This is a genomic window from Colwellia meonggei, assembly GCF_057537295.1.
In genome coordinates this window covers 1-115,343 of sequence record NZ_BAAJLZ010000007.1, presented here as the reverse complement: position 1 = coordinate 115,343, position 115,343 = coordinate 1, and the positions used below count along the sequence as shown (strand labels likewise).

Sequence of the window (115,343 nt, the reverse complement as noted above, 5' to 3'; positions counted from 1 at the left end):
CGCTGTTAATATCAATATGTTCATCTGAATCGCCTTGGTTATAAAACATATTGCATTCTATGAGAATATTTTCTGCGCCATAATTTATTTTCAAAAGGTCATTATTGTAACTATCATGAATAATATTATTACGGAGACTGATATTTTTGACATTTTCGCCACCACTGCCGTCAATGTGAACTACCAATGGGGATGAATCCATATGATCGTGCGTTATTTCAAACCCTTCAATGGTTATGTTAGATGCGTTTCTTGTTAATGCTATGACTCTTTGGTTATGTGTGAGCTTTGTTAAATATGGATGTTCTGCTTTGATTAGTAGACCTTTAGGAAATGCTTTTCCTATTCTAACTCTACCTTTATAAGTGCCTGGCTTTACTACAAGAGTGTTACCGTCAGGGATTTTATAAAGAGCATATTTTATGGTTTTCCATGGGGCCGCTCGACTTCCATCGGCTTTATAGTCAATACCATCATTAGAAACGTAGTACGTTTTACCTATATGAGGGCTGCTTTCGCATGTGTTTGCTCTTAATGAAAATGAGAAAAGGAGTATTAAAGATAAGAAAAAGCTACAGTATTTAATGTTCATTTTATAAGCTCGACATGTAAGGGCACTTTCTACTTTATTTGGCAGTCATTTAAAGGTAAAGGAGTACAATCAAACTCAATTACCTTCATTGGAAAACTATGTTGCTCCGCAAGTAAATTGCAGCGCCAAACCGATATTTCAGGCCTTGTAAATAGATTAACAGCCTAAAATGACTGCCAATTTTCACTTACTCATAAAAAGTATTTAATCAGTTGTAAAACCTAGCGCGTAAACGATAGCATCTTCAAACTCTTCAGGCTTATTTATTTGTACATTTTCTATTAGCTGACTAGGGTTTCTATTAAATAAAAGTATATACTTACCTTGTAATGATTTAATTGCTACACCTAAAACATTGTCTGAAACTATATACCCATTTTCCTTTGTCATAATAACTGAATCTATCGATAATTGTTCGATTGTTGCAGTTCCTGATTCAGCGAAGCTAAGAGATGTAATAAATTCATTTTCCAGTAAAGGTGGGTTGTTTGTTACTTCAAAATGCCATTTTTTTTGGTTGTCTGGCATTTGATACTCTAGAGCGTCTTGCCATATATTCTTCTCATCAACTATTTTGATTTCTGCATTGTTGGGTAGGAGAACTTGATAAACTAACTGCTGATTTTCAGATTCTACTAAATAACTATTGGGTTTGTCTTCTAATACGACAGGGGAAGTTTGGGTATGCTGAATTAATTTAACCCAACGTGTGTGCTCCATACCATCCGCTAACCCTAAGTCTTTATAATTTATTAAGTCCTTAATTTGTTTTTCATCTGTAACAATATGGTCATAGACAATAACTATATTCGGTTTGATAAATGCCATTTGACGGTTTACTAATTTTGCGTAGGTAGTTGCAAAATATCCACTCATATTATAAGTTTTTGTTGCGTCAGCAGAGAGTAATGTGACGTTATTGTCGTCAAAGGTATAATTATATTTTGGAGGGCCTGCGGGCCTTCTGGTTGGGCTGCTAGAGCCATCTGCGGCATTTTCGATTAGAATGGTATTGTGAGCTAACCCACTAGTAGCGGCACCAGAGTAACCTGTTGCTTCTTTTGTAATCCATTTTCCCTTGTGAGCAATATCGAAGCTTAATGTGTCTTTATGTTCTTGATCAACTCTTAATTGGCGATTTATGAAATATAAGTTTGTTGCATTGTTGCTCCAGTTATCTCTGGATGATATTAAACCAACACCCTCTGCAAAGTGAAAAGTACTTGTGTCAGCTATTTCAAAATTGTAGCTTAATGTTGGATCATGAAAAAGTAAGCGATCAAAATGTGTAACCATTGAACCGGATTTAAAGCCATTTTTGTCAATGATTTTACTAAACCATTCGTTTATTAAAGCCATATCTTTCTCGTCATCGAGAACAGACATTAGCCCTAAAGCAAACTCGTAACGGTAGTCATCGGCAAGCTCATCGTAATCCACAGCATGCTCTTCGGAGCCGTATTTATATACACCAGTATCATTGGAAAGTGTTTGATGTATTAAAGCACTCATTGCCTCTTTTGCATAGTTAGTTGGAAATGGGATTCCTCTTTGCTCTTTATTAATCAAGAATGTTTCTATCCAGTGACCTTGAGTCGCGGGACTGTAATCACTACCTTCAGCCCAAACTCCACCTTTCATAATGTCTTTCATATAGTAATTTACTACATATCGTTCGAGTAAGGTATCTCCTGTATCTAAGAGAAGTTGTCCAAGTTCGCTATGTGTATTTGATGCAGATAAGACATAACCCAATAAGGTTAAATTCTTAGTTATTGACGTTACATCATCTGTATCTACAACTCTTAAGGCTTTAAAGTTATTGTTGTAATCTACGTGATTTAACCAGTGTTTACTCCATAATGCGAGAATATTTTCTATTCGACTTTGCTCGCTTTCTGAAATAAAACTTTTTATCCAACTATATCCCATAATTGCCCAACGAGCATTTACACGAAATAAATTTCTACTTTTGTAGTACTCCCAGCCTATATCCGCTTTACTGAAATATGCGTGATTAAGTAATTCTATAGCACGCTTAATATATATATCATCGCCAGAAACATAGTAAGCGAGTGAAAAAGCAGCTGCATATTCGCCAGCATTGTAAGGTATTTTATTAAAATAATTGGAGATTTTACTTTTCAACGCTAACCATGCAGTATTATCTTTACTAATTTTAATTTTTACTTTATTAATTCTTTCTTTAGTTAATAGTAGTACATGTTCAGGAATATCTAGCTCGGCCGAATTTACTGTAATATCGACATTATCACTATGAATTTGACCTAAGTTATCAGTGACTGTAAATGATAAAGTTATTATTTCGGCTTGATTTACTTCAGGTGCAATAAAAAATATTTGTGAATTCGTAGCGTCCTGAATACTTACTGTTGGTCCAGATATTTGCATCCAAGATGTTTCTTTAATTCCTTGTGACTCAATTATGTATTGCCCCTCTAACAATACTGACTCTAGTGAAAATACAGTTTGATTCTCGCCGGCCTCTGCAATAGGTGGGGGGGGCAATTTATTTATAGTAATTGATACGCTATCTTTAATTTCATTATTTTTACTATCAATTACAATGAAATCAAAAGTTATAGTGTATTTAGTTTCATTCTCAGGAACACTTGGTGCGATGAAAATTAACTCTTTTGATTGCAGAGTATCGATATCTATTTGACTTGCATCTGTTTGCCGCCAGAAAAACTCTACAATTCCGTCAGGGTTATTAATTTTTGCTTGTACTTTTACTTCAGTTAATTCAAACGCTTCAATGTTATTGTCTAGTGATATAGATGTAGATGCAGGAGGGGCTGGTATTTGAGAAAGTGGTGTAGGAGCTAATTTTTCATCCGTTTTTGATGCTTGTGAACAGCCTTGTAATAAAGCGCAGCTAAATAAAAAAAAAATTGCGACCATGTGTTTAATATTAGAACGGAACATTAGTAATTGCATTTGATTATCTACTTTGAATCAAGTTTAGTTGATTGGCACACCAGTTGGAACAATTATTGACGATTTTCACCAATACACAATAGTTTCTGCGAGTGTTTAGCATTGTGTTTAAGTGCTCATTCTTCGTTCGACATTAATTCTTTATTTAGCCATGTCGTGAAAAATAAGAAATTTCCCCGAAAAACAGTGTATGACTACGATATCGATTTAACAAGATCGGAAATATATGAATATAGCATTTTATAGCAGTTAGAGAACTTTTTTGGCCAAATATTAAGTAATGAGATACCGACAATTTAAAGTAACTATAGCGAATGAAATTGTGAGGTTATAGATACGATTGAAAATGTAATGAGAAACTCTTGGAAAGTATCTTTAAGATCAGATGATTAAACTAGATTTACTCAGATTATCTGAATCTGTTTTAAACCCGATAATTTACGGGCGAAATTTTATAACCGAATAACCTTTGAGTAAAATAGATAGAGCTTTCACTGATACGCTAATAATAAATTTTAATGTGAAAAATAAAAAAACCGGCTCAGTTGCCGGCTTTTATTTTAACTTACAAATTATACGTTTCGTTTTCTGCGTCCTGCAAAACCTGTTGCAAGTAAACCTAAACCAAATAGTGCAATTGTAGTTGGCTCTGGAACTGTACTGATTCTAAATTGTGCATCCAATACGTTTGTTCTTTCTTCTACTGTAACAAAACCAAAACATGCTGGCTGTCCATTTGAACATTCATAGTTTGCTGGTAATGTCGTTAAACCAGATAGACGTGTTGTTACGAAGTATTCAACATCGTTCCAACCAGGGATAGGGCCATTAATGTCTTGTAAAACAAATGGCACAGTAAATTCAATAAAGTCAGGGCCAACAACAGGGACTAGTGGTAGGTTTTCTAAACCTGTAATTTCAAAAATATCACCACAACCATTGATATTGTCACCTTGTGAGTTTGCTTCTCCGTTTGGACAGTTCACACCGCCATTTGGTGTTTCGAAGAAGTTAATACCAAACTCTAATTGTGGAGCAAAGTATGGTTGGCTATCAGTTAATAACGCATCATAAACTAAGTCATCACCTTTGCCTTCCCAGTCAGTTGGTATTAGCGCTAAACCGTCAAGTACTGATGCACTAGTTAATGAGTCACCAATAATAACCCAATTTTCATGAGTGATTGCTGTACCTTGACCCCAAGCACCGTCAGTTTCTAATGAATCATTAATTGGGCTATCAATGCTTAGTGAGCTTTGTGGGTTACCTGCACCAGCTGCTGGTGTACCCCAAGTTAATGATGTTGAAAGAGCGTTATCGCCTGCAACACCATTTGCAAAGTTACCATCAGTATTTAAGATGTTACCTGCATTATCAGTAAGATCATTTGCATCACCACCAGCTGAATTGCCGTTGGCCACCACATCATCATTTGTTGTTGCGGTGTTTGTAGTACCAGTATGACCAGCTTCAAAGCCCGCTTGGTTTGTATAAGACCAGTTTGTAATAAGGTTGGCATTCGCTGTATTTGCTAGACCAGCGATAAGCAAACCTGATAGTAATTTCAATTTAGTGTTCATGCTTCATCTTCCTTAGAATTAATACAGATTTTATTCGTTATTTACCGATTAAATGCAGATGGTGTGCCACTTTTGAAAAGTTGTTTTTAATCAGGTGTTTGCGGTGTCTATGTTGGAGAGTCTCAAACTGTTTGTAAAATTATTTGACAGCTGGTTGTTGCAATTTGCGATACCGTAAATCAATAAATGATTGTTAGAATTACAATCGTGTTGCGTACCATTTTAGTCGAGTTTCGCTTGGTCCTAAAAGAGAGTTAACAAGTTTTGATTTTTTCAATGTCGTCAGATTGTTTGTTACTACTGCGTTGCTAGCAAATGAGTATATAACTTTGAACTTTTGATTATTTTTTGAAATATGTAAGATATTAGTATCATTTTTGCGATATGCTTTCTCTACTCGCCAACCTAGTGGTGTAAACTTGTTCAAGTAGTTATCAACAGCGCCTTCGATACTTCTCCCATCATAAACATATTCGATTACGAGCAAATGTTCATTGTTTGAAGTAATAATGCAACTTGCCGCAGGAGCCGCTAGCTGAGGCACCGGTAGTGTTAAGAGTACTGTGCTGCAATTATTATTAGCAATATCAGGTGTTGTAAATAGATTACGTAATGGTGCAGATATAAGTGTTATAAATAACATGACGACAAAAATAGCTTTAAAATTAACTCTTGTCGTTACATGGTGGCTTTTTCCATTATCTGCTGGCGCAACAAATCGTTGACCAAAATAAAACAACCAGATCATAAATGGCATATAAATATACCAGCCAAAGCTATTATGGTCTTGCATAAGGTCGCTTTGCATTTCAGTAAAGTGGCCAATCATAATAAGTGCGGTTATTCTAAGCCAATTGGTTATCAATGCTCCAACAACAGCAATAAATAAAAATGTGAGTGCATGGCTATATTTGCGGATATTGAGAAAGGTAAACAAACTAGATATTGCAAGAGACACAATCAAATAGCGCAAGCCACTACAACCTCCAGCGATTTCAAAAACCCCCGAGGGGATTGAAATAGTATTACCTTCAACAAAAATAGGTACGCCACTTAAATTCATTAGGTACGTTACGGCATATGTTGAAATACTTTGCAGAATGTTTGTTGCTGCTCCCCAAACCGGTATTAGAAATATTAAGAATAAAGCTGGGAATACTAATTTGATTGATGGCTTGAAAATGACTGTGGTTACTGCAGTAATGAATAATACAAAACTAATGCGATAACCTGTTGGAAATTGGGCATTCATCGAAACCCATAATAAATAGCCAGTCAACATTACCGCTAAAAAAGGAACTACTTGCAAACTTTTGTTGAAAACCAATTCTTCTGATTTAAATAATAGAAAGTACAAATACATGCTAATAAATGGGATTAAAAAAGCGTGTGAATATGTACCATCGTCGAAGCTATAGCGCCATAGGTTTTCAAGTATGGGTAATTGAGTAACAGCAATAGCCATATAGACTATTGCCAATACAATTAATGAATTAAAACGTTTCAAAGAATCCAAATATCACCAAGTATTAATTAAGCGATTAGTAACTGTTCCCATAACAACAAGCAACATATTATTGTGCTGTTTTTTTGCTAGATTTAGCTGCATGTGCTTGGGCTAAATGTTTCTTAATAGATTCATCATCTTTATCTAATGATCGGGCTAATTCAAGAACTTCGATGGCTTGTTCTATTTTGTTTCTCTTAATTAAAATAATACCATAGGTGTCTAGCACTTGAGGGTGCTTGGGCGCCAATTTTATTGCCTTTGACGCATAGGTTAATGCACTGTCATACTGAGCTTGTTCATAATATGTCCAAGCAAGATTGTTGAGCGTTACAACATCATTTGGTGATGTTCTGAGTACCTGTAAATACCCTGAAATGGCTTTTTGAGGTTTATCGTTAATGTAAAGCTCAGCTAAAAGTTTACTAAAAACAGTACTTTCTCCGAAGGCATTTTGCTCGTCCTGCAAAAATTGTATTGCGTTTGAGGCTTGCTTGTTAGCTTTATAAGCTGTAACGAGCATAACTCCTACCGCTTCTTTCTTATTAGCTTCATATGAGCGAGTAAATAATTTAATAGCATTACTATACTCTGATTTTGCCATTGCCAGCTGACCTTTGATACGCAAAAGCAATGGATTGTTAGCATTTTTATTCGTTAACATATTTACTTTTTGATTAGCAAGTTCAATTTGTTGCGTTGCAAATAAATAATAGGCTTCAAGCGATTGAAGCTTAAAGTTATTTTTAAGTTGCTCTTTAAGCAAACCAGATCTAATAGCCTCTAATGCTCCAGAATAGTCTTTCATTTGATCTTGAAATGCTGCTTGATGTAAATAAGCTGTTTCATTATTAGGCTGTGCTAGTTGCCAATCTTGATAAAGCTTTTCTAACTGTTCAGTTTGCTTACTTGCTAGCAATACTGCCGATAACGCACGGAAGTAAACGTTTGGTAGTTCAGCATAATTAGCATTTTTTTCTAAAATATTAATAGCTTGTTGGTATTTTTTCTCAACAGCTAATTTCCGCGCGAGAATAATTTTAGGCCAGATGGCTGTTGGTGTTTGTTCAATAAAGGTGGATAACTTATTTTTTAGTTCTGCTTCATTTTTTAACTGTAAAGCGTTACTAATCGCTAATCGGTATGCGAATGGATACTCTAAGTCTAACGCAAATAATTTATCTAAATATTGGTTTGACTTGTCAAATGCTTGCTGTTCTGCAGCAATAACCGCGAGGTTGAACAAAGGCACAACATCTTTCGGAGAGTTTTGGTGAGCTTGCGTAAAGTAGCTAACGGCTTGTTCTTGATCTTTTGCTTTCAGCGCTATATTCCCTCGAAGAATTATCGCAGCATTATTAGTTGGATCTTTAGCAATCCAATCATCGGCAATACTTTTTGCTTTTTCGATATCACCATTTTTTATATGTGTCATTGCCAATGCAATGTTAGCAGCCTTAAAGCTAGGGTCGATTTTTAAAGCATCGGTAAGTTCATTAATACCTTCGTTATCGGTGTTTTGTAGTTTTAACATGCCAAGCTGTGATTTTATTTTCACATCGTTTGGGGCAAGTTCACTGGCTTTCTCAAACATTTCAATGGCTGAAGTTTTATTACCTTGCTGTAGAAACTCCATACCTATATTGGCATAAACACCTGAGTCATTAGTGTTATTGGCAAAACCCGCCAATGAATCTGCTAGCTCATCACTATAACCTAGCTTAACTTGTAGTATTGCAAGTACCTGGTGCACTTTATGGTCTTTGGGTAAATTATTACTAATAGCGTTAAGTGAAGAATAAGCCTGTTCATCGTTTTTTAATTGATAGTGGCTCAAACCGGCGATCATTTGTGCTAAACCATTATTGGTTGAATTGACAACACTTTCAGCAAGCGTTTTCGATGTTTCATAGTTGCCTTCAGCGTACTCAATTTGTGCCGCTAGAGTATTAACTGTCGGATGATTTTCATTAACTTTGCGTAGTTCACTAATGTGTACTTTTGCTTCTTCGAATGCGCCAGCCCGAACCAAATTATGTGCAATAATTGTTTTTATACCAACATTTTGTGGTTTTAATTTATAATATTCATTATAAGCATCCGCGGCGGCTTTAAATTTCCCCGTATTACTTAAAATACTACCTTTTAATAGCCAAGCTTCTTGAAATTTCGCATCTTGTTCTAATAAACCGTTAACAAGTGTTAGTGCTTCATTATTGCTATTTTCGTAGACAGCGACGAAGGCTCTGCCTAATACGCTGTGTTGTGAACTGCTACTTAAGTCGTTTGCGTCTTGAATATTCTCTTTTGCTTTGACTATATTATCTAGGCTTAAATTTGCCTGTCCTTGAAGGAGCAGTGAATAAATTTGATCGTCAATACTTGAAAATTGTAATTCAGCTAAAGTATTCTCAACCTTATCAAATTGGCTAAGTAACAGCTGAGTTTTAGCAAGTAATAAAGCCGCTTGCTCATTTTGGGGATTTGATTTTAACGCTCGAATGAACTCTTTCTCTGCACCAGCAAAATTATCGGCTTCTAGATATATTTTTCCTAACAGATATCTTGCATCTTCATGGTTAGGGTCGTTTTGCAAAATATTTTTTAAATTAATAGCGGCTTCGCCGTTATTGCCATTTTTAATTGATGCTTGAGCTTGTGTTAGTAACGTTGCATTGTCTTTTGGTGCTGAACATGCCGCTAAAGCAAAAACAAAAGCGGATGGAAGCAACTTACTAAAATATCTGTTCATTATAAATCCCTTTACCTGAAGGTATAATATTAGCTTGAAAGTATACTGAGCTTTTATTTGAATACAACCATTGTATTAGATATCACTTGCAGACAATTTTTTTAGCAATATGAAACATAATACGAGGGAAAATTCCTGCATTGCCAAATGGCCGCCAGGTTTTGGTAAATTTATTACGATAAGCGTCAAAATGTAGGCCATACGGAGCAGCTAGTACTTTTCCACGATTAAGTAATATTTTTAATGCATAAGTGCCGGCAATGCCAGAGCATAGATTTACAGCCATAGGGGTTGATGGCCCACGCTTTTCTACAAAACTAACGCGAGATTTGTCGACTAAATATGGTCGTTGTAACATTGCTGGAGAGAGGCCAATTAGAAATTGAATAAGTTGGTCTTGTTCAGATTTACCTGCAAAGCGAAAATATTCTTCATAGGACATTTGACCAGGCATAAAGCAGAGGAAAGCGCAGCCCATACCTAAAGGTGCAGCAGTTATTACAGGAATATTTTTTTCATAACATTTTTGAAATACGGTTTTACGAGCTTCTAATGCAAAAAAATCAAGCGCATCAACATATATATCGACGTCTTCGAGAAATTCATCAACATTGTGAGCAAATATTCCGTCCGGGTACGATTTAATATTTGCGTCAGGGTTTATGTCGAGAGTGATATTTTCCATTACATCAACTTTTTGTTGTTCGAGCGTTGACATAAAAGCGCCAGATTGACGGTTAAAGTTATGTACTTCAAAGTCGTCGAAATCTGAAATATTAAAGTTTTCGATACCGAGGCGTGCAAGGTTTACTAAATGTGATCCGCCAACACCGCCCATTCCCGCAATTGCAACTTTCTTATTTTTTAATTGCAGCTGCTCATCTTCTGTGACCCAGCCTATATTTCTAGAAAATGCTTTTTGGTAATTAAACATAGATATCCTTAGCATTTAAGAAGGCATTTCATGTAATAGACGCCATATACTTAAAGCAATGGCGATCAGATACAGTTACCTTGTTTTATGCTTGCTTTACTTTAGAAGTCCGCAGGCATCATAAAGAGCTGGAGAAACTTCTAAGGTTTTGTATTCGTCGTGAGCAGAAACTAATACTTGAATATCGGCCCATTGTAGCATATCGCTTAATGACTCTATACGAGCACATTGCCAGCTTTTTACGTGTGGATCATGATATTTAACTTCGTAGCCCATTTCTACAAGTGATGCCAAAATAGCTTCTGCTGGAGATTCTCTACAATCATCAACATTTGGTTTATAGGCTACACCAAGAATACCTATTTTTTTAGCTTGGCTCATTTTTGCTAAAGAATTGATTTTATCTGCAATTAACTTAGGGCGTTGATCGTTAATTTTTCTAGATAAACGGACTAATTCACCTGACGAAGTTGTCTCGACTAAAAACCATGGATCAATAGGAATACAGTGACCACCTACTCCTGGCCCAGGTGTTAATACATTAACACGTGGATGACGATTTGCTAGTTTGATCACTTCATATACGTCAACATTCAATTCGTTACAGATTTCTGAAAGTTCATTCGCAAATGCAATGCCAACATCACGGGAAGTATTTTCAACTAACTTAATACACTCCGCTGTGGTTAAGTCAGTTAAAAAGACTTCACCGTTAACAAAGTTCTGATAGATTTCTTTTACTTTATTTTGAGCGGAAGTACTTGATGCACCAATGATACGATCATTATTGACTAGTTCATGTAGGGTTTGTCCGGGAATTGCTCGTTCAGGACAATGGACAACGTCAATTTTGAGCTCTGCTTTATTGAACATTTCCTCTACAGCAAGGCTTGTTTGCGGCGAAATTGTTGATTCGATAATAACTATTTGGTCGTCTTTTGCCACTTTAATAATATCTTCAACGGCTGCAAATACATAGCTACGATCACATCGACTATCCTTATGAGGAGTAGGTACAGCAACTAAGTATGTATCGCTTGACGGAATTGTTGTTGATGCCTTTAAATAATTTTGAGAAACAACCTTACGAATGAGCTCGGGTAGCCCAACTTCATCAAAAGGACATAAGGCTTGATTTATGTTGTTAACTTTTTCTTCATTTAGGTCGACACCTGTAACCTTGTATCCTGCTTGTGCTAAAAGGCTTGCAATTGGTAGCCCCATGTAACCCATGCCAACTACCGCTATTGTTTCATTCTTTGCGATAATTTCTGTTTGGTCAACTTGAGTTAGATCTTTGGCAATAATATCTAAAATGTATTCGGCAACGTGGCCATCGCCAAATGGGTTTGTCCAATTATACTCTTCTTTTTCAAGCCATTGTTTCGCGGCTGTAACTGCTTTTTCTGCATTGCGACCAACGAGTTCACTAGCCCCGACTTCAACGGCCTCAGGTCGCTCGGTATTTTCTCTTAGCGTTAAACTAGGCACCCCTAATAGACAAGCTTCTTCTTGAATCCCACCAGAATCGGTTAAAATCAATTTTGCATGTTTTTGTAACTGTATAAAGTCCAGGTAGCCGACTGGCGGAATGAGCTTTAAGTAGCTAGGTACTTCAATACTAAACTCTTTAAGCTTTGATTGGGTACGAGGGTGAATTGGCCAGACGATTGTTCCTGTGTAGTTACGATGCATTTGCTCAAATAGATACAGTAACTCTTGTAAGTTTGATGAGATATCAACATTAGAAGCTCTATGAGCCGTCACTAAGAAGTATTGCCCTTTTGTCAATTCTAGATCTGATAATATCGTACTAGTTTTTTCCGATATTTCTAGATTTTGAAAAAGAGAATCAGAAACAGTATTACCTATCGTGTGTACTTTCTCTGCAGAAATACCTTCTGATTTTAATATCTTTTCTTGATTGGCACCCACAGCAAAAAGATACTCACTGATATGATCCGTCATTATGCGGTTAGTTTCTTCCGGCATAGTCTTATCATAACTGCGCAAGCCCGCTTCAATATGGCCAACCTTAATATTTAATTTAGATGCTGTTAACGCACCAGCAAGTACAGTATTGGTATCACCTTGCACTAATACCACATCAGGTTTCTCTTCTAATAAAATGGGTTCCATTTTAATGAGAATATTGCCTGTTTGATTACTATGCAAACCAGATCCTACACCTAAGTTGTAATGCGGTTTTGGTAGGTTTAATTCATCAAAAAAAATACTATCCATTTCTTTTGAATAATGCTGGTTTGAATGAATGATGAAAAATGATATTTTCCGGTTTATACATTCCCTGATCACAGGTGCCATTTTAATTATTTCAGGCCGCGTTCCGACAATAATGCCAATTTTCATTCGTAATCCTTTGAGCAGTTTTAAAAATTTTGTGTGTTAATTAATCTTATTTGGGTAATGATAATGAATTTGGACGTTTTCACCAACTCTATTTGTTGTTATCTTTTGCATTAATTAAATGCTTACTAATATCTTTTGCAATCGCATTATATAAGCACCTAAAACCAGGCGTTAAGTTTTCCATAAAAATTGTCGGGTTAATGTAATATGGTGCCCGTAATCCATGGTAATCAATAGCTTCGCCTAGCTGAACAAAGTTAATACCAACAAACTTCATGCTGCGTGCAAGTCGTGGTTCCATCATCACATAAACATGCTTAACACCGGTTTCTATACTCATAGTTGCTGCAGCCATATACAGGCCAATTGCAATAAATGGAAAACAGCGTAGCTCTGTTTCTGAGTAGCTTGATTCGCTAATAGCACCAACAGCAGAACCTTTAAACTTATCCGTCTTACGTCGTCTAAAATCGGCTTTTACTGCTAATCGAGATATTTCAGCTATTTCGCTTCGGGCAAAATTTCTTGGGTGCAACTCATCATTTTGAATAGCTTCAATGCAATACTTTTCTATTGGTAGTAATTCAGATTCATCAGCTGATTTTACTACTCGAACACAACTAGTGTAAGTATCAGTTGGTTTGTGCTTGATCATGGAAAAAATTGACTGGGCATCAAACTCATCTTGTTCTTTGCCTTCGTCTTTTACTTTTTCGAATGCAAGTTCTTCGCAATATACGTTATGGCGAATTCGAAAAACTTCATCGCGTAGGGCAGTGTTAATGGCAACTTCTGGCTTTAAAAATTGAGTGAAATGCTCAGCAATATTCATTGCATCATGATTAACTTTCATTGATGCAATACGCTTAGTGATGTTCCCTATGACAGGCGCATTTAGCAATTTCTTGCTCCAACTCATTATTCCCTCAGCTTATTAAAGGCTTAACATTAAGTGCGATGACTATTATTACTTTATTTAAACGTAGTTGTATAATTAATTTAGTGTTTTATGAGTTGATTATAGAATAAATTAGTTAATTATTGATTAAATAGTTGTAAATTTAATCAATCTGTAACTTGTGGCTAATGTTTCGTTTTCATCGGGACGATATCGATAGCCGTTTGGTAGCCTATATCAAATAGCCCTAATTTCTTTTCTTCGCACATACCAAAGTCTACCGCCGACGATAAACCAGTATTGATTATTATGGTGTTATGCCAAAATGCATCGTTGATATATTCACGAGAAATTGTGGTCATAAAAGTTCTGATTAGTAAGGTGACATAATTTACAATTGGAAATAAGCCGTTAGTTTTTAATTCATCATATTCATGCTCACCACGCAGGCGAAAACATAATACTGGCGTGCCGTCGTTTGCCCAATCCCGATGCAAAGCATCTTCTGACAAGATGCTGCCGTCTACCATTAGGTGTTTACCAAAATTTTTAAAGCTAAACACCAATGGAATTGACATTGAAAACCTGATAGCTTGAGAAATTCTCATACCTGGCGTTCGGTCACGATTAAAAATTACCGGCCGACCTGTTTTTACGTCGGTGGCAACAATATGTAAGTGGGTATTTAGCTCGGCAAAAGTTTTGCCATTTAGGTGCTTGTCTACCCATTGCTCGAACACATCACCAGAACTTAAACCGCCGTTGCGAATGAGGCTGAGCAAAGAAAAGCCTCTAAATTGATTGTAATCAGTGGTTACTGCGATTTGTTTGATAGCTTCAATGGAAAGTCCTGAAGCATATAGGCTCGCGATGATGCTACCGCCAGATACACCAACTAAGTGCGAAAATTCGATATTTAAATCTTTAAGCGCCTGCAAAACGCCAATATGGGCAGGAAGGCGGGTGCCTCCTCCGGCCAAAATGGGGACTATTTTTGCCACGTATCTTCCTCCGTACCTAAGGTTCTTTAATTATGGGCAAAAATTTCCAATTCGCTAACTTAATGTATGCTAAGTTGAGGTAAAATGTGAATTTATTAGGAAATGAGTGATTTTATGAGGGCAATAGTTCACCTTACGTTAATAGCGCTTTTAATGCTGAGTAGTGCAGTGCGTGCTGATTTAGTAAACACCATAAACGCAATTAAACCCGCCGTTGTCGGTATTGGCGTTTACACGCCGACTGGTCGGCCAAAAAACCAACTTTTTGGTAGTGGTTTTGTTGTTGGTGATGGTAGTTATGTGGTTACTAATAGCCATGTTGTAGATCAAGAGCTAGATGATAGCCTGTTACAAAAACTTGCGGTGTTTAGCGGTAAAGGGCCAGCAGCAAAGGTGATTCTAGCAGACTTAATTGCTCGTGATGAAGAACATGATATTGCGCTATTGAAAATAACAGGTAAGCCCTTGCCAAGTATGAAGTTAGCCGATAGTAGTTTTATTGCTGAAGGCACCAGTATTGCTTTTACTGGGTTTCCTATTGGCGCAGTATTAGGGCTTTATCCTGTTACGCATCAGGGGATTATTGCGGCGGTAACGCCAACTATTACACCTGTTGATGACTCCCGACAAATTAGTATTGCAATGTTAAAGCGGCTGCGCGACCCGTATTTAGTGTATCAATTGGATGCAACAGCTTATCCTGGAAATAGCGGTAGTGCTATGTATGACGTAAAAACAGGAGTCGTTGTCGGTATAATTAACAAGGTTTTTGTTCAGCAAAGTAAAGAGACGGTGATTAGCAAACCCAGTGGCATAACGTATGCTATTCCCGTTAAATATTTGCACCAATTATTGCAGGAAAATAATATTAAACTAGCTGAGAACAACTAATTTTTATTTACTCTTCTGCCTGAATTTGAGGTGAAATAGCATGGGCTTGATTTGATAATATGCTTGATATTGCAACAAGTTCAATATTGTTTTCTTGTAATAAAGGTAGCAACTTAGTTAATGACGCAACGGTTTCTGGATGAGGGTGAGCAATAGCAACGACCGTTTGATGCTTTTTTGCTGCGAGAATTAATTTCTTAAACTGAGCGCTGATATACGAGTGCTCTAATTGATTATCAAGAAATATACGGCGATGGGTACTTGGCACGCCAAAGTTTTTTGCCACTTGCTCTGCTTGGCTATTACCACTGGTTTTACTATCAATAAAAATTAAATTTCGCTCTTTAAGGAACTGCATCGTCCAAGCCATTGGTTGGTACAGTTCAGTAAGTTTACTGCCCATATGATTATTTATACCTAAAGCAAACGGTACTTCGGCAAATGCATCAGATAATTTGCCTCGAATACTTAGTTCACTCATTTCGCTCGTTAAGGCTCCAGGGCCTAACTTTTTACCATTTTTTGCTTCCATTGGGATATGCAAAATAACGTCATTTTTTTTTGCCTTCGCTTGTAATGCTAAAGAGCGGCCATAAGGTGTATGTGGTAAAATTGCATAGCTAATGTTGCCAGGTAAATACAACGCCTGAACATCACTTTTACGGTAACCAATATCATCAATGATAATGGCAACTTGTGCTGTTTTAGCTAAGGAAATAGGGGAGCTGAGTATACTGATAAGCAAACAAAGCGCAAAAAGTATTCGCTGCACGTAAAGTCTTTTTTATAATAATTTATAGCTGCTAAGCGTAACAGTTAACTGTGATTAAATCGACGATAATCAGAGAAATGAACTTATCGACACCAAAGTTTCGGGTTTTTGGCAATGCCAGCATGACGAATTTCAAAATAAAGCCCTGATTGCGATTGACCGCCACTTTGCCCTGTTAATGCAATGGGCTCTCCGGCTTCCACACGATCACCGACTGATTTAAGTAATGCTTGGTTATGACCATATAAACTCATATAGCCGTCGCCATGATCAACTACAGTGACTAAACCATAACCTTTCAGCCAATCGGAAAATAAAATGGTACCACTATGTATGGTTTTTACTTGACGACCAATAGGGGTCGATAAAAACACCCCTTTCCACTTTAAGTAGCCTTGCTTACGTGTACCAAAACTATGCTGAATCTTTCCTTTTACTGGCCAAGTAAGTTTGCGCATAAGCTTACTTAACCCTTTTAAGTTCTCTGCAGTACGAGCTTCTGCTGCCATACGTTTTAATAAAGCAACTATTGATGCTTCTTCTTGTTCAAGCTTGGCTAATTTATCTTGTTCCGTGAGTTTTTTATTATTCAGTGCTTTAAGCGTTTGCTTTTGTTTTACTTTTGATAATTCTAGTATTTGCTTTTGTTGATGTTGTTCTTGAGTTAGCTGGGTTAATTGCAGCGTTTGCTGTTGTTGCTGACGAGTGACTTCTTCTAACTTTGTAATTGTAACCTTAAAAGTTTCAATTTCATTAATGCGCGCTTTGTTTAAGTATTGGTAATGGGTAATGGTACGTTGCACACTGGCTGGATTTTCTTGATTAAGTATAAGTTTTAGATAGTCGTGATGGCCGGTTGAGTATGCTGCTCTTAATTGTTTTGCTAATATTTGTTCTTGTTGTTTTTTATCCGTTTCAAGTTGTTGTTTTTCAACCGCCAGTTTCGCTACCTTATTCTTGCTTACATTGAGTTCTGTGGTGGTTTTTTGAAGTGACTTTGCTATTCTACCTATGGCGATATCATCGGTTTTTAATTGTTGCTCTAAATCCGATATTTTAATGTTAGTTGTTGTTAGTGCTTGTTTTTGTTGGCTAATGGCTTGTTGAATTTCATTAAGTTTTTGATTGGTTTTGTCTGAGTTTTTAGTATTGGCGTTTTGGCTAAAAGCACTAAGTGAGTAGATAGAAAGGCATAAACCAACAAGGCCAAAGACCTTGAAGATTTTAGCTATTTTCAATTCTGTGTAACGTACTAAAAACACTTTAATACCTAAACAAGCTTCATTAGATTGCTACCCGTCATTTCTTCAGGTTGTGGTAGGTCCATTAAGTTTAAAATTGTTGGTGCAATATCGCTTAGCGCACCCGTTTCTGTCGCTTGCGCATTTCTGCCAACATATATTAGAGGTACAGGTTCACATGTGTGCGCGGTATGAGCTTGCCCTGAAACGTTATCCAGCATTTGCTCGGCATTACCATGGTCAGCAGTAATTAAGCATTCACTACCTGTTGTTTCAAGCGCTTTTAATACTCGAGCAATACTTGCATCAACAGCTTCGCAGGCTTTAACTGCCGCATCAAAGTCACCGGTATGGCCTACCATATCGCCATTGGGGTAATTACACACAATAAAGTCATGTTCACCACTTTCTATTGCAGTAACTAGCTTATCGGTTAACAAAGTCGAATTCATTTCTGGTTGTAAATCATAGGTAGCAACTTGTGGTGACGGGATCAGCACGCGTTCTTCACCGTTAAAGGTATCTTCTTTGCCGCCACTAAAGAAAAATGTTACATGCGCATATTTCTCTGTTTCTGAAATGCGTAATTGTGTTTTGTTGTGCTTTTCTAGCCATTCACCTAATACGTTGTTGTGAGTGACAGTAGGGAAGGCACATGATGCCTGAATATCTGCCGCGTATTCAGTTAACATGACAAAATCACTAATTTTAGGCTGGTGTTTCTTTGTAAAGCCAGAAAAGTTAGCTTCGGTAAAGCTACGACTAAATTGACGTGCTCGGTCAGCACGGAAATTCATAAATATTAAGGCATCGCCATCGTCTACCTTAATGGTTTCACCTTCGCTATTAGTAATAGCAGAGGCTCTAACAAATTCGTCATTTTCATCACGAGCATAGGCAGCACTTAACGCTTGTGTGGCTGAAGAAAATTCATAGTCGGCTTGGCCTGAAACCATCAAATTATATGCTGCCTCGACTCGCTCCCAACGTTGATCTCTATCCATGGCGTAGTAACGACCAATAACCGACGCTATTTGGCCACAGCCAAGTTCAGAAAACTTTTCTTGTGCTTTAATTAATGATGCTTCTGCACTACGTGGTGGTGTATCCCGACCATCTAAAAAGGCGTGTAAGTAAACTTTTGTCGCACCTTTTTTAGCCGCCATTTCTAGCATGGCAAAGATATGGTCTTCATGGCTATGAACACCGCCTGGAGATAATAAACCAAAAACATGTATTGCTTTATCGTTTGCTACTGCAGTGTCGACAGCTTTAGAAAGCGCAGGGTTTACTTGAAACTCATTATCAGCAATGGCTTTGGTAATGCGAGTAAAGTCTTGATAGACAATACGTCCAGCACCAAGATTAACATGACCTACTTCAGAGTTACCCATTTGACCATCGGGGAGGCCAACGGCCATACCTGAGGTTTGTATTAGCATATTTGGTTTATTGGCCATTAAGTCATCGAGTACCGGCGTGTTTGCATGATAAATTGCATTGGATTCAGTACTTTCTCTGTATCCCCAGCCATCTAAAATAATAAGAACAGTCGACTTCTTGTTAGGCATTATGGTTTCCTTTAAGCTCTCAAAGTGCAGTAAAACGTTGGTTAACGGATAAAATGTAAATTTTCGACGTCAGTATATCAAGAGATGGCCGGAATATCTTCTGTCGCTAATGAGAAAATGTTTCGAAAGAATAGCCGTATTTGTGGCAAAAACTGTCAATAATGCGATCAAATTCGCTATGCTGATGTTAAATATTGCATGCAATGAAAAGTTCAGTTTGGGTTTATTTTATTAGCCTGTATACTGTGGCCAATTTTTAGTTTATTAGAATATAGAATTTATGGACCAACTAATTACGTTTGCAATGAGCCAACCATTATTAAGCACAGCTTGGCTTGCCCTAGTGGTAATGATTATCGTGTTGACGATTAAAATTCAAATGTCGCCAATTAAGCAACTTAGCACTCAACAAATGACCTTTTTAGTTAACAGAGAGTCAGGTGTAGTTGTTGATACGCGCAGCGAAAAAGACTTCAAAACAGGCCATATTGTCGATGCAATTCACCTAAATAGTGAAAAAGTGAGTAAAAATGATTTCGCTAGTCTTGAAAAGCATAAAGATGATCCCATCATTATTGTATGTACCGCAGGTATTAGTGCCAGTAAAGTTGCTAGTCAAATGGCTAAAGCCGGTTTTAAGCGAGTAAATTTACTTAAAGGTGGTATGAATGCTTGGCAAAATGCTGGCTTACCACTCGCTAAAAAATAACTAACACGACGAGATACCCGAATGGCAGTTGATATATATACGAAAGTAACCTGTTTTTATTGTATGCGAGCGAAAGCTCTGCTTGCTGATTTAGATGTAACCTTCAATGAAATAAAAATCGATGGAGATGCTGCATTACGTGAGAAAATGATCGCACGCAGTAACGGCGCATCCACAGTACCTCAAATATTTATTAACGACCAACATATCGGTGGTTGTGATGACTTGTTTGCATTACATGCGCAGGGAAAACTAACCTCGCTTATTGCCAGTTAATCGATAGCACAGGCAATAAGTAACAAAAATTGAAATTACATTCGTCTAATAAGGCGAAAAATATAGGAAGTAAGAAAATGGCTGATGAAATTCAAAACGGCGCGGAAGCGACAAACGAACAACAAGCACCACAATTCGCTATTCAACGCGTATATACCAAAGACATTTCTTTTGAAACGCCAAATTCTCCGGCTATTTTTCAAAAAGATTGGAAGCCAGAAATTCAATTAGACATTGATACTAAATCAACTAAATTAGCTGATGATACTTTTGAGGTAACTTTATCACTAACCGTTACTGCAAAAGTTGAAGAACAAACAGCATTTTTAGCTGAAGTACAACAAGCCGGTATTTTTACTATTGGTAACTTACCTGAAGCGCAATTGGCGCACACGATTGGTGCATTTTGCCCAACCACTTTATTTCCATATGCTCGTGAATCAGTAGCGAATTTAGTTAGTCGTGGTTCATTCCCGCAAATTAACTTAGCACCTGTTAATTTCGAAGCATTATTTGCTAATTACGTGCAACAACGTGCTGCGCAAGCAAACGCTGAACAAACACCAGCAAGCACTGAAACACACTAATTTATGAGTAATAACTCTGCTGCTATTGCGGTAGTTGGTGCAGGGTCGTACGGCACTGCACTTGCTATTTGTTTAGCACGTAATGGTCACCAAACATTACTTTGGGGACGCGATGCGACTCATGTTGCTGAAATGGCAACTACACGTGCAAATGAAAAATACTTGCCGGGTAGTAAGTTTCCGGAAGCATTAACAGTAAGTGCTGATTTAGCCGCTGTGGCTGCCAGTAGTGATAACATTTTATTAGTGGTGCCAAGCCATGCTTTTGGTGAAGTGTTACATCAAATTAAACCTTATTTGCGTAAAACTGCACGATTGGTTTGGGCGACAAAAGGTTTAGAGCATGAATCTGGCCGGTTGTTACAAGATGTCGCTAGGGAAGTACTCGGAGATGATATTTCTCTAGCGGTACTTTCAGGGCCAACTTTCGCTAAAGAAATGGCTGCTGGTCTGCCTACGGCTATTTCGTTATCGTCTACCGACGAAAGCTTTGTGAGCGACATTTCTAATTTATTGCACTGTGAACGCACCTTTAGAGTTTATAGTAATAACGATTTTATTGGTGTACAACTTGGCGGGGCGGTGAAAAACGTTGTTGCAATTGGTGCTGGCATGGCCGATGGTATCGGCTTTGGTGCTAATGCGCGTACAGCCTTGATCACAAGAGGTTTGGCAGAAATGACTCGCCTAGGCTGTGCCTTAAACGCAGAACCTTCTACCTTTATGGGAATGGCAGGTTTAGGTGACTTAGTTTTAACCTGTACCGATAACCAATCACGTAATCGACGTTTTGGTTTAGCCTTAGGTCATGGTGATTCAGTAGAAAAAGCAATGGCAGGTATTGGTCAAGTTGTGGAAGGGTATCGAAATACTAAAGAAGTGTATTTACTTGCACAGCGAATGGGTGTTGAAATGCCAATTGTTGAACAGGTTTACCAAGTCTTATATTGCGGTAAAGATGCACGATTAGCAGCGGCTGATTTGTTATCCCGTGAACGTAAATTTGAATAGCGCTCCTGATAATTTATTAGCTCATCAAATTGAGAAAAACGGCGTATTATGAAAATAATACGCCGTTTTTGTTTGTTAACTTTAATTTTAAACTGAGTTTACAAAGCCCAGTTGACGCCACGCTTCATAAATGATCACAGCCGTTGCGTTCGATAAGTTCATGCTACGGCTGTCTTTTAGCATAGGGATCCTGATCTTATCTTGATCCGGTATTTGTTGTCTAACATCTTCAGGAAGGCCGCCTGTTTCTGAGCCAAATAGTAAATAATCACCTGCTTGAAAATTGACATCGCCATAATAACCGGTTGACTTAGTTGTTACTGCTAAGACGCGCTTTGGCTGTTCGCTTTCAATAAAGCTTTGGTAATTTTCGTGGCGCTTCAGTGCGGCAAACTCATGATAATCTAATCCTGCTCTTCTGAGCTTTTTATCTTCTAGATCAAAGCCTAATGGCTCAATAAGATGTAACCTAAAGCCAGTATTAGCGCATAAACGAATAATATTACCGGTATTCGGTGGAATTTGAGGTTGAAATAAAACGACGTCGAGCATATTGAGCGCTTAATAAATTCTATAATGAATAATATTATACCCTGCTTACTGTCTAGCTTAATAGCCGTACTGGCAAAAATTATGCTTAGAGGTAGGTTAACTAGCAATATAAAGCTGGTATTAATACTGATTTAATCACGCTTGCGGGAGCAAAGATGGAACAAAATCAATCACAGTCGCAACGTTATAATTACCTCGTTAAGCTGGCTGCTTTTGCTGCGACAACCACGGCATTATTGCTAGTTGTATTGAAACTTTATGCTTGGTTTGTCACCGATGCAAGTGCGATGTTAGCGTCAGCAACAGATTCGATTCTCGACTTGTTCGCCTCAGTTATGAATGTTGTTATTTTGCGTTTTGCCCTTGCGCCAGCAGATGAAGAGCATAAATTTGGCCATGGTAAAGCGGAAAGCCTGGCTGGTTTAGTTCAGGCTGCCTTTGTTTTAGGCTCTGCATTACTACTCGTTTTTAATGGCGTTGAGCGAGTGATTAACCCGCAAGAAGTGGTAAGAACGGAAGTTGGCATCTGGGTCTCTGTCATTGCGATAGTCATGACTTTATTACTGGTGGTTATTCAAAAATATGTTATTGCTAAAACTCGGTCTGTGGCAATTAGTGCTGATGCTCTGCATTACCAGTCAGATTTATTACTTAACTTAGGGGTGCTATTGGCGTTATTTTTAAGCCAAGGTTATTGGTTACAAGCTGATGGCGTTTTTACCGTTGCTGTTGGTATCTTTTTATTGGTTGGTGCCAGTAAAATTATTTGGTTGAGTGTGCACCAATTAATGGATCATGAATTAACCGAACAAGAACTTGATGTAATTAAGCAAATTGTAAGTAGTCATGAAGGAGCCTTGGGGTTGCATGAGCTTAGAACGCGGCAAGCAGGGCAGGATAGATTTATTCAGTTTCATTTAGAGCTAGATGACAATCTATCATTACTCGAAGCACACGGTATTGGTGAGGCTATTGAAATTGATATTGTGAAGGCGCTGGCGCCGTGTGAAGTTTTTATTCACCATGACCCATCGTCTGTAGTTGGCAGTGAACTCGCTCATAATGAAAAAGCCGTAGAGTAGTGAAAGAGTCATTTAAAAAGCTTTAATGACTCTAACTGCTTAAATGCGCAAGTTTTCTTTGTCGCAATAAATCGACTTTTCTATTAACTATTGGTGTTTTTCAAACCAGTTAAGTGTACTTTCTAAAGCTATATTTCGGTATTCGTCCAATTCAAAAAATAGTTCATGGTAAGCGCCATGAATAACTTGTGGTTTTCCATCGATACATGAATCTTGTTTGACTATATTTAATTGTTGGCAAAAGCTATTTTGGGCAGCATTATCAACAATGTCTTCTTCACTCGCTTGCAACATTAATATAGGCGGGGATATTTTTTCTATCTGCTGAAAAATATCTTGATTTGCTTTTAATGCTTGGGCAAGCCAATTAAAGGTTACGCCGCCAAGTTTAAGTTCTGAGTGTTGTTGATATAATGCTTGAAAGCGTTGATATCTTTCTTTTGAATGCATCAGCTTGTTGTCAGCAAAAGTACTGCTATTATCATCCGTTTGGCCTAAGAAATACCAAGGCGTGTTTGACAGCCAAGAGTTTAATTTATTTCCTGAAAGTACAATGGACTCTGCTAGCCAATTTGGTATGCCACCACTAGAGATAGCTATCATAGGTGAACTTAACACTGCTGCCTGGACGTTATTTTGATAGCGCTGTAAGTACCTTAACGCAATAGCGCCACCCATCGAGTGCGCCAATAAGAATTGTTTATGTTGTTTTTCTGGATATAAGCGGGGTAACTCTCGATTAAGCAATTGGGCTAAATCTTGCGCGTAATCGTCAAAACTTTTTACATAGCCCTTTAAGCGATTTTTCGTTAAACGTTGCGATAAGCCTTGACCACGATGATCGATAATAACACTATCATATCCCGCTACATCAAGATCATAAGCTAGCTCTTGGTACTTTAAATAGCCTTCTGAGCGCCCTGATACAATAACCACGTAAGGTTTGTTTTCTCGTTTGAAATTTGTCACATAAGCAAGCGTGACATTGTCATCACTGGTAAAGCTTTTTTCATTAACGTTTTGCCAAAACATATTAATAGCAGTAACTTTTTCAGGGGTTAGTGCACGATTCTCTGTCACAGTAGCACTGTCAGCCATGAATGGGATCCCTATAAATGTCAGAAGAATTAAACTTATCAGTTTTAACTTAATTAATACCATGACCGTTATTTTTATCCATTACGATTGGTAATTCAATACTGACGGTTAGACCTTTTTGGTCGTTGTTTGTGGCAGTAATATTTCCCTTATGCGCCTTAACAGCCTGTTTGGCTATTGCCATGCCTAACCCTGTTCCGCCTGTTGCTCGATCACGAGCTTGCGCAACTCGGTAAAAAGGCTCGAACAATTTGCTTAAATCCGCTGCTGGAACGCCAGTGCCATTATCAATGATATCAATGACAAAGTGCTTGTCATTGTTGAATAGTCTTACCGTGAGTTCATCTTTGTCATGACTATATTTAACGGCGTTTATTAAGATATTATTAAATGCGCTGGCGAGTAAGTTCGGGTCGGCTTGCGTTAAACATTCCCCTGAGTTTTCGAAGCTAATATTAATCGACTTTTCATTGGCGATATATTGAGCATCTTCAATACAAAGCTCTAGTAACTGCTTTAAGTCGACAGACATGAGCTCCATTTGGCTAATGGTATTTTCCATACGTGATAGTGATAATACGTTGGAAATCATTTCATCAAGCCGAGAAACTTCCAATTCACAACGCTGTAAATGTTTTTGCAATATCTCAGTACTAATATTCTCTTGCTGAGCTAAGCCTAGAGCAATTTGCAGCCTAGTCATGGGTGAACGTAACTCATGGGAAACATCAGCCATAAGGCGCTGATGTGAACCTATATTTTGTTCAAGTTTTTCAGCCATTAAATTGAAACTTGCCGCACAGGCGCCTATTTCATCATTGCGTTGAGCAGCTAATGGTACGCGCGCCGTAAATTCTCCATCACCGAAGCTGGCGGCAGTTTTTTGCATAGCGATAAGCGGTTTGGTAAGCGAGCGTGCTAATAGCCATAAAAAAATCGAGCTGATGATCACTGGTATACCAATGCGTATCCAGGTGGGTAAACGCAACATAAAACTGCCGAATCGAAATTTCCTATCTCGACTTGCCAAAAATACTTGGTAAGGAATATTGTTAATTTCGACGGCGATAGGCCCTGTCATACGAAAAAACTCAAATTTAACCGTTGTTAAATTATTTAAATTATTTTCACGTAAAAAATTACTTAAGTTAGCAATGTGCCATGTTTTGGAAGACAGTACTTCATTAGTAAGCATGTTCTTAACAAGTAATTCGCGGTCGGGACGTTTAAGTTGTAAATCTACTATTTGTTGGGGATTTGATGGAGAGCGACGAAATATCGTTCTTTTAATCCGATCTAATTTTGCGATATCACTATGGTGGCTTGGCGCAATAAAACTCTTAGGTTGAAATTGTTCTGACACTAAACGAGTAATGCCGATAGTTAGGATAATAATTAACCAAAAGCATAAAAATAGCTTAGCACCAATAGAGGAGAATCGATTAGGCAGTTTTAGCATCAGTTAAGTTCACCTGCCAAAAATATGTAACCAGCACCGCGAATAGTTTTTAATTTATCTGTTTGACTAAAGGGTAATAGTTTTCGTCTTATATTACTAACGTGCATATCAATACTTCGGTCAAACGCACTTAACTTGCGGTTAAGCACCTGTTCAGAAATTTCATTTTTACTGACAATCTCTCCAGGTTTTGACATTAAATACTCAGTAATCTGATATTCAGTACCAGTTAGTTCGATAAATTCGTTATGACAACTTACTTGGCGAGTTGCATGGTTGAGGGTAACGCCATTAACCTCAAGTACGTTACTTTGTTCTTTACTGGTTTGAACTATATCAATACGTCTAAGAATGGCATTAATGCGAGCGAGTAATTCTCGGTGTTGGAAGGGTTTTGGCAAATAATCATCGGCGCCTAATTCTAACCCCAAAATTCGGTCAGCGTTATCACCTTTTGCAGTTAGCATTAATATAGGTGTTTTATGATTCCCACCTAAAGCTTTCAATACTTCAAAGCCCGTTAAGCCAGGCATCATAACATCTAATAATATCATTGAAATGCTGTCGTCAAACGCGTTTTCGAGGCCAGAAATACCATCGTAGCAACAAACTAATTCAAATCCTTCAGTTGCCAGATAATCAGACAATAGCTCTGCGAGTTCTTTATCATCATCTATCAATAATAGTTTATGTTTCTTCATTTTTACTGCACTTACTGCTCTTAACTAATCACTATAATAGCGTATAAATTTTATTGCGCTTAGGATATTTACATAACATTTACGTTGGTTTGCGTTTCTTTTCGTTGCAAGTTTTATACTAAAGTTGAATTTAATCAGGAGTACAACTTATGAACACACAAAAACTATATTCAACAATGAAAACCTACTTCGCCGTAGGCTTGACTACTTTATGTTTAACATCTTTTACTGCTAGTGCTGCAGGCCATAATCATCAAGCAGATGAACGAGGGCATAATAAAGTTCATTATGGACAAGCGCACAAGCAAATGAAAAAGCGCTTTCATATGATGGCAAAAAAATTAGATTTATCTAAAGAGCAACGCCAGGAAATTAAGGGCATTTTTCTGGCAATGAAGTCAGAGAAAAAAACACAGCGCGATAGTATGTCTGGATTTAAAGAGCAAGTTAAAACATTAATACTCGCAGATGAGTTTGACGAAGCACAATTTAATATTGCGTATGCTAGTTATCAAGATAACTTTCAATATATGGCGATGGAAAAAGCGAAAATGCGTCATGCTGTAATGCAAGTATTAACCGTTGAGCAGAAAGAAAAGTTTTTATCTATGCGTGAGCAACGTAGAACGTTATTTTAACAGGCTAAACGAGAATATCTTTGACATGTTGCTTTCTACTGCAACTCCATTTTTTTCTGCAGGTAGAAAGCGCCATTTTTCCATGGCATTGCGAATAGCATTACGAAAATAGCTAACTTTACTTTTTGATTCAAATTGGATGTCTTTAACTAAGCCATTTTTATCGATACTAAATTCAACCATAATTTCAATTTCGATCCCTTTTCTTTTCGCCGAAGAAGGGTATCTAGGTTCAATGGATGTTATTAATTTAGCGAGTGTATTTTTCGGTGGAATAACAATATTTTGATTTAAGTTGTTCGCGTAATTGCTACTGAGATTTTCGTTAACTTGGCGTATATTTTCGCTATAAATATCGTTATTTAGACGAGCTGGATCAACTAGATTTTCTTGAACAGTATTAGTCGTACCTAATGGGTTGCTGCGTGGTTCATCGAATAGAGACGCAACTTGCTCGGAATAAGGATTATCAAGTGCAGAGTTATTGCTATTATTTGAATCTGTGCGTTCAAAGGCTAAGTCTGATATTGATTTACTTGCTGTGACTGTTTTTTCATTAGCTATCGTTGGTATTTTCGTTAATTTTTCATTCTGAACCGTCACGTTTTTCTCATCAGTGGAATTTAGCACTATTGGCAATTCATCATAACTAATCGTTTGTTTGATGTTTGTTGTAGGCGCTGAGGAAACTGTACTAGCTCCTCGTTGCTTGGTTTCTGCTTGCGTGATCAAGTCATTTTTAACTGCAGTTGCCTGCTCATTAGCCAATGGTTCTTGGGCTGTACCAGGACTATTAATCGCAATAAGCTGGCGGGCAAGTGAAGAGTTAGTATTTGCTTGCTCTAGTGCCAATGGGGCATAAGCCACAGAACTTTTATTAAGCTCCATTGGTGAATGATTGAGAGAAATACTGCCTGATTGTAAGTCAATAATAGGTAAATTTAACGAGTATTTCGAAAAGCCAAATATTATTGTTAGTAAAATGGTAAAAGAAGCTAACCATTTACCCGAATCGGTTGTTTGGGTGCAGTGTGGTTGATTATCAAGTAATCTAACAACGCGTTGTTTAAGATCGCCACCAGAAGCTGCCATAGCCATACTTGGAATGGCGTGATGTCGATGTTTCTGACATAAAGAAGCTGTGTCGGCTAAGGTATGTGCATAAGCTAAAGCATTACCGCCATGTTGCACCGCGATGTCGTCACTGCAATACTCTCGCTCATTACGCATTTGTTTTGAAACCCAGCGCACCGCAGGATGAAAAAATAACAAAGTTTCGACTAAGGTTTGTAAAAAGTTTACAAAGTAGTCATGTCGACGAATATGAGCTAATTCATGCAGCAGTAACATATCTAACTGTTGCGGGGTTAATCCAGAAACCATACTTATCGGAATTAATACCACAGGTCTCAACCAACCTATGGCCATAGGTACATTCGTTTTCGATGACAGCAGTAGCGCGACTTTTTTCGTAATGCCAACTTTGTTAATTAAGCCCTCAAAGCGAGTTTGTAACGCATGATTAGCGTTAATGGTGCCTTGAAGAGGGAGTTTATTAACATTGTAAAGCTCGATTAAAACCTTAGCCGATAACAAAATTACTATGCTTAGCCAAGCAATTGATAAACTTGGTAAGTACTCAAACCATTCAAGATACCAAACGTTAGTTTGACGCTGTTCTAAATAAAAATTTTGATCAAGCAATGGTAGTGCATTTACAAAACTGGTCGCCTGACGATATTCAATATCGTAAACAATAAAGAAAGTGATGAAAGGTAATAGTAAGTTTGCGAACATGGCAACAGAAGCTAAGCCATAACGAATTTGTGACTTTTGGTAGGAAATTAATGACAGCAATAACTTTAATGCTAACGCAACTAAAACCCCTTGCCATAAAAAATGGATAAGAGTTATTGCTATACCCGCTAACAATGGGCTATTAATTAAGCTTTCCTGCATCATTAAATATTTTATATACCGTTAACTATTTCGTTAATTATATGTTTGCTACGACTGTTGCTCTAATTCATTGAGTAACTGACGAATATCTTCTATTTCTTCTTTACTGGTTGAGTTATCTAAAGCACGCATTACCAGTTTTGATGTTGAGCCACCAAAGGCTTTTGATACTAAATCTTTAAGTAAAGAAGACTGTGTTACCACTTCACTGTTGGCGGCAGCGTATACATGAGCACGGTTACTTTCATCTCGAATAACCAATGCTTTTTCATGCATGATTTGTAATATCTTTAATACCGTAGTATAGCCAGTTTTTTGTGTTTGGCTGACAGTTTCATGGATCTGTCGAACCGTTGCTGGACCCATTTTCCAGAGGATATTAAGCAACGTCAGTTCAGCTTCAGTTGGCTTGATATCTGATTTATCTCGTAACATTGAGATTCCTTAAGGCAAATTATTTACAAGTGTTTGCGTTATTTTTATACGAACGTACTCGTATCTTATTACTCCTATCCTAGCTTGAGATGAATAAATGAGCAATAGTATTTAAATAATTGTTGCGATTTTAGCATTTTGTGAATTAAAAAAGAAAATGATTACAGAGCTAAAATATGCATGCGTGAGCGTTCAGGGTAGTTAGTAAAAATGCCGTCAACACCGAATGCCAGACATTGCTTAATGTGGTCTAGATTATCAACGGTATAAACCCAAACCTCGAGTCCACTCTGCTTTGCGTCAGTTATTAGCTCTTGGTTAAGGCAGTCAATCGCAAGGTTTAAACCTGAAACTTTTAATGGTAAGCAAAACTGTGCGTAATTTAACGGACAACATGCAATAAGTGCAGCTGTTTTAATTTTCGGTAAAAGTTCTTTAATGCAGGTTAAAGCATGATGATTAAAAGATGACAAGGTAAGCTGTTCAGTTGCCACTATGTTATTGGTTATTGCATTATCGAGTAGCTGTTTTAATTGTATAATTTCTTGGCGTAATTGTTGGCCTTGCACAGCTGATTTTAATTCAATATTAATGGTGCATTGTTTAGCAATAGTAGCGAGAGCTCGTTGAAGGGTACAAAGGCCTTGCTTTTTAGGTGTGCTGTTGACTAATTCTGTAATAGACAGCTGATTAATATGTGTTCGCTGGTTATTAAAAAGCAGGTATTGATCGTGCAAAATAATAAACTCACCGCTGGCTTGATGATATTGTACGTCCAGTTCAATACCATCACACCCTTGCTTTATTGCTTGCTCAAAAGCTAGTAATGAGTTTTCAGGAAACTCACCACTAGCACCACGGTGGGCAATTATTTTCACTTTCTTGTCCCGTTAAATGCACCAAGCATTACGGTTAAACTTCGTCACTCTTAGCTTCTTCACTCGCTTCTTTTGAATCAAAGGCAATTAAATCAGCATAGTGTTCACCTAAACGTGTAACGGTTTCAGGTCCTGCTTGTTCGTTAAATCTGACCATATTTGGCGCAAATGTACTGACAACTGTTGAACCAAGTTTAAAACGTCCCATCTCAGCACCTTTTTCAAGTGTGATGGCATCAACGCCGGTTGCTGGGTACTTCCAGCGAAATACATCTTTTCCTGCTGGCGGCGTAACTGTACCTGCCCAAACCGTTTCAATACTAGCAACAATTGTTGCCCCCACTAATACCATTGCCATTGCCCCTTGTGCGGTGTCGAAAATGGCGACAACACGTTCATTGCGGGCAAATAAATTTGGTACATTGTTGGCAGTTAATGGATTAACTGAAAATAGATCGCCAGGAACGTAAATCATTTCACGTAACGTGCCGGTAATTGGCATATGAATACGGTGGTAGTCTTTTGGCGCTAAGTAAATACAAGAAAACTCACCACCTTGAAATGGTGCGGCGGTAGCTTCATCACCACCAAGCAAAGTTTCTAAACTATAATCGAAACCTTTTGCTTGGATAAGTTGCCCGTTATTAATCTGTCCTTGTTGGCTAATTGCGCCATCAACAGGGTAACAAATAGTTGTTGGATCACTGTCAATATTACGAGCACCATCTTCTAATTCACGTGTGAAAAAATCATTGAAGGTTTTAAAATCACTAGCATTTTTTAATTTCGCTTCCGCCATATTGATATAATAAGCTTTAATGAAGTAGCTTATTGCTTTGGTCGTAAGCCAGCCGGCCTCTGCCGCCGCAAATTTGCCAACCAAGCGTGAAATTGCATGTTTAGGCATTAAATACTGCAAGGCGATTTTAATTTTGTTGATTAACACTGTTTTTCCTTAATATTCTATTATTTTTAATCGTTAAAGCGCGTCGTTAAGGTATTGTCACCTAAACTTGCTAATATACGTTGAAAGCTTGCTAGTCGTTCTGGAAATATCTGACCAGCGTCCTTAGCTGCAACTAAGGCACAACCAGGGTCTGTTTGGTGCTTACAGTCTCTAAATTTACAGGTACCAAGATAGTCATCAAATTCTATAAAACCGTTACTGACTTGCTCAGGTGATAAGTGCCATAAGCCAAACTCTCGAATACCAGGAGAGTCAATTAAGTCACCACCATCTTCGAAGTGATATAATCTAGCCACCGTTGTGGTGTGTTGCCCCAAACCTGAGTTCTCGGAAACCATTTGTGTAACAACACCTAATTCAGGCATTAATGTATTGGTTAAAGTAGACTTTCCAACACCTGATTGACCAACAAAAACACTAGTATGTTGACTAAGTTGGGCTTTTAACTCAGCGATACCTTCGCCGGTTTCATTGCTGACATAAGTTACTTGATATCCAATAGCACGATAAATGCTGAGTTGGTGTTCAATTTCATCACGATTAGTGCTGTCGAGTAAATCAACTTTGTTGAGTAAAATTACCGGAGTTATACAGGTTTCTTCTGCTGCTACTAAATAGCGATCAATAATGTCAGCGTTAAAGGCGGGTAAAACCGAAGAAACAATTAATATCTGACTAATGTTTGCGGCGATGGGTTTCACGCCGTCATAAACATCTGGTCGACTAAGCACTGAGTTTCGTTCGTGTACAGCTTCAATAACACCAGAAATACTATGTTGTGTTTCCTTGCTTTTTCGCCAAAGCACTTTGTCACCACATACAAGCGAGTCAATACTGCGGCGCATATTACAACGGTAAATTTCGCCATTATTGTCTTCGACATCTGCATGTTGACCAAAGCGGCTAATAACCGTACCGACTTCCGCATTGCCTAACTGATCATCTTGCCATTGCACTTTTTCAGTAGATTTACGTAACTTTTTACTTTGGTTTGCTTTGATCCGACGAGCTTGACCTTTAGTTAATTTTTTGGCTTTAGCCACAAGTAATTCTCATTTTATGTTAACTCAGTGTTTGTTTTTAAATCTAGGTAAGTAAACGACAAAAAAATTTAATCACGCACTATTCTAACGTATTATATACTTAAGCACGGCTTAAATGCATGTGCAATCGCGCCTTTTGCTTTCATACCTGTGCCGGGAATGGATAGTGAGATAAGGTAATATAGAAAACTAATGATATGGGAAAGACCATGAGCGCCAATGATAGCAATTTAATTTGGTTAGATTTAGAAATGACCGGCCTTGAGCCAAGTACTGATGTTATCTTAGAGATCGCGACAATAGTCACTGATAGTCAATTAAATATTCTTGCGGAAGGTCCTGTTTTTGCAATTCAGCAAAGTGATGATGTACTAGATAATATGAGTGAGTGGTGTATTGAGCATCATGGCAAATCAGGTCTCACGCAACGATGTCGTGAAAGTAACACGACATTAGCGCAAGCAAGTGCAGCTTCGTTAGCCTTTTTTGAGCAGTATGTAACTAAAGGGAAATCTCCTATGTGCGGCAACAGCATAGGTCAAGATCGCCGCTTTATTAATAAATATATGCCAGAATTTGAAGATTATTTTCATTATCGGAATCTAGATGTTAGTACAGTTAAGGAACTAGCACGTCGCTGGAAACCAGAGGTACTTGATAAAGTTGTGAAAACCGGAGCACATTTGGCTCTAGATGATATTCGTGAGTCAATTGCTGAACTAAAAGTTTATCAACAGTATTTCTTTAAACTATAGCTCAGTACAACATGTTGACCAAAAGGCGCTTTAGCGTCTTTTTTTTACTTTTACCTTGCAGGTCAGACCAGTTTGTTGCACTCTAGTAATACATGCAACGAATACTATCAAGGATATTTATGGCAAACCGCTTTAGTCGTGCCGTGGCGTTAATTAAAAAGTTCCCGAAGGCAACTCATTCATATTTAATGACCAAATTATTTTGTTCACAAGTTAAGTTTGCGAACACTTCTAAAGTGACTTTGGTTGAAATTTCTCCCGAACAAGTCACCTTAACGCTAGCGAACCGGAAAAGAGTACAAAACCATATTGGTGGGATTCATGCCGTTGCGGCAGCGTTATTAGCAGAGTCAGCTACCGGTATTGTGTTTGGTATGAACTTACCTGATAGCCGTTTACCTTTGTTGAAGTCTATGACGATACATTATCAACGCCGAATGCAGGGCTCGTTAACCGCAGTTGCAAAAATAACCGATGAGCAAGTAGCACTGTTAACACAAGAAAAAGGTAATATGGAAATTCCTGTTTCAATAACTGATGAATCAGGGCAACAGCCAATAGAGTGCATTATGACGTGGGCTTGGATAACCAAAAAAGCAAAAACTAAATAAAACACTGCCATCATTAATCGTTGCTAATTATCGCTAAATCCATAAACTACTAATAGTTTAAGTGCTGTTAGGATGCTGCCTCGTTCATGGATTTAACTTTACCCCTTTATCGACAATTATTTGGTCGATTTTTCCTGCTTGTAATTTGTTTTTTACTCACTAGTGTTGCTGGTGTTTCGCTTTACTTTTATCATTCAAAGCAATTGCTTGTAGTAAATGAACAGTATTTACCAGCTATAGAACAGCACAACAAACAGCAAAAATTATTGATACGCCAAGAGCAGCTAATAAATGAAATAACCGCTAGTAAAAATGCCATTGAATTTAGCCGTTATTATCAAGTACTAAATAATAACCTCGAGCAATTATCAACATTATCGAGAAAAAATAGGCAACTACTCGAACAGCTAATACAGCGATTACAGCAACAAGCGGAAAATGTTATTCGCCTAACTGAAAGTTCACGTCGAAATATACAGCTAAAAGACAGCGTTATTATTCAGTTAACATTAGTTGCCGATAGTTTATCTGTTCTTATCGCAGATCAAGCTAGTCAACAAAATAACCTATACCAGCAAGTAAATTCTGACCGTTTAACAGATCGAGTTACAGCAATTCGAGCCAAAGCACTGAGTAAATTGGCCATTAATCTAAATCGTAATCGTGAATTGCATAGATTACTTGTTGATAGCTTGGTTATGTTTAGCAAATTAGATCTTCGCTATGACTTAATTGAATTCGATTACCTACAGCAACAAGCCAATACTGGCTTGCAAAAATGGTTAGCGAACATGGTGGATCAATTTGATAGTAAAAGCACTGATGAAAACGTATTAGTAGCGCAGGTTGTTGTGCTAAATGATTTACTATTTGTTGAGCAAAACACCTTTGCCAAATGGCGTGGTCAATTACGAAGAGTACAAGATTTTAGAACAGAGCTGCAAACGCAACACGCAGACTTAGCACCGTTTGTCGCATCAGCATTAAACATCAAGTTACCAAATGCGGGCGCGATTAATCAAAGTATTAAATTACAGTTCGCTGAATTTTCTCTCGAAATTCCTGAACAACATTATATTTGGCTAGTTATCGCTGTGTTTATTAGCTTTTTAGTGTTGTTTCTAGTTATTTTATATAGCACTCGTAAGGTTTTAAAACGCTTTAACCAAAATCATAAAGCAATGATTAATGAATACCTGAATTCTGGTAGTTGTACAGGGGAGTTTTTTTCGGCGGAAGCAAAGCAGGTGGTTAGTGGCTTTGAGCAACTGTCACAACCTAAGCATAGTGAAGTTGATTACCTTAATCTTAAACAGCAACAACAGTTATTCACGACACAAGTTCATCAACACAGTGGTTACGCATTTTGGCAATTGTCACAGTCAGAACCGACTTACGACAATACTTTAAAAACTATATTAGGAATTGAGTCGTTTCCTAAACATTGGCGGCATTTATTTAGCCGAAATGACGTTAGTAAAATTATTGCAGTAGCTCGTGAAGCAAAAACGCATAACAACATTCAACGCCTGTTATTAGTCACAGAGCGAGAGAAAGCCGTTTCATTAACAATTGAATATATTAATAGCCATTGGCGAGGCAGTGTCAGTTCGGCAGAAACACTACAACAGTTGCATAGTCAAAATAATCAGTTACAAGAACAATTGCAGCAACAAACCCAAAATGAAAAACTTAATATTATCCGAAATAGTGACTATGTAATTGGCATCATTCAGCGGTTAATTACGCAAAAGTGGCGTGGCGATGGTCCTAGTAATGAACAAGAAAACGACGAGCTTTTGCAACAATTATTAAACGGAAGTCAGCAACAGAAAATAAGCGCTCAATTACGCCGAGATGATTACCTTTTAACTCTATCAACCGTCAATCTTATTGATGAAGTACATAGCGCAACAATTAACTGTGCCATGGCTGAAATTGACTGTAACAATAGCGTATACGTAAGTATTGACGAAAAAGTGAATCCGTATGTCACCATGGAAAGTGAGCTTTTCCATAACATGATACGAGAATTCTCTGCATTTTTATTGGCTCAGCAACACAATGCGAATTTAGATATTACGCTTAAATTAGCCGACGTAAATAGTGCGCAACAAATAGTGAGCTTTAGCTTTGTTGTACAAACATTTTCAGATCAAGAAGCGTTCTCTCAGACAATGGCGCTTATTACGCAAATAATCGATATGAATGCAGAGTTAACATGTACTAAATTAGTTTATTTACGTGATTTAATGTTGGTATTCAATGCCAGTGATAGTGAAAGCGTTGTGCTCGACAATAGCGGCAAGTTTACTTTTAATCTGCCATTAGCTAAAGCTGACTGTCCTAGTGATGGAGTAATGCCGAATCAGCAGATTAGTAAAGCTGATATTAGATTAGGAAAAGGCAGTGTTTTAGTTATTGCTACAGAGCCTGAAAGTCGTCTACGACTTTGCAATGTGCTTGAAGGTAGCAAGCTACATGTTGAAACCATGCGAGACTTAACATTATTTCAACGACAATTAAGCATTAAACATTTAAAAGATAATAAGGTCGATGTTTTACTTATTTCTGAAGAAGTTTATCGATCAGATTATGATTTAATTATTCAACATATCGAGAGCCTACCAAATAAGTTACAGCCTAAAATTTTGATCAGTCAACCTTTAGCGAATAAGAGTCTAGCGAGAACAGGAATGTTTTCTCATTGCATGACGCCGTGGTATGCCAACGATTTAAAATATAAGCTCAACCAACTGCTAGCGACTAAAGAAAAAAGTAATTTATTAATAGCGAGTGAAGTTTTTGGTCAACAGCAAACTTTCGCCAACCAGCATAAATTGTTGTTAGCTGTTAAAAAACCGAGTAGTCAGCAATATTTACTACAATTACTGCATTGGCTAGGTTTTGATTTAACCGTAGTTACTCAATTATCACAGTTAGAACAGCATTGGCAAAGCGGTCAATATCAGGTTGCTATTAGCGAATTCATGCCGTTTAAACTAGCGCTAGCCAATACGATTGACTATCCTCGTGGAGTTTATGCTCTTGAATGTGAGTCGAATGTAGTTGCCGACTTTTTTGTGGCGCAACATATCGATGAATCTTGGCACACGGGTATTGTGCCACCTGTTTTGGATATTCAAGCAATAATTGCGTTGTTATCACCGTGGTTAAGTGTGCAAATAGTGCAGCAGATTGAGCAAAATAACTTAGAGCAAAAAGTTGCTAAAGATAATCAAGAACAGGCAGCTCAAGCAACGGTTGATGCAGTTCAAAGTACGAGTAAAACTAGCGATGAAACCTCAGCTGAAAATATTGATAAGTTATTAGATTTGAATTTTGATAACACACAACAAGATATTCAAGCTCCCGCAGCTTTTGACCTAAATCGTTATGCACAAAATCAGGGTTCTGCAGAAATAGCAGCAATTATGCTTGATGATTATTTAGCTGATATCGAGTCGTTATTGATTAAGCTTGAGCAAGCTATTATTGCTAACAATATTGCTGACTCTCAACGACATTTAAAAAGCATTATACATCTGAGTCGAGTTATCGCGGCAGAGCCGCTTTTGCAGCAATGTCAAGCGTGCCATAAATTAATATTACAAGTAGATGGTAGTTTATCATCGCAGCAAAGTAAGCAACTTAAACAGCAGGTAGCGCAACTGACATCATGTCTTAGTCAGCTAGCTGAATTTGCGGAATCAATATGAGCCTAGAACCTATTATTAAAACGATACAAGAAATTGAAAGCCCTTGTGTGCGTAATTGTTGTTTAGATGCGCAAGACATTTGTTTAGGCTGTTTTCGTCATATTGACGAGATAGTGTCGTGGCGAAAGTTCAATAACACAGAAAAAAATATAGTCATACAACAATGCCAGCAACGAGCACAACAAAGAGCAAAATAGATGTATAAATGTAAAATCGTTAAGGCAAAAAATGTCTAAAGTTGAAAAAAATACCTTAGCTCAGCTAGACAAGCTTAATGTCTTGATTATTGATGACAACTTATTGGTTCACAATACTTTAAAAGAAAGTTTGTATGCGTTAGGTATCAAAGAAGTTCGTTGCGCTGAAAATGCCTATTACGGTTTAAGGCTATGCGATGAAATGCATTTTCATGTGGTGATTTGTGCCTTTAATGTTAAAAGTGATAAGGACGGCTTTCATTTATTGGAAGAGCTTAAATTTAAAGGCCACGTTACTAAAACAACGGTACTTATTTTTCTTAGTTCAGAAACCGACGAGTCGCTGGTGAATTCTATCATTGAATTACAACCTGATGACTTTTGGACAAAACCGTTAGCTATTCAAAAAGTGCAAACTCGTTTAAAAGCCACCTTAAAAGTTAAACAAGCGCTGTTTAATATTTATCAGGCTATTGATAGAAAGGCTTATGCGAAAGCGATCTATTTTGCTGATCGGCATTTGTTAAATGAATCATTAGTGCAATTTCATCCGAATATTAACCGTATTAAGGGTGATGCGTTGCTACATCTATTAGAGTTTCAGGAAGCGGAGGCTTTTTATAAGCAATTGCTAAAACAATATCAGTACTCATGGGTTTATTTAGGTTATGCCAAAGCATTATTAAAACAAGGGCGAATAGAGGAAATTCGCGACATGTTAAAAACCTTAACAGATAAGCCTGAAACTCGCTTTGGTGCCCACGACATGATGGCGCAATATTACATCGAGCAAGAGGAGTATCAGCAAGCGTACGATGAAATAAAAATGGCGACAGCATTAGCACCTAGAAATATTGAACGTAATAAAAAGTCATGGGATCTAGCCCGTTTAACACACGATCATAAAGGTCAATATCTAGCGACACGAAATATTGCTCAACAAGCAAAAAACTCAATTCATGACTCACCAGAGCTAATTCTAAATGTGGTTAGAGCAGGGATCGATTTAGCGTGTGCGACGCCAGATGACAGCGCACAAACGGTGTTAAAGCAAATAGATCGCTACCTTGAACAGTTTGAAAATGACTATGAAGATATTCAATTGTTTAAACAGCAATTACTTGTAGTTAAAGCTCGTTTACACAATGTTCGTAATGAAGCGGAAAAAGCGACTAAGTTAGTTGAAAATCATATGTCGTTAAAGCCAACGGCAGTGGTTGAAGATAATTTAGATAAAGTGAAAGTGCTGCATGAACTTGGTATGCGAGAAGATGCAATTCATTTATTAAAAGCAATTAATAACCAAATTTCAGGTGAGTCACTCAATTGCCAAGTAGTTAAGCGTTATATTGAGCAAGAAACGGAAGAGCGAGAAGAAATACACTTTACCGCAAAACAGTTAAACAGTATGGCGGTGGAGCACTTTCAAAGAAACCGTTTATTGCCGGCGCTAGATGCTATTACCCAAGCACTGCAATTAAGCCCTGATAATGTCAAGCTAATGATCAGCCAGTTAAAAATTCTGATCACCATTAAACAGCATGATGAAGCAAACGCTGAACATGTTGCCTTGGCCGAACAATTATTTAGCCAACTTGCGGAGAAAGTTCAGCAAGGGAAAAGCGCAAGTGTGTTAGAAGAATTAACAGTGAAATGGCAGAAGCTTCACCACTAAGCATCACGTGGCATGCCTTTTTCAACTGAACGAATAAGACGTGCGGTTAAACGTAAGTTTTTATCTTGAGACATTTCTTGTAGCTTTAATGCTTGCTGCTCTAGTGCCCAGTGAATATGTTCGGCGACCATTTCATCTGCACTATTAAGCTTTTCTGTCAGTGCTGCTACGTTTTCTGCTGAATAGTCAGCGTTACCTATTGCGACAGCAATATTACGTTGCCAGCAGGAAAAACCAATACGGCGAATAGGTGAACCTTCGGTTTTATTTAGAAAGCTTGCTTCGTCCCAGGAAAATAATGTTAGTAGGGCAATATTGTCAAAGTTTTGCCTTGGTTTAAAATCATCTTCACTGCCAAGCTTGGCAAATTTATTCCATGGACAAATTAATTGGCAATCGTCACAACCATAAATTCGATTACCAATTAGTGGTCGATACTCAATTGGAATGGCTTCTCTAAGCTCGATGGTGAGATAAGAAATACAGCGTCTTGCATCAACAACATAAGGCTCCACAATAGCTTGAGTTGGGCAAATTTTAATGCAAGCAACACAACTGCCACAGTCATTTTCAGGTTTTTTATCAGCAATTAAGGGCAAATCAACTAATAGCTCCCCTAAGAAGAACCACGAGCCTGCCTGTTTGTTTATCAATAGTGAGTGCTTGCCAACCCATCCTAGTCCTGCTTTTTCTGCCAAAGGTCTTTCTAGAATAGGGGCAGAATCGACAAACGGTCGGTAGTTAAATGTTTGACAATGATCTTTAATTTTTTCCCCTAGCTGCTTTAAGCGCTTACGCATCAGCTTATGGTAATCGCGCCCTAATGCATAACGGCTAATATAAGCATGGTCACGATTTTTCAAAATACGAGCGAATTTCGCATCTGTGGGTAAATAATCCATGCGAACGCTAATAACATTAAGTGTACCTTCTACAAGCTCTTTAGCGCGAGCACGCATAAGACCATGACGGGCCATATAATCCATATTGCCGTGGTAATTATTTTCTAACCAGCGGCTGAGTGCCGCCTCATGTGCTGACAAGTCGACATCAGATATTCCTACTTGTGAAAAACCAAGTTCTTGGCCCCAAAGCTTGATCTTTTCTGTTAATTCTTGATAGTTAATAGCAGGAGTTGTCATATTTGCAGATATTAGCGCAATAAGGTGATAAAACAATGCCGGCAAGTTTACCACATCAGGCTTATAAGGTTAATCAACTACAACAATACGAAGCTGACGCAGCGCAAGCTATTGGTCTTAATTTATATCAATTGATGGAACGTGCAGGTACGGTAGTATTTAATAATATTCGTCAATATTATCCATCAGCGCACCGGATATTAGTTATTACTGGCAAAGGAAATAATGGAGGTGACGGTTATATAGTTGCTCGGCTTGCACACCAGGCAGGTATCAATGTCAAAGTGGTTGTTGATGCTAGGCGAGAACAAATCCAAGGAGATGCTCTACAAGCCATGAAGTTATTAGAGCAATGCTCAGTTGCTATCTACTTTGATTTATCGACTGCGAAAAAAGTCGATTTTATAGCTGATTATCAAGGAGAGTTGATTGTTGATTGCCTATTCGGTATTGGTTTTCGTGGTGAGCTTTCACCAGCGTTAATAACCTTAATTGAGGCGATTAATAATAAGAATTGTCTTCGTGTGGCCGTTGATGTGCCGTCAGGATTAAATGCAGACTTAGGTGTTGTAACCCCGACTGCGGTCAAAGCAGATTTAACCGTTACCCTTATTGCTTATAAACAAGGTCTGTTAACAGGGCAAGCGGCAAACTATGTTGGCGAGTTAGTCTTAGAAACTTTGGCAATAAATACTGCTTTTGCACAATTGCAATCAGCTGAGTGCTTTCGTCAAAATACTGATTCTCTACCTCTTTTGCGTAAGCGATTGCCAGCCAGTCATAAGGGCAGTATTGGTATGATGTTAGCTGTCGGTGGTGATAGCACTTTCACCGGCGCGATCTGTTTAACATGTGAAGTGGCTTTGCGTGCGGGGGCGGCATTAGTGAGTGTTTGTTGCCATGAATACTCGCGTAATATCTTATTGTCACGCCAGCCAGAGCTTATGGTTGTTGCAAATTGCTCACAAACATTAGCTTCCACAAGTGTACTGGCAAAAGTTAAATCTGTGGTGTTAGGGCCTGGCTTAGGACGAGGAACTTGGTCTGAACAGCTTTTTAATACTGTGATTAATTTGTCTCAGGCTAAAGTAATTGATGCTGATGCATTGTATTTTCTTGCTCAACAGCCGGTTTTTTCTAATAACTGGGTTTTAACTCCTCACCCGGGGGAAGCCGCTGCTTTGCTTAACTGCAGCGTAGCGGAAGTTGAACTTGATCGTTTTTTTACCGTCAAAGAAATAGCAAAGCGTTATGGCGGTATATGCGTGTTAAAAGGTGCCGGAACACTCATTTCTGATGGCACAACTATTTGGGTTAATACCACTGGGAATGCCGGTATGGCCAGTGGCGGCATGGGGGATGTTTTAAGTGGTATTATTGGTGCGTTAATTTTGCAAACCACGGATTTATTCCAAGCGGCTCGTCTTGGTGTCTATATTCATGGCCGTGCAGCTGATATTATTGCCAAAAAGTATGGGCAAATTGGTATACTTGCTAGTGATCTTTACCCTGAAGTGCAGCGCTTGATTAATAATGAGAGTAACCTCAGAGGATAGAAAATATCAGAATGGCAGTAATAAACGAAAAGTAACAATGACTAATGAATAATTTTGTAACAAAGCAAAGTTTTATTTTGGCGGATGAAACAGCCACTATCGCAATGGGCAAACGTATTGCTGATATTGTAAAATCAGATTTAAATCAAGGTATAGTTGTTTATCTTAACGGTGATCTAGGGGCTGGGAAAACAACATTGACTCGTGGGTTTGTTCAAGGCATGGGGCATAATGGTAACGTTAAAAGTCCAACTTACACATTAGTAGAACCCTACGAGCTGCAAGATTGGCAAGTGTATCATTTTGATTTGTACCGACTCGCTGATCCGGAAGAATTAGAGTATATGGGAATTAGAGATTATTTTAATAGCCGTAGTTGTAGTTTCATTGAATGGCCGGAAAAAGGTCAAGGAATGATAGCTGCTGCAGATTTGGTCATTGATCTTGCTTATCATGATGAACAGCGTTCTATTACTATAAAGCCAGCAACTGCGATTGGGCAAAAACTAGTACAAGCAATTTGATCGGCATGTTTGGTACGGTGTGCTAAGCAGTTGCCATTGCCATAGTTTAGAAAAATAATAAGAATAAAGCCCAAAAAGGGTTAAGTTAAGGGGAATGAATTAAAATGCGTTTTAATAAGCTCGCGCTATATTTAGTGACCATTTCCATGCTTTGGCTTGGAATGACCACGTACGCTAGCGCCGCTAATACGATTAAAAATGTCAGGGTTTGGCCGGCACCAGAAAATACTCGTGTCGTTTTTGACCTAAGCCAAAAGCCAGATTTTAAATATTTTTCATTAACATCCCCCAATCGATTAGTGATTGATTTTAATAACAGTAAGAATATTGCTGCATTGAAATCTGCATTAAAAAAAGATAAACGAGTAACTAAAATTCGCTCAAGTGGCTCTAAGAAAAAAGGCACAACACGTCTAGTCTTAGAACTCGCTGAAAGTTACCGAGTTTCAGTATTTCCACTTGCACCAGCAGGTCAATATGGTGACCGTTTAGTTATTGATCTATACGATAAAAAAAGTAAAGTAATTGCTAAACATGACAATAGTAAAGGCAAGCGCGATATTGTCGTGGCGATTGTTGCTGGTCACGGTGGTGATGATCCCGGTTCTATTGGTGCAGCCGGCACTTATGAAAAAAAAGTTACGCTAAATATTGCCAAAAAACTGGCAAAACTAATCAATCGTAAAAAAGGCTTAAAAGCGGTCATGATACGCAGTGGTGATTACTACGTTAGCCATGACCGCAAGCCCAGGTTAGCACGTAAAAACAAAGCGGATTTATTAATCTCTATTCATGCTGATGCTTTTACCTCTCCTAAGCCTAGCGGTGCCTCCGTGCTTGTGCAATCAACTCGACGGGCAGATTCAGAGTTCGCCCGTTGGATTCAAAATAGAGAGAAAAACTCCGAGTTATTAGGTGGTGCGGGCGAAACCATTAAAAAAACCAAAGATGATAACTTAGCAATTGCGCTGGCTGATATGAAAAAAGAGTACACTATGGCCAGCAGTTATAATTTTGCTGAGCATGTTGTCAAACAGCTGAAAAAAGTGACTAAACTGCATAAGAAAAAGCCGGAGCGTTTAAGTTTAGCGGTATTAAAATCATCAGATATTCCATCGGTATTAATTGAAACGGGTTTTATTTCCAATCCGCAAGAAGAGAAACGTTTAAACAATCCTGCTCATCAACAAAAATTGGCGAAAGCGATTTACACAGCAGTAAATAATTATTTCTCTCGTAACCCGCCTGATGGTAGCTTGTTTGCTGCTAATCGCACTCGCGAACATAAAGTTAGCCGTGGAGAGTCGCTTTCTGTTGTTGCACAACGTTATAAAATAAGTGTTCGTCAGTTGAAATCAGCAAATAATTTAAAATCTAATGTGGTTAGAATAGGCCAAACATTAAAGATTCCACAGGCAGATTAATTCACTTATGACTATTGCAATATTACCCGCACGCCTTGCCAACCAAATTGCTGCTGGTGAGGTGGTTGAGCGTCCAGCGTCAGTTGTGAAGGAGTTAATCGAAAATAGTTTAGATGCCGGCGCGACAAGTCTTCGAATTGATATCGAAAAAGGTGGCGCTAAACGTATTCGCATTGTTGATAACGGTAAAGGCATTGCTAAAGATGAGTTAGGTTTAGCACTGAGCCGCCATGCTACTAGTAAAATCAAAGATCTTAATGATCTTGAAGCGATTAGTAGTCTAGGGTTTCGCGGTGAAGCGTTAGCTAGTATCAGCTCTGTAGCACGTTTAACACTTACCTCTAAGCCCCAACACCAAGAAGCAGCATGGCAAGCTAATGCTGAAGGTCGAGATATGGCGGTTACGGTAAATCCAGCTGCACATCCTGACGGCACTACTATTGATGTTTGTGATTTATTTTTTAATACCCCTGCTAGGCGAAAATTTCTGCGCACAGAAAAAACCGAGTTTGGGCATATTGAGGAAGTCATCAAGCGTATTGCGTTAGCACGATTTGATGTCAGTTTTGTGTTAACTCACAATCAAAAGGTTATTAAACAATTTCGATTGGCAAATTCAGCTGCACAGCGTAGTAAACGCGTAGCCCAAATTTGTGGACAGAAATTTATTGATAATGCTCTTGAAGTTGATTGTCAGCATGATGGTTTTCATCTTTATGGTTGGATAGCACAGCCGAGCTTTTATCGCAGTCAAAATGACCTTTGCTATAGTTATGTTAATGGTCGTATGATGCGCGATAAACTTATTAATCATGCTATTCGTCAGGCTTATGCAGATTTATTACCAAATGATAGCTACCCAGCGTTTGTCTTGTTTCTTGAGCTAGACTTTCAAGAAGTTGATGTTAATGTGCACCCGGCAAAGCATGAGGTAAGATTTCATCAGGGCCGTTATGTTCATGATTTTATTTACTCCGTTTGCCAGCAGGCGTTAATTGCGGCGCATGAGCCAGAATTAATGGTTGATAACAGCACCGGTGAAGTATTTGCCAGTGGCGAAAATAATGCTAATACCCAAAGTAATATTGACACTTCTTTTGTAACCCCTTTAAAACCCACTTCGGTAAGGGCAAGTGTTTCAGAGCCCTCATCTTTGTATCATGAGCAAGGTGGAACTGTACATGCAATAGCTCGTACGGAAAATACTCGTCGTGATTTTGAAAAACAAGCACCTACATCATATGGAGCAAACCCTGCTTCTTCATATAGTAGCAGAGTTAATCCAAATGCCAGTAAAGCCTATAGTGACCTAATGACGCCATTGGTGGATAATGAAGTAGTTGAACAGGCTCAACACCAGCCAAAAGTGAGCTTGGCCAATAGTGAATTAATAACTAACGACACTGAAGCTAAAATTTTATTTTGGCAAGCACCACATTATGTAGTATTTGTGCAGCAGCAAGAGTTAAGACTGCTATCAGTAGAAAAATTAGAATTATTCACAAAATTACAAGTTGTGAAACAGCGTTGGCATGAGAAGTTTGTTTCTCAGCCATTGTTATTGCCCATAAAAATTGTAGTTAGTGAAAAAGTTGCCGAATTTGTTTCGTTAAACCAAACGCAGTTTCAATTTATAGGTATGGAAATACAGCTGTTAAATAAAACAACAATTCAAATTCGCCAATTTCCGGCATTATTAAGAAATCAAAATGTTGCAAGTAGTTTTGATAGCTTAATTAATCACTTACAAGTTGATAGCGAGCATGAAGTGCATTCTGAAATTGATTGGCAAATGGCATTGTCGCACTTGATGTTGACCGAAAGCTCGACTCAAGAACAAGCATTACAAGTATGGCGTAATGCCGAAAGTCAGTTTAAATGTCAATTTGAACAGCAACTACGCTTGAATTCTGTTGCTATCGACCTTACATCGTCTATAAGCCAATTAGTAAATAAACATAATTAAATGACCGACGTTGTAAATCTTAAGAATGTTGAATTTTCAGAGCCTCCTGTTATTTGTTTAATGGGCCCAACAGCATCTGGAAAAACAGCATTAGCTATGGCGCTATACGATACGTTGCCATGCGATATTATCAGCGTAGATTCGGCGTTAGTATTTAAAGGTATGGATATTGGCACAGCCAAGCCAACAGCTGAAGAATTAGAAAAGTACCCGCATCAATTAATTGATATTCGTGATCCTGCAGAAAGTTATTCTGCGGCTGACTTTTGTCATGACGCCTTAAAAGCGATAGCAAAGAGTCGTGCTAATGGTCGAATTCCGCTGTTAGTAGGCGGTACCATGATGTATTTCAAAAGCTTGATTGATGGCATTTCACCATTGCCTGAAGCTGACGCTGAAATTAGAAAAAATATTGAAGCTGAAGCCCAACAAAACGGTTGGGCAGCAATGCATGAGCAGTTAGCCGGTTTTGACCCTATTTCAGCAGCACGTATTCATCAGAATGACCCGCAGCGGATAGCGCGTGCGATAGAGGTGTATCGAAAAACAGGTCAAACTTTGACACAATTGACCGAAATAAAAGGTGATAAAGTCAGCGGAAATGTTTTACAGTTTGCTATAGCACCAAAAGAACGTAGTGATTTGCATGCGAGAATAGAGTTACGCTTTGAGCAAATGATAGCGCAAAACTTCAAACAAGAAGTTATAGCTTTAAAAGCAAGAGATGATTTACATCATGATTTACCCGCAATTCGTTGTGTAGGATATCGTCAGATGTGGCAACATTTACAAGGTGAATGTGACCATGACGAAATGGTTTTCAAAGGCATTTGTGCCACACGGCAATTGGCAAAGCGGCAATTGACCTGGTTACGTAGTTGGCAAGATTTGCACTGGTTGCATATGGAAGATGAAAATAATTTACAAGTTATTTTATCTGCAGTAAGCAAACTTTAAACATTGATGTATAATTAATTTAGTTGTGCATTAACCAGCTAGTTTTATTGAATAAATTCAGCAAAACATTTGAAAAGAAAATTTAACTTTTTACTAAAAATAACAAAAGGGGCCAAATAATGGCAAAGGGGCAATCTTTACAAGACCCATTTTTGAATGCGTTACGTCGTGATCGTATTCCTGTAGCAATTTACTTAGTTAATGGCATTAAACTACAAGGGCAAGTAGAGTCATTTGATCAGTTTGTAATTTTACTTAAAAATACCGTGAGTCAAATGGTATATAAACATGCTATTTCTACGGTAGTGCCTGCACGTGCAGTGTCTACTATGCCTACTCCTCAAGCCAACCAGTCTGGCTTTAATCAGGATCAAGAGAATTAATGAATCTAGCTCGTATTGTGTGGAGTCGCTCATTTGTTTGATAGGTATCAAGCAGGTGAGCAGGCGATACTTGTTCATTTAGATTTCCCAGATGATAACACCCGTGAAGATCTACAAGAATTTGAAATGCTTGTTAGTTCAGCGGGAGTGACTGCGTTAAATACGGTTACCGGTAAACGTAATACACCACATCCAAAATATTTTGTTGGTACAGGTAAAGCACAAGAAGTTGCTGACGCTGTACGTACGTACAACGCTAATGTGGTGTTGTTCAATCACAGTTTATCGCCGTCACAAGAAAAAAACGTGGAAGCATTATGTGAGTGTCGAGTGGTTGATCGTACAACCTTGATACTTGATATTTTTGCTCAACGTGCGCGTACTCATGAAGGTAAATTACAAGTTGAACTTGCGCAACTGCGCCATATTAGTACACGGTTAATTCGTGGTTGGACGCATTTAGAACGTCAAAAAGGTGGTATAGGTTTACGAGGGCCTGGTGAAACACAGCTCGAAACCGATAGACGTTTACTACATGAGCGCATGGTAAATATTCGCCGACGTTTAGAAAAAGTGGAAAAACAAAGGCAGCAAGGGCGAAGAGCGAGAAACCGCGCCGAAATTCCTACCGTGTCTTTAGTGGGGTATACCAACGCCGGCAAGTCAACATTATTCAATCATATAACACGTGCAGATGTTTATGCTGCTGACCAGTTATTTGCTACCTTAGATCCTACATTGCGTAAAATTGATGTTGAGGATGTTGGCCGCGTTATTCTAGCTGACACCGTAGGTTTTATTCGTCATTTACCACATGACTTAGTTGCCGCATTTAAAGCAACGTTAACGGAAACCCGCGAAGCAGAGTTGTTATTGCACGTTATCGATATTTCTGATGAACGTCGCAGTGAAAATATTGAACAAGTTGAAGAAGTTTTACAAGAAATTGAAGCGGGTGATGTACCTCAATTATTAATTTGTAACAAAATAGATTGTTTAGATGATGTTGAGCCTAGAATCGACCGTGATGAGCATGGCTTGCCAATTCGCGTGTGGTTATCAGCACAACAGGGCATCGGCATTGAGTTATTATTTGAAGCTTTAGCGGAACGCTTGGGCAAGCAAGTAGTCAAACACCTACTGTGTTTGCCGCCAAGTGCCGGAAAACTTCGAGGTCAACTTTATCAATTAAATTGTATTGCCCAAGAGCATTATGACGAACAAGGCAATTGCTTGGTAGATGTAAAATTACCACTGAGAGAGTGGAATCGATTAGTAAAACAAGACGAAGCTGAAATAGAGCACTTTATTCAAACTTAACAGACTGATATATTAGCCCAAACCTAATGTTTTATGCGTATATAGCAGTTTAGGCATTAATTTTTTATAGCGGAGAGTACCATGGCTTGGAATGAACCGGGGAATAACGATAAAGATCCCTGGAAAAATAAAGGTGGCAAAAATCAAGGTCCACCAGATTTAGACGATTTGTTAAAAGATATCGGCAACAAGTTTGGCGGTGTTTTTGGTGGTAATAAATCAGGTGGCGGTTCTGGAAAAAGCCTTTCTAGTGTCGGTATTATGGTGCTATTAATTGCGGCTATTTTGGTTTACGCCTTCACTGGCTTCTACACCATTAAAGAAGCTGAGAAAGGTATTGTATTACGCTTTGGTCAGTACGCAGGCACAGTAGAACCTGGTTTACGTTGGAAGTGGACATTTGTTGAACGCATTATTCCAGTTGATATGCAAACCACTCGTGATTTGCCTTCTGCTGGTTTTATGCTGACACAAGATGAAAACGTTGTTCGTGTAGAAATGCAGATCCAGTATCGTGTTGTCGATGCACGTAACTATGTATTTAGTGTTACTGATGCTGATGACAGTTTAAGTCAATCACTTGATAGTGCGTTACGTTACGTTATTGGTCATTCGTCAATGGATGATATTTTAACAAGTGGACGTGAAGAAGTTCGCCAAGCGGTACGTGTACAGTTAGAAAAAATAATTGAACCATACAACTTAGGTTTGATTATTGTTGATGTTAACTTTAAAGATGCTCGTCCTCCTGAAGAAGTAAAAGATGCCTTTGATGATGCTATTGCTGCACAAGAAGATGAAGTAAGATTTTTACGTGAAGCTGAAGCATATGCTAGAGGAATTGAGCCGCGTGCTCGTGGTCGTGTTAAGCGTTTAGAGCAAGAAGCATTAGCGTATAAATCGCAAACAGTGTTAGATGCGGAAGGTGAAGTGGCACGCTTTAATAAACTTTTACCTGAATACCAAGCGGCTCCGGAAGTAACACGCCAACGTATGTATTTAACAGCAATGGAAAAAGTTTACAGTAATACCAGTAAAGTGATGGTAGATGTTGATGGCGGTAATAACATGATGTATTTGCCACTGGATAAAATTATGCAGCAACAATCAACTGGGCAGCGCGTAATTCAACAATCGCTACCAAGTGTAAACCAATTGCCAGCGTCAACGAACAGTGCGCCAGCATTGTCGGGTCGAAGCGATCGATTCAATAGTGGGAGAAATTAAGCCATGAAAAATTTCCTATTGGCCATAGTTGCCCTACTATTTGTCTTAACAGTTTCATCAGTTTTTATTGTTTTTGAAGGCCAACGCGGTATCGTGTTCCAGTTCTCAAAAATTAAACGTGACGGTGATAGTGGTGATATGAAAGTGTACGAGCCTGGCCTACATTTTAAATTTCCATTTATTAACACGGTACGTAAACTTGATGCGCGTATCCAAACCTTAGATGAAGCGCCTGATCGTTTTGTAACATCTGAGAAAAAAGATCTAATGGTTGACTCATTTGTTAAATGGCGAATCGTTAACTTCTCAACATATTACTTACGTACCTCAGGTTCTATCGATAATGCCCGCGCATTATTAAAACAAAAAGTAAATAATGGCTTACGTACTGAATTTGGTACCCGCACCATTAAAGAGATTGTTTCTGGCGATCGTGATGCAATTATGGCGAAAGCGCTTGAAAGCGCTGCAAGTAGCCGTGAAGATCTTGGTATTGAAGTAATTGATGTACGTATTAAAGCGATTAATTTACCTACGGAAGTAAGTAATTCAATTTATGATCGTATGCGTGCTGAGCGTACAGCTGTTGCTAAAGAGCATCGCTCTCAAGGTCAAGAACAAGCAGAAATTATTCGTGCAACTATTGATGCAAAAGTAACAGTAATGTTAGCAGAAGCACAAAAGAGTGCGCGAGAAATACGTGGTGAAGGTGATGCATTAGCTGCGAAAGTTTATGCTGATTCATACGGACAAGATGCCGAGTTTTTTAACTTTTTCCGTAGTTTAGAAGCCTATGAAAAAAGCTTTAGCTCTAAGAATGATATCTTAGTTGTTAAGCCTGATAGTGATTTCTTCGGCTATTTAAAAGACGGTAAAAAAGACAAGTAAACTTTTTTGAGTTTATTTTGAAAGCCATGACACCTGTCATGGCTTTTTTATGTACAGGATGTACGGTATAACGCAGTCACATGGATGTGAAAGAGCGTATATGTATAGAATGTTTGGTTAGTTTTTTTGTTCCAGACAAAAATTAAGTACCAGCATCCATGCAGGCAATAACGAGGGTACAGGTCGTTCCTTGCTATCCATGGCATCACGACATTAATATATCCATATATGTCGATGTGAAAGAGTGTGTATGTATCGGTCTCTCTCATGCATTCTGTATTTCGAGGCACAAAAGCATATAACTACAAAATAAATTGACGTAATTTGATGGTATAACAAACAGGTATCATCGGATAAGGAGCGTTTGTGACCACTACATTGTTGATGGCCATTGCCATTGCACTCATTATTGAAGGTTTGATTCCTGCGCTGTTTCCTAATAAGTGGCGTGCTTATGTATTGAAGTTAGCCAACGAACCAGTGACCGCAATACGACAAATTGGCATTTTTTTAGTCTTGATAGGTTTTGTCATGTTGTGGCTGATAAATTAATTTTTCGCTAAGCTACCTTGATAACTAACTTTTTTATAATCGAGTTAAAAATCGACAATAATTGCTTGGACTCAATATTTATATTTGATAGAATCCCCGCCTAATTTTCTTACCAATATGTGAACATGGGTAAAAACGTCGTAGTTCTAGGCACCCAATGGGGTGACGAAGGTAAAGGTAAAGTCGTCGACTTACTTACTGATAAAGCCAAATATGTAGTGCGCTATCAAGGTGGCCACAACGCAGGTCATACACTAGTCATTAACGGTGAAAAAACCGTATTACATCTTATTCCATCTGGCGTATTACGTGATAACGTAAAATGCTTAATTGGCAATGGTGTAGTTCTTTGTCCTAAAGCACTAATGACAGAAATGGCAATGTTAGAAGAGCGTGGCGTCCCTGTACGTGAACGTCTTTTAATTAGCGATGCATGTCCGTTAATTCTTCCTTACCATAATGCCTTAGATGCAGCGCGTGAAAAAGCACGTGGTAGCAAGGCTATTGGTACTACGGGTCGTGGTATCGGTCCAGCCTACGAAGATAAAGCTGCTCGTCGTGGTTTACGTGTTGGTGATTTATTTTGCTCAGAGTCATTTGCTGCAAAATTAAAAGAAATTATGGAATACCATAACTTCGTATTAACCACATACTACAAAGCTGAGCCAGTAAGCTATGAAGAAGTATTAGCTGATGCAATGGCTGTTGCTGAAACGATTAAGAGCATGGTTGCTGATATCTCTGAAATGTTAGATCAAGCGCGTAAAGCGGGTGAATCTATCATGTTTGAAGGTGCCCAAGGTACTTTACTTGATATCGACCATGGTACATACCCGTATGTAACATCTTCTAATACTACTGTTGGTGGTGTTGCGACAGGTAGTGGTTTTGGCCCTCGTTACTTAGATTATGTTTTAGGTATTACGAAAGCTTATACCACACGTGTTGGTTCTGGTCCTTTCCCTACGGAATTAGATGACGAAATAGGCCACCATTTAGGTACTGTTGGTCATGAATTTGGCGCAACTACCGGTCGTGAACGTCGTTGTGGTTGGTTTGATGCTGTAGCTATGCACCGTGCTGTGCAGGTAAACAGTATCAGTGGTTTCTGTTTGACTAAGCTTGATGTTTTAGATGGTTTAGAAACATTAAAAATCTGTGTTGGCTATAAAACTGCCGAAGGTGATGTGATCACTGTACCGCCGACAGCTGCAGAAGGTTACGAGAAAATCACACCAGTTTACGAAGAAATGCCAGGCTGGAGTGAAACTACTGTTGGTGCAACATCGCGTGATGCTTTGCCAGCAAATGCAATTGCTTACATTAAGCGCATTGAAGAAGTGACCGGTGTACCAGTAGATATTATCTCTACAGGCCCTGACCGTAACGAAACCATGATTTTAGTTAATCCTTTTGATGAGTAACTAAAAAATAATTAAGCATTAAAAACCACCTAAAAGGTGGTTTTTTTGTATCAGTAATTGTTTAAATATCCAATTTTGCTTTCCGTCACTTATTTTTAATTTCAACTGAAATGCTTTGCTAGCAATGATAATAGACCCAGCTCAGAGGTAGACCAGTTTTTATCTAAATTTATCAAATTGTCCCTAATTTCTGTTATCTGGCATGAAATGATACAAAATACCATCATCTTCCATATAAAACGCTTGTTTTAAACCTAAGTTTTATATTTAACTCTTTTACCGCTTAATAAAGTGTTCTAATCGTTATTTATCCATGAATAGTTACTTTTATATGCTGAATATTCAGCTAATTAATGTGAATTACGAAGTTGCTCAAGCTATATTATTTATAGCTTGTAGCGAATTAATATATATAAAAGAGCTTGAAATTAGCAAGTGCAATGCAATACTATAGAAAGTGTAAATATTGAATATAGATTTCATGAATCATTGTTTTAAAAAATATAACTCGTAAAACTGAACTAAATACGCGCATTAGCTTCACATATTAGGAATTGACATGACAGACCTTCGCCAACAAGCACTTGATTATCACGCATATCCAACTCCAGGAAAAATTAGCGTTGAATTAACAACTCCTGCTGAAACCAGCCAAGATCTCTCGTTGGCATATAGTCCTGGTGTTGCGGAGCCTGTTCGTGCCATTGCTGAAAATCCTGATGATGTTTATAAATATACTGGTAAAGGTAATACCGTAGCGGTTATTACAAATGGCACTGCTATATTAGGATTAGGAAACTTAGGGCCAATGGCATCTAAGCCAGTAATGGAAGGTAAAGCTCTACTGTTTAAACGTTTTGCAGGTATTAACTCATTTGATATTGAGGTAAAGCACAAAACAGTCGAAGATTTTGTTAATACTGTTGCCAACATTGCAGACAGTTTCGGTGGAATTAATCTTGAAGATATCAAGGCACCTGAATGTTTCGCTATCGAAAAAGCCCTTATCGAACGTTGTAAAGTGCCAGTATTTCATGATGATCAACACGGCACGGCGATAGTTACCGCCGCGGGTATGATCAACGCCTTAGAGATTCAAGGTAAAGAGCTACGCCATGCTAATATTGTTTGTATGGGCGCCGGCGCTGCAGCCATAGCTTGTATGGAGCTCCTTATTAAGTGTGGTGCACAACGCGAAAAGGTTTACATGTTAGATACCAAAGGTGTTATCCATACCCGTCGCGATGATTTAAATGAATATAAAAAGCTATTTGCTAATAATACTGATAAACGCACATTAGAAGAAGCTATTGATGGCGCAGATGTGTTTGTTGGTGTATCTGGGCCTGACGTACTATCACCCGAGCATGTTAAATTAATGGCGAACAATCCTGTTATTTTTGCTTGTTCAAACCCAGACCCAGAAATTAAGCCAGAGTTAGCTATGGCAACCCGTGATGATTTGATTATGGCAACTGGCCGCTCTGATTACCCAAACCAAGTAAATAATGTTCTTTGTTTCCCATTCATCTTCCGTGGTGCACTTGATGTGCGAGCAAGAACCATTAATGATGAAATGAAAATTGCTGCAGTACACGCAATTCGCGCTTTAGCAAAAGAAGAAGTGCCAGCTGAAGTGCTTGCTGCCAGCGGTAGTAAAAGTTTAACGTTTGGTAAGGATTATATTATTCCAAAACCTATGGATTCTCGATTACGCTCAGCAGTTGCAAAAGCTGTTGCGCAAGCTGCGGTTGACTCAGGTGTCGCAGGATTGGAGATGCCGGAAAATTATAACGGTTAATCGTTATAAACTAGGTTGTTAAATATCAAAAAGGGAAGCGAATAGCTTCCCTTTTTTGCACCCTTTATTAATTGAGAGTTTTAGTGAATAATACCCACGCTATATCGTGGGGATGTTGTTTGCTATATGTAACTATTAGTGACTCCCACTTTGATGAGCAAGCCGTTGTATATAAGTTGATAATTTTAGTTAATTTGGAATGACATGAATAAAGAAATTAAAGCCTATCTTGCTGATTCGGAGTTACTACTGAATGCAGTTGGTGAAGGTATTTATGGATTAGATGCTCAAGGTCTTGCTATTTTCATTAATCCGGCGGCAGAGGCAATGACTGGCTGGTCTTCGGAGGAGTTATTAGGGAAAAATATTCATCAATTTCATCATCACAGCTACAGTGATGGAGAACCATATCCTGCTTGCGATTGCAAAATATTTAATACCGCACTAGATGGTATTTCACGACAAGTTAGTGGTGAAGTTTTTTGGCGTAAAGATGGTAGTAGTTTTCCAGTTGAATATACCACGCAAGCAGTATACAAAAATGACAAAATTATCGGGGCTGTTGCAGTTTTTCGTGATGTCAGCCAACAACAAAAAATTGAATTAGCACTGCGTAGTGCCCTAGAAAACGTGCAGTCACTTACTGAGCAACTGCAGGCTGAAAACACTTACCTGCAAAACGAGCTAGCCCAAGAATGGTCATCCGCAGGCTTAGTGGGCAAGAGTTCAGTTGTAACTAAAATGCTTTCGCAAGTAGAGCTTGTCGCGCAAACTGATAGCACGGTTTTAATTTTAGGAGAGAACGGTACGGGTAAAGAGCTCGTAGCACGTAATATTCATGCTTTAAGTCAACGTAATGGCTCAACTATGGTAAAAGTAAACTGTGCTGCATTTACGCCAAGTTTGCTTGAATCTGAATTGTTTGGCCATGAAAAAGGTGCATTTACTGGTGCAACAGAGCGTCGAAAAGGTCGATTTGAATTAGCCAATGGCGGTACATTATTTCTTGATGAAATTGGTGAGCTCACCATGGAAGCGCAAGGAAAATTGCTACGTGTACTGCAAGAGCAAGAGTTCGAACGTGTTGGCGGCAGTGAAACAGTCTCGGTTAATATTCGTATTATTGCGGCAACAAATAAAGATCTATCGGCGATGGTCGCCAGTGGCGAGTTTAGAATAGACTTATTCTATCGACTCAACGTATTTCCGGTAACTGTACCGCCATTGCGAGACCGACGAGAAGACATTCCTCTACTATCGCAAGCCATTATTGCCACGTTAAATAAAAAACTTGGTAAAAGTATTACAGCCATTAGTAACAAAAGCTTAACCAAGTTAATGCAGTACCAATGGCCGGGCAATATTCGTGAATTGCAAAATGTACTTGAGCGCGAAATGATTCTGACTAAATCAAGAATTTTGAGCTTCAACTTTAAAAGTTCAGCAAAGACGCTCGAGTCCACTGAATATGAAACTTTAGCACAAGCCGAATACAAACATATTAGCAGCGTACTTAAAGCCTGTAAGTGGCGTATTGGTGGAAATTTAGGGGCTGCAAAGCAATTAGATTTACCTGAAAGTACTCTACGTTCTCGTATGAAGAAGTTAGGAATTATTAGGCCAAGCTAGTTTTTCTTTCTCCTATAAATAAGTATTAAACCGCGACATATCGCGATAGCGTGATATATCGTGCTTTTGGTCGTTGTTTATATTTCTTATTGTTTAATATTATTAATATAAAACAGATGCTTATTGCTTTTATTGTACTTGGAACACATATTGCTATTAGCGGGTATCCTGTTGTTCGTATTAGTAGTAAACCATGAAGTTTGATTATAAAGCAGAAGACTTGATTATTAAGCCCTATAAGTCTGAATCCCCCGTTTATGTCCGTAAACAAAAAGGACGTTACCAAAAAATTAGAAAGCTAACTGGCTTTGTATTTGTCATGATATTTGTTTTGTTACCTTGGGTTAATTACCAAGGTAATCAAGCGGTATTGCTTGATATTGGTAAGCAACAATTTCATATTTTTTCGCAAACCTTTTTCCCACAAGATTTCACTATATTAGCTGGTTTGTTGATAGTGAGTTGTTACTTACTCTTTTTTGTTACTACCTGGTTAGGGCGAATTTGGTGTGGTTACGTATGCCCGCAAACTGTATGGACATTTAGTTTTATTTGGGTTGAAGAGTGGTTAGAAGGTAGCAGAAATCAGCGTATCAAACGTGATAAACAGCCAAAAACACTAGATACCATTGCACGTAAGTCTGCCAAACACCTAGTTTGGGGACTAATGGCATTTTTAACCGCAACTACATTCCTGAGTTATTTTTTACCAACGCGTGAACTATATATTGATTTAGTTCAGCTTGATTGGACTGGTTTAACAACTTTTTGGGTAATGTTTTTTGCTATTTGTACCTATGGCAATGCCGGTTGGTTGCGCGAAAAAATGTGTATTTACATGTGCCCGTATTCACGCTTTCAGTCTGCGATGTTTGATAAAAATACATTGTTGGTGGCTTACGATAAATTGCGTGGTGAAAATCGTGGTCGTCGAAAACGCAAGCAAGATCCTAAAGAGTTAGGCTTAGGTGATTGTGTAGACTGTAATCTTTGTGTTGAAGTTTGTCCTGTTGGCATAGACATTCGTAATGGTTTGCAATATGAATGTATTAATTGTGGTGCGTGTGCAGATGCTTGTGATCAGACTATGACGCAGTTTAATTACGCTAAAGGGTTGATTAGTTATACCAGTGAAAATGCATTACTCGGTAAAAAAGCAAAACTATTACGCTCTAAAATTGTGGGTTATGGCGTGTTATCTATATTAGCAATGGTTTTTATGGCGTATACCATTCAGGTGCGAATACCGATTGAGTTCTCGGTATTGCGTGATCGTGGTACGTTATTTCAAGTTGATTTTCATGATAATGTAACCAACAGCTATTTACTAAAAATTACTAATAAATCTCAGCTAAATCGTCACTTTAACGTTAGTGTTCTTAACAATAATGTCAGCTTAAGTGCTGAGAGCAACATACTTATTAAAGCTGGAGAAATTGCCAGTGTGCCAGTGCATTTGACTATAACACCAGAAGAAATCAAAGAGCGTGTCAGCGAAGTTTCTCTGCAAGTAAGTGTCAGTGATATGCCGGAGGTTAAAGCGATTACAGAGACGAAGTTTTTTTCAAATTAATTTGGTGTGTAGATTAGGTTGTTTAACCAAGGCGTCGATGGGACGCCTTTTTTTTGCTTAAAAATTACATAAAGCCTGACTTATTGTTTAGATAAAAATGCAGTAAAATAATGATATTACCTAGCCATGACGTAACAAAAAAATTTGCATGACAAACTCTATTAAACAGAATATTTCAAATATTGCTTTAGTTGTTGAAAACTATGATGACGCTATTAAATTTTATACTGAGAAACTAAACTTCCAACTTATTGAAGATACCGACTTAGGTGCTGGTAAACGTTGGGTACAAATTGCCCCACCGAATTCAAATGGTACAAATTTGTTATTGGCGCAAGCAAGTAACAATGAACAAAATAACGCTATTGGTAACCAAGCCGGTGGAAGGGTATTCCTTTTTCTACAAACCAATGACTTTTGGCGTGACTATGAGCATATGAAAAGCCAAGGTGTAGAATTCACTGAGGAACCGCGTGTGGAAGAATATGGCACTGTGGTGGTTTTTAAAGATTTATATGGTACTAAATGGGATTTATTACAGCTTAATAATCCAAGTTTCTAAATAGGAAGTTAATTAACAAAAAAGGCGCTTAAAGCGCCTTTTTTAATATTGAGCTATGAGCTCTATCTAATCTTCTACTTCTGTTTCGTATTCACTAAAGTCAGTCACACCTTGTGCTTCTAACGCTTTACGAACACTCGCAGGTAGTTTTTGTGTATTGTCTTTAGCTAGATCACCATCATCTGGTAAGGGTTGGCCAGTAAAAGCATGTAAAAATGCTTCACATAATAGTTCGCTATTCGTTGCATGACGCAAGTTATTAACCTGACGACGTGTTCTTTCATCAGTTAACACTTTTAATACACGTAAAGGGATAGACACGGTGATCTTTTTAACTTGCTCACTTTTTTTCCCGTGCTCGGCGTAAGGGTTAATATACTCGCCATTCCACTCTGCCATGAATATTCCTCTATGCTTAAATAATTATGAAAAACCTATAATTAGCTTATCTGGTATACCAGTAAGTTATAAGTTTATTCTTGACCGCTAATTTTACTGGTTGTGAGGCGTGAGTCAATAACGAATGTGTAGAGGGTTAGATGTCTAAAGTTCTTGACCATCTCTTACAAACCGTTTAGATTTATAGACGTCCAAACATCTACATAGAAAAGCGTCTATACAGGAGCACACATGAGTGATAAAAAAATTGCCACTACTGCGGTTCGCGCAGGTATCAATAGCGACCAGCATCATGGTGCTGTCATTCCTGCAATTCACCTTTCCAGTACGTATGCATTAAAGGGTTTCAATGAGAAACGTCAGTTTGATTATTCTCGTACGGGCAACCCAACTCGTGCTACTTTTGCTCAAGCTATTGCAGATTTAGAGCAAGGTGCGTTAGGTATTGTCACTAGTACAGGTATGTCAGCGGTGCATTTGATTTGTCAGCTGTTAAATACTGAAGATACTGTAGTTATCCCGCACGACTGTTATGGTGGTAGTTTTCGATTATTTACACATTTAGCAAAACGTGGACAATTTAAGTTGGTTGTAGTTGACCAAAATGATCAGCAGGCGCTAGCAGAGGCCTTAGCAAGCAAACCAAAATTAGTTTTAATCGAAACGCCAAGCAATCCATTACTACGCTTAGTTGATATTGAAGATATTACTAAGCAGGCTCATCAAGCAGGTGCGTTAGTGGCTGTTGATAATACTTTTTTATCGCCGGCTTTGCAGCAACCTTTATTATTGGGCGCTGATATTGTATTTCATTCCACTACTAAATATATCAATGGCCATAGTGATGTAGTTGGCGGTGTTTTGGTTACCAAAGAGCAAGCATTAGGTGAAGAGTTGGCATGGTGGGCAAATTGTATCGGCATTACTGGCTCGGCCTTTGACAGTTTTCTTGCATTACGTGGTCTAAAAACGTTGCCGATCCGGATGAAGCAACATCAAATTAATGCCAATGCGGTAGCCGCTTTCTTGCAAGAACACCCCGCCGTTGAACGTGTCTATTTCCCTGGACTAGCGGATCATCCACATCATGAATTAGCAAAGAAACAGCAACATGACTTTGGCGCCATGATGAGTTTTGAACTTAAAGGCGGTGTTGAAGCAGTAAAGGTACTGTTTGATAAACTAGAATTTTTTACCTTAGCGCAATCATTGGGTGGCGTTGAAAGTTTGATCAGTCATCCTTCAACTATGACACACGCCGGCATGGAAATTGAAGCTCAGCTTGCTGCGGGTATTACGCAGTCATTAGTACGATTGTCAGTAGGCATAGAAGATATCGATGATATTTTAGCTGACTTAGCAAAAGCACTTGCTGCTAGCCAAGTTTAATCAACGTAGTAGCTAAAGAATTAGCAATCAGATAAATATTTATAAGTGTTTGGAAATAAAATGACAGACGTAAATTCAGCGGTAGAGCTTTCTTCCACAAAAAACCAGCTGGCTAAGGCCGCTTGTAATGTTCATAAGTTTGGCGGCAGCAGTTTAGCAACGTCAGCTTGTATCGAGCGCGTAGTTGATATTATTCGTCAACACTGCCAGCTCAATGATGTCATTGTTGTTTCTGCAAATGGCAGTACCACAGATTCATTGTTTGCAATTTACCAATTGGCACAAGAGCACTATGAACATAAGCAAGCAGAACCTGTCGGTAATCATACGGGCTTAGCGGTAGATGTGCTGCCTGAATCGCTGGCCGAGGCTATTTTTGAGCTAAGTGCTTCGCAAGCTAAGCTAATTGATGAACTACTCAATGCCAGCAGTGCTGCGAGGTTAAAGGCACTATTGGCTGATGATATTGCCAATATTTCAACGCACTTGTTGAATAACCCGGATCGTTATCAAAATGATTTATTAGCCTTCGGTGAGGTTTGGTCAGCAAGATTATTATCAGCGGTACTAAATGAACAAGTTTGTCCAAGCTATATGCTAGATGCGAGAGACTTTTTGTTATTAAGTAATGAAAAAACTTGTGCTATTGACTACTCAGCAAGTCAGAATAAGCTTTTACCACTACAGCAACAAAATCAGCTTGTAATTGTAACTGGCTATATTGCACGCAATCAGCAGCAACAAGCTTGTACGTTAGGGCGTAATGGTAGTGACTACTCGGCAACTATTATGGCTGCTTTATCGGGTGCTCGAAATGTCACTCTTTGGACCGATGTTGATGGTATTTATAGTGCCGATCCAAGAGTCGTGCCTCTGGCAAGAAAATTACATCGCTTGCCCAACGCCGTAGCAAATGAACTGGGCCGATTAGGCAATCCGGTGCTACATGCAAAAACTCTACAACCATTAACAAGTCATAATACCCATTTACACGTTGCTAGTAGCTTTGCACCCGAAATAAGTGGCAGCGAAATTGGTAAATTTGGCCAAATAGCCAAACAAGAAATTTCAGTGACCTATTTAAATGACCTTATTCTTGCTACTTCTGTAAGTTTTCTTGGTGAATCAGGTGCGCGTGCAGTCAAAGAGTTCGCACCTGTATGTTACAACTTAGATGAAGGTTATTTGGTGGTGACGCAAGAGCAACAAAAGTCATTAAGCCAGTGGCTAGCAAGTCATGATACTGAAGTCTCTTTCAAACCCGTAGCTATTGTGGCCACGGTTGGTTATCAAGTTGCACAACAAGGCGGTATGCGGGCAAGGTTTAAAAGGGCATTAAAGCACCAACAAACACTACATTTTGTTCATGCTGAAAATCAGCATAGCTACATTGCGGTGCTACCAGAAGCCTGTACCGGAGAGTTGCTCAATAACATTCATGGGGACATGACTAAAGATGCGAGAAATATTGCTTTAGTTATTGCGGGATTGGGTAATATCGGGCAACGTTTTTTAGAAATATTACCAAATCAATTGGCACGCTTACCAGTATTGGAAAACCTTCATTTGGTCGGCTTAGTTGGCTCTAAAAAGGCCTTAATTAATACCGATGGTATTGAAGTTAATAACGCATTGGTTCATTACCAGCAACAAGCTAAAGCCTATGAGAATGAGCAATTAATAGATTGGTTAACAAATCACCCCTATGATGAATTGGTTGTTGTTGATATCACCCCAAGTGAATCATTTAGCAAGTTATATCAGCAATTTTTCGCTCAAGGTATTCATGTTATTGGCGCAAATAAATGGGCCGCCTCTTCGCCGACAGAAAATTATCAGCAATTGTTGAACAGTGCAAAAGAGCATAATAGTTACTGGTTAGGTAATACTACTGTTGGAGCGGGCTTACCGATTAATTCCACTATTGAAGAGTTAATCAACAGTGGTGATAATATTATTGAAATTTCAGGTATTTTCTCTGGTACGTTATCTTGGCTGTTTCAATATTATGATGGTATAACGCCATTTTCTGAATTGCTTAAAAATGCTTTGGCACAGGGAATTACCGAGCCGGATCCGCGAGAAGATTTGTCGGGCAGAGATGTCCAACGTAAATTATTAATATTGGCACGAGCCGCTGGCTTTGAGCTTTCTTTAGAAGATATTGATTGCCAGAGTTTAGTACCAGATTCGTTAAGGGATGTTTCGTTACATGAGTTTCTTGAGCGAACCGAAGAACTAAATGATTTATTTTTACTACGTTTAAGTCAAGCTAAGGAAAAGTCATGTGCTATTCGCTATGTGGCTAAATTCTCGAAAGAAAATGGTCGCTTAAGCGCAAAAGTAAGTTTAGAAGAGCTAAGCTATCGGCATGCATTTACCCAGTTAACGCCATGTGACAATGTCTTTCAAATTAAAAGTGAGTGGTATCAGGAAAACCCGCTGATTATTCGGGGTCCTGGTGCGGGTCGAGATGTCACCGCAGGTGGTATTCATGCTGATTTAGTTACTGTTTGCCAGCGACTTAGCCATCGCCAGCAGCAAGTAAAAATTAAAGGGTTAAACTAGCCTAATATTCGTTAGTTTCAAATTGGTAATAGCCATAAAAACTGGTGCTTAGCAAAGTAAAAATGCGCGTGTAATTTCTAAAAGTTACACGCGCTTTTATGACGATTACTTCTTACAAGTCTAGATCTATGCTGTAACTAACAACAAAATTAATGTCGCCGTCAGCGCCATCAATATCAGTATCAGAAATAGCGAAAGTAAAGCCATTTTTACTTAAGCTAATACCGTAATCAACGTAATCGCCACCCGCGTCAAAGTCATAACTACCAACATGAAGGCCGAGCTCTAAACCTTCAGAAATTTCGAAGGCAGCGTCTGCAGATATATAGGTGTCATCTCCGAAGTCACCATCGGCATCTGAATCAACTAGGGTATTATAGGTAATTGAAAAAGCGTCGTATGAAAGTGAAAAGTTAACTTCACTAAAGTCGGCACCAGCATCACTATCGTACGCGTAATAAATATAGCCAATACTGTAACCTAAGCCATTATCCAATTCATTTGAATAGGCGGCATAAAGGTCGAGTTCATAGGTCATATTTTCGGCCCAATCAGCGTTTGATGCCCAAGTACCTACTGAGAACCCTGAAGCATTTTCATAATCTATACCGCCAGAAACTGCCGCGGAATTGGTGGTTTGTGTTACCCCACGCCATAGATAATTACTTGACGCTGAAGCATTTGCTGATAAACCTTCAATAGCGTGTGCTGATGCAGCGATAAGCATTGATGATGTGAATATGGCTGAAATAGATAAAGCTGTAATTGTTTTTTTCATGTTGGTTCCACTAAGTTTTATAATTACCGTGAACATTGCAAAGACAATGCCTGTGTAGAATAAATTTTATAAAGATATTTGTTATCAAATGGTTAAGTGGGAATCCTGAACGGCTTTTCTTTGTCCTTAATACCTTGCATGAACTGTCTTGGTGCAAGGAATATTCACTTATGTGCAAAAAAAGGGCATAAGCTTAAATATAATCATATGCAAAATTTTAGAAATTGCTGAATTTTATTACTTTTACTATTCTTTTTATCTCGATTTTTATCCTTGTTCTTGGTCGCAAAATTACGACAATTAAGTTAAAGTAGCGCAGAATTTATCGAGGGGATCACTATGTCTGATTTTTTAATTGCTCCATCAATTTTATCTGCTGATTTTGCGCGCTTAGGCGACGATGTGGCAAATGTACTTAAATCTGGCGCGGATGTTGTTCATTTTGATGTAATGGATAATCATTTTGTACCTAACCTTACCTTTGGCTCTATGGTATGTAAGTCATTAAGAGATTATGGAATTACAGCACCAATTGATGTGCATTTGATGGTGAAACCGGTTGATAGTTTGATCCCTGATTTTGCCAAAGCGGGTGCCGATATTATTACGTTTCATCCAGAAGCTAGTGATCATGTAGATAGAACTTTGCAGTTGATTAAAGATAACGGCTGTAAAGCTGGGCTAGTATTAAATCCCGCGACACCACTACATATTTTAGATTTTGTTATGGATAAATTAGACGTTATTTTATTAATGTCAGTTAATCCAGGTTTTGGCGGTCAATCATTTATTCCAACGACATTGGATAAGCTGCGCTTAGTACGTGAAAAGATTGATGCTAGTGGTTACGATATTCGTTTAGAGGTTGATGGCGGCGTGAAAGCCGACAACATTGCCGAAATTGCTGAAGCGGGCGCCGATATGTTTGTTGCTGGCTCGGCCATTTTTTCAAAACCTGATTACAAAGTCGCTATTGATGAAATGCGTGCTGAATTAGCAAAAGTAAAATAATTAGTTAGAAAACACTGAAATAAGCATAATTGAAGGATAACAAATGAGTAAACCTATTGTATTAAGTGGCTGCCAGCCGTCAGGCGAGTTAACTATTGGTAATTATCTTGGCGCGTTAAAGCAATGGGTGAGCATGCAAGATAGCCATGAGTGTTATTACATGTTGGTTGACCAGCATGCGATTACCGTGCGCCCAGATCCAGAAGCCTTACGTAAAGCAACTCTTGATGGATTAGCTTTATACTTAGCATGTGGTGTTGATCCTGAAAAAAGCACTATTTTTATTCAGTCACACGTGCCTGAACATGCACAGTTAAGTTGGGTGCTTAATTGTTATACTCAAATGGGTGAACTAAACCGAATGACGCAATACAAGGATAAGTCGTCAAAATCGGAAGCTAATATGAACTCTGGATTATTCACCTATCCGGTATTAATGGCGGCTGACATATTATTATATGGTGCTAACCAAGTTCCTGTAGGTGATGACCAAAAGCAACACTTGGAATTAGCTCGCGACATAGCAACACGCTTTAATAATCTGCACGGTGAAACATTTAAAGTACCAGAGCCTTATATTCCAGAATTTGGTGCTCGAGTAATGAGCTTATTAGAGCCAACGAAGAAAATGTCAAAGTCTGATACTAACCCAGGCAACTTTATTGGTTTATTAGAAGATACTAAGAAAATTACTAAGAAAATTAAACGTGCTGTGACTGATTCAGACGAGCAGGCGAATATTTATTTTGATATTGCTGAAAAGCCGGGTGTGTCTAACTTATTATCACTTTTATCATGTACTACAGGTAAGACAGTTGCTGAGCTTGTACCTGAATATGAAGATAAAATGTATGGACACTTAAAAGGTGACGTCGCAGAAGCTGTTGTTGCTTTGTTAGCGCCAATTCAAGAGCGTTATCATGAAATTCGTAATAACCAAGCATACTTAGATGAAGTCATGCGTAAAGGTGCAGAAAAGGCATCTGCTAGAGCGAGCAAGTTACTTGCTGAGGTTTACCAAGCGATAGGTTTTATCGCGAAACCTTAAGCTTATTTAAAGTTAGATAAAAAAAAAGCCTGAGTAAACTCAGGCTTTTTTATGTTCAGTAATATTATTACTTATCTTTTTTGTCTTTCTCAGCTATTTCTGTGGCTTTCTCAAACAATATTGCGCTATCACTAACAAACGACTTAACGTCATTACTTGGCGTAAACAAAAATGTTGGTGACATTATTGTGGTGTTAAATTGTGGACGTGGATTAAAGTTCGGTTTTTTGCTCATTTGCACTATAAAACTGCCGCCAAATAATAATATTACCAAGCCAGCCGCAACCACATTTCTACGCCTAGTTGTCATATGAAAACCAACATAGCAGTTCAGCCAAAACAGGCCGTATGCTAAAACCAGTGGAATAATGGTGATTAACCAAATCATCGAGAAGTTACTTGAGGTATTAAACTGGATAATATTTTCGAAAATATCGCTTAACCACATGAGATTGAAAAATATAAAACTAATGCCAATTTGTGTCCAAAAACGAGCATCATGCTTAGTTAAATGTGAAACAAGGGCAATACAGCCTGGCCATAATGCAAAGCCAAGAGTTAAGCCTATTGTTGGCACCAACATCTGTGTCAACGAGACTTCTTTAGCGTTATTTAAATTAATAATCCAGCAGGCGATACAGGCGAATAACGTCACGCTTAGTGCAAGTACTGCCGGATGTTTAGCTAAATTAATTAGACTTTCAAATGGACTTATTGCAATGCTTGGTGTGACAGGGTGGCTTGGAAAAACAAAGCGTACTTGGCTTTTACCAATAGTGACAATATCACCGGATTGTATTTTGTGGTGAATAATATTTTCTTTGCTGTGTTCAAGAAAACTACCATTTACTGAGCCTTGATCGTTTACAAACCAATACTCACCATCAAAATGGAGTTGTAGGTGATCAGCACATACATGTGGATCGCTTATGATCAGGTCGTTGTCGTACCCTCGCCCAATAGTAATATTATTTGATGAAAATTTATGACGACCTAATAATTTATGACCATATGTGATTTCTTCAATGATTAGTTCCATTTGACCGACTCCATAAACTTAGTCAAAAAGGCAAGTGACGTTTCCTCTGCGACACCTGAAATAGTGAAGTGGCTAAGCAAAGCATATTGCTCGTGGTCAATAGAAATACCTATATATAAGACATCAAATAACTCTGGAAATGCCTTATATGCGCGGGTGCAAAACACCGCCTTACTATTAATGTTGCTCTGCTCTGGCATAACTATATCGTGATGACATTGATATTCAGTCACATCGTCTTTGCCAGCTTTATTGCCCGGTGCAACTTGGTTTAATTGGCGTTCAAATATATGATAAAACTTAGTGCTACCTATTTTGTTTGACTCCATGTAGCGATATTCCATCTCCAATGAACCCGTAAAGAAGTCAGATGAGATATAGGTGTTTTCATCGAGATCGCAGTTTGCTACAGCGGCCATAATTTGGGCATCGGCTTTGTCAGAATTTGACTCCCCCCAACAACGTATAAAAGGCACATCTATAGTTGGAATTAAGCCGCGACCTAATTTTTTTAGCTGCCAATCACTGGCTAATACTGTATTGATAAGCTTTTCTTGATTGCGCATTAATTGCGCTGTCATTTGCAGTTCTATACTTTTGGGTGCACCTTGTTTGTACTCTTGAAATAGCGCTTGTAGCTTATCGTGTGGTACTAAAAAGCCAATTTGGTTACCTGAAGTTGCGACATTAATACCAACAACTTGGGTTTCTTTGTTGACCACCGGGCCACCACTCATGCCAGAGTTTACTGAGCCAGTGAAGTGAATTCGATCATTGAAAGATTCATTCTTTAAGCCGTTGTAGGTACCTGGCACTACTATCATGCCTAAGTCATGTGGATTACCTAATGAATAGAGTTCTTCCCCTTTAGTTGGAGCCACTTTAGCAATATCAAAAAATGGCATTTCCTCATTAACTTCACGTTGCACTATTGCTAGGTCATTAATAACATCAACACTCTTTAAGGTGAGTGCTGCTTTATTACCTTTGTTGTCTAGATACTCAATGTTGTATTTATGCGGGTGACGGGCAAAGCCTGAGATAACATGATAATTGGTGGCAATTAGACCGTCGCTGCTGATTTGAAAACCTGAGCCGATTGATGATTTTTCACCACTGGCTTTGTCTATTAAGCGAATTTGATAAAGTGAGGGTGCCAATTTTTTAAAAATTTCTTCGGCCTGCTCAACTGCATAACTTATCGAACTAACACTGATAAGTAGCAGAGCAAAAATTACTTTCATTGAATATCCTTTTTAATTATTACTTAGCTATTGTGCCATTGAATTCAATTTTGTCATCATTTATCCGACCATATGCTGCTTTTATTCGATGCTTTACTGAGCATATTGAACAATATTACAAATAACTAAGCTGACTGTTAACTATGAGTACATGCATAGTTAATTGTTCAAACTAATTTGTTGGAAAAAAATTCGCTTATTACTGTGTTAGATCAATAGCTGTAAATTTATTATGTTGTCGCATCGTGCGAGTTTTAGTATTATTAAATGATAATTATTCTCGTTTGTTAGTGGCGTTATGACCTTATCCGAATTATCTGTTAATCAGCAAGCTCGTATTTGTATTTTACCTGAAAACTTTGATTTAAGTGCGCAGCTTATCGAACAAGGCTTTGCGTTAAAAACAGAAATATCTTTAGCACATAAAGCACCTTTTAATGGCCCGCTTGCTTTCAATTTACATGGCACAAAAATGTCGATACCACGTGCTATTGCCAAACAAATAAAAATTGAGTTGTTAAATAAATGATAAAACAAAATGTTGTCTTGGTTGGATTTGCAAATTCAGGCAAAAGTACCTTATTTAATGCTTTAACTGGTGCTAAACAAAAAACAGGTAATTGGACAGGTGTAACAGTTGCCTCAAAACAGCAACAATGCACCCTTAATAATATTAGTACATTGTTAACCGATTTACCTGGCATTAGCTCATTGGCTAAGCGAAGCCAGCAAGGGAAAGATCTATCAATAACGCAAGAATTTCTTAAGCAGCAACCAATTGATTATTTAATTAACGTTATTGATGCAACGCAGCTTAAACGTCAGCTTTATTTAACGACACAATTATTGGAACTAGGCATACCTATGGTGGTAGTGCTTAATAAAAGTGATCGTAAGGAAGCTGAGGAAATTGATGAAAAGCAACTTGCAATAGCGCTTGGTTGCTCTGTGGTAAGTGAGAATAGTACCGGAAAAGCTGCCGGACAAGCTCTTAGTGAAGCACTTAAAAATGCACCGAGAAGTAGAGAAGAAAAGCACCTATTGAATTTACCAGATACTTTGAGTGATTTTCAGGGAATGCCAGTATCTATAGAAATTCAAGCTTGTGCTAATGGCTCGTCGTGCCAATCGACCGACAAAAATGCTATGGCAGTTATGCAAGCAAGGTACAGTTTTATACAACATGTAATGGATGAGGTAACAGTATCACCAACAGAGCATCAAAACTTTAGTCATAAGCTAGACCGTTGGATGTTACACCCAATTTTAGGCATTCCAATTTTTCTTGGCATGATGTACCTATTATTTATGTTCGCCATTAATGTTGGTAGTGCATTTATCGACTTTTTCGATATCCTAGCTGGTGCAATATTTGTTGATTATCCGCTCCATTTTTTAACTAGCTTTAATTTACCTGCGTGGTTAACGACCATCATTAGTGGTATTGGACTGGGTATTCAAACGGTTGCTACTTTCATTCCTGTAATTGCCTGTTTATTTATTGGTTTGTCTTTACTTGAAAGTAGTGGTTATTTGGCTAGAGCAGCGTTTGTGGTTGACACTGCCATGCAGAAAATAGGCTTGCCTGGTAAGGCCTTTGTGCCACTAATTGTTGGCTTTGGCTGTACCGTACCTGCGGTAATGTCAGCGCGAATTTTAGATAATGAGCGAGAGCGAATAACGACGGTTATGATGTCGCCATTTATGTCTTGTGGTGCACGTTTACCTGTATATGCGTTATTTGCGGCAGCATTCTTTCCTGATTCCGGACAAAATATTGTATTTTTACTTTATCTTATTGGTATTGCGGCAGCACTTTTTACCGGTTTAATGCTGAAGAAAACCATTTTAATGGGCGGTAATTCAATTAATATTATGGAATTACCTTTGTATGAATGGCCAACATTGTCATTTTTATTAAAGCGTGTTTGGCAAAGAACTCGTTCATTTGTTTTAGGTGCAGGGAAAACCATTGTGGTGGTGGTATGTATTCTTAACTTCTTTAATTCATTAGGAACAGATGGTGAATTTGGTCATCACGATAGTGAAGACTCATTACTGAGTAAAAGCGCACAAGTTGTTACTCCTTTATTAGCGCCTATGGGAGTAAAAGAAGATAACTGGCAGGCAAGCGTTGGTATTATCACCGGCTTATTTGCTAAAGAGGCGTTAGTTGCAACCTTTAATAGCTTATACTCACCGGCATCAGAAGAAGCAAGTGAACCCGACTCATTAGCTGATTTATGGCAACAAGCGCTAACAAGTATATCTGACAACCTTCAAGGCATAGAAGCTGACGACCCACTAGGAACCGATATCGGTGATGTATCAAGCATCGAAATTGCCGCGCAAGAGCAGGGTGTTGAAGAAACCACAATTACCATAATGCAGGCAGCATTTGTTGGTAAAATAGGAGCTTTTAGTTACTTACTCTTTATTTTACTTTATACGCCTTGCGCAGCGGCAATGGGAGCAATAAAAAATGAGGTTGGTACACGTTGGGCTGTTTTCGCTGCGCTGTGGAGCTTTAGCTTAGCGTATTTAGCGGCTACAGCTAGCTACCAAGTTGCAGTTTTTACCACTGAACCATTATCAGCTTCTATTACTTTAGCGATAATTTTATTGGTTTTTTTAAGTATATACATTGGTTTGAAGCGCTTTGGCAAAAATATTTTAACGATTCCAACATTGGTCAGTTATCGTTAGTAAGATGGATTAAGTGAGTTGATGTAAAGGTTGGTTGATAAATGAACAATGTTTGTCGGCTAACTTTACATCTAGCTAAAAATTAATAGGGAAAAACACTAAAAGTCATAATTAACAATGGTTTATTTTGTTGGTGTGCTTTTTGCTTTTGAGTATCTTTTTAAGCTGCTAGTTAGCTTTATTAATTTATTTTAGCGTATAACGAGAGAATCCATGTTAACCAGGTTTATTAGTGTTTTATTACTGATATCATCAATGTCATCATCTGCCAATATTATTAACGTAATCGACTTTGATGGCACCAATGAAGGTGTCGCTGAACAGTTTGTCTTTACAGAGAATGGCGTTACATTAACTATCAGTGCTTGGACAACCAATGTTAATAGTACTCAAGACGTATTAACAGATTGGCAGCTATTATCAGGGCCATATGGCGTATATAAAGGCAGTTCGGGTTTAGGTGTTAAGTCTAATGATCAAGATGGCCATCATCTTGATGGTGGGCAATCTAGTGACTTGAATGATCTTGATGAAGGCTTATTATTTTCGTTTTCAGAAGAAATTAATATATTGGGTTTTTATGCTGATTACCTTAACGACAATGACGATTTAAACTTCTCGCTTGTTACCTATTTAACGCCAACTAGTATTGAAACAACGGATATATTTTTTGATCAACAAGCTTCATTGATTTTTGATGATGAAGGTGTGTTTTTTGCTCCTGATAATTTAATCGGCTCAGCATTTATGATCTGGGCTGATGGCAATGATGATGCAGTTCGTATAGTTGATACTGCTTTTACTAAAGTGCCGGAGCCAAATAGTTTGTTACTTTTTTCACTTTTCCTTATAGGCTTTGCGTTTAAGCGAAGAAGCTAAAATACCTTTCCCCATTTCAAATAAAACCTAGTTTGCTAGGTTTTTTTATGTGCATTTTTTGAGTAAAGTAATATTTAATTAATCGCGAGTTTAGGGCAATAAATGGATCATAAACAAGCTGAAAGCTATTTACTCAGTAAAGTTGAAACCTCAATGTACTACCCTTTTGGCGATGAGGTAAAAGTATTTCGTGTGAAAAGTAAGATGTTTGCCACGTTGTCATTGGGCAAGGGTAGCGAGAAGGATACTGACGGTAAAATGGCTGGGCATTATTGTATCAATCTTAAGTGTGACCCTGACGAAGCTATTATGCTTCGTGATATTTTTTCATCTGTTATTCCTGGTTATCACATGAATAAGGCTCAATGGAACACAATCATTTTGGATGGCTCGATTCCACAAGGTGAAATTGAACGGATGATGGATAATTCATTTATGTTGGTTGTGAGCAAAATGACCAAGAAAGATCAGCAATCAATACAACTTCATTTATAGCTTATGTTAGATTACTTAGCATGAGTTTGTCACCTTAAGAATAATCATTATATGTCGTTAGAAAACCAACTTTTACTGATGTTTAGTGCATTTGGCGCGTTAAATGGTTTTGTCGTGTCAGCTTATGTTTATATTTCAAGCAAACAACAAATTGCTCGTCAGTTTTTAGCTTTTATGCTTTTGATGATTAGTATTCGTATTTTTAAATCAGTGTTGTTCTATTTTAATGCCGATATGGATAAAGTGATTTTACAGATAGGCTTATCTGCTTGTTTTCTTATTGGGCCATTACTTTATTTTTATGCAATGGCGACACTTTCTCGGGCAACGGGCCAAGCATTTAGTTGGCGAGCACATTTAGCGACAATGCTTACACTCGTTGTATTTATTGGCTTGGCCTTTCCTTATTCAGCTAATGCTGAGTTGTGGGGGAGCAGTTTTTATAAAATTATTAACTTTGCTTGGTTCTTTTATATTGCATTAAGTCTGTTTCGATTAAGGCTCTATTTGCTAGCGTTGTTTGATAAAAAGAAAGAAAAACTGGCGGAAGATGAAATATTATTAGTTTGTGTGTTGCTTGGTAATATTTTGATATGGCTAGCTTATTTCACTGCATCTTACACCTCATATATTGTTGGAGCATTTTCATTTAGCTTTATATTTTTATTAAGCTCTTTGCTGATTTTTTTCAAATTTAAAACGGCAAAATATGGTGCACATAAAATTGATAATGCCGAGGCTCAACAGAAATTAGCAAAACTGGAATTGCTAATGTTGGAACAAATGCTGTTTAAAAATGCCAATATTACGATGCCGCAAGTTGCAAAGCGATTGAGTATGTCTTCCCCAAGATTTTCTCAACTCTTAAATGAAAAATTAAATAAGTCGTTCTCTGTTTATATCAATGAGCTTCGAATTACTCACGCAAGAAAGCTCTTAATTGAACAACCAAGCAAAAAGATTGATGAACTTGCCGAGCAATGTGGTTTTAATTCTTCATCTACCTTTTATAGTGTATTTAAAAAGCATACTGGTTTGACACCCGCGAAATATAAGGAAGAACAAACAACTAAATGATAAATCTAGACTCCTATTTTATCATTTTAGAGTGTTTTTAGTCATAGAAAGGCTTAGTTTTACTCCACTAGCATTAATCATTCTATTGGAAAGACAATGTTCTTTTATTTTAAACAACTTAGTTTTGTTTTAACCTTTTTACTGTTATCGGTTCATGCGCAAGCAGGTATAGAAAAAGATAAGATAGCTCAAGTATTACAACTTTATATTAATGGTACTGCGAATACACAGCCAAATGATATTGCAAAAGCATTTTATTCTGAGGCCTATTTATTACTGACAAAAACTGACCAACCTGTTTGGCGGGTATCCGTTAAAGAGTATATTAACTGGTATCGAAAAAATGCTTTGGGTACGGTAACAGGTAGAATTGGTGAAATTGTAAATATTGACGTTTCTGGAGATATTGCCACTGCTAAAGTAGATATACTTAACCCCGAAAGGAATAGCTTTTACACCGATTTACTATTGTTAAGAAAAATAGATAGTCACTGGAAAATCATTAGTAAAACGGCATCTAAGCAAAATACTGACAGAAACGGTAAGCGGATTCTGTTTATCGTATCCAATGCTCATTTTCACGGGAATTCTAAATTGCCCACAGGTGTGAGCTATTCAGAAATTGTTAACGCTTATCACGTTTTCAAGCAAGCGGGCTATACCGTTGATTTTGTTAGCCCAAAAGGCGGCGCGATCCCTTTATCTTATATCAATACTTCTAATGAGTTAGCAAAATCATATTTGTATGATTCTGATTTTATGTATGCGATTAAACATACAAAATCACCCGAACAAATAACAGCAAGCCATTATAAAGCAGTGCATTATGTTGGTGGTGGAAATGCTATGTACGGTGTGGCTAATAATCAGGAAATTCAAAATATCTCAATGGAAATTTATGAAGAGCATAATGGTATTGTTTCATCAGTTTGCCATGGTACTGCAGGTATTGCATTTTTGAAATTGAAAAGTGGCCAGTACTTAGTTTCAGGTAAAAAAGTCAGTGGCTACCCCGATGAATATGAAAATTTCAGCAAAGCATATGCAAAACAATTTCCCTTTAAAATTACAGAAACAATTGAGAAGCACGGTGGAAAATTTAATTACAGCCCTCGAAATATTGCCCATATAGAGGTTGATGGCAGAGTTATTACTGGACAAAACTATTTATCTTCTGCAGCTGTTGCTCAAGAAATGATCGCGATTATTGAACAGGGAGTATCTGAATAATAACAATTAACTACATGTAAATGTTAGCAAAATTTGGTGTTAACATTTACATGTCTAAATTATAATGCATTATTTATGTTGTCAGGTAATGTTTGCTCATCAATTAACTTAATAAAAGCATCTAGTTGTATTGGGCGACTAAATAAGTAGCCTTGTACAGAGTTACATGAATTTGTAATCAGGAACTTCAATTGCTCTTCTGTTTCAACGCCTTCGGTAGTTACTGATAGGTTAAGGTTGTGCGCCATGGCAATGACCGCCTTTACGATTGCTTTATCATTTTCATCGTTAACAATGTCTTTAATAAATGAGCGATCAATTTTTAGAAAATCTAATGGTAGTTTTTTCAGGTAAGCCAATGAGCTGTAACCGGTGCCAAAATCATCAACAGATACGGTCATACCAATTGTTCTGGCATTACTAAGTAACTTTCTTGCTGTTGAATAATCATCTACTAGTACGCCTTCTGTAACTTCAAGTTCCAAAAGTGCTGGCTCAATTTGAAAGTCGATTATGCATTTACGCAGATATGAAAATAGATTGGCATCAATAACTTGTGAAGGGGATAAGTTTACTGAGATTTTGATATTAAAACCTTGGTGATTAATTTCTTTTACTAGTTGGCATGCCCGATGAATAACCCATTCTCCAATGGCAATAATTAAATCGCTCTTTTCTGCAATTTCGATAAATTGATCAGGGCTGACCAAACCTTTTTCTGGGTGATTCCAGCGAATCAAGGCTTCGGCTTTGGTAATGGTTCGTGTTTTTAAATCAATAATTGGCTGTAAATATAATTCAAACTCTTCATTTCTAATTGCATGTCTCAATTCTTGTTCAATTTTAATTATTTGATGTGACGCATCTTTAATGGATTGAGAATAAAACTGTAAAGAGTTTCTTTTGTTTTTCTTACCGTTGTATGCGCTTAAGTCGACAAATTTCATTAACTCTTCAACGCTTCTAGCATCGTTAGGGAAGCTTGCTGCACCTATACTCACACTGACATGAAAGCTTTCTGATTTATTGGTTTTAAAAGTTTTGTTTATGGTGTCAAAAATACGAAGTATTGCTTGTTCACATGAACTTTGATCGGCAACATTACTGAGAATAATGGCAAATTCATCACCGCCAACTCGTGCGATAAAGTCAGATTCCTTGATGGTGTTTTTAATGCGCTGACCAAACTCAATAAGTAGTTTGTCACCTTCTAGGTGCCCATAGAATTCGTTATGGCGGCGAAATTCATTGATGTCTACATATACCAAATAAAAACATCTGTTAGCGGCAATTTGCTGCTCTAATGTTTGCCAAAATGAAAAGCGATTAGGTAATTTCGTCAACATATCTTCTAACGCAAGCTTTTCATTACGCTGAACTAGATGTTTGATTGTGCTGATATCGTTGACGAAAATTATCCAGCTCTCTGGTTCATTGAGTTTATTTTTGACCGGGTATAAACCTACTTTTAGCCATTTTAAGGTTGAAGGTGGTGATATCCAGCATAATTCACCTTCCCAGCTAGATTTCGTTGCAACTATGCGTTCAAATTCAGGTAGTTGATTTTTCATTAACTTAGTAATGATATCGACAGGTCTAATGGGCAGTGAGCTAGTGTAAGAACATTGTTCAAATAGGCTTAGAGCTGCCGAATTTTCGATAATAGGTGCGAAATTACCTTTGGTAATAATTACCGCAAACTCTGCATTTTCGATAACTTTCGTTAAGGTTAAAACTATATTGTCCTGCTCGGGCGGTCGTTTTAGTATTGACTGCAAGCGAGTTTGTAAGTATTCATTTTGCAGAAATAAACGATCGTTTGAGAGTAGTATTTCACGCGCTAATTGCTTGGTTTTTTGTTGAAACCTATAATCTTCTAACTGATTGGTTATCAGCAATAAGTTTTTTTGTTGCTGTTTAATTGCCGTAGCTTCTAAATGTAATTCGCTATTATTTTCAATGATTTCTGTCCAGAGCCCAGAACGAATTTTATCATCTTTTTGTTCTTGCCATACTAGTCTGGCATCGACTAAAAAATCGAATAAAAAAGCTGTATTTTCATTAATGATAAAGCTTTGCTGATTTTTAGATGCGGGAAATAGTTCAGTGATCCATTTACCTTCACCCGCTACTAATTTAACTTCACCAGATGTGGCATCAATCACTTCTAAAACAGCTTGTTCTAGTGCGTTAATTACATTATTTAGTAGTGACGTCATTTTTCTTGTCCTTAAGCAATAGCTCCGCTAACGCTAAAAACATATTTTCTACTTGCGCGCCAGTTTTTGCACTTGTGTTAAATTGTAGGCTGAAAAGGTCGTTGTAGGCTTCTTGTTCTTGCGAAGATAAATGCCAGGTAGATGGCAAATCACTTTTATTTATCGCGAGTATAGCTGGGCAGGAGGTGACTTGTTTAGCCAAGGTGTGAATATCTAAGCCTTCAATTAGTGACGAGGCACGTGTTTGGTCAACAACGATAATTAAGCCAGCAGCACCACGTAAGTACCTTTCTTCAAAAACATTGTATCGGTCATTACCCTCAATGTCCCATAGCATGAAGTTGATTTTTTCGTCATCGACAATAAGTGCTTTCTTGTCGACTTTAACCCCAATTGTTGTTTGATATTTTTCACTAAAAATACCTTCAACAAACTGTTTGACCAAGCTTGTTTTTCCGACGCTTGATGCACCTAAAAGGCAAATCTTTTTTTGAATCATAGCGTCATCTCCATTTTCGGCTAAGCTTTCTTATTTGATTTACATTGCAAACCACAACAAATATTAAAGTTAGTTTCTACTTCACTTCGTTGAATAATTACCACAATTTTACTGAGTGGATTGTTCAATATTGTCTATATCTGGTTTATTTATATATATCACATTGAACATGACTTTTCTTGCGGTATTTTTAATCGCCTTAATATCTATTTGTCCGAGTCCGGCGGTAAAAATTTTATCCTTACTTAAGCCTTTGTTAATTAATGCTTGTGCGGTATTACTTGCTCTTTTTACACTTAATGCTTTATTCGCAGTTTTGCTACCCGTGTTGTCGCTACAACCGATAACTAGCAAACCAATATCTATTTCAAGCTCGTCAGCTAATAGCTCTAGCTGATGAATGTATTGAAAAACATGAGCTAATGATACTTGCATTTTTGTGGTGATTTTTTCACCTGCGACGGGGAAGTTAAGCTGAGTAGAGGAAACTTTACTGATTAGGTCTTCGAAAATTTGCTGCTTAATTTGCTTACTTGTAGCTATTGCTTGGCTGGAAATTAGCTGCAGATTCTCGGTATTTAAGTTTAGTTCTTCACTAAAACCAGCGACCGCTAATTTACTTAATAATTGCTCTGAATTTATAGCGCTTAATTTACCGGCTAAAGACAAAGTGTTGCCTTGCCATGTTGACGATACTTTTGGGAAAGTGCTGAGAATTTTTTCTGCTCGTAGTGACAGTATTTGTGGCGATAATGAATGGTAATTTCGCTCAAGAATGCTGATATTTTCTATGTTGAAATCGTGATTTTCTAGCCACTGTGTAATAACTATTGCACTAGGATCGCGTAGAACATCAATCTCAATTTCGTCTATGTTGTTGACGGTTAGTTTACGTATGATAATGCCAGGCTCATTTTCCAACTGTATTAACTCGTCATGGAGTTGTTGGCTTCTTGACCAGTTGAATATTTGAAAACCTGCATAAATAAAGACAATAAATAATACTCCAATGGCTAGCCAAGGTTTTCTTTCATTGTCATTTTCTTCTTTATGTTCTGATAATAAACAGTCTCGCAGTAAGTTTTCTGCATTGGTAAAATGTTGGTCGTCACCGTCAAAGTTATTAAGTTCATCAACATAGAGGTGGTGAATGTTTTCCAGCGTTACTTGTAATTGGTTACTAAGCTGTTGAGGAGGGTTTCCTATTACTGCGGCAACAACTAAGGCACTTGGCCCTGGCTTGATAAGTAAGTTGAAATTGTCTGTTCTGACATTTTGCAGTTGCTCTTTTTGGCCTTCATCATTGGCTAAAAAGGAATCGCCAACGAAATCGTTAATCGCTGATAGCATAGATGACACCATATCTGCGTCGCTTTTTCCATGCTCAGTTAATGCAATTTCGTTTAGTAGTAGCCCAGTTTCTCGATGAATAAGAAAAACATGTTCAACGCGATAAACAAAAGTTTGTGACGCAGCATATTGAGCAAAACTTACTCCAGATTGCCAAGCCTTTAAGCGCCACTTTAGCCCTGTTATGGTTAGGCTATTTTCGAGTAATTGGTTTGTTTTTTCGATAAAGTCACTAAGAAAAGCAGCAACAGATTTTCTTACTAAGCTACCAACAAGTGGGTACAGTGAAGTAATTAAGCGCTCACTATTATGAGTTACTGAGTCTTGAACAGAATCTTCAATTAGCGGCTGTAATATTCTATTAACTGAACTGTCTTGCTTTTGTCGATCATGTAGCGCCTCAGTGACGACGTCGGTAACGATAGTTCGAGCTTCTTTTTTAATACTTTCAGTAACTAAGTGGTTTTGTTCACCGAGTATTATGTTTCTTACTTGCTTTATTTGTTGGCTAGGCTCAGATTGTTCTTTAGTTGTGTCTGTAGCCATTATAGCTGGTCATCTTCTAAATTAGTTGCCATAGTTGATAGCAACTTAGCGAGTGTTTTTCGGTCTGTTTTTGATGAGCTTAGTTCTTTCGAAACCTCATCGAGGTGCGATTTTAATTGCTCTATTTGCTCATTAAAATTATTACTAAGTGCATTGCTCTCATTATCTAATGACTGCTCAATATTTTTAAAGTCCTGTAAAGTTGAGGTTGCAAACATTTCTTGCTCGGATGCTAAATTTGCTAAATCATTTTGGATGCTTGTGTCGTTATCGTCATGAGTTTTGTCAGAAAGAGAAAGTCGTTGCTCTAGCGCCTCAAAGCGCTGATCAATAGTTTGCTGAAAACTATTGAAACGTTGATTGATATTATCGTTCTGTACGTTGAGTGCTTTTTCTAAATCTGAGCGGGTTGATGATATTCGATTATTTAATTGTTGCTCTGCTTTACCAAAAACAATTTGTCTAAGTTGATTAAGTTCATCCCTAGCAGGGTCACCCTGCGGATCTTCCTTCTTAACATTCTTATTATTAGGCATCACTAATATTCCATTTTAAATAGATGAGTCTATTCAATTTAGTGTAACCTATAATTTTTAAACTGCCTGTTTTATAAAACTTTAATTGTTATAAACCAAGCTCTTGCCGCAAAGCTCTCTTTTAAATTGCTAAAAGACTATCGCTAAATCTGAAAACTAAAATTAACTTGAGTTAAATAAACGTTAAGTTTTTAAATAACTTTCTATTCGGTTTTTCACTAATAGTTGGCTTTTACTTTTAAAAGTAGCTCGATTCTCACAGAGATATATCGCTTCACTGATTGGTGTTTTTAGGTGATGTATTTTGATGGATGTTTGTGCTGAAAATGCTTTTACGGCATTTATTGGTAGTACTGTAAAACCAATTCCCCGAGATACAGGTTCAAGTATCAAGCTAATTTGATTGGAAAAGCCAACCTGTTTAAATTGTTCAATATCTTGAAATTCATGAAAGTTTTCGCTTAGTAAGATATTGGCATGATGGGCAGCATCAGGGTGGGAGACAAAGCCTAAGCTTGTTAGTTGTTGCCAATTACAAACGTCTATATTACTGGCGGTAACGAGTGCTAAATTTTCTGTGGCTATATGTTGAGTGCGAATATGACTTTGCTGGGTGGCTATTGTCATTAAACCGATATCGCATTGATGATTAATAACGGCATTTTCAATACTGTGGTTAGGAGCGAATTGATAATTAAAAATTAACTCGGGGTGTTGGCGCTGAAAGTCGAGCAAGTAAGGATAAAGTTTTAAGCCGATACTCCCCGGAGACATAATATTTATTGTGCCTTCGTATTGGTTATTTTCAATAAGCGACTGCTCTAATGTTGCATATTTTTGCAGTAGTAGTTTGCCTTGTTTATATAAGCGTGTTCCTTCTGGTGTTAAAGAAAAACTTTTACCTTCTCTGATCAATAAATCAACTTGTAAGTGCTGCTCCAATTTCTTTATCTGTTGGCTAACCCCTGATTGTGTCATAAACAACTTTTCAGCGGTTTGAGTAAAATGACCTACTTCTACTAGTGTGCAAAAGGTTTGTAACCACATTTGATTTATCATAATTTTTTATACTTATTTCTATAATAAATGATAATTTTTGATACTTTATCACTTGCTCTATAATTTTCCTATCGAGATTAAAGAGGAAAATAATATGAGCAATACTTATCCAAGAAGTTTTTCACATATCGGTATTTCAGTTCCCAATGTTGAAGCAGCAGTAAAATTTTATACTGAAGTTTTAGGTTGGTATCTAATTATGGAGCCAACGGTAATTACCGAAGATGATAGCGCCATTGGTGAAATGTGTACCGATGTTTTTGGCGCAAATTGGGAGAAATTCAAAATAGCCCATATGTCGACCGGCGACCGCATTGGTGTTGAGTTATTTGAGTTTAAAAACCAGCAAAATCCAGAGAATAATTTTGAATATTGGAAAACGGGTGTTTTTCACTTTTGTGTGCAAGACCCTAACCTTGAAGAGTTAGTAGAGAGAATTGTGGCCGCAGGTGGTAAAAAACGTATGGCAGAGCCACGCTATTATTATCCGGGCGAAAAGCCATATCGTATGATTTATATGGAAGACCCATTCGGTAATATTCTTGAAATCTATAGTCACAGCTATGAGTTAACTTATTCCGCAGGAGCATATCAAGCATAAGTAAACTAATAGTACTAAGGTTAAACTGGCGATTCTGTAAAAAGCCGTGATATTCAATTTCTAAAAGAGTTAAACCTATTTTACTTGGCCTGTTAAGTACAAATAGTCCATTACGAGACTATTTGTACTAGCTAACAATTAACAATTTCATTGAACCAAAATCCTCGTTGCTTCGTATTCACAACAATACATTTAGGAGGTTTTATGCATCTTCATACTAATAAGTTTTTACTGCCCACCATAATAGGTATCGCTGATTCGAGTCACTATTTAGTTGGTGTGATAGATTCACGAGATAATTTGATCGGCCTTGAAGAGAACACAAGTGCGGAAATGTTTAATTCAATAACGGATGCGAAAGCGTATTTGCGTCGTAATAATATTTCTTCTGCATTGTTGGAGTTTCAAAATGCATACGATGAAATGTGTGGTCAATCAAGTAGTGACTGTTACCGTGAGTTAATATCATTCTAATGAAAAACAGTCATATTGCTCAAGTTGACCTATTATATGCTTTTAATCTTATTACCATGAAAGGCAATAAAGCTAATGGACATTATGAATATCAAGGTATAAAAGCTTGGCATGATGTTGATGGCTATACTTGCTTTCTTGGCTATAACGACTTAACACTAACTTTGCTTTTTCATGGTCGTTACACCTTTGATTTTAAAGAAAAAGAAACCTTTGATGCTTTTATTTCTAAGCTAAACAAATTATTAGTGTACAAAGTATGAATAATGTCAGCCCCAAATCATTGCTTAATAGTAAATGGACAAAAGTTAGCGTTGAGAATAAAGAAAAGCACTTTGTCATTACCAAGGTTGAATTTGACGATAAGTACAATGTTATTGATTGTGTTATTACCGCTGTGATGAGCAAAAATGATTATTTAGTCAATTGGCGTGATTTGAAAAATCCAGTACTATGGCGCTTTGGCTGGAAATAACGTTTACCACGTTATTGTTTTTCCCTGCCAGTCGAGAAAGCTAGCTTTCTGATCAAAAGGTTGCTCTTCGATTATTTTTCCAAGTTGTTGTGCAACATACTTTGCTTTAAACAATTTGCCTTCAGGAACATTTTTTTGAAATGGCTTAGATAATGGTGAGTCGGTTGTACCGGGGTGAAATAAAATTACCTTGGTATTTTTTGAGCGCCTTGATAGCTCCACTGCAAGGTTTTTAACCATCATATTTAACGCCGACTTTGATGCTCGGTAACTGTACCAGCCACCTAGTCTGTTATCTTCAGTGCTACCAACTCGTGCACTAAATACGACTAATGTGCAGTCATTTTTAGTCGTAAGCACTGGTATAAGTGCTTTTAGCCACAGTATTGGTGTTAGGGTATTAGCCTCAATGATGGACAAAAATGCTTCTGAGCAAAAATCTTCAATACGTTTTTCTGGAGTTATAATTTCGCTGTGTAGTAAGCCGTTGCAAATATATATCTGTGTTGTTGGTAAGTCGGTAGTCTTGTGCAAATTTGTTATGGTTTGCTGAATAGTCTCAGGTTGATAATCAGCAATAGAAATTTTAATTAAAGCGTTTGATTGGGTATTGTCATAAATGTCTATATTCCGACTAATTACAATAATATCGGCTTCAGGCTTTGATATTAAAGTTTCTGCAACGATAGCTTGAGCAATTGTACTGCTTGCTCCGATAATAAGTATTTGTTCAGTTGCCATAAAATATTCCTATTAAAGGTATGGGGCGCGAGGTAAATAAAGCAGAACGTTGGATATCAATGAACCGCCTATAGTTCTTTATCAAGTTTCCCATAAAATAAATGCACTGATTTGTAGCAAAATAACGATTATGGTTAGGTATTTTCTCATTTCAAGATAATCATTATGACCCGCCACATAACCAAAGTAATGCTGCTCACAGAGCAAAAGCATACTATAAGTTAATGCTAGAACGACAAAGGCAACAGCAGATGGGATTAACAGAGCAAAAAATGCTAAAAGACAGAAGATATTGCTAAGTATTTGTAACTTAATACTTAGCATATCATTTGATTTACGCCACAAAGTACCTGAAACAAAACTAAGTATAATGGCGCTATAGAATATAAATACTTGTTCTGCAGTTGTAGTGAATAATTCCTCAACTACCTGTTCGAATATGAGAGGTAGTGTAAATGGCACAAGGCCAAGGTAGCCTAGGTATTGTTTTGTTTGCATATTGAATCTAAATTGTTATTCATAATGATGATACGGTGCGATTCAGAATTTTGATCATAATGATGATTTATTCATTTTCGGACTCATAGCTAGGTGAAAATACTCATCAAATTAGATAGGGAAAAGGCAGGTTCGTGGTAAAAATACTGCCTTTTTATTTGCTGGCGATAGCTGTGCTTTAAGCTGCTTTATCTACAGATAAATCTTTCTTTGTTGCTAACAGGTAAATCTGTTGTTGGTTTGTTTGTTTACGGCGAGATTGCCAAATGGCACCGCAAGCTATTAGTAACAATATGCCGAATAAACTGTAGTAAATAACCTCGTTTGGCGCAATCGTTTGCGATGTTTGCTTTTCAAGTTTTTGCCCTTCAACTTGCTGGTCTGCATTTTTTGACTGCTGCTCTGCTAACTGTTGATTGTTCTTGGCCTTTTGCATATCGGCTGCAGCGGCCATCGCTTCCATCGTTTTTGCTACTAATGGCGCTAAACCATAACCTTCTGCAAGTTCGTTAACATGCTCCTTAACCGCGTCATTTAAGATAACTAAGTCATTATTGTTAACTAGGTCAATATACTGCTCAACCAATTGCTTTAAACGCTCAGGGTCAGCTTGCCAATAGTCCTTACGCTCAGCTTCTAGCATACGCTCCATCATACGGGCAAAAGCTGCTGGGTTGATTTCTTTAAACCAATCATCAAGCTCAAGGTTTAATTTATCATTGACGTAGATGTCTAAGTACTCATCCCATTGATCATTTCGAATCAAATTAGGGTCAACAACTTGCCAACCAAAAAAGTTATCCATTTTTGAGGCTAAAGACACTGCACCCGAATAACCTTCTTTTTGTAGCTCTTTGATCCAACGTGGGTGAAACATGCGGGTACGTAGTTCTTTGGCAAGAAATAGCCCGGCATCTTCTGCTTTTGCATTTTTGGCATCACGTAAGTTTGCGACCACCATATCAGGGCTTTTACCGTCAATATTTTTGACGGCCAAGCTTAATGAACCAAAGTATTCAAATGGATCATCTGTGCTTAACATGCCAAATAAGTTTGAAGAGCGAGCAAACATGGCAATGTCTGTGCCTGATAATTGTTTGGCATATAATTGAATATCTTTACCTTGGCTATTTTCGCCTTTTTCGCTCCAACGGCTATTGTCAGCACCGAAGAAGTAACCCATTTTAGCTAAGTAATTATCTGATATTTTCTTATCAGTTTCCCAAGTATCACTGGCCCAAGCAGCATCATCTACCCCGGTTCCATAATCACCTGACTGATTTGAAAAAATACGTATGGTTGATAAGTATTGTGCTTCTTTTTCGTCGACGCCTTCAGCTAATAAATCAGCTTTAACTTTTTGACTATTTTGCCAGATTGAATTGTTGTCTTCTTTTAAAGCGGCCACTTGGTTAACTGCTTTGGCTAACATCTGCATCACGTTAGGAAAAGCATCGCGATATAAACCGGTTGCTGAGAGCACAACATCAATACGTGGTCGTTTTAATTCACTGTAAGGAATAACTTCGGTGCCAATAACTCGACCACTTTTACTCCACTTTGGTTTAACGCCCATGGCATATAATACTTGAGATTCCAGCACGCCATAATGACGCATGGTTTCAATTGACCACAGTGAGAATGCCATTTTGTCAGGATAGGCTTTATGCTTGTCGTAGTAATTGGCAATCATCTGTTCAACCAATTCTTTACCTTGCTCAAAAGCTGCTTGTGTTGGTACGCGCGACGGATTAAAACCAAATAAATTATAGCCTGTTGCTAATGACTCTGGATGGCGTATCGGGTCACCGCCAGATTTTACTGGGATATATTTGGCGCTTAAAAAGTCGACCATAGCATCGAGTTCGTGGATACTCGCCATACTTTGATAGAGCTTTTTACCACGAGCTATATCAGTTTGTAATTCTTCACTAAGTTCAGTTAAAGGAATAGGGCGTTGCGCTGATTTTTCATTGGCTGCAACAATATAGTTTTTAACCATTAAATAGCCTGATAATCGCGTAATATCATTTGCATTTTTAGGTGCTATTGACTCTTTATCCGCATTTGTTTGGTCATTATTTTCTTCGCCTTTGGAGTGATAAGTATGGCTGTGGGCAACACCTTCATCTTCGTCATCATCATGATGTTCTCCAACTAAATTTTCTGTGTAGTGTTGATGTTCAAACTCGCTGGCATTGGTGGTGAAGTCAGTCCCCAACATTTGCACTAAGGTAGAAATGGTAAGCGCTTGCTCTGGAATATAGCCATAGGTATGTAACCCCAATGGCTGATTGGCTGTCGCTAAATCTTCTAAATGAATATGTAGTGCATCGATGAATTCATCAAAGGCTTCAGTGATTTGTTCTCGTTGCCAAGCTAAGTCTTTACAAATGTTGGTATCGAAACATAGCTTGGTTAATTGCGTGGCCGTTTTTTGTTTAACGCCACCTTGGTCAAGCTGTTTATATTGGTGCATTAACTCGTGTAAGTGACGAATTTCACCTTCCAAGCCGGCGGCAGCAAAAGGTGGTGTCATATGGGATATAACAGTTGCGCGACCACGACGTTTGGTTTGCATCGCTTCGCCGACATCATCGACAATAAATGGATAAACAACAGGCGTATCCCATACTGCTAAATTACCTTGATCGTAGATTGATAAACCACGTTCTTTACCGCCTAAATATTCCTGTGAACCGTGAGTACCTAAGTGCACAATAGCGTCTGACTGCCAATATTCCCGAGCATAAAAATAGGCGGCAAGGTAGAAGTGGTTAATGGGTACGAGGCCTTGATGATAAATCATGTTTTCATCATTTTTGCTATCAGAGCGCGGCGGCTGACGCATGATCAACATATTACCATTACGGATACGTGGCAAAATAAAGTAGTGTTTACCTGCTTTTTCTACAGCCATGAAGTTATCTTGAGGTTGGCCCCAATGGTCATTAATTTTTTGTGTTAGCTCTGTTGGTAGGGCGTTGAACCAGTTTAAATATTCATCAATTGGCATTAATTCAGCTAAATCATTATCTAGCAATTCAGTTAATTGATAATCTCGATAAAAAGGATCAAGAATTTTCTTCGCATTTTCAACAAAGTATTTTGCGTCACGCTTTGCGGTTTGATATCCCTCACTCGCTAAGCGTTGACTGATAGCTTCAATACTGTCAGGAATATTCATAAATGAAGCACCAACATCTTTATCGCCCCAAACAAAAACCGTGATTTTTTTGTCTTGGTTAGCTTTGTATTTCAGCTTTGTAACGTTGATGGCTTTGCTTACTAAGTGCTCCAATTGGTAGTCAATAATTTCAACATTTTGCTCGCTCATGTTCATTGCTGCTACTATCATGGGGTCAACGACACCAGCATTTTCAGGCAGCACTAAAGTGAATGACATCATGTTAGCGCTAACGCCTTGCATGTCTTTTTCCCAGGTCTCTTTATCACCAGAGTAGTAGGTCATCGCGTGCATTACCGGCACTTGGAACTTTTCAAACTCTACTTTACGTTTATTAGCCCAGTGAATATTTCGAAAGCTGATTATCAAATCAACATCGATTTTCATTGACTCTGCTTGGTTGTTAGTGTTTTGCTCTGAATTTGGTACTTGTAGTAATTGACTATAGTCACCGCTGACTGGGCTGAGTTCAAAAAAGAATGGCACCACATAAGCACCCTTGGCTTCTAATTGCTTAATAGTGGCATCAATTAATTGTGTTTGTTCTGACTCGATTAATGCTCGCTGCAACAGTACTGCAATTTTAGGTTGTTGTGGTTTGACTGGGCGAAGGTTTTTGTATTCCACTAAGTCGTTAATGATTAAGTTAGGTAACTCTGGGTGATAAATCCCTTGCTGTGGAAAAATAATTGGCGCGGGGACATTGGCTATTGTTGATGGTTCGGGATTTTTTGAGACAATGTTTGCTGAAATAAAAGAAAGCATATTGTCGAGGTTACGACGTCCGGCATTCACCCAATAGTCTTGTAAAGTACTCGCTCGCTTAGCTGCTAAACCTTTATTAAGATTTTTGTTTTGTAAGTAGCTAAAAGCAATAACGGTAGTATCCGCAGTGGCTATTTCACTGGCATAGTTGTCAAATGCAGCACTGGCTTCTCGCACTGATACTGCGTCAAGAATGACTAAGTCATATTGATTAAACAATGCTGATAAAGCTCCTGTTTTATTAGCCATTTTGGCTAGCGATTTTGCTGATTTTTTTGCGATTTTCCAGGTGGACTTGTTTTTCTCTTCCGCGACTTTTTTTAACAAAGTGATTTTTGCGGTATTGGTATGCGCCGTGCTAACAAAGAGTATACTTTGTGTATGGGGTGCTGCTTGTTTACTTGTTTCTGCAAACGCATTGCCGATAAAGGCAATAGCGCTGAAAAATAGTATGGAAATTTTAATTAAAAAGTTATTCATTAGTTGTTATCACTATTCTTTTACGTAAATCATGCTGCCGTCTGCCATTTCATAAGCAGTACCGGCTTTTTTACCTGTACCAGAGCCGGTTTTACCATCACTTTTAAAGCTTTCGATGGTGTTACCTTTTTTAACGATAATTTCCATATTATCTTTACCTTCGTTTTTAATGACCGTGACGTCTTCAGCAAGGAAGGGGTTTAATGGGTTTTGTGCGATGGCAATTAACAACGCGGCAACTAACACTAAAAACACATCAACCAAATTCACCACAGATAATGCCGGATTAATGCCTTCGTCTTCATCAAGCAGCCTCATAATCTTTCTCCACGGCTTGCACAGGTAAAGTTGCTTCCTGGCTACTTTGTTCCAGTGGCATTTTTTCTAATAATGGTGACAGGGCAACTAGCTCTTCAACCATCCAACGCTTTTTAACTGAGGCTATCCAAAAGGTAATTGAGGCGATAACTAAACCGAAAATTACCGCTGAGAAAGCGACAATTAAGTTTTCACTAATGCCTTGAATGTTACCATCTGCCAAGCTTTTTAGTGCTGGCCCCATTGGGATCATGGTAGCTATTAAACCTAGCATAGGCGCTAATCGGCTGACATTACGCACACCTTCTAGTTCTTTTAATGCTGCAACATCTAATTGATCTTGGCTGATTTCTGGCATTTCATTTGCCAAGCTTGCCATAGGGTAGCCGTTCAATATGAGTTGATGGTTGCTGCCAAGTTTGCCGTTGAGTAATTGTATAAACGATTTGTAATGGCGGCGGCGTTGCATGCTTTGACTAAAGAACTGTCCGGTGGCAAATAATGAATAAATAAACAATAATGCGATCAGGCAGAGTACCGGTGCCATAAAAAAGTCTGATAACTGGTACATGATTTGTTCGATCTGGGCGATCATAGTAATTTCCTAATGTTGTTGCCAATATGAAAGAAATATCAAAACCCAAGATGTGGGAGAGTTTACACCTTGGGTTTGATATTTTAGCAATGGTTGCTATGCACCGGCTTCGCCAGCAAGCTCGTCAACTTCATCAGCTCTAAAGCTGATATTGCCTGAAACACCATCTGCATTGTAATAGCTGGTGATTTGCACTTTATGGGTTTTTGTTGGTGTTTTAATTAAGTAAACATCAAACTGTGACCATAATAAGTGACCACCATTTAAGCCGTATTGGTACCAAGGTGTATTATCAAAGGCTTTTACGCTGTAAACATTGTCTTTAAAGCCATAGTAAGCAACGGCAGTTGGGTCAACGGCATCATAACTGTTATCAAAGTCATGCATGGCTTGGGCGTCATCGGCAATATTAATAGTGAAATCAGCTCCTGTTTTATCAGCCGCACATGGAAAGTTAATATCCCAAGCATCGGCTGCAGTCACTTCTTGGTTGGTATCAAAATCAACATAAACGTGTGTTACTTCACCAGAACAGGTTAATGCGGCATCAATAGCAAGCTCTTGCTCTGCAGCAAAGGCTGCGTCGCTGCTACTTTGATATGCTGTTTGCAATGTTATTTGGCCAATACCACGGCCAGCAGTGGTAATGTCAGTTGCACGAAACTTAGTAAAAGCATCATCAGAATTAGCAATAAAGTAATTGCTATCTGCGGCAGTTACTACGTGAGTTGTCATGTCGTAGTTATAAAAGCCCTCAATGATGTTTGAAGTTTTGTCAGCAATAAATTTAGTTTCATCGGTTGGGATATCACTGGTTTTTACCGCTAGATAATCAGCTAGTTCAGTTTCAGCTGTTGCCGCAATAAAACTTGCGGCAATAGCTTTACCTTCAACATCAAAGAAGTCACTGTTATTCCCAGTTGCATACGCGGTTATTGTATTGTCGCTGTGCTGGTTTAAGTATATTCCACTACGCTTAAACGCAATGTCCCAAACCGTATTTGTTGCTGCTTGCTCAGCGGTTAATTCAATAACGGCTTTGTTATCTAAGTCGTAATAAACGAATACAGGTTCACTTACACTTCCAGTGGTGTGCGGGCCATTTACTGTGCCCTGAGTTGGTGCTGTTGGCGTTGGTGTCGGCTCTGGCGTAGGAGTTGTATCCTTGCTTGAGCTGCCTCCACCGCCACATGCAGTTAAAAATACACACAGTGCTAGGCTACTTAATTTAAATGGTGTTACCAATGTTGATTTCATGTTTTTCTCCGAGATTCTCTTAAAATTGATAGCTTATGCCGGCACTAATAGTGCGGCTGCTAACAGGTCTTGCATCAAATAAATTCTGGCTGTTTGCTGATGGGCTCTTATGCTCATCAAAAATATTGTCGACACTTAATCGCCACGATAGGTTTGAAGTAATGGTTTGGTTCATCACGGCATTGAAAGTGGTGTATTCATTATTTTCTACACCTAGATAACTATCAGGCACCGCTTCACTCGCCTGGTATACGGCGTAAGCAATAAATTCGATGTCATAGGCATCAATGTCATAGTTGATATTGAATTTCACTTGGTGGCGAGGGCGTGACAATAAGCGCTCTTTGTTCTGATCTTCACTAGTTAGGTAGCTATAATTTAGTTGCATTTGCCATTGACTAAAGGTGAATTCAGTACTGATATCAAAACCGTGAATTTTTGCTTGGCTAATATTCTGGTATTGGTAAATAGACAAGCCGGTTTCTTCTGATTGTTCAGGGTCAATAACTGAGTCGATTAGATCATCTGTTTCCGAGTAGTGAATGCTAATATTGCTATTGAAGTCGATACTGCCGTCAGCAAAACTAGTGTTAATGGTCAGGCTAGAATTAAAAGAATCAGCGGTTTCTGGTTTAAGGTTTTCATTACCTAAAACCATATAGCCTAAAGCACTGTGATCAAAAACATAAAAGCGCTCTTTTAAATTGGGCACACGGTAACTTTGCCCTAAACCAGCGCGCCATTGCAGTGTTATATCGCTTAAGCTAATGTTTTTCATGGTGCTCAGGCGGACAGCGTTATGCCAGCCAAAATCAGAGTCGTATTGGCTACGCATGCCACCCAATATTTGAGTGTTTTTCTTTACCCAATTGCCTTGTGCGAATACTTCTGCACTTTCGCGGCTTTTATTGTCAATTTCGATGGCACCATCGGCTGGTTTATCTTGATTCAATCTGTCGGCGTGAATAACACCACCTGTAACCAGTTCAATGTCATCTAATTGGAAAACTGTTTGACCATTAATTTCAGACATTACGATATGAGTGTCACGTAAGCTATTCGATTGACCACTCGTCTCTTGATGGTCAATGTATCTGAGGTTAATTCGCCATGGTTCCTTTTTTGCTTTAGTGCCTTTTAGACCAAGGTCTAATTGATGTTTAGTTAAATCAGTTTGGTAAAAAATGATCTCACTTTGACCGGGTATGGCAGAACTGTCCCGTAATTTTTTTTCATCTAACCATTGATATTTTACATCTGTTGCAATGTCGCCATGATCTTTGCTTGTGGCTAAGGTGATAAATGTTTTGTCAACACTGGCAGCGTCTTGGCTAACAGTGTCGCTATCGTAGTCATAGCCTTGATCGTTAATCACTAAAGCATTTAGCTGTGTTTGCCAACCGACAAAGTTTTCATTGGCATTAACTTTAATGGTCTGATTTAAGTCGCTATCCTCGATAGTATTACCTTGGTATTGACTAAGGTCATAATCGATTTTTAGCCCTGACTCATCTGTCTTTCTGGTAATAATATTTATTACACCGCCCATTGCGGAGCTACCATACATCACGGAGGCTGCGCCGCGAATGACTTCGATTTGTTCAATATTATCAGCAGGGATTTGGTCTAAATCTGCTGATGAGCCAGTTGGGCTAATAATAGGTTGGCCATCAATTAAAACAAGTACGTGATCTCCACCAAAGCCTTGCATTTGGATGTTATAACCGTCTTTAACACTACGTTTTACTACTACACCGGGTAAGTAGTTTAGCGCTTGTGCCAGGGTACCGTGACTGACTTTGGCGATGATGTCACCGTCTATAACATCCACTAAAACAGGTGAGTTACTTAATAGTTTTGCTGTACGGGTTCCTGTGACAACAATATGTTCTTCTTGATCAGAGTTTGGCGTCGTTTGCGCTATTGAAATAATAGGCAGGGCCAAAGCCAAGACCGATAGGCTAGCTTTTATATACATTATTTTATTACAACACTAATAGAAATCTAAATGCGAATGATTATCGGTTGCGATCGTAAAGATAAATTTGAATAATTGCAAGTAAATTTACTTAATGCCTATTAAGTCTAATTATTAAGTTGATGTTGCTCTCTATGTTTAAAAAATTTAAAGATAGGTATTTAAGTTAAATCAAATAAAGTCAAATAGTTGTGGCGTTGCTATGGAAAAAGCGCTTACGAGTTTTGGTTTATTAAACTACTTTGTAGTAAAAATGAATTGCACAATTATTTTAATTATCTACAATGTAGGTAATTAAGTGGAGATGTAGCAATGGCAGATAAAGAAAAATTTCTTGGTGAATTTGAGCAAATGACTATGTTGGCGTTAGTGCAATTGGGTAATGATGCTTACGGCGCAAAAATCAGGCAGTTATTAGATAGCGAAATTAGCCGCAATGTTGCCATTGGAGCAATTTATTCGACTTTAGAGCGTTTAGAAAAAAAAGGAATGGTGACAAGTAAATTAGGAGCGGCGACAGCTGAACGGGGTGGTCGAGCGAAACGCTTTTTTACCGTTACAGCCGAAGGGAAAGCCGCACTAACACGGGCAAAAAGTGCGATGGACACCTTGTGGCAAAATATTGTGTTTAATAACATACACAATGTAAAAAAACTGAGTATAAATGGAGGATATTAATATGTCGGCTGATATAAAAATTACAGTTAAGCATGAACTAGTTTCTCCGCCTAGTTTCGCGCTAATGTTACTTGCTTGGATATTACCGTCTTATCTTGTTGACGCCATTTTAGGTGATTTAATAGAAGAGTTTAATCATCGATCGAAAGCTGATAATCAAGCAGCGAAGCGCTGGTTTTGGCAGCAAACTATCCATACTGCTTTGATATATTTCAAAAAAATATTTAATTCACCCAGTTTTATTCGCAAGTTAAATATCGTACTGCCTCTTGCTTTGTTTATTTTAGCGTTTGCATTGATTGCTTGGTTATCATACGCCGATAATCTTTCGGACTATGCTCCTGGATTTTGGCAGACCTTGTTAACAGGTCAGGCACACATGGCTTTCTTTGACGGTGCCTTTTGGGCAAATTTAGGTGACTACATAGCACAAGTCGATAGTGTTTGGTTTTTGCTCGATAGTGCGTCGCTCATTCTGGCGCTTTTTACTATCTTATTACTAATTCATCTCGATAAAAGGTCTTCATTTACGCCACTTAAAATGGCATGTTGGGGCTATAGCTTAGTTGTACTGCCATATCTTTGGTCGCTTATCCATATTAATAGCAATCATTTTATTGCAACAGAAATAGGCCCAATTATTGCCATTGGCCTGATCACGTTTTTATATACAATATTGCCAGTAAGTTATTTAGTGCATAGAAAATTAAAGCAACAAATACAGGGTACAAGCCGTGATAAAAATAGTTATGTTGATTAAAGTTAATGCTAAAAGTGAAAGGTTGTAGATGTTAAATATTAATGAACAAACAAAGCCAAATAATACAATGTTTTATGGAGTTTTTTACCGACAAATTTGTGTCTTACTTTTTATATTGATTGGCATAAGCGCATGCTCACCAAGCAATGTACAAGGTTCAGTAGCAAGTAAAACACATCGCTTTGGAGAAACTACTATTGAAGCTGCAGCAATTTCTGTTGATGGTCAATATTCTTTTATTGCTGACTCTCAACAAGTTTGTTTGTGGGAAAACCTACAGTACCAAAAATTAGCCCCATGTATTGCTGGAAAAGAGGCTGAAAATATTGAATTAGTGGGGATTTCTGAATCTAAAGAGTACTTTTATATATCAAACCAAATGACGGTTCATTTATATCGTCTGAATAACAAGAGAGAATTGCTAACAGTAAATGTTTGGTATGCCGACAATAACATTATTAATGATATTGCGATTTCAGCTAACGGTAGTACATTATTATTGGGTTATAGAAATGGCCAAGCTAGTATTATTAATACTTTAACGGGAAATAAAAGTGCTTTTCAACAGCATAGATTAGATATTAATGCCGTCGCGCTTTCTCACGATGGCGCTATAGCTTTTACTGGTTCAAGCGATAAAACCGCAGTGCTTTGGCATACTAAAAGTGGCGAAAAGCTGAAAACATTTCAGCACCGTACTCGCGTTAATCATGTTGATATCAGCCCTGATGGAAAGTTAGGTTTTACCATTGACTCGATTAACGATAGGGCGTTTTGGTTACTTGACGGCAATGAAGAAGCTCAAGTGAGTGAATTGCAAACCAACCTGAAGTTTTTAGAAATTAATCACTCAGCATTTTCTACTGATAAGCAATACTTTTTAACCGGCTCTCCTAAGCAAAAAATTATGCTTTGGCGAGTAAGCGATGGTGAACTAATTGGTGAATGGCAGTCAGCAAAAGTTGGGCGTTCGTCAGTTTTACAAGTTACCTTTTTATCAAACAAACAAATTGCAATTATTACTAGTGACGGTAATTATCAACAATTTCCATTAAGTCTTGTCGAATAATCGACTAGTACTGCGCCGATATAAGCTTATATAGCCATATATTCGGTGCTTTTGACATTACTTGATCTACATCGTTGTTTTCTTTTATGTGACATATACACGACGAAATATGTAATCAGACGTAGTACTTGTACATAAATGTAAGTTAATATTTGTTTTTGAGAGTTATACGCTCCATAGAAACGTTTTTGCAACGTTGCTGAGAGGAAAATCAGTATATAATTTACTCTCTTACAAATTTTGTTATTTGCTTACCTCGTTGTTTTCAAGGTCACTGGTTGTATGAAAAGTAGTAAATTTAGAAAGTTAGCACTCCCCCTGTCATTTTTCTTAGCTAATTTACCGTTATTTGTCGTTGCTAATACCCCATCAGAAATGGCTGATTTAAGCCTGCAAGAATTGTTTGCGTTATCTACTGATGATATGGATATGCGCACCTATGAACCATGGAAATTCAATTTTTTGTATAAACGCTCGAAACTCGACGGTTATAAGAAAGGAAGTCATAACATCAGTAACGATGAAGTGTATTTTGATGGTGAAGAGCCGAGAACGGACGAAAATTACCCAATATTACCAACAGTGATCACTCAAGAGTCATATATAGCTAACGTTAGCTATTTTCTGACTGAAGAACAAAGTATCAGTATAAGCTTGCCTTATATAGAGCAAAGTACTGATCACATTAGCATAGTGCCAGAGTACGATGAGTTTAATATTAGCTCGAATGGTATTGGGGATATAACTGTTAATTTTACTAGCGTGATAAGAAACTGGGATAAGCAAAAATTGTCACTTTCTGTTGGAGTTTCACTGCCAACAGGCTCGATTGATGAAAAAGGTGACACGCCAAGAGCAAGTGGCGACCAACAACTACCTTATACTATGCAGCTTGGCTCAGGCACTTGGGATTTACCGATTGGTTTAAGCTATGTGAACGACCAGGAGTCTTATCTGTGGGGATTCAATTTATTTGCTAAGTTCCGCACAGGAAAGAGCGATAGGGATTATCGCTTAGGCAATCGATTTGCAGCATCTATGTGGGGAAAATGGCAATTAAGCAACACTTTTCAGCCAACTATAAAAGTGGTTTTTCAAGACTGGAGGCAAATTATTGGCAGAGATGATGAAATAACTGCTCCTAATCCTAACTTTCCTTACCCAGCAGGTATAACTGACCCTAAAAATTACGGTGGCCAAAAAATCAACTTGGTTGTAGGTGGAGATATTCAAGTGCATTCACAAGTTGTTTCTGTTGAAATTGGAAAGCCTGTTTATCAGGATTTAAATGGTGTGCAGAATAAAGAAGCCTTAAATTTTAGTCTTAATTGGCAAAGTAACTTTTAAGTTGTTGCCACGTGATTGAATTAATTACTAAAACAAAAAAATATCACAAGCAGTGTAGAACTCTCATTGCTTGCTTGTGTTTTTTTGTTGCTGTACCGAGCGCCTATTCTTTACCTAATGTTTCGAAACATCATCAAATAATGGCCGGATTGCTATTACATTTAACATCTTTTACTCAGTGGCAAAAGCAAGATAAAGACCAAGTAATCTTATGTATTTTAGGAGATGATCCGTTCAAGCAATATATAAATGACATGGTAAAGAGTCGTCCTAAAAATCGTTTAGGGCAATTAATTGTTGTTAAGCGACCTGAAACAATGCGCAATGCTCATATTCGTACGTGTAATATTGTTTATATTGATCCTGAACAAATCGATTCGCTTTGGTCGGAATTACCAAAGCAACACAATATATTATTGGTAAGTCATGATGAAAATTTTATTAGTCAAGGCGGTATGATTAATTTTGTACGTGATAATAATAAAGTCAAATTAGAAGTGAATTTACCAGCAGTGTTAGCCGCTAATCTTAAATTAAGTTCTGCACTTTTAAAGCACGCTAAGGTTATTCCCGGTACACCTCATCATTTCACGAGCGAGGAGGAATAAAGTGAACAGCAATAAATTTTTTTCAATTCGCTATAAAATGATTGTGTTAATGGTTTTAGTAAGTGTGATTGTTGTATGCGTTGCAGCGCTACTTTTTTATAATAATAATGAAACTATTTTGGAAAATTCGGTTATTGAAAGTGGTCAGCTGCAAGCGGAGATTGTGGGATCTTCGTTAGTGTCAGCGATTATTTTTGATGATGATATTTCTGCATCGAATACTTTATCGTTATTGTCTAAAAATGAATATGTTGAATATGCCGCGGTATATTTAGCAAACGGCAATAAATTTTCTCAATACCATCGTACTCATCAAAAGCAACACCGAAGTTCTGTGCCATATTATATTGATGAACAGCAAGCTATATTAGCTACAACTTTGCGCCACAAAGTGGCGTTTTTAAGGGATTTACACTTAGAGAGCGTTGATATTATTCGTGATAATGGCCATATTCTTGGTTATCTCTATATTCGAACATCTCTTGAAAAGCTAAACCAACAGCGTATTTATTATCGAGATATTTTATCTTACGTTATTGTCTTTAGTATCTTTTTAGCAATCTTGTTATCTGCAGCAACACAAAGAATTATCACTCGACCGCTTAATTTAATGGTAGGTCACGTACGAGAATTAAGTTTAAGCAAAGATTATAAAAAGCGTTTAAATTTAACCTTAAATGATGAGCTCGGTACATTGGCTCATGGCTTTAATCATATGATTAATGTGGTTGAGGAGCGTGAAAAAGCATTGCAAAACCAAAGTAATAACTTGCAAACCATTGTTAATGAAAGAACTGAGCAATTATATCAAAAGGCTCATTTTGACTCATTAACACACTTACCTAATCGTTATTTATTATCTGACCGCCTAGAGCATGCGATATATGGTGCAAAAAGAAAACAAGATGGCTTAGCAGTGTTATTCATGGATCTAGATAGATTTAAAATTATCAACGATAGCTTAGGACATGATGTTGGTGATGAATTGTTAAAGGCGGTTGCTAAACGCTTGCAAACAATAGGTCGAGATATTGATACAGTTGCTCGTTTAGGTGGTGATGAATTTATTTATCTCGCTGAGAATATTTCTAAGCCAGAAGGGGCTGGTAGAATTGCTCAGAAAATTCACCAAGCATTTGAAGCACCATTTATTCTTCATCAACATGTATTGCATGTGTCAGCGAGTATTGGCATTAGTATTTATCCTAGTGACGGTGTGGAAAGTAGCCAGCTATTGAAAAATGCTGATGTGTCTATGTATGAAGCCAAATCACAAGGACCTGGACATTACAGCTTTTATCACCATGATATGGATGCAACTATTCATCAACGCTTAAACATTGAAAACCATTTGAGAAAGGCTGTTGAGCAAAAAGAGCTTTATTTGGTTTATCAGCCACAAGTTAATATAGACACTGGTGAAATAGAAAAAGTAGAAGCTTTACTACGATGGAATAATCATGAGCTTGGTAATGTTTCACCGGCTCAATTTATCCCGGTAGCAGAAGAAATTGGGATTATAAACCAGTTGGGCAAATGGGTGATTCATGAAGTTTGTCGACAGAAAAAAGCATGGGGCACGCAAGATATTCGAGTTGCTATAAATATTTCGTCAAGTCAGTTACTTGATGTTGATTTACTTGCCTATATAGAAGACATATCTCAATTTTATGGTATGGAACTAAAATATTTAGAGTTAGAAATTACTGAAGAAGTATTCTTAGAGTACTCGAAACACACTATTAACGTATTAACTGAGCTGCAAAAATTAGGTATCAAGATAGCGATTGATGACTTTGGTACTGGTTATTCTTCGTTGCGTTATTTGAAAGAGTTGCCAGTTGATACTTTAAAACTTGATGGCATGTTTGTGATGGACTTAGCAGAAAACAGTGCCAGTAAAGGGATTGTTTCATCAACGATAATTTTAGCACACAGTTTAAACATGAAAATTGTTGCAGAATGCGTTGAAACCAAAGAGCAATTGGCATTTTTAAAGCAACAAAATTGTGATTATGCGCAAGGCTTTCACTTATATAAACCTTTGTCTGCAGATGCAATGTTAGAGTTTTTATAGCAACTTTATTATGAGCAGGGGAACAAGTATTCTTACTTATTCCTCTATGATTTTATTCTGTGTTATTTAGTAAGTTTTTTTCTAAAAACTCTTCAAACGACGTCAGCGTTTTTATCCTATTTTGCTCTATTTCTAAATGATGATTGCCATTTTTCAACTCGACGTACTCTACATTCTTTTCGTAATCTTGCAATTCATCACGCATCATTTGGCTGTGCTTGATATCAACAATACGATCTTTATCTCCGTGAATCAGTAATACCGGAATATTTACCTGTTTAGCAAAATTAACCGGTGATTGTTGTTCTAACTTGTCATAATCATCACCTATTTGCTTTTTCACAACTTGATAGTTAGTAAACCTTCTCGACTTTTTAACAAGGTATTCAAGATCTGATACGCCGGCGAAACTGCCCGCGCAACGAAATATTTCTTGTTGTTTCACCGCTGCCATTAATGCAGCGTATCCACCATAACTTGCACCGATAATACAAACATTGTCAGTACTAATGTCGTAATTTGTTGTTAACCAAGTTGCTGCGTCAGCGAGGTCGTTTTGCATGGCACCTCCCCAACTTTGAATCGCAGCCATTTCAAATTTAAAGCCATAGCCTGACGAGCCACGAAAGTTTGGCTCTAATATAGTGTAGCCACGGCTTGCAAAAAACTCGGTAAACCAGTCAAAACCACCGTAATTTCTTGCCATTGGTCCGCCGTGAGGAATGACTAACGCCTTTTTGTGTTGAGGTGCATTTTCGTGTGGCAGGGTAACATAGGCTTCTATCATGGTTTTATCCCGCGCCTGATAGCTAACCTTTTCTTTACCTGAGAGCTTTTTCTTGGTCAGCAAAGGGTATTGTTCTAATACAAAACTTAATGAGCCAGCTTTACGGTCACCTAAGAAATAGGCGCCTGGTGTTGTTGGGTTACTTGAGAATAGAATGTATCTTTGCTCGTCAGCGCTAAAACTGGAAATGTTATTGTAAGCCTCTGGAATTGCCTTATCTATTGCTTTTTGAAATTGCGCATATTCATAGGCAAAGTAAATTTTCGCATTATTAGCTTCGCCATGATAAACGCCAATTACGTCATTACTTTTTTTCGAGTAAATAAGCGAGCCTTCAATATCATAGTTTTCATCGGCATAAACTAATTCTCGTGGTAAGTCTTCTTTACTCACGTCAACTTTAAAAATAGCGTAGCGGCCATTATGATCAGCTCGAATATAGAGTTCATTCGGGTTTAAGCCGAATCCAAGCGGTGAGATATCAGGAGCATCGAAGATTTCATATTCCCAAATATTACGCCACTTTTCAGTTTTTAAATCGTATAAGCGGTAGAATATTTTTGTTTCGTCACGGCCAAAACCTAAGCGTAGTCGATGTTGTCGGTCTGTCATCCAGTCATAAATATTACTTTTACCACGATATTCCAAATGTCTGATACGTTCACTTTCTAAGTTAATTTTATAAACATCAGGTTGATTAGCGACTTTTAGGTCGATGGCCATCAAAATGTGATTCGGCTCATCAGGCAATATATCGATAATGTTGTTTTGAAATTGTGCAAAGCGTTCTTTGCTTTTAGGTTTTATCACAGAAACAGCTGAGTCGCTGCCATCAGCTTTTACTTTTAATAATCTTGTTTCTGTATATTTATTGCCATAGCGTGAAACTGGATAATCAGCACTTATCAGCAATGTTTCGTTATTCGCCCAGAGGAACCAGCCAAGTTTAAATTTTTGGTTATCAGTTCCAACGATGTACTGGGTTTTTGATTTTACTAAATTGGTAGTGCCAATGTATGTGCTACCTTTAATAATACGAATAAAGGCAATTTGATTGCCGTCTGGTGATAGCTTAACTTGGCTAACTTCGGGTAAGTTACCAAAAGCTTGAACAGGTAGTTGCTCAGTCACTGCTGTTGCGTAGCTGGCAAATAAAAGTGTAAATAATAGACAGGTAATTATAAGGGGGTTGAAACGGCTCATCCTTGCCTCGTATTGATTATGATATTAATAAAGAAAAGCTTATGTTAGCGCTATTTATTGCTAAGTAAATGATTTTCATCGTATCGAGCTGAGAAAACCTCTATCTTAGATGTTGGTTGTGAATACCTTTAGTGTAAAGATGCGTAAAGTGCTGAACTTATTTTGTAATTATTGACTCTATAGAGTTATTACTACATTAGATGATAGTTGGAATTATTTATGCGTCATGACACTGAAATTACTACCGTAAAGCCAATACAGCAGCAATTACATTTTTTTAGTGTGTTGTTGTTATTTATCATCATGGCACTGGTGGCGTAACGACGACGAACGCACTTCGCGGATTCAAGTTGTTTTTCTACGATAGCTTATTCTGGTAATGCCATAATATTTAACCTTTTTGCGTACATCTTAATGTTTTACTGGCTATTTATATTTTTTACTAATGCTCTGTAATGTCTTTGTTATAAAGCTTTCATTTTCCCGTCATGTTTCTTTTATCTTACTGTCACTTTAACTGACTAGTCTGCTGGTGGTGCTGATGCCTTTGCGTTAGCAAATACACTCATTTAATTAAAAATAACACCAAAGGAAGCATTATGAACTCGAAATGGGTTTCACTTTCAGCTTTGTCATCATTTTTGCTCTCCAGCGTTGCTGTCGCTGGCGTTTTGCCAAATGTACAAAAAGAGAATTCGTGGTTTGTTGATGGTGAGCAAGAAATTACTGCGAAAAAGTCACTGGTTACACGCAATAAAGCCAAAAATGTCATCCTATTTGTTGGCGATGGTATGGGAATATCTACCTTAACAGCAGCACGCATCCTTGATGGTCAAACACAGGGCAAATCTGGTGAAGAAGGTTATTTAAGCTTTGAGGAATTTCCTTATTCTGCACAAGTCAAAACCTATAATGTTGATGCGCAAACTCCAGATTCAGCCGGCACTATGACCGCTATGATTTCAGGGGTTAAAACGGATGTTGGCGTTATTGGTGTTGATGAAGATATAGCTCGCGGTGATTGTACAACGGTTGCTGGTAATGAACTGGTTACAGCAATTGAAGCTGCGGAAATAAAAGGTTTGTCAACAGGGATTATTTCAACTGCACGAATAACCCATGCAACGCCAGCTGCAGCCTATGCTAAATCTGCTGACAGAAACTGGGAAGATATATCTGATATGCCAGAAAATGCAGTTACCGCTGGTTGTGTTGATATTGCCAGTCAACTTGTACATTTTGAAAAGAATTTAGAACAGCGTTTTCCTGGAGTTGATGTTGACGGCATTGAAGTGACTTTTGGTGGCGGCCGTCGTCATTTCTTGCCTAAAGATGTAAGTTTTAATACTGCCGATGCAGCAAGTGAAATTGAAGGTGATCGCACAGACGGTGTTGATTTAACCGCAAAATGGCAAGAGCAATACGAAAATGGCCAATATGTTATCGATCAAGCAGGTTTTGATGCTATCGATGCCAGTTCAACTGAACGAGTTTTTGGTTTATTTAATGAATCACATATGCAGTATGAGGCTGACCGTGAAAATGATATAGCGGGCGAACCGTCATTAACTGAGCTAACCAGTAAAGCGATCGATATTCTAGATAATAACGAAAAAGGCTTTTTATTAGTTGTCGAGTCCGGCCGTATTGATCACGGGCATCATGCTGGTTCTGCTTACAATGCGCTAACCGATACTATTGAATTTGCTAAAGCCGTAAAAGCAGCTGTGGCAAATACTAACCCGGAAGAAACATTGATTTTGGTGACGGCAGATCACAGCCATGTATTTACCATTGCTGGCTACCCTAAACGTGGTAATCCAATTTTAGGAAAAGTGGTTAACGTTGGTGACACTGAGCCGACACTGGCTGCTGATGGTTTGCCATACACCACTGTGGGCTATACCAATGGTCGAGGCTTTAGAAACCTTGCCAATGAAACGAATGCTGATGCAACTTATGGTGAAGAGTCAGTTGCAGGCAGACAAGACCTAACTATTGTTGATACCACTGCAACCGGATTTCACCAAGAAGCGACAGTGCCATTAAGTTCAGAAACGCATGCCGGTGAAGATATTAGCTTACATGCAACAGGCCCAGGAGCACACTTAGCTCAAGGTGTTATTGAGCAAAGTGTGGTCTTTCATATTATTAATCAGTCTCTTGGCTTAATAGCCAATTAATCTTGTCACTTTCTAGGAATTAACAATGAAAACTTTAAAAATTTTATCCTTGTCGGTATTGGCAGCATTAGCTGGTTGTGATGGTGATGATGGCAAGAATGGTAGTAATGGCACAAATGGCACAAATGGCACAAATGGCACAAATGGTTTAAATAGTTTGATTAATCAAACCGTGTTAGCCGTTGGTCATGAACAATGCTTAAATGGCGGTATCCAAGTAGATTCAGGTATTGATGATAACAATTCAGGAATACTTGATAGTGGCGAAATTGATGCAACTGAATACGTTTGTTCGGCGGCGGTTACGCAAGTGCAAGGCTCTGCTTTAGATGCAACAACTAATAATGCTTGGTATGAGCAAGGACAACAAGTTTTAGCGCAAGCAAAAGTAAACCTTCAGAAAGTCAGTAACACTCAGGGTAAGGCGAAAAATGTTATTTTATTTGTTGGTGACGGTATGGGTCTATCGACCGTAACTGCAGCTAGAATTCTTGCTGGCCAGCAGTTAGGTAAAATGGGTGAGGAACACCAATTAAGTTTTGATAAATTTCCATTTTCTGGTTTTGCTAAAACATATAATGTTGATGCGCAAACACCTGATTCTGCAGGAACCATGACGGCGATGATGTCTGGTGTGAAAACTGATGTTGGTGTTATTGGTGTTACACAAGCCATCGAGCGTGGTGACTGTAGTACTGTTTCAGGCAACGAGCTAGTTACGGCACTTGAATTAGCGGAAATAGCGGGTAAATCAACTGGAGTTATCTCTACAGCAAGAATTACTCATGCAACACCAGCTGCTACTTATGCTAAATCGGCGGATCGTAATTGGGAAGATATTTCAGATATGCCTAGCGATGCGGTAGCCAATGGCTGTGTTGATATAGCGTCGCAATTGATCAGTTTTGAAAGTGACTTAGAGAGTCGTTATAGCGGATTGGATGTTGATGGTATTGAAGTAGTGTTTGGCGGTGGTCGTCGTCATTTTCTACCAAAAGATGCGGCTTATAATACCGCAGATGCAGTAAGTACAGTTGAAGGTGATCGTACCGATGGCCGAGACTTAACGGCCGAGTGGAAAGCGCAATACCCTGCTGGTAATTATGTTATTGATCAAGCAGGGTTTGACGCAATTGATGCTGATGCCACTGAGCGAGTATTTGGTTTATTTAATGAATCGCATATGCAATATGAAGCCGATCGCGAAAATGACATGCTAGGAGAGCCGTCATTGAGTGAAATGACCAGCAAAGCAATTGATGTACTCGATAACAATGAAGAAGGTTTTTTCTTGATGGTAGAAGCTGGTCGTATTGACCACGGACATCATGCTGGCAGTGCGCATGGCGCATTAACTGACGCGATAGCTTTTGCTGATGCTGTGCAGGCAGCAGTAAATTCAACTAACCCAGAAGATACGCTAATTATAGTAACAGCGGATCATAGTCATGTATTTACTATGGCTGGTTATCCTAAACGTGGTAATCCAATTTTGGGTAAAGTCGTCAGTGTTGGCAGCACTGAGCCAAGTTTAGCGAGTGATGGTATGCCTTACACCACACTAGGTTATACCAATGGCAAAGGTTTCCGTGATTTGGGGGCTGAAACCAATGCTGATGAAGGCTATAACGGTGATGCTGTTACGGGACGCGTAGATTTAACCAGCGTTGATACTACTACGGCAGGCTTTCATCAAGAGGCTTTAGTACCAAGAAGCTCTGAAACTCACGCAGGTGAAGATGTTGGTATTCATGCTATGGGGCCTGGCTCTCATTTAATAACAGGCACTAATGAACAAAGCATTATATTCCATGTAATGAATTATGGTGCTGACCTCGTTAGTCTTGCAGAAACAGCATTAGAGTAGTGTGCTAGTAGTGAAATGTCGCAATAATAATGATTGCGACATTTTTATTTGTGAAAATTATGACATCGCGTTTGATGTTGCAATATTAACGAGAACAATGCTTAGGTTAGTAATTATGAAAGTTATTACATTTTGCTTCTCACTTTTTTCCTTTAATAGTTTTGCGCAAGAGTGCCAACTTGCAGTTGACTCGATCAGTGCTCAGTATCAGGTAATGGAAAAGACTGAATTGCTTGAAACTGCGCTAAAGCAAAATAATTCGCCAGTAGTGATTGAACTTCATCGCAACGGAAATCGCGTACTGCAGCGTTTTGCTAATAAAGGTATTAGCAATATTTGGTCAAAAATGGCAAATAAGCGTATTTCGCTAGTGCGAGTATTTGAACAATATCAGCACGCTATTGAATATCAGCCAAATGAATTGGGCCGAAAGCCAAGTTGGCAAAGTATCAATCAATTACTACCAGTGCCTGATCTCAAGAAAATGACATTAACTTCGAAAGTTGGTGATGGTTGTCAGTTAGTTGAGCACTATCAGTTAAATGTTGGTGTGGATGAATATCAACTGACTTGGATGCCAGCACTTGCGTTGGTTAACGATTTTAAAGTTAAAACTAATAAGCTAACCAAACAATGGAAATTAACATCTTTTGAAGTGAATAGTGCTCGCTCAGCTGATTTGTTTACACAGTATATGAATTATAACAGTACCGATTATGCAGATATTGGTGACAATGAATCGAATCCATTTCTAGCAAAAATGATCCATCAAGGATTCATAGCGGAAAGTCATGTCATTGATGATGAACATCAACATTAGTGTTTGTAATATATTGGCCAATTAAATGAGAAAACCACAGTAGAGTGCTGTGGTTTTATTTTTAAGTGTATTGAGTTTTAACAACCGCTATAAATGTGCTTTTTGATAATTTTGCTTTGGCTAAGCATGGCATTGTTTGGAATTTCAATGTCACCGGCAAGTAGGTAGATAACTTTTTCACCTTGCTCGGCTAATTCTATAGCGTGTTGACTATTGATCAAAATGCTTGACGAAATATCTTGAGGGTATTTATTGGCATCGCGGCGAGCGTACTCTATTAAGTCGGTATTAACTTCTTGATCGTAAAATACGGCGTCGGCAAATTGCATCTCTCGGTGCGCTTTTAGTGTTAAGTTGTCAGGGTTGCCATCTAAGCTATGAATAAAAACAAGTTCTCCACTCGGCGGTGGTGTTTGCTCTTTCAAACTACTTATTAATTGCTGTTCGGCATGAGTGGTATTTCCATCTAAAATTGCTTGGCCAATACTGCCACGTAAAGTACGTTCCCAAAAGGTACGGCGGTCACGAATACTTTTTACTCTCGCTTTTACATGATCGCGAAATTTAAATGAAAAATCGGCTAGTTTACCGTAGCCATTAGGTAAACTTTTCTCTATTTGCTCACGTAACATGCGCAGTAAAATTGGTGCACTGCCAGAGCTAGACATGGCAATTATCATTGGGCTGCGATCAATAATTGCTGGCGTAATGTATGTGCAAAGCTCGGGTTGATCAACAACGTTGGTTAGTAGCTTTAGTTTTGCACTTTCTTTTGCAACTGCACTGTTGACTTCACTGTTGTCGGTTGCAGCTATCACAAGGTTAATTTTTGTTAAATGACCAGGTTGATAGTTATGTTTAAGCCATGTTAATTGATGCAAGTTCACCAGTCGTTCAACACTGCTGCCTAGTGTTTCAGACATTACGGTAATATTTGTGGTCGACTTTAATAGTAAATCTATTTTTCGAGCCGCAACTTCACCACCACCCACTATCATGGCGTTAATGTGCTCAGCATCTAGGTATACAGGAAAATACTTCATGGCTATTATTCTCTAACTATTCTAGTACTTAGTTTCTTCGCACATTGGCGACACTAAGATGATATCTGTTAAAAAGATAATAGTGCTTTACTAATCGCTAAGCCATTACTATCACCATAAATATATTGACCTGGATTAAAACTTAGCTCTGCAAAGCTAATCGTGGCATTAATTTCACCTTGGCCACGCTTTTCTGTTTTAATTGGACAACAGCCTAAAGCCTTCACTGCAATAGGCAGTGTTGCTATTGTTCCAGCATCACGAATACAGCCGTTAATCACAATGCCTTGCCAGCCGTTTTTTACCGCTTGTTCCGCGAGCATATCGCCAAGTAAGGCTCTAGTTGTACTGGCTTTGCCATCAACTACCATTATTTTACCTATGCCGTTTTGGGCAACCAGTGCTTTGACTTTTGAATTATCATTAAAGCAACTAACGGTGACAATTTCGCCATGAAAAATTTTGTTGCCACCATAATCATTAAAAATAGGGGCAGCCAAGCTTAATTGCTGTTCATATTCGTCGAATAAATCGGGTAGTAAATCTAACATTGGCATCCTCGTAAATAGGTTTATTTTTAGCCTATTTACTGTACCAAATCTGGCAGTGTGGTTTTGTTGTTCATGATGATAACGATTATAACCGCTAGCTATAATTATAAGCAGCTAATATTACTTAGTTACATTTGCCATTTAGTTAGTATTTTTTGATAGCTACCATCAGCTTTCATCTTATGTAAGGCAGTCGACAGTGCAGAAACAATTTTCTTGTCGGTTGTTAGGCTTGCTGCAATATATAAATCACTAGCGAAATTAGGTACTTTATAATTAAGTTGTAATAGCTTAGGGTCTAGCCCTATTGCTTCAAGTTCATACTGCCATAATATGCTATTGGTAAACGCTGCATCGATTCGACCGCTGTATAGTAGCTCCCATAAGACATCATATTTACTGCTAATGAATAAATTTTCATTAAGAGTAAAGTTATTTTCAAGTAAATAGCTTTCTGCAAGGTCACCTCTAATGGTGCCAACTGAGTATGTTTTTGCGGTTGCTAAACTATCTATTTTTATTTCCGGGCGTGATTTTAAGGTCGCTAAGTAGGAATTTAGAGTATATAGCTTGCCAATCCATTGGAATTTTTTTTCTCGTTTTTTATCTCTAAATAGTGAGAATATCAGTGTATTTTTTTCATTTAAGGCGAGTTGGTAACTACGAGCCCAAGGGTAAAATTTAATTTCAGCCTTAAGTTGTGCTTTTCTCAACATGCCTTTTACAATTTCCACCATGGCGCCGCTGGCATGTTTTTTCTCATCTAACATCTGCAGCGGTGGTACTTCTTCACTAACTATATGTAATCGCTGTGCAAACGTTAATACTGAAAAGCAACTTAATATAAACAAGGTTATTTTTAGCATATTATTTGAACCTTATTGAATTATTAGTATGAATTTTTACGATTATTATTGTTTAATCACCCAGAGTTAAGCGATAAGTTTTATTTTAGTATATGACCAACAGGGTAGGTTGTCGCGCCGTTGAGTGATAAACTATGCGAAAAATTTGTAACGAGAAAAGTCATGCCTTGGATACAGCTTAGATTAAGCGCAGATGAAGAAACAGCAGAAAAATATAGTGATTGGTTAAGTGCTTGCGGTGCTCAAGCTGTCACTTTTATTGATGCTCAAGATACGCCAATTTATGAGCCACTACCTGGCGATGAAGTCATTTATTGGAATAACACTGTCGTTATGGGCTTGTATGATGCTAGTCATGATATGGACAAAGTACTTAGTTATTTAAAAAGTATTCATCCAGATAAAGAGAACATGGCTTACAAGCTTGAACAACTTGAAGATAAAGATTGGGAACGAGAATGGATGGATAACTTTCACCCAATGAAGTTTGGTCAGCGATTATGGATTTGTCCAAGCTGGCGAGAAGTACCTGAGCCTGATGCCGTAAATGTTATGTTAGATCCAGGTCTAGCTTTTGGTACCGGAACACATCCAACAACAGCACTTTGTTTGACTTGGCTTGATGGCTTGGACTTAACGGGCAAAACTGTGGTCGATTTTGGTTGTGGTTCTGGTATTTTATCTCTTGCGGCATTAAAACTAGGCGCAAAAAAAGTGATTGGTATTGATATTGATCCTCAGGCGTTGCAAGCGAGTTTAGAAAACGCAAAGCGTAACCAGTGTGAAGATCGTTTAGAATTATTTCTCCCAAAAGACCAACCTGAATTTAAGGCTGATATTGTTGTTGCGAATATTTTAGCTGGGCCATTACGTGAGCTTGCTCCGGTGATTCTTGAGTATGTAGGTGATAAAGGTGTGTTAGCGCTTTCTGGTGTTCTAGAAGAACAAGCACAGCAATTACAAGAAATTTATGGCCAGTTTTGTACTATGGACCCAGTAACCGTAAAAGATGAATGGGTACGCTTATCAGGTATTCGTCACTAAATAACCAAAAAATGAGCAGGTTTTGTTACTAGATTGTACGAAATCTGCTCACATTAATCATTTATAAAATGTCAATATAAAAAACGTGAAAAAAAGCGCTTTTTGTTCAATTTATATCCTTTTCAATCTCAAAAAAAACACGTAAACTGTGCGCCCTTTTGACGGGTAGCTCAAAAAAACACCAGTGTGAAAATAGGTCCATATACATTAGCAAGCAATACTATGCTTGCGCCCATGGCGGGAATTACCGATCAACCATTTAGACAATTATGTTGTCAAATGGGGGCAGGGTTAGCGGTATCAGAAATGATGTCTTCAAATCCAAAAGTATGGAATACCGGAAAGTCTCAACGACGAATGGTGCATAGCGAAGAAGCAGGAATAAGATCAGTACAAATTGCTGGTTCTGATCCTGAAGAATTAGCTTTTGCTGCTCAGTTTAATGCAGATAATGGTGCTCAAATTATTGATATTAATATGGGCTGCCCTGCAAAAAAGGTAAATAAAAAATTAGCAGGTTCAGCGTTATTAAAAGAGCCGGCATTAGTTGAACAGATTGTTAAGTCTGTTGTTGAAGCCGTAAATATTCCGGTAACGCTGAAAATTCGAACTGGCTGGTGTGAAAACACTCGCAACGGTATCGAAATTGCTCAAATTGCACAACATAACGGTATTCAATCGTTGGCTGTACATGGGCGTACTCGTAATGACTTTTATAAAGGTGATGCGGAGTACGATACCATTAAAGCAATTAAACAAACGGTGGATATTCCAGTTGTTGCAAATGGTGATGTTACTTGTGCAGAAAAAGCTGAACAAGTATTAAATTACACTGGGGCTGATGCCATTATGGTTGGTCGTGGTGCTCAAGGGAAACCTTGGATTTTTCGAGAAATTAATCACTTCTTGAAAACAGGTAGGCATATGCCTGCGCCTTCAATGGATGAAGTGCGTTCAATTTTAATTGGTCATGTAAAGGATTTACACAATTTTTACGGTGACTTTATGGGTGTACGTTTTGCCCGTAAACATGTTTCTTGGTATATGCAAACGCATGAACAAGGAAAATCGTTTCGTTCTATTTTTAATGCGCTTGAGTCTGTAACAGAGCAGCTTGATGCATTAACTATGTATTTTGATAATTTAACTTTAGAAAGAGTCTGAACTTTATGTTTGAACAAAATATTTCCTCTCCATTTATTACTGGTGATCTACAAACTCAGACAAAGGCATCGCCTTTACGCACACAAGCAAAAGTAGCTATTAAAAACTACTTGTCTCAGTTAAACGGTAATGACGTTGATGATATGTATGACCTTGTGCTTTCAGAAATTGAAGCGCCAATGCTTGAAGAAGTAATGCAATATACTCGTGGTAATCAAACCCGCGCAGCAAACTTGTTAGGCATCAACCGTGGTACTTTACGTAAGAAGTTAAAAAAATACGGTATGAACTAAGATTTACGACAGGTTATCCTGTCAGATAAAAGCACCCTCGGGTGCTTTTTTGTTTTTAGGGAAGTAAAAGTTATCCATTTAGTCAACTTTCTTTCTGGATAGGAATTATCGCCAAGCGATATTGAGCAAGAGCTCACTGCCACGGATATGTGTCATAGGCCAGACAATCATTTTAATTTATAGGTAATTAGAAAAACCATGAATACTCCACGCCCAATCAAACGTGCACTACTAAGTGTTTCAGATAAAACTGGTATTGTAGAATTTGCTCAACGTTTAGCTGAGAAAAATGTCGAAATTTTATCAACTGGTGGTACTGCAAAGTTGCTTGCTGAAAATGGTATTAACGTTATTGAAGCGTCGCAGTACACAGGTCACCCTGAAATTATGGATGGTCGTGTAAAAACGCTTCACCCTAAAATTCATGGCGGTATTTTAGCACGTCGTGGTGTTGATGAAGCGGTAATGAGTGAAAATAACATTAGTGCAATTGATATGGTCGTTGTAAACCTATACCCATTTGCTAATACAGTAGCAAAAGAAGGTTGTAGTTTAGAAGATGCTGTTGAGAATATCGATATTGGTGGTCCAACTATGGTGCGCGCTGCAGCAAAAAACCATAAAGACGTTACCATTATTGTAAATGCTAATGATTATGGCCGTGTTTTAGCTGAAATGGATGCAAACAATGATTCATTAACGTTCAATACCCGTTTTGACTTAGCCATTGCAGCCTATGAGCATACGGCAAGTTACGATGGTATGATTGCTAACTACTTCGGTAAAATGTTGTCAGCGCATAGTAATGAAGCAAGCGAAGTAAACTTCGAAGAAACACATAAATTCCCACGTACTTTTAATAGCCAGTTTATTAAAGCACAAGACTTACGCTACGGTGAGAATTCACACCAAGATGCAGCATTCTATGTTGAAGCTAACCCTGAAGAAGCGTCTGTTTCGACAGCTAAACAAATTCAAGGTAAAGCGTTATCTTACAACAATATTGCTGACACAGATTCGGCATTAGAATGTGTGAAAGAATTTGATGATGCTGCCTGTGTTATTGTAAAGCATGCAAACCCGTGTGGTGTTGCTATTGGTGACAATATTTTAGCAGCATATGAGCAAGCATATAAGACGGATCCAACATCAGCATTTGGTGGCATTATTGCTTTTAACCGTGAATTAGATGCAAATACTGCTGAGGCTATTGTATCTCGTCAATTTGTTGAAGTTATTATTGCGCCTAGTATTTCTGATGCGGCAGCACAAATTGTTGCGGCTAAGCCTAATGTTCGTTTATTAGAGTGTGGTAAATGGTCAACAACAACTACTGGTTTAGACTACAAACGCGTTAACGGTGGCTTATTAGTACAAGATCGTGACCAAGGTAAAGTTACAGCTAACGATTTGAAAGTTGTTACGAAGCGTCAGCCTACTGAAGATGAAATGCGTGATTTACAATTTTGCTGGAAGGTAGCGAAATATGTTAAATCAAACGCCATTGTTTATGTAAAAAATAGTATGACAATTGGTGTTGGTGCAGGTCAAATGAGCCGTGTATATTCTGCTAAAGTTGCTGGTATTAAAGCCGCAGATGAAAACTTAGAAGTTGCAGGGTCAGTTATGGCATCTGATGCATTCTTCCCATTCCGTGATGGTTTAGATGCAGCAGCTGAAGCAGGTATTACTGCTGTTATTCAGCCAGGTGGTTCAATGCGTGATGCAGAAGTTATTGCCGCGGCAGATGAGCACAACATAGCTATGGTGTTTACTGGCATGCGTCATTTCCGCCATTAATTTGCTATCGAAAAATAGTAATGTTCAGTTTCTAGGCTGAACATTACTATGATAAGCAATGCGTTAAATAGCGCTGATAAATGTTTGAGTAACATTTAGAAATACTCGATTAAGTTCAACGGTTGTTTTTTCTCGATAAGTTAGTCGAAACGGCACTGAATATCTTGAAAAAATCTGCTATAACTAGCGTTTAAAAATAACTAGTTAATGGAAGATAACAATGCATACAACAGCTCAAACGATTAAAAAAGTTTTTACTGCGTCACTAATCTCTGCGACGTTATTATGCTCAGGCATGGCAACCGCACATGTTCATGGCCAGCTTGATCAAGCAATTGCCGGTGAGCATCGTTCTGACAAAAATAAAGCACGTGACCAATACCGTCATCCCAAAGAAACGCTAGAGTTTTTTGGTTTTGAGCCATCAATGACCGTTGTTGAAATTACACCGGGTGGTGGTTGGTATACTGAAATATTAGCACCAGCGGTTAAAGGTAAAGGTAAATTATATGGTGCCCATTACCCAGATACGAATGAAGATAATTACTTTAGTAAATCACGTAAGCAATTAGTTAAAAAAATGGCGAGTAATGCGGTTTTCAGTGAAGTTGAGTTAACTAACTTTGTACCACGTAAAGCCAGCGAATTAGCTCCAGCAGGTAGTGCTGATTTAGTACTAACCTTTCGTAACTTGCATAACTGGCGTGATGCAGGTGTAGAGCAAGCGTTCAAAGATGCTTACAAAGCCTTGAAAAAAGGTGGAGTATTAGGTGTTGTCGAACATAGATTACCTGAAGGTGTCGATGCAGAAAAAGCGAAAGGTTATGTTTCTCAAAGTAAAACTATTGAGCAAGCAAAAGCTGCAGGCTTTACATTAGCAGCAAGTAGTGAAATTAATGCTAACTCGAAAGACATGGCTGTTTACCCTAAAGGTGTTTGGACATTACCGCCGGTATTGCGTTTAGGTGAGAAAGATAAAGCAAAATATATGGCGATTGGCGAAAGTGATCGCATGACTTTAAAGTTTGTAAAATAATATAATTAAGCTGCTATATAGAATTTCTATATAGCAGCATTTGTAAATTAGGAAATTAAGTTAATGAATGTTTTGGTAATTGGTAGTGGTGGTCGTGAGCATGCGCTTGCATGGAAAGCAGCACAATCAGATGCAGTAACAAAGGTTTTTGTTGCCCCAGGTAATGCAGGTACAGCAACAGAAGCTAAGTTGGAAAATGTAGCTATTTCGGTAGGAGATATTCCAGCATTAGTTGAATTTGCGAAAAGCAACAATATTGCATTAACTATAGTTGGTCCAGAACAGCCCTTAGTTGATGGCGTTGTTGATGCTTTCCAAGCTGAAGGCTTGATGATTTTTGGGCCAAGTGCAAAAGCTGCACAACTTGAAGGTTCAAAGTCTTTTACCAAAGACTTCTTAGCTCGTAATAATATTCCTACTGGCGCATATCAAAACTTTACTGAAATAGAACCAGCCATTGCTTATGTTCGTGAACAAGGAGCACCCATTGTTGTTAAAGCTGATGGCCTAGCGGCAGGTAAAGGTGTGATTGTTGCTATGACATTGGAAGAAGCAGAAGATGCTATCAAAGATATGCTAGCAGGAAATGCTTTCGGTGATGCCGGTCACCGTGTTGTAATTGAAGAATTCTTAGAAGGTGAAGAAGCAAGCTTCATCGTTATGGTTGACGGGAAAAATGTATTGGCGTTCGCTACTAGTCAAGATCACAAACGTGCTTACAATGGCGATCAAGGTCCAAATACAGGTGGTATGGGGGCATATTCTCCAGCGCCAGTTGTTACGCCGGAAATTCATCAACGTGCTATGAATGAAGTTATTATGCCGACAGTTGAGGGTATGGCCAAAGAGGGCGCACCATACACTGGCTTTTTATACGCTGGTTTAATGATTGACGCAGACGGTACACCAAAAGTGATTGAATACAATTGTCGTTTTGGTGATCCAGAAACTCAACCTATTATGATGCGTTTGAACTCTGATCTTGTGGAGTTATGTTTACTGGCTTGTCGCGGTGAGTTAGATCAAGCGAGCATTGATTTTGATCCACGTCCAGCTGTAGGTGTTGTGTTAGCAGCAGCTGGTTACCCAGCTAGTTACCCAAAAGGTGATGTAATTTCAGGTTTAGATACTAATAAGTCTGCAGATCGTAAAACTTTTCATGCTGGCACTGCAGAAAAGAACGGCGACATTGTTACTGCTGGTGGCCGAGTGTTATGTGCTACAGCTATGGGAGAAAATGTTACGCAAGCACAAAAATCAGCTTATGAATTACTTGCAGAGATTTCATGGCAAGGTGTTGAATATCGAACTGATATTGCGTACCGAGCAATTGAGCGAGAACAACAGTAATTAGTCACATACTTTGCTAATGATAAAATTAAAAAGCCCAGCATTAATGCTGGGCTTTTTAATTTACTTATAATTCTTATGTTAGTTATTGAGCTTAGCTAAAGTTTCTTTTTTTGCACCACCAGCTATAGCAGCAGCAATTGCTGAGTCTTTATCAAAACCAGAATCAATAGCTGCGTTAACAATACCTTTGTTATGGTCGTCAGTACTTTCAGTAACAGCAGTAGTCACCACTGTTTCAGCTTCTTGTGGAAATAACGCTAATATTTCTTTTACGATATTAGTTGCTTGTTCGGGTATCGCGGTAATTGCCGCAGTTAAAATATCTAAAACCTTAGAAGGGTAGCTTGTAGCCGTATTATTAACGATATTGTTCATATCATATGGTTCTGTTCTTATGGCAATACGCACAATGTTTTCTAATTCGCTGGGGCTATACTGGACAGCGGTATTAACAATTTCTTGAGCGTATGCAGGTTCTGCTTTAATCGCAATTTTTACCAATTCGCTACTAGGAGCAACATCTGCTTTTATAACATTTTCTATTACATCGCATGCTAGAACAGGCTCTGCTGATAATGCACCTAACATAATTTGGCGATATTTTTCAGGGTATCTTTCCAAAGCAACTGACATAACGACATCAACTTTCTCTGGATAGCGAGAAAGAATTGAATGAACGCTACTTTTTATACTTCTGTGTTTTTTAACTTGTTGGTTTAATATTTTGGCAATTAAACGTTCCTGTTTATACTCAGCATAATCCTTTGCGATAACTGAACTACTAATTCCAGCAAGCATCAACAAGATGATTAGTTTTTTCATTTGTTATGCTCTCTTGGTAAATTTATTGCATTTACGCTTTATTATTTTTATGTGCAAAATAATATAGTGTATAAAATAATTATTATCTCCTGTGTTTTTATACATGATAAATTCGTAATTATGCAGATAACTGATTTTTAACCTACCTTATTAGTCTGTTAAATAGTCATATGGTTCAATA

At 38.1% G+C, this 115,343-nt stretch carries 99 protein-coding genes (1 of these 99 running past the window's edge); 56 read left to right on the top strand and 43 right to left on the bottom strand.

Translation table 11 applies throughout. The features are described from left to right. From AC27E9_RS15800 to AC27E9_RS15760, 9 genes are all read right to left on the bottom strand, one after another. A protein-coding gene (locus AC27E9_RS15800) for a right-handed parallel beta-helix repeat-containing protein (RefSeq protein WP_487131846.1) crosses the window boundary here: on the bottom strand, positions 1 to 592 show its 5' end (the start). It extends 887 nt beyond the left edge of the window; only the first 592 of its 1,479 coding nucleotides appear in the window; the start codon lies at positions 590 to 592; the stop codon falls past the left edge of the window. Between the two features lie 204 nt (positions 593 to 796). Continuing rightward, complete coding sequence (locus AC27E9_RS15795) at positions 797 to 3,541, bottom strand: PKD domain-containing protein (protein WP_487131844.1); 2,745 nt, start codon at positions 3,539 to 3,541, stop codon at positions 797 to 799. A gap of 584 nt (positions 3,542 to 4,125) precedes the next feature. Then, positions 4,126 to 5,133: a THxN family PEP-CTERM protein gene (locus tag AC27E9_RS15790; RefSeq protein ID WP_487131843.1), complete on the bottom strand. Its 1,008-nt coding sequence runs from the start codon at positions 5,131 to 5,133 to the stop codon at positions 4,126 to 4,128. Positions 5,134 to 5,332: 199 nt separating this feature from the next. After that, positions 5,333 to 6,649, bottom strand: coding sequence for an exosortase (xrt, locus tag AC27E9_RS15785; RefSeq protein WP_487131841.1), 1,317 nt, complete (start codon positions 6,647 to 6,649; stop codon positions 5,333 to 5,335). 58 nt (positions 6,650 to 6,707) lie between these two features. Next, positions 6,708 to 9,392, bottom strand: coding sequence for an XrtA/PEP-CTERM system TPR-repeat protein PrsT (gene prsT, locus AC27E9_RS15780; protein ID WP_487131839.1), 2,685 nt, complete (start codon positions 9,390 to 9,392; stop codon positions 6,708 to 6,710). Positions 9,393 to 9,474: 82 nt separating this feature from the next. Next, positions 9,475 to 10,326 carry a ThiF family adenylyltransferase gene (locus tag AC27E9_RS15775; protein WP_487131837.1) on the bottom strand — a complete coding sequence of 284 codons (852 nt, stop codon included), beginning with the start codon at positions 10,324 to 10,326 and terminating at the stop codon, positions 9,475 to 9,477. A 96-nt stretch (positions 10,327 to 10,422) separates the two neighbouring features. Further along, positions 10,423 to 12,696, bottom strand: a complete 2,274-nt coding sequence (gene wecB / locus AC27E9_RS15770) for a non-hydrolyzing UDP-N-acetylglucosamine 2-epimerase (RefSeq protein WP_487131835.1) — start codon at positions 12,694 to 12,696, stop codon at positions 10,423 to 10,425. A gap of 88 nt (positions 12,697 to 12,784) precedes the next feature. Further along, positions 12,785 to 13,615, bottom strand: coding sequence for a PEP-CTERM/exosortase system-associated acyltransferase (locus AC27E9_RS15765; protein WP_487131833.1), 831 nt, complete (start codon positions 13,613 to 13,615; stop codon positions 12,785 to 12,787). 164 nt (positions 13,616 to 13,779) lie between these two features. Next, entirely contained in the window at positions 13,780 to 14,595 is an 816-nt protein-coding gene (locus tag AC27E9_RS15760; protein WP_487131831.1) for a patatin-like phospholipase family protein, read from the bottom strand. Positions 14,596 to 14,748: 153 nt separating this feature from the next. Between AC27E9_RS15760 and AC27E9_RS15755 the strand changes: the two genes are divergently transcribed. After that, positions 14,749 to 15,486: a S1 family peptidase gene (locus tag AC27E9_RS15755; protein ID WP_487131829.1), complete on the top strand. Its 738-nt coding sequence runs from the start codon at positions 14,749 to 14,751 to the stop codon at positions 15,484 to 15,486. 7 nt (positions 15,487 to 15,493) lie between these two features. Here AC27E9_RS15755 and AC27E9_RS15750 read toward each other — a convergent pair whose 3' ends face one another. The 3 genes from AC27E9_RS15750 to gpmI form a co-directional block, all read right to left on the bottom strand. Further along, positions 15,494 to 16,258, bottom strand: coding sequence for a divergent polysaccharide deacetylase family protein (locus AC27E9_RS15750; RefSeq protein ID WP_487131828.1), 765 nt, complete (start codon positions 16,256 to 16,258; stop codon positions 15,494 to 15,496). 83 nt (positions 16,259 to 16,341) lie between these two features. Beyond that, on the bottom strand, positions 16,342 to 17,520 hold the full coding sequence (locus AC27E9_RS15745; protein ID WP_487131826.1) for a murein hydrolase activator EnvC family protein: 1,179 nt from the start codon (positions 17,518 to 17,520) through the stop codon (positions 16,342 to 16,344). A gap of 8 nt (positions 17,521 to 17,528) precedes the next feature. Further along, the gene (gpmI, locus tag AC27E9_RS15740) at positions 17,529 to 19,070 is read right to left on the bottom strand and encodes a 2,3-bisphosphoglycerate-independent phosphoglycerate mutase (protein WP_487131824.1); all 1,542 of its coding nucleotides are present in this window, start codon (positions 19,068 to 19,070) and stop codon (positions 17,529 to 17,531) included. Positions 19,071 to 19,350: 280 nt separating this feature from the next. Between gpmI and AC27E9_RS15735 the strand changes: the two genes are divergently transcribed. From AC27E9_RS15735 to gpsA, 4 genes are all read left to right on the top strand, one after another. Further along, positions 19,351 to 19,779, top strand: coding sequence for a rhodanese-like domain-containing protein (locus AC27E9_RS15735; RefSeq protein WP_487131822.1), 429 nt, complete (start codon positions 19,351 to 19,353; stop codon positions 19,777 to 19,779). Positions 19,780 to 19,800: 21 nt separating this feature from the next. After that, on the top strand, positions 19,801 to 20,055 hold the full coding sequence (gene grxC / locus AC27E9_RS15730; RefSeq protein WP_487131820.1) for a glutaredoxin 3: 255 nt from the start codon (positions 19,801 to 19,803) through the stop codon (positions 20,053 to 20,055). 77 nt (positions 20,056 to 20,132) lie between these two features. Further along, positions 20,133 to 20,642 (top strand): protein-export chaperone SecB, encoded by a 510-nt coding sequence (secB, locus tag AC27E9_RS15725; RefSeq protein WP_487131818.1) that lies wholly within the window; start codon positions 20,133 to 20,135, stop codon positions 20,640 to 20,642. 3 nt (positions 20,643 to 20,645) lie between these two features. Next, on the top strand, positions 20,646 to 21,653 hold the full coding sequence (gene gpsA / locus AC27E9_RS15720) for an NAD(P)H-dependent glycerol-3-phosphate dehydrogenase (RefSeq protein WP_487131816.1): 1,008 nt from the start codon (positions 20,646 to 20,648) through the stop codon (positions 21,651 to 21,653). A gap of 87 nt (positions 21,654 to 21,740) precedes the next feature. Here the strand turns inward: gpsA and trmL are convergent, their stop codons facing one another. Continuing rightward, positions 21,741 to 22,205 carry a tRNA (uridine(34)/cytosine(34)/5-carboxymethylaminomethyluridine(34)-2'-O)-methyltransferase TrmL gene (gene trmL, locus AC27E9_RS15715; RefSeq protein ID WP_487131814.1) on the bottom strand — a complete coding sequence of 155 codons (465 nt, stop codon included), beginning with the start codon at positions 22,203 to 22,205 and terminating at the stop codon, positions 21,741 to 21,743. A gap of 155 nt (positions 22,206 to 22,360) precedes the next feature. Between trmL and AC27E9_RS15710 the strand changes: the two genes are divergently transcribed. Then, on the top strand, positions 22,361 to 23,287 hold the full coding sequence (locus tag AC27E9_RS15710; protein WP_487131813.1) for a cation diffusion facilitator family transporter: 927 nt from the start codon (positions 22,361 to 22,363) through the stop codon (positions 23,285 to 23,287). An 87-nt stretch (positions 23,288 to 23,374) separates the two neighbouring features. Here the strand turns inward: AC27E9_RS15710 and AC27E9_RS15705 are convergent, their stop codons facing one another. From AC27E9_RS15705 to AC27E9_RS15695, 3 genes are read right to left on the bottom strand one after another with little or no spacing between them, the layout of a single operon-like run. Next, positions 23,375 to 24,385 carry an alpha/beta fold hydrolase gene (locus tag AC27E9_RS15705; protein ID WP_487131811.1) on the bottom strand — a complete coding sequence of 337 codons (1,011 nt, stop codon included), beginning with the start codon at positions 24,383 to 24,385 and terminating at the stop codon, positions 23,375 to 23,377. A gap of 49 nt (positions 24,386 to 24,434) precedes the next feature. Then, on the bottom strand, positions 24,435 to 25,844 hold the full coding sequence (locus AC27E9_RS15700; RefSeq protein WP_487131809.1) for an ATP-binding protein: 1,410 nt from the start codon (positions 25,842 to 25,844) through the stop codon (positions 24,435 to 24,437). After that, the gene (locus AC27E9_RS15695) at positions 25,844 to 26,545 is read right to left on the bottom strand and encodes a response regulator (protein WP_487131807.1); all 702 of its coding nucleotides are present in this window, start codon (positions 26,543 to 26,545) and stop codon (positions 25,844 to 25,846) included. Before AC27E9_RS15695 ends, AC27E9_RS15700 begins: the two co-directional genes overlap by 1 nt. Before the next feature lie 149 nt (positions 26,546 to 26,694). Here AC27E9_RS15695 and AC27E9_RS15690 point away from each other — a divergent pair, with 149 nt between their 5' ends. Beyond that, positions 26,695 to 27,183, top strand: coding sequence for a Spy/CpxP family protein refolding chaperone (locus AC27E9_RS15690; RefSeq protein ID WP_487131805.1), 489 nt, complete (start codon positions 26,695 to 26,697; stop codon positions 27,181 to 27,183). On the opposite strand, the gene AC27E9_RS15685 is transcribed toward AC27E9_RS15690, so the two are convergent. The 5 genes from AC27E9_RS15685 to rsgA form a co-directional block, all read right to left on the bottom strand. Then, positions 27,175 to 29,145: a M56 family metallopeptidase gene (locus AC27E9_RS15685; protein WP_487131803.1), complete on the bottom strand. Its 1,971-nt coding sequence runs from the start codon at positions 29,143 to 29,145 to the stop codon at positions 27,175 to 27,177. The genes AC27E9_RS15690 and AC27E9_RS15685 overlap by 9 nt on opposite strands. 45 nt (positions 29,146 to 29,190) lie before the next feature. Next, a complete protein-coding gene (locus AC27E9_RS15680; protein ID WP_487131801.1) occupies positions 29,191 to 29,577 on the bottom strand; it encodes a BlaI/MecI/CopY family transcriptional regulator in 387 nt (128 codons plus the stop codon). A 161-nt stretch (positions 29,578 to 29,738) separates the two neighbouring features. Continuing rightward, on the bottom strand, positions 29,739 to 30,455 hold the full coding sequence (locus AC27E9_RS15675) for a glycerophosphodiester phosphodiesterase (protein WP_487131799.1): 717 nt from the start codon (positions 30,453 to 30,455) through the stop codon (positions 29,739 to 29,741). Between the two features lie 34 nt (positions 30,456 to 30,489). Beyond that, the gene (gene asd / locus AC27E9_RS15670; RefSeq protein ID WP_487131927.1) at positions 30,490 to 31,395 is read right to left on the bottom strand and encodes an archaetidylserine decarboxylase; all 906 of its coding nucleotides are present in this window, start codon (positions 31,393 to 31,395) and stop codon (positions 30,490 to 30,492) included. Between the two features lie 32 nt (positions 31,396 to 31,427). Next, complete coding sequence (gene rsgA, locus AC27E9_RS15665; protein WP_487131797.1) at positions 31,428 to 32,465, bottom strand: small ribosomal subunit biogenesis GTPase RsgA; 1,038 nt, start codon at positions 32,463 to 32,465, stop codon at positions 31,428 to 31,430. Positions 32,466 to 32,674: 209 nt separating this feature from the next. Here rsgA and orn point away from each other — a divergent pair, with 209 nt between their 5' ends. The 5 genes from orn (at position 32,675) to AC27E9_RS15640 (ending at position 39,422) form a co-directional block, all read left to right on the top strand. After that, positions 32,675 to 33,220: an oligoribonuclease gene (gene orn, locus AC27E9_RS15660; protein WP_487131795.1), complete on the top strand. Its 546-nt coding sequence runs from the start codon at positions 32,675 to 32,677 to the stop codon at positions 33,218 to 33,220. 119 nt (positions 33,221 to 33,339) lie between these two features. Then, positions 33,340 to 33,831 carry a DUF4442 domain-containing protein gene (locus AC27E9_RS15655; protein ID WP_487131793.1) on the top strand — a complete coding sequence of 164 codons (492 nt, stop codon included), beginning with the start codon at positions 33,340 to 33,342 and terminating at the stop codon, positions 33,829 to 33,831. Between the two features lie 86 nt (positions 33,832 to 33,917). Continuing rightward, positions 33,918 to 37,550, top strand: coding sequence for a hypothetical protein (locus tag AC27E9_RS15650; protein ID WP_487131791.1), 3,633 nt, complete (start codon positions 33,918 to 33,920; stop codon positions 37,548 to 37,550). Further along, a complete protein-coding gene (locus tag AC27E9_RS15645) occupies positions 37,547 to 37,747 on the top strand; it encodes a DUF1289 domain-containing protein (RefSeq protein ID WP_487131790.1) in 201 nt (66 codons plus the stop codon). Before AC27E9_RS15650 ends, AC27E9_RS15645 begins: the two co-directional genes overlap by 4 nt. Positions 37,748 to 37,778: 31 nt before the next feature. Then, positions 37,779 to 39,422: a response regulator gene (locus AC27E9_RS15640; protein WP_487131788.1), complete on the top strand. Its 1,644-nt coding sequence runs from the start codon at positions 37,779 to 37,781 to the stop codon at positions 39,420 to 39,422. Here the strand turns inward: AC27E9_RS15640 and queG are convergent. Continuing rightward, positions 39,419 to 40,564, bottom strand: a complete 1,146-nt coding sequence (gene queG, locus AC27E9_RS15635; RefSeq protein ID WP_487131786.1) for a tRNA epoxyqueuosine(34) reductase QueG — start codon at positions 40,562 to 40,564, stop codon at positions 39,419 to 39,421. The two genes, AC27E9_RS15640 and queG, sit on opposite strands and share 4 nt — an antisense overlap. A gap of 35 nt (positions 40,565 to 40,599) precedes the next feature. Here queG and AC27E9_RS15630 point away from each other — a divergent pair, with 35 nt between their 5' ends. The 15 genes from AC27E9_RS15630 (at position 40,600) to AC27E9_RS15560 (ending at position 58,350) form a co-directional block, all read left to right on the top strand. Continuing rightward, complete coding sequence (locus AC27E9_RS15630; RefSeq protein ID WP_487131784.1) at positions 40,600 to 42,120, top strand: NAD(P)H-hydrate dehydratase; 1,521 nt, start codon at positions 40,600 to 40,602, stop codon at positions 42,118 to 42,120. Positions 42,121 to 42,164: 44 nt separating this feature from the next. Continuing rightward, a complete protein-coding gene (gene tsaE / locus AC27E9_RS15625; RefSeq protein ID WP_487131782.1) occupies positions 42,165 to 42,644 on the top strand; it encodes a tRNA (adenosine(37)-N6)-threonylcarbamoyltransferase complex ATPase subunit type 1 TsaE in 480 nt (159 codons plus the stop codon). A 104-nt stretch (positions 42,645 to 42,748) separates the two neighbouring features. Next, the gene (locus tag AC27E9_RS15620; protein WP_487131780.1) at positions 42,749 to 44,068 is read left to right on the top strand and encodes an N-acetylmuramoyl-L-alanine amidase; all 1,320 of its coding nucleotides are present in this window, start codon (positions 42,749 to 42,751) and stop codon (positions 44,066 to 44,068) included. Between the two features lie 7 nt (positions 44,069 to 44,075). Next, positions 44,076 to 46,034 carry a DNA mismatch repair endonuclease MutL gene (gene mutL / locus AC27E9_RS15615; protein WP_487131778.1) on the top strand — a complete coding sequence of 653 codons (1,959 nt, stop codon included), beginning with the start codon at positions 44,076 to 44,078 and terminating at the stop codon, positions 46,032 to 46,034. Beyond that, the gene (miaA, locus tag AC27E9_RS15610; RefSeq protein WP_487131776.1) at positions 46,035 to 46,991 is read left to right on the top strand and encodes a tRNA (adenosine(37)-N6)-dimethylallyltransferase MiaA; all 957 of its coding nucleotides are present in this window, start codon (positions 46,035 to 46,037) and stop codon (positions 46,989 to 46,991) included. A 119-nt stretch (positions 46,992 to 47,110) separates the two neighbouring features. After that, entirely contained in the window at positions 47,111 to 47,374 is a 264-nt protein-coding gene (hfq, locus tag AC27E9_RS15605) for an RNA chaperone Hfq (RefSeq protein WP_487131774.1), read from the top strand. Between the two features lie 33 nt (positions 47,375 to 47,407). Next, positions 47,408 to 48,694, top strand: coding sequence for a ribosome rescue GTPase HflX (gene hflX, locus AC27E9_RS15600; RefSeq protein WP_487131772.1), 1,287 nt, complete (start codon positions 47,408 to 47,410; stop codon positions 48,692 to 48,694). 81 nt (positions 48,695 to 48,775) lie between these two features. Beyond that, positions 48,776 to 49,921, top strand: a complete 1,146-nt coding sequence (gene hflK / locus AC27E9_RS15595; RefSeq protein WP_487131770.1) for an FtsH protease activity modulator HflK — start codon at positions 48,776 to 48,778, stop codon at positions 49,919 to 49,921. A gap of 3 nt (positions 49,922 to 49,924) precedes the next feature. After that, entirely contained in the window at positions 49,925 to 50,809 is an 885-nt protein-coding gene (gene hflC / locus AC27E9_RS15590) for a protease modulator HflC (protein WP_487131768.1), read from the top strand. Positions 50,810 to 51,175: 366 nt separating this feature from the next. Continuing rightward, positions 51,176 to 51,361 carry a DUF2065 domain-containing protein gene (locus AC27E9_RS15585; protein WP_487131766.1) on the top strand — a complete coding sequence of 62 codons (186 nt, stop codon included), beginning with the start codon at positions 51,176 to 51,178 and terminating at the stop codon, positions 51,359 to 51,361. A gap of 125 nt (positions 51,362 to 51,486) precedes the next feature. Continuing rightward, a complete protein-coding gene (locus AC27E9_RS15580) occupies positions 51,487 to 52,785 on the top strand; it encodes an adenylosuccinate synthase (RefSeq protein ID WP_487131764.1) in 1,299 nt (432 codons plus the stop codon). A gap of 559 nt (positions 52,786 to 53,344) precedes the next feature. Then, positions 53,345 to 54,586 (top strand): malic enzyme-like NAD(P)-binding protein, encoded by a 1,242-nt coding sequence (locus AC27E9_RS15575; RefSeq protein ID WP_487131763.1) that lies wholly within the window; start codon positions 53,345 to 53,347, stop codon positions 54,584 to 54,586. A gap of 204 nt (positions 54,587 to 54,790) precedes the next feature. After that, a complete protein-coding gene (locus AC27E9_RS15570) occupies positions 54,791 to 56,215 on the top strand; it encodes a sigma-54 interaction domain-containing protein (protein WP_487131761.1) in 1,425 nt (474 codons plus the stop codon). 193 nt (positions 56,216 to 56,408) lie between these two features. Then, a complete protein-coding gene (gene ccoG, locus AC27E9_RS15565) occupies positions 56,409 to 57,788 on the top strand; it encodes a cytochrome c oxidase accessory protein CcoG (RefSeq protein WP_487131759.1) in 1,380 nt (459 codons plus the stop codon). 148 nt (positions 57,789 to 57,936) lie between these two features. Then, positions 57,937 to 58,350 carry a VOC family protein gene (locus AC27E9_RS15560; RefSeq protein WP_487131757.1) on the top strand — a complete coding sequence of 138 codons (414 nt, stop codon included), beginning with the start codon at positions 57,937 to 57,939 and terminating at the stop codon, positions 58,348 to 58,350. Between the two features lie 66 nt (positions 58,351 to 58,416). Here AC27E9_RS15560 and metJ read toward each other — a convergent pair whose 3' ends face one another. Continuing rightward, entirely contained in the window at positions 58,417 to 58,749 is a 333-nt protein-coding gene (metJ, locus tag AC27E9_RS15555; protein WP_487116647.1) for a met regulon transcriptional regulator MetJ, read from the bottom strand. A gap of 231 nt (positions 58,750 to 58,980) precedes the next feature. On the opposite strand from metJ, the gene metB reads away from it, so the two are divergent. Both metB and metL read left to right on the top strand, forming a co-directional pair. Further along, the gene (gene metB, locus AC27E9_RS15550) at positions 58,981 to 60,138 is read left to right on the top strand and encodes a cystathionine gamma-synthase (RefSeq protein WP_487131755.1); all 1,158 of its coding nucleotides are present in this window, start codon (positions 58,981 to 58,983) and stop codon (positions 60,136 to 60,138) included. A gap of 60 nt (positions 60,139 to 60,198) precedes the next feature. Beyond that, positions 60,199 to 62,706 carry a bifunctional aspartate kinase/homoserine dehydrogenase II gene (gene metL / locus AC27E9_RS15545; RefSeq protein ID WP_487131753.1) on the top strand — a complete coding sequence of 836 codons (2,508 nt, stop codon included), beginning with the start codon at positions 60,199 to 60,201 and terminating at the stop codon, positions 62,704 to 62,706. A gap of 112 nt (positions 62,707 to 62,818) precedes the next feature. Here metL and AC27E9_RS15540 read toward each other — a convergent pair whose 3' ends face one another. Further along, positions 62,819 to 63,484 carry a TorF family putative porin gene (locus AC27E9_RS15540; protein WP_487131751.1) on the bottom strand — a complete coding sequence of 222 codons (666 nt, stop codon included), beginning with the start codon at positions 63,482 to 63,484 and terminating at the stop codon, positions 62,819 to 62,821. A gap of 339 nt (positions 63,485 to 63,823) precedes the next feature. Here AC27E9_RS15540 and rpe point away from each other — a divergent pair, with 339 nt between their 5' ends. Both rpe and trpS read left to right on the top strand, forming a co-directional pair. Beyond that, positions 63,824 to 64,495, top strand: a complete 672-nt coding sequence (gene rpe / locus AC27E9_RS15535; RefSeq protein ID WP_487131749.1) for a ribulose-phosphate 3-epimerase — start codon at positions 63,824 to 63,826, stop codon at positions 64,493 to 64,495. A 43-nt stretch (positions 64,496 to 64,538) separates the two neighbouring features. Next, a complete protein-coding gene (trpS, locus tag AC27E9_RS15530) occupies positions 64,539 to 65,543 on the top strand; it encodes a tryptophan--tRNA ligase (protein ID WP_487131747.1) in 1,005 nt (334 codons plus the stop codon). Between the two features lie 67 nt (positions 65,544 to 65,610). Here trpS and AC27E9_RS15525 read toward each other — a convergent pair whose 3' ends face one another. Then, positions 65,611 to 66,582, bottom strand: coding sequence for an FHA domain-containing protein (locus AC27E9_RS15525; protein WP_487131745.1), 972 nt, complete (start codon positions 66,580 to 66,582; stop codon positions 65,611 to 65,613). Further along, positions 66,573 to 67,826 carry a S1 family peptidase gene (locus AC27E9_RS15520; protein WP_487131744.1) on the bottom strand — a complete coding sequence of 418 codons (1,254 nt, stop codon included), beginning with the start codon at positions 67,824 to 67,826 and terminating at the stop codon, positions 66,573 to 66,575. Before AC27E9_RS15520 ends, AC27E9_RS15525 begins: the two co-directional genes overlap by 10 nt. A gap of 298 nt (positions 67,827 to 68,124) precedes the next feature. Here AC27E9_RS15520 and AC27E9_RS15515 point away from each other — a divergent pair, with 298 nt between their 5' ends. From AC27E9_RS15515 to AC27E9_RS15490, 6 genes are all read left to right on the top strand, one after another. Beyond that, positions 68,125 to 68,355 carry a FeoA family protein gene (locus AC27E9_RS15515; RefSeq protein WP_487131742.1) on the top strand — a complete coding sequence of 77 codons (231 nt, stop codon included), beginning with the start codon at positions 68,125 to 68,127 and terminating at the stop codon, positions 68,353 to 68,355. Further along, positions 68,352 to 70,532, top strand: coding sequence for a ferrous iron transport protein B (gene feoB / locus AC27E9_RS15510; RefSeq protein ID WP_487131740.1), 2,181 nt, complete (start codon positions 68,352 to 68,354; stop codon positions 70,530 to 70,532). Before AC27E9_RS15515 ends, feoB begins: the two co-directional genes overlap by 4 nt. Positions 70,533 to 70,745: 213 nt before the next feature. Further along, a complete protein-coding gene (locus tag AC27E9_RS15505) occupies positions 70,746 to 71,411 on the top strand; it encodes a PEP-CTERM sorting domain-containing protein (RefSeq protein ID WP_487131738.1) in 666 nt (221 codons plus the stop codon). A gap of 102 nt (positions 71,412 to 71,513) precedes the next feature. Continuing rightward, complete coding sequence (locus AC27E9_RS15500; RefSeq protein ID WP_487131736.1) at positions 71,514 to 71,906, top strand: MmcQ/YjbR family DNA-binding protein; 393 nt, start codon at positions 71,514 to 71,516, stop codon at positions 71,904 to 71,906. 51 nt (positions 71,907 to 71,957) lie between these two features. Continuing rightward, positions 71,958 to 72,983, top strand: coding sequence for a helix-turn-helix domain-containing protein (locus AC27E9_RS15495; protein WP_487131735.1), 1,026 nt, complete (start codon positions 71,958 to 71,960; stop codon positions 72,981 to 72,983). A gap of 96 nt (positions 72,984 to 73,079) precedes the next feature. After that, positions 73,080 to 74,213 carry a nuclear transport factor 2 family protein gene (locus AC27E9_RS15490; protein ID WP_487131733.1) on the top strand — a complete coding sequence of 378 codons (1,134 nt, stop codon included), beginning with the start codon at positions 73,080 to 73,082 and terminating at the stop codon, positions 74,211 to 74,213. A gap of 59 nt (positions 74,214 to 74,272) precedes the next feature. On the opposite strand, the gene AC27E9_RS15485 is transcribed toward AC27E9_RS15490, so the two are convergent. The 5 genes from AC27E9_RS15485 to AC27E9_RS15465 form a co-directional block, all read right to left on the bottom strand. Continuing rightward, positions 74,273 to 76,432 (bottom strand): putative bifunctional diguanylate cyclase/phosphodiesterase, encoded by a 2,160-nt coding sequence (locus AC27E9_RS15485; RefSeq protein ID WP_487131731.1) that lies wholly within the window; start codon positions 76,430 to 76,432, stop codon positions 74,273 to 74,275. After that, positions 76,413 to 76,931, bottom strand: coding sequence for a Rab family GTPase (locus AC27E9_RS15480; RefSeq protein WP_487131729.1), 519 nt, complete (start codon positions 76,929 to 76,931; stop codon positions 76,413 to 76,415). Before AC27E9_RS15480 ends, AC27E9_RS15485 begins: the two co-directional genes overlap by 20 nt. A 108-nt stretch (positions 76,932 to 77,039) precedes the next feature. Beyond that, positions 77,040 to 78,827 (bottom strand): OmpA family protein, encoded by a 1,788-nt coding sequence (locus AC27E9_RS15475; RefSeq protein WP_487131727.1) that lies wholly within the window; start codon positions 78,825 to 78,827, stop codon positions 77,040 to 77,042. Beyond that, positions 78,827 to 79,363 carry a hypothetical protein gene (locus AC27E9_RS15470; RefSeq protein ID WP_487131725.1) on the bottom strand — a complete coding sequence of 179 codons (537 nt, stop codon included), beginning with the start codon at positions 79,361 to 79,363 and terminating at the stop codon, positions 78,827 to 78,829. Before AC27E9_RS15470 ends, AC27E9_RS15475 begins: the two co-directional genes overlap by 1 nt. 183 nt (positions 79,364 to 79,546) lie before the next feature. Beyond that, positions 79,547 to 80,422 carry a LysR family transcriptional regulator gene (locus tag AC27E9_RS15465; RefSeq protein WP_487131724.1) on the bottom strand — a complete coding sequence of 292 codons (876 nt, stop codon included), beginning with the start codon at positions 80,420 to 80,422 and terminating at the stop codon, positions 79,547 to 79,549. A 94-nt stretch (positions 80,423 to 80,516) separates the two neighbouring features. On the opposite strand from AC27E9_RS15465, the gene AC27E9_RS15460 reads away from it, so the two are divergent. The 4 genes from AC27E9_RS15460 (at position 80,517) to AC27E9_RS15445 (ending at position 81,972) form a co-directional block, all read left to right on the top strand. Continuing rightward, positions 80,517 to 81,023: a lactoylglutathione lyase family protein gene (locus tag AC27E9_RS15460; protein ID WP_487131722.1), complete on the top strand. Its 507-nt coding sequence runs from the start codon at positions 80,517 to 80,519 to the stop codon at positions 81,021 to 81,023. 204 nt (positions 81,024 to 81,227) lie between these two features. Continuing rightward, positions 81,228 to 81,497, top strand: a complete 270-nt coding sequence (locus tag AC27E9_RS15455) for a DUF6482 family protein (protein ID WP_487131720.1) — start codon at positions 81,228 to 81,230, stop codon at positions 81,495 to 81,497. Further along, complete coding sequence (locus AC27E9_RS15450) at positions 81,497 to 81,760, top strand: DUF3081 family protein (protein ID WP_487131719.1); 264 nt, start codon at positions 81,497 to 81,499, stop codon at positions 81,758 to 81,760. The genes AC27E9_RS15455 and AC27E9_RS15450 overlap by 1 nt, the downstream gene beginning before the upstream one ends. Beyond that, positions 81,757 to 81,972, top strand: coding sequence for a TIGR02450 family Trp-rich protein (locus AC27E9_RS15445; RefSeq protein WP_487131717.1), 216 nt, complete (start codon positions 81,757 to 81,759; stop codon positions 81,970 to 81,972). Before AC27E9_RS15450 ends, AC27E9_RS15445 begins: the two co-directional genes overlap by 4 nt. Positions 81,973 to 81,975: 3 nt before the next feature. On the opposite strand, the gene AC27E9_RS15440 is transcribed toward AC27E9_RS15445, so the two are convergent. The 7 genes from AC27E9_RS15440 to AC27E9_RS15410 all read right to left on the bottom strand — a co-directional run bounded on the left by AC27E9_RS15440 (position 81,976) and on the right by AC27E9_RS15410 (position 91,791). Next, a complete protein-coding gene (locus AC27E9_RS15440; RefSeq protein ID WP_487131715.1) occupies positions 81,976 to 82,713 on the bottom strand; it encodes an SDR family NAD(P)-dependent oxidoreductase in 738 nt (245 codons plus the stop codon). Between the two features lie 81 nt (positions 82,714 to 82,794). Next, entirely contained in the window at positions 82,795 to 83,211 is a 417-nt protein-coding gene (locus AC27E9_RS15435; RefSeq protein WP_487131713.1) for a DUF3429 domain-containing protein, read from the bottom strand. A 178-nt stretch (positions 83,212 to 83,389) separates the two neighbouring features. Continuing rightward, positions 83,390 to 87,643, bottom strand: a complete 4,254-nt coding sequence (locus AC27E9_RS15430; RefSeq protein ID WP_487131711.1) for a cobaltochelatase subunit CobN — start codon at positions 87,641 to 87,643, stop codon at positions 83,390 to 83,392. A 12-nt stretch (positions 87,644 to 87,655) separates the two neighbouring features. Next, positions 87,656 to 87,961 carry a DUF2149 domain-containing protein gene (locus AC27E9_RS15425; RefSeq protein WP_085300332.1) on the bottom strand — a complete coding sequence of 102 codons (306 nt, stop codon included), beginning with the start codon at positions 87,959 to 87,961 and terminating at the stop codon, positions 87,656 to 87,658. Beyond that, positions 87,948 to 88,556, bottom strand: a complete 609-nt coding sequence (locus AC27E9_RS15420; protein WP_487131710.1) for a MotA/TolQ/ExbB proton channel family protein — start codon at positions 88,554 to 88,556, stop codon at positions 87,948 to 87,950. Before AC27E9_RS15420 ends, AC27E9_RS15425 begins: the two co-directional genes overlap by 14 nt. Positions 88,557 to 88,652: 96 nt before the next feature. Next, on the bottom strand, positions 88,653 to 89,813 hold the full coding sequence (locus AC27E9_RS15415) for an HmuY family protein (RefSeq protein ID WP_487131708.1): 1,161 nt from the start codon (positions 89,811 to 89,813) through the stop codon (positions 88,653 to 88,655). Positions 89,814 to 89,832: 19 nt separating this feature from the next. Beyond that, positions 89,833 to 91,791 (bottom strand): TonB-dependent receptor plug domain-containing protein, encoded by a 1,959-nt coding sequence (locus AC27E9_RS15410; protein ID WP_487131706.1) that lies wholly within the window; start codon positions 91,789 to 91,791, stop codon positions 89,833 to 89,835. Between the two features lie 312 nt (positions 91,792 to 92,103). Here AC27E9_RS15410 and AC27E9_RS15405 point away from each other — a divergent pair, with 312 nt between their 5' ends. The 6 genes from AC27E9_RS15405 (at position 92,104) to AC27E9_RS15380 (ending at position 98,330) form a co-directional block, all read left to right on the top strand. Then, complete coding sequence (locus AC27E9_RS15405; RefSeq protein ID WP_487131704.1) at positions 92,104 to 92,469, top strand: PadR family transcriptional regulator; 366 nt, start codon at positions 92,104 to 92,106, stop codon at positions 92,467 to 92,469. A gap of 1 nt (position 92,470) precedes the next feature. Then, on the top strand, positions 92,471 to 93,229 hold the full coding sequence (locus AC27E9_RS15400; protein WP_487131702.1) for a hypothetical protein: 759 nt from the start codon (positions 92,471 to 92,473) through the stop codon (positions 93,227 to 93,229). A 28-nt stretch (positions 93,230 to 93,257) separates the two neighbouring features. Beyond that, the gene (locus AC27E9_RS15395; protein WP_487131700.1) at positions 93,258 to 94,298 is read left to right on the top strand and encodes a WD40 repeat domain-containing protein; all 1,041 of its coding nucleotides are present in this window, start codon (positions 93,258 to 93,260) and stop codon (positions 94,296 to 94,298) included. 282 nt (positions 94,299 to 94,580) lie between these two features. Continuing rightward, positions 94,581 to 95,645 (top strand): transporter, encoded by a 1,065-nt coding sequence (locus AC27E9_RS15390; protein WP_487131698.1) that lies wholly within the window; start codon positions 94,581 to 94,583, stop codon positions 95,643 to 95,645. Positions 95,646 to 95,656: 11 nt separating this feature from the next. Continuing rightward, positions 95,657 to 96,253: a YfiR family protein gene (locus tag AC27E9_RS15385; RefSeq protein WP_487131696.1), complete on the top strand. Its 597-nt coding sequence runs from the start codon at positions 95,657 to 95,659 to the stop codon at positions 96,251 to 96,253. 1 nt (position 96,254) lies between these two features. Continuing rightward, positions 96,255 to 98,330 (top strand): bifunctional diguanylate cyclase/phosphodiesterase, encoded by a 2,076-nt coding sequence (locus AC27E9_RS15380; RefSeq protein WP_487131694.1) that lies wholly within the window; start codon positions 96,255 to 96,257, stop codon positions 98,328 to 98,330. 52 nt (positions 98,331 to 98,382) lie between these two features. Here the strand turns inward: AC27E9_RS15380 and AC27E9_RS15375 are convergent, their stop codons facing one another. Beyond that, entirely contained in the window at positions 98,383 to 100,248 is a 1,866-nt protein-coding gene (locus AC27E9_RS15375) for an alpha/beta hydrolase family protein (protein WP_487131692.1), read from the bottom strand. Positions 100,249 to 100,919: 671 nt separating this feature from the next. On the opposite strand from AC27E9_RS15375, the gene AC27E9_RS15370 reads away from it, so the two are divergent. The 3 genes from AC27E9_RS15370 to AC27E9_RS15360 all read left to right on the top strand — a co-directional run bounded on the left by AC27E9_RS15370 (position 100,920) and on the right by AC27E9_RS15360 (position 105,190). Continuing rightward, a complete protein-coding gene (locus AC27E9_RS15370) occupies positions 100,920 to 102,503 on the top strand; it encodes an alkaline phosphatase (protein ID WP_487131690.1) in 1,584 nt (527 codons plus the stop codon). Between the two features lie 25 nt (positions 102,504 to 102,528). Beyond that, positions 102,529 to 104,370, top strand: coding sequence for an alkaline phosphatase family protein (locus AC27E9_RS15365; RefSeq protein WP_487131688.1), 1,842 nt, complete (start codon positions 102,529 to 102,531; stop codon positions 104,368 to 104,370). A gap of 115 nt (positions 104,371 to 104,485) precedes the next feature. After that, positions 104,486 to 105,190: a hypothetical protein gene (locus AC27E9_RS15360; RefSeq protein ID WP_487131686.1), complete on the top strand. Its 705-nt coding sequence runs from the start codon at positions 104,486 to 104,488 to the stop codon at positions 105,188 to 105,190. 77 nt (positions 105,191 to 105,267) lie between these two features. On the opposite strand, the gene AC27E9_RS15355 is transcribed toward AC27E9_RS15360, so the two are convergent. The 3 genes from AC27E9_RS15355 to AC27E9_RS15345 form a co-directional block, all read right to left on the bottom strand. After that, on the bottom strand, positions 105,268 to 106,233 hold the full coding sequence (locus AC27E9_RS15355) for a precorrin-2 dehydrogenase/sirohydrochlorin ferrochelatase family protein (protein WP_487131684.1): 966 nt from the start codon (positions 106,231 to 106,233) through the stop codon (positions 105,268 to 105,270). A 68-nt stretch (positions 106,234 to 106,301) separates the two neighbouring features. After that, the gene (locus tag AC27E9_RS15350) at positions 106,302 to 106,784 is read right to left on the bottom strand and encodes a putative 4-hydroxy-4-methyl-2-oxoglutarate aldolase (RefSeq protein ID WP_487131682.1); all 483 of its coding nucleotides are present in this window, start codon (positions 106,782 to 106,784) and stop codon (positions 106,302 to 106,304) included. Between the two features lie 128 nt (positions 106,785 to 106,912). Then, entirely contained in the window at positions 106,913 to 107,650 is a 738-nt protein-coding gene (locus AC27E9_RS15345; RefSeq protein ID WP_487131681.1) for a substrate-binding periplasmic protein, read from the bottom strand. Between the two features lie 162 nt (positions 107,651 to 107,812). Between AC27E9_RS15345 and prmA the strand changes: the two genes are divergently transcribed. The 6 genes from prmA (at position 107,813) to purD (ending at position 114,337) form a co-directional block, all read left to right on the top strand. Next, entirely contained in the window at positions 107,813 to 108,694 is an 882-nt protein-coding gene (gene prmA / locus AC27E9_RS15340) for a 50S ribosomal protein L11 methyltransferase (protein WP_487131679.1), read from the top strand. 186 nt (positions 108,695 to 108,880) lie between these two features. Continuing rightward, positions 108,881 to 109,858 (top strand): tRNA dihydrouridine synthase DusB, encoded by a 978-nt coding sequence (gene dusB, locus AC27E9_RS15335; RefSeq protein WP_487131677.1) that lies wholly within the window; start codon positions 108,881 to 108,883, stop codon positions 109,856 to 109,858. Between the two features lie 5 nt (positions 109,859 to 109,863). Continuing rightward, entirely contained in the window at positions 109,864 to 110,151 is a 288-nt protein-coding gene (fis, locus tag AC27E9_RS15330; protein WP_044832893.1) for a DNA-binding transcriptional regulator Fis, read from the top strand. Positions 110,152 to 110,349: 198 nt separating this feature from the next. Then, the gene (gene purH, locus AC27E9_RS15325) at positions 110,350 to 111,951 is read left to right on the top strand and encodes a bifunctional phosphoribosylaminoimidazolecarboxamide formyltransferase/IMP cyclohydrolase (protein ID WP_487131675.1); all 1,602 of its coding nucleotides are present in this window, start codon (positions 110,350 to 110,352) and stop codon (positions 111,949 to 111,951) included. A 220-nt stretch (positions 111,952 to 112,171) separates the two neighbouring features. Further along, positions 112,172 to 112,987 (top strand): class I SAM-dependent methyltransferase, encoded by an 816-nt coding sequence (locus AC27E9_RS15320; protein ID WP_487131673.1) that lies wholly within the window; start codon positions 112,172 to 112,174, stop codon positions 112,985 to 112,987. Between the two features lie 63 nt (positions 112,988 to 113,050). After that, positions 113,051 to 114,337, top strand: coding sequence for a phosphoribosylamine--glycine ligase (gene purD / locus AC27E9_RS15315; protein WP_487131671.1), 1,287 nt, complete (start codon positions 113,051 to 113,053; stop codon positions 114,335 to 114,337). Positions 114,338 to 114,418: 81 nt separating this feature from the next. On the opposite strand, the gene AC27E9_RS15310 is transcribed toward purD, so the two are convergent. Further along, positions 114,419 to 115,162, bottom strand: coding sequence for a hypothetical protein (locus tag AC27E9_RS15310; RefSeq protein ID WP_487131669.1), 744 nt, complete (start codon positions 115,160 to 115,162; stop codon positions 114,419 to 114,421). Positions 115,163 to 115,343 lie beyond the last annotated feature (181 nt).

Bases quoted from the DNA above. Each gene is read 5' to 3' on its own strand.
- AC27E9_RS15795 (WP_487131844.1), bottom strand. From the start codon at position 3,541: ATGTTCCGTTCTAATATTAAACACATGGTCGCAATTTTTTTTTTATTT.
- AC27E9_RS15790 (WP_487131843.1), bottom strand. From the start codon at position 5,133: ATGAACACTAAATTGAAATTACTATCAGGTTTGCTTATCGCTGGTCTA.
- prsT (WP_487131839.1), bottom strand. From the start codon at position 9,392: ATGAACAGATATTTTAGTAAGTTGCTTCCATCCGCTTTTGTTTTTGCT.
- AC27E9_RS15775 (WP_487131837.1), bottom strand. From the start codon at position 10,326: ATGTTTAATTACCAAAAAGCATTTTCTAGAAATATAGGCTGGGTCACA.
- wecB (WP_487131835.1), bottom strand. From the start codon at position 12,696: ATGAAAATTGGCATTATTGTCGGAACGCGGCCTGAAATAATTAAAATG.
- AC27E9_RS15765 (WP_487131833.1), bottom strand. From the start codon at position 13,615: ATGAGTTGGAGCAAGAAATTGCTAAATGCGCCTGTCATAGGGAACATC.
- AC27E9_RS15755 (WP_487131829.1), top strand. From the start codon at position 14,749: ATGCTGAGTAGTGCAGTGCGTGCTGATTTAGTAAACACCATAAACGCA.
- gpmI (WP_487131824.1), bottom strand. From the start codon at position 19,070: ATGCCTAACAAGAAGTCGACTGTTCTTATTATTTTAGATGGCTGGGGA.
- AC27E9_RS15735 (WP_487131822.1), top strand. From the start codon at position 19,351: ATGGACCAACTAATTACGTTTGCAATGAGCCAACCATTATTAAGCACA.
- grxC (WP_487131820.1), top strand. From the start codon at position 19,801: ATGGCAGTTGATATATATACGAAAGTAACCTGTTTTTATTGTATGCGA.
- secB (WP_487131818.1), top strand. From the start codon at position 20,133: ATGGCTGATGAAATTCAAAACGGCGCGGAAGCGACAAACGAACAACAA.
- gpsA (WP_487131816.1), top strand. From the start codon at position 20,646: ATGAGTAATAACTCTGCTGCTATTGCGGTAGTTGGTGCAGGGTCGTAC.
- trmL (WP_487131814.1), bottom strand. From the start codon at position 22,205: ATGCTCGACGTCGTTTTATTTCAACCTCAAATTCCACCGAATACCGGT.
- AC27E9_RS15710 (WP_487131813.1), top strand. From the start codon at position 22,361: ATGGAACAAAATCAATCACAGTCGCAACGTTATAATTACCTCGTTAAG.
- AC27E9_RS15705 (WP_487131811.1), bottom strand. From the start codon at position 24,385: ATGGCTGACAGTGCTACTGTGACAGAGAATCGTGCACTAACCCCTGAA.
- AC27E9_RS15700 (WP_487131809.1), bottom strand. From the start codon at position 25,844: ATGCTAAAACTGCCTAATCGATTCTCCTCTATTGGTGCTAAGCTATTT.
- AC27E9_RS15695 (WP_487131807.1), bottom strand. From the start codon at position 26,545: ATGAAGAAACATAAACTATTATTGATAGATGATGATAAAGAACTCGCA.
- AC27E9_RS15690 (WP_487131805.1), top strand. From the start codon at position 26,695: ATGAACACACAAAAACTATATTCAACAATGAAAACCTACTTCGCCGTA.
- AC27E9_RS15685 (WP_487131803.1), bottom strand. From the start codon at position 29,145: ATGATGCAGGAAAGCTTAATTAATAGCCCATTGTTAGCGGGTATAGCA.
- AC27E9_RS15680 (WP_487131801.1), bottom strand. From the start codon at position 29,577: ATGTTACGAGATAAATCAGATATCAAGCCAACTGAAGCTGAACTGACG.
- orn (WP_487131795.1), top strand. From the start codon at position 32,675: ATGAGCGCCAATGATAGCAATTTAATTTGGTTAGATTTAGAAATGACC.
- AC27E9_RS15655 (WP_487131793.1), top strand. From the start codon at position 33,340: ATGGCAAACCGCTTTAGTCGTGCCGTGGCGTTAATTAAAAAGTTCCCG.
- AC27E9_RS15650 (WP_487131791.1), top strand. From the start codon at position 33,918: ATGGATTTAACTTTACCCCTTTATCGACAATTATTTGGTCGATTTTTC.
- AC27E9_RS15645 (WP_487131790.1), top strand. From the start codon at position 37,547: ATGAGCCTAGAACCTATTATTAAAACGATACAAGAAATTGAAAGCCCT.
- AC27E9_RS15640 (WP_487131788.1), top strand. From the start codon at position 37,779: ATGTCTAAAGTTGAAAAAAATACCTTAGCTCAGCTAGACAAGCTTAAT.
- queG (WP_487131786.1), bottom strand. From the start codon at position 40,564: ATGACAACTCCTGCTATTAACTATCAAGAATTAACAGAAAAGATCAAG.
- AC27E9_RS15630 (WP_487131784.1), top strand. From the start codon at position 40,600: ATGCCGGCAAGTTTACCACATCAGGCTTATAAGGTTAATCAACTACAA.
- tsaE (WP_487131782.1), top strand. From the start codon at position 42,165: ATGAATAATTTTGTAACAAAGCAAAGTTTTATTTTGGCGGATGAAACA.
- AC27E9_RS15620 (WP_487131780.1), top strand. From the start codon at position 42,749: ATGCGTTTTAATAAGCTCGCGCTATATTTAGTGACCATTTCCATGCTT.
- mutL (WP_487131778.1), top strand. From the start codon at position 44,076: ATGACTATTGCAATATTACCCGCACGCCTTGCCAACCAAATTGCTGCT.
- miaA (WP_487131776.1), top strand. From the start codon at position 46,035: ATGACCGACGTTGTAAATCTTAAGAATGTTGAATTTTCAGAGCCTCCT.
- hfq (WP_487131774.1), top strand. From the start codon at position 47,111: ATGGCAAAGGGGCAATCTTTACAAGACCCATTTTTGAATGCGTTACGT.
- hflK (WP_487131770.1), top strand. From the start codon at position 48,776: ATGGCTTGGAATGAACCGGGGAATAACGATAAAGATCCCTGGAAAAAT.
- hflC (WP_487131768.1), top strand. From the start codon at position 49,925: ATGAAAAATTTCCTATTGGCCATAGTTGCCCTACTATTTGTCTTAACA.
- AC27E9_RS15580 (WP_487131764.1), top strand. From the start codon at position 51,487: ATGGGTAAAAACGTCGTAGTTCTAGGCACCCAATGGGGTGACGAAGGT.
- AC27E9_RS15575 (WP_487131763.1), top strand. From the start codon at position 53,345: ATGACAGACCTTCGCCAACAAGCACTTGATTATCACGCATATCCAACT.
- AC27E9_RS15570 (WP_487131761.1), top strand. From the start codon at position 54,791: ATGAATAAAGAAATTAAAGCCTATCTTGCTGATTCGGAGTTACTACTG.
- ccoG (WP_487131759.1), top strand. From the start codon at position 56,409: ATGAAGTTTGATTATAAAGCAGAAGACTTGATTATTAAGCCCTATAAG.
- AC27E9_RS15560 (WP_487131757.1), top strand. From the start codon at position 57,937: ATGACAAACTCTATTAAACAGAATATTTCAAATATTGCTTTAGTTGTT.
- metJ (WP_487116647.1), bottom strand. From the start codon at position 58,749: ATGGCAGAGTGGAATGGCGAGTATATTAACCCTTACGCCGAGCACGGG.
- metB (WP_487131755.1), top strand. From the start codon at position 58,981: ATGAGTGATAAAAAAATTGCCACTACTGCGGTTCGCGCAGGTATCAAT.
- metL (WP_487131753.1), top strand. From the start codon at position 60,199: ATGACAGACGTAAATTCAGCGGTAGAGCTTTCTTCCACAAAAAACCAG.
- AC27E9_RS15540 (WP_487131751.1), bottom strand. From the start codon at position 63,484: ATGAAAAAAACAATTACAGCTTTATCTATTTCAGCCATATTCACATCA.
- rpe (WP_487131749.1), top strand. From the start codon at position 63,824: ATGTCTGATTTTTTAATTGCTCCATCAATTTTATCTGCTGATTTTGCG.
- trpS (WP_487131747.1), top strand. From the start codon at position 64,539: ATGAGTAAACCTATTGTATTAAGTGGCTGCCAGCCGTCAGGCGAGTTA.
- AC27E9_RS15525 (WP_487131745.1), bottom strand. From the start codon at position 66,582: ATGGAACTAATCATTGAAGAAATCACATATGGTCATAAATTATTAGGT.
- AC27E9_RS15520 (WP_487131744.1), bottom strand. From the start codon at position 67,826: ATGAAAGTAATTTTTGCTCTGCTACTTATCAGTGTTAGTTCGATAAGT.
- AC27E9_RS15515 (WP_487131742.1), top strand. From the start codon at position 68,125: ATGACCTTATCCGAATTATCTGTTAATCAGCAAGCTCGTATTTGTATT.
- feoB (WP_487131740.1), top strand. From the start codon at position 68,352: ATGATAAAACAAAATGTTGTCTTGGTTGGATTTGCAAATTCAGGCAAA.
- AC27E9_RS15505 (WP_487131738.1), top strand. From the start codon at position 70,746: ATGTTAACCAGGTTTATTAGTGTTTTATTACTGATATCATCAATGTCA.
- AC27E9_RS15500 (WP_487131736.1), top strand. From the start codon at position 71,514: ATGGATCATAAACAAGCTGAAAGCTATTTACTCAGTAAAGTTGAAACC.
- AC27E9_RS15495 (WP_487131735.1), top strand. From the start codon at position 71,958: ATGTCGTTAGAAAACCAACTTTTACTGATGTTTAGTGCATTTGGCGCG.
- AC27E9_RS15490 (WP_487131733.1), top strand. From the start codon at position 73,080: ATGTTCTTTTATTTTAAACAACTTAGTTTTGTTTTAACCTTTTTACTG.
- AC27E9_RS15485 (WP_487131731.1), bottom strand. From the start codon at position 76,432: ATGACGTCACTACTAAATAATGTAATTAACGCACTAGAACAAGCTGTT.
- AC27E9_RS15480 (WP_487131729.1), bottom strand. From the start codon at position 76,931: ATGATTCAAAAAAAGATTTGCCTTTTAGGTGCATCAAGCGTCGGAAAA.
- AC27E9_RS15475 (WP_487131727.1), bottom strand. From the start codon at position 78,827: ATGGCTACAGACACAACTAAAGAACAATCTGAGCCTAGCCAACAAATA.
- AC27E9_RS15470 (WP_487131725.1), bottom strand. From the start codon at position 79,363: ATGCCTAATAATAAGAATGTTAAGAAGGAAGATCCGCAGGGTGACCCT.
- AC27E9_RS15465 (WP_487131724.1), bottom strand. From the start codon at position 80,422: ATGATAAATCAAATGTGGTTACAAACCTTTTGCACACTAGTAGAAGTA.
- AC27E9_RS15460 (WP_487131722.1), top strand. From the start codon at position 80,517: ATGAGCAATACTTATCCAAGAAGTTTTTCACATATCGGTATTTCAGTT.
- AC27E9_RS15455 (WP_487131720.1), top strand. From the start codon at position 81,228: ATGCATCTTCATACTAATAAGTTTTTACTGCCCACCATAATAGGTATC.
- AC27E9_RS15450 (WP_487131719.1), top strand. From the start codon at position 81,497: ATGAAAAACAGTCATATTGCTCAAGTTGACCTATTATATGCTTTTAAT.
- AC27E9_RS15445 (WP_487131717.1), top strand. From the start codon at position 81,757: ATGAATAATGTCAGCCCCAAATCATTGCTTAATAGTAAATGGACAAAA.
- AC27E9_RS15440 (WP_487131715.1), bottom strand. From the start codon at position 82,713: ATGGCAACTGAACAAATACTTATTATCGGAGCAAGCAGTACAATTGCT.
- AC27E9_RS15435 (WP_487131713.1), bottom strand. From the start codon at position 83,211: ATGCAAACAAAACAATACCTAGGCTACCTTGGCCTTGTGCCATTTACA.
- AC27E9_RS15430 (WP_487131711.1), bottom strand. From the start codon at position 87,643: ATGAATAACTTTTTAATTAAAATTTCCATACTATTTTTCAGCGCTATT.
- AC27E9_RS15425 (WP_085300332.1), bottom strand. From the start codon at position 87,961: ATGAGGCTGCTTGATGAAGACGAAGGCATTAATCCGGCATTATCTGTG.
- AC27E9_RS15420 (WP_487131710.1), bottom strand. From the start codon at position 88,556: ATGATCGCCCAGATCGAACAAATCATGTACCAGTTATCAGACTTTTTT.
- AC27E9_RS15415 (WP_487131708.1), bottom strand. From the start codon at position 89,813: ATGAAATCAACATTGGTAACACCATTTAAATTAAGTAGCCTAGCACTG.
- AC27E9_RS15410 (WP_487131706.1), bottom strand. From the start codon at position 91,791: ATGTATATAAAAGCTAGCCTATCGGTCTTGGCTTTGGCCCTGCCTATT.
- AC27E9_RS15405 (WP_487131704.1), top strand. From the start codon at position 92,104: ATGGCAGATAAAGAAAAATTTCTTGGTGAATTTGAGCAAATGACTATG.
- AC27E9_RS15400 (WP_487131702.1), top strand. From the start codon at position 92,471: ATGTCGGCTGATATAAAAATTACAGTTAAGCATGAACTAGTTTCTCCG.
- AC27E9_RS15395 (WP_487131700.1), top strand. From the start codon at position 93,258: ATGTTAAATATTAATGAACAAACAAAGCCAAATAATACAATGTTTTAT.
- AC27E9_RS15390 (WP_487131698.1), top strand. From the start codon at position 94,581: ATGAAAAGTAGTAAATTTAGAAAGTTAGCACTCCCCCTGTCATTTTTC.
- AC27E9_RS15370 (WP_487131690.1), top strand. From the start codon at position 100,920: ATGAACTCGAAATGGGTTTCACTTTCAGCTTTGTCATCATTTTTGCTC.
- AC27E9_RS15365 (WP_487131688.1), top strand. From the start codon at position 102,529: ATGAAAACTTTAAAAATTTTATCCTTGTCGGTATTGGCAGCATTAGCT.
- AC27E9_RS15360 (WP_487131686.1), top strand. From the start codon at position 104,486: ATGAAAGTTATTACATTTTGCTTCTCACTTTTTTCCTTTAATAGTTTT.
- AC27E9_RS15355 (WP_487131684.1), bottom strand. From the start codon at position 106,233: ATGAAGTATTTTCCTGTATACCTAGATGCTGAGCACATTAACGCCATG.
- AC27E9_RS15350 (WP_487131682.1), bottom strand. From the start codon at position 106,784: ATGTTAGATTTACTACCCGATTTATTCGACGAATATGAACAGCAATTA.
- AC27E9_RS15345 (WP_487131681.1), bottom strand. From the start codon at position 107,650: ATGCTAAAAATAACCTTGTTTATATTAAGTTGCTTTTCAGTATTAACG.
- prmA (WP_487131679.1), top strand. From the start codon at position 107,813: ATGCCTTGGATACAGCTTAGATTAAGCGCAGATGAAGAAACAGCAGAA.
- fis (WP_044832893.1), top strand. From the start codon at position 109,864: ATGTTTGAACAAAATATTTCCTCTCCATTTATTACTGGTGATCTACAA.
- purH (WP_487131675.1), top strand. From the start codon at position 110,350: ATGAATACTCCACGCCCAATCAAACGTGCACTACTAAGTGTTTCAGAT.
- AC27E9_RS15320 (WP_487131673.1), top strand. From the start codon at position 112,172: ATGCATACAACAGCTCAAACGATTAAAAAAGTTTTTACTGCGTCACTA.
- purD (WP_487131671.1), top strand. From the start codon at position 113,051: ATGAATGTTTTGGTAATTGGTAGTGGTGGTCGTGAGCATGCGCTTGCA.
- AC27E9_RS15310 (WP_487131669.1), bottom strand. From the start codon at position 115,162: ATGAAAAAACTAATCATCTTGTTGATGCTTGCTGGAATTAGTAGTTCA.